General features: G+C 63.5%; 103 protein-coding genes, 1 tRNA gene, 4 pseudogenes and 1 riboswitch (1 of these 109 only partly in view). Of the genes and pseudogenes, 63 read left to right on the top strand and 45 right to left on the bottom strand.

The window, feature by feature from the left end:
• Window positions 1-408 precede the first annotated feature (408 nt).
• Window positions 409-1902 (bottom strand): CoA-acylating methylmalonate-semialdehyde dehydrogenase, encoded by a 1494-nt coding sequence (locus tag APH36_RS16420; protein WP_060499486.1) that lies wholly within the window; start codon window positions 1900-1902, stop codon window positions 409-411.
• Window positions 1903-1975: 73 nt separating this feature from the next.
• Complete coding sequence (locus tag APH36_RS16425) at window positions 1976-3322, bottom strand: aspartate aminotransferase family protein (protein WP_060499487.1); 1347 nt, start codon at window positions 3320-3322, stop codon at window positions 1976-1978.
• 118 nt (window positions 3323-3440) lie between these two features.
• Between APH36_RS16425 and APH36_RS16430 the strand changes: the two genes are divergently transcribed.
• The 5 genes from APH36_RS16430 (at window position 3441) to APH36_RS16450 (ending at window position 7795) form a co-directional block, all read left to right on the top strand.
• A complete protein-coding gene (locus tag APH36_RS16430) occupies window positions 3441-4358 on the top strand; it encodes a LysR family transcriptional regulator (RefSeq protein ID WP_016715426.1) in 918 nt (305 codons plus the stop codon).
• A 90-nt stretch (window positions 4359-4448) separates the two neighbouring features.
• Window positions 4449-5111, top strand: coding sequence for a TetR/AcrR family transcriptional regulator (locus tag APH36_RS16435; protein ID WP_019099774.1), 663 nt, complete (start codon window positions 4449-4451; stop codon window positions 5109-5111).
• Between the two features lie 9 nt (window positions 5112-5120).
• A complete protein-coding gene (locus APH36_RS16440; RefSeq protein ID WP_060499488.1) occupies window positions 5121-5705 on the top strand; it encodes a YigZ family protein in 585 nt (194 codons plus the stop codon).
• Between the two features lie 369 nt (window positions 5706-6074).
• A complete protein-coding gene (locus APH36_RS16445) occupies window positions 6075-6761 on the top strand; it encodes an SDR family oxidoreductase (RefSeq protein WP_060499489.1) in 687 nt (228 codons plus the stop codon).
• Between the two features lie 86 nt (window positions 6762-6847).
• Window positions 6848-7795 (top strand): adenosine deaminase, encoded by a 948-nt coding sequence (locus APH36_RS16450; protein ID WP_060499490.1) that lies wholly within the window; start codon window positions 6848-6850, stop codon window positions 7793-7795.
• A gap of 19 nt (window positions 7796-7814) precedes the next feature.
• Here APH36_RS16450 and APH36_RS16455 read toward each other — a convergent pair whose 3' ends face one another.
• Entirely contained in the window at window positions 7815-8528 is a 714-nt protein-coding gene (locus tag APH36_RS16455) for a helix-turn-helix transcriptional regulator (RefSeq protein WP_060499491.1), read from the bottom strand.
• Between the two features lie 458 nt (window positions 8529-8986).
• Here APH36_RS16455 and APH36_RS32735 point away from each other — a divergent pair, with 458 nt between their 5' ends.
• On the top strand, window positions 8987-9184 hold the full coding sequence (locus APH36_RS32735) for a hypothetical protein (RefSeq protein WP_082426406.1): 198 nt from the start codon (window positions 8987-8989) through the stop codon (window positions 9182-9184).
• On the opposite strand, the gene APH36_RS16460 is transcribed toward APH36_RS32735, so the two are convergent.
• Complete coding sequence (locus APH36_RS16460; RefSeq protein WP_060499492.1) at window positions 9135-10316, bottom strand: multidrug effflux MFS transporter; 1182 nt, start codon at window positions 10314-10316, stop codon at window positions 9135-9137. The two genes, APH36_RS32735 and APH36_RS16460, sit on opposite strands and share 50 nt — an antisense overlap.
• Window positions 10317-10420: 104 nt before the next feature.
• Complete coding sequence (locus APH36_RS16465; protein ID WP_060499493.1) at window positions 10421-10618, bottom strand: heavy-metal-associated domain-containing protein; 198 nt, start codon at window positions 10616-10618, stop codon at window positions 10421-10423.
• 131 nt (window positions 10619-10749) lie between these two features.
• Between APH36_RS16465 and APH36_RS16470 the strand changes: the two genes are divergently transcribed.
• From APH36_RS16470 to APH36_RS33235, 5 genes and pseudogenes are all read left to right on the top strand, one after another.
• Window positions 10750-11136 carry a hypothetical protein gene (locus tag APH36_RS16470; protein ID WP_060499494.1) on the top strand — a complete coding sequence of 129 codons (387 nt, stop codon included), beginning with the start codon at window positions 10750-10752 and terminating at the stop codon, window positions 11134-11136.
• A 52-nt stretch (window positions 11137-11188) separates the two neighbouring features.
• Window positions 11189-13588 (top strand): heavy metal translocating P-type ATPase, encoded by a 2400-nt coding sequence (locus APH36_RS16475; protein ID WP_060499495.1) that lies wholly within the window; start codon window positions 11189-11191, stop codon window positions 13586-13588.
• Complete coding sequence (cueR, locus tag APH36_RS16480; RefSeq protein ID WP_060499496.1) at window positions 13585-13995, top strand: Cu(I)-responsive transcriptional regulator; 411 nt, start codon at window positions 13585-13587, stop codon at window positions 13993-13995. Before APH36_RS16475 ends, cueR begins: the two co-directional genes overlap by 4 nt.
• Window positions 13996-14360: 365 nt before the next feature.
• Window positions 14361-15248 (top strand): annotated as a pseudogene (locus tag APH36_RS33230) (sensor histidine kinase); the annotation flags it as partial.
• Between the two features lie 129 nt (window positions 15249-15377).
• Window positions 15378-16106: a methyl-accepting chemotaxis protein gene (locus APH36_RS33235; protein ID WP_371257973.1), complete on the top strand. Its 729-nt coding sequence runs from the start codon at window positions 15378-15380 to the stop codon at window positions 16104-16106.
• Window positions 16107-16170: 64 nt separating this feature from the next.
• Here APH36_RS33235 and APH36_RS16490 read toward each other — a convergent pair whose 3' ends face one another.
• Window positions 16171-16950 (bottom strand): helix-turn-helix transcriptional regulator, encoded by a 780-nt coding sequence (locus APH36_RS16490; protein ID WP_060499498.1) that lies wholly within the window; start codon window positions 16948-16950, stop codon window positions 16171-16173.
• A gap of 54 nt (window positions 16951-17004) precedes the next feature.
• Window positions 17005-18285: an acetyl-CoA C-acetyltransferase gene (locus APH36_RS16495; RefSeq protein WP_060499499.1), complete on the bottom strand. Its 1281-nt coding sequence runs from the start codon at window positions 18283-18285 to the stop codon at window positions 17005-17007.
• Between the two features lie 118 nt (window positions 18286-18403).
• On the opposite strand from APH36_RS16495, the gene APH36_RS16500 reads away from it, so the two are divergent.
• The 8 genes from APH36_RS16500 to APH36_RS16535 all read left to right on the top strand — a co-directional run bounded on the left by APH36_RS16500 (window position 18404) and on the right by APH36_RS16535 (window position 24531).
• Window positions 18404-19756: a 3-oxoacyl-ACP reductase gene (locus APH36_RS16500; RefSeq protein WP_060499500.1), complete on the top strand. Its 1353-nt coding sequence runs from the start codon at window positions 18404-18406 to the stop codon at window positions 19754-19756.
• A gap of 2 nt (window positions 19757-19758) precedes the next feature.
• Window positions 19759-20610: a MaoC/PaaZ C-terminal domain-containing protein gene (locus APH36_RS16505; RefSeq protein WP_060499501.1), complete on the top strand. Its 852-nt coding sequence runs from the start codon at window positions 19759-19761 to the stop codon at window positions 20608-20610.
• Window positions 20611-20665: 55 nt separating this feature from the next.
• Window positions 20666-20971, top strand: a complete 306-nt coding sequence (locus APH36_RS16510) for a MazG-like family protein (RefSeq protein WP_060499502.1) — start codon at window positions 20666-20668, stop codon at window positions 20969-20971.
• Entirely contained in the window at window positions 20968-21717 is a 750-nt protein-coding gene (locus APH36_RS16515) for a methyltransferase domain-containing protein (RefSeq protein ID WP_060499503.1), read from the top strand. Before APH36_RS16510 ends, APH36_RS16515 begins: the two co-directional genes overlap by 4 nt.
• Before the next feature lie 21 nt (window positions 21718-21738).
• Window positions 21739-22374, top strand: a complete 636-nt coding sequence (locus APH36_RS16520; protein ID WP_060499504.1) for a DUF4136 domain-containing protein — start codon at window positions 21739-21741, stop codon at window positions 22372-22374.
• Window positions 22375-22393: 19 nt separating this feature from the next.
• Entirely contained in the window at window positions 22394-22963 is a 570-nt protein-coding gene (locus APH36_RS16525) for a DUF4136 domain-containing protein (protein WP_060499505.1), read from the top strand.
• A 204-nt stretch (window positions 22964-23167) separates the two neighbouring features.
• Window positions 23168-23638, top strand: a complete 471-nt coding sequence (locus APH36_RS16530) for a prepilin peptidase (protein ID WP_060499506.1) — start codon at window positions 23168-23170, stop codon at window positions 23636-23638.
• 119 nt (window positions 23639-23757) lie between these two features.
• On the top strand, window positions 23758-24531 hold the full coding sequence (locus tag APH36_RS16535; RefSeq protein ID WP_060499507.1) for a response regulator transcription factor: 774 nt from the start codon (window positions 23758-23760) through the stop codon (window positions 24529-24531).
• Between the two features lie 38 nt (window positions 24532-24569).
• On the opposite strand, the pseudogene APH36_RS16540 reads toward APH36_RS16535, so the two are convergent.
• Together APH36_RS16540 and pbpC are read right to left on the bottom strand one after the other, a co-directional pair.
• Window positions 24570-25225: pseudogene (locus APH36_RS16540) on the bottom strand (ShlB/FhaC/HecB family hemolysin secretion/activation protein); the annotation flags it as partial.
• 60 nt (window positions 25226-25285) lie between these two features.
• Window positions 25286-27640, bottom strand: coding sequence for a peptidoglycan glycosyltransferase PbpC (gene pbpC / locus APH36_RS16545; RefSeq protein ID WP_060499508.1), 2355 nt, complete (start codon window positions 27638-27640; stop codon window positions 25286-25288).
• A 77-nt stretch (window positions 27641-27717) separates the two neighbouring features.
• Between pbpC and APH36_RS16550 the strand changes: the two genes are divergently transcribed.
• The gene (locus APH36_RS16550; protein WP_016715405.1) at window positions 27718-28011 is read left to right on the top strand and encodes a hypothetical protein; all 294 of its coding nucleotides are present in this window, start codon (window positions 27718-27720) and stop codon (window positions 28009-28011) included.
• Window positions 28012-28101: 90 nt separating this feature from the next.
• On the opposite strand, the gene APH36_RS16555 is transcribed toward APH36_RS16550, so the two are convergent.
• Window positions 28102-33003, bottom strand: a complete 4902-nt coding sequence (locus APH36_RS16555) for an alpha-2-macroglobulin (RefSeq protein ID WP_060499509.1) — start codon at window positions 33001-33003, stop codon at window positions 28102-28104.
• A gap of 182 nt (window positions 33004-33185) precedes the next feature.
• On the opposite strand from APH36_RS16555, the gene APH36_RS16560 reads away from it, so the two are divergent.
• Complete coding sequence (locus APH36_RS16560) at window positions 33186-34523, top strand: MATE family efflux transporter (RefSeq protein ID WP_060499510.1); 1338 nt, start codon at window positions 33186-33188, stop codon at window positions 34521-34523.
• An 80-nt stretch (window positions 34524-34603) separates the two neighbouring features.
• Here the strand turns inward: APH36_RS16560 and speA are convergent, their stop codons facing one another.
• The 4 genes from speA to APH36_RS16580 all read right to left on the bottom strand — a co-directional run bounded on the left by speA (window position 34604) and on the right by APH36_RS16580 (window position 38873).
• Entirely contained in the window at window positions 34604-36517 is a 1914-nt protein-coding gene (gene speA / locus APH36_RS16565; protein ID WP_016715402.1) for an arginine decarboxylase, read from the bottom strand.
• A gap of 151 nt (window positions 36518-36668) precedes the next feature.
• Window positions 36669-37040, bottom strand: a complete 372-nt coding sequence (locus APH36_RS16570; RefSeq protein ID WP_025754639.1) for a translation initiation factor Sui1 — start codon at window positions 37038-37040, stop codon at window positions 36669-36671.
• Between the two features lie 226 nt (window positions 37041-37266).
• On the bottom strand, window positions 37267-37803 hold the full coding sequence (locus APH36_RS16575) for an NUDIX hydrolase (RefSeq protein WP_060499511.1): 537 nt from the start codon (window positions 37801-37803) through the stop codon (window positions 37267-37269).
• Window positions 37804-37805: 2 nt separating this feature from the next.
• Complete coding sequence (locus tag APH36_RS16580; RefSeq protein ID WP_060499512.1) at window positions 37806-38873, bottom strand: DUF2333 family protein; 1068 nt, start codon at window positions 38871-38873, stop codon at window positions 37806-37808.
• A 248-nt stretch (window positions 38874-39121) separates the two neighbouring features.
• Between APH36_RS16580 and APH36_RS16585 the strand changes: the two genes are divergently transcribed.
• The 6 genes from APH36_RS16585 to accC all read left to right on the top strand — a co-directional run bounded on the left by APH36_RS16585 (window position 39122) and on the right by accC (window position 47125).
• Window positions 39122-40480, top strand: a complete 1359-nt coding sequence (locus APH36_RS16585; RefSeq protein WP_060499513.1) for a diguanylate cyclase — start codon at window positions 39122-39124, stop codon at window positions 40478-40480.
• A 1310-nt stretch (window positions 40481-41790) separates the two neighbouring features.
• The gene (locus tag APH36_RS33240; protein ID WP_371920922.1) at window positions 41791-42570 is read left to right on the top strand and encodes a methyl-accepting chemotaxis protein; all 780 of its coding nucleotides are present in this window, start codon (window positions 41791-41793) and stop codon (window positions 42568-42570) included.
• A gap of 210 nt (window positions 42571-42780) precedes the next feature.
• On the top strand, window positions 42781-44553 hold the full coding sequence (locus tag APH36_RS16595; RefSeq protein ID WP_060499515.1) for a protein-disulfide reductase DsbD: 1773 nt from the start codon (window positions 42781-42783) through the stop codon (window positions 44551-44553).
• A gap of 179 nt (window positions 44554-44732) precedes the next feature.
• Entirely contained in the window at window positions 44733-45188 is a 456-nt protein-coding gene (aroQ, locus tag APH36_RS16600) for a type II 3-dehydroquinate dehydratase (protein WP_003255330.1), read from the top strand.
• A 99-nt stretch (window positions 45189-45287) separates the two neighbouring features.
• Complete coding sequence (gene accB, locus APH36_RS16605; protein WP_016715395.1) at window positions 45288-45752, top strand: acetyl-CoA carboxylase biotin carboxyl carrier protein; 465 nt, start codon at window positions 45288-45290, stop codon at window positions 45750-45752.
• Between the two features lie 17 nt (window positions 45753-45769).
• Window positions 45770-47125: an acetyl-CoA carboxylase biotin carboxylase subunit gene (accC, locus tag APH36_RS16610; RefSeq protein WP_016715394.1), complete on the top strand. Its 1356-nt coding sequence runs from the start codon at window positions 45770-45772 to the stop codon at window positions 47123-47125.
• A gap of 71 nt (window positions 47126-47196) precedes the next feature.
• Here accC and APH36_RS16615 read toward each other — a convergent pair whose 3' ends face one another.
• Window positions 47197-49050 carry a sigma-54-dependent Fis family transcriptional regulator gene (locus tag APH36_RS16615; RefSeq protein WP_060499516.1) on the bottom strand — a complete coding sequence of 618 codons (1854 nt, stop codon included), beginning with the start codon at window positions 49048-49050 and terminating at the stop codon, window positions 47197-47199.
• Between the two features lie 283 nt (window positions 49051-49333).
• Here APH36_RS16615 and APH36_RS16620 point away from each other — a divergent pair, with 283 nt between their 5' ends.
• The 7 genes from APH36_RS16620 to APH36_RS16650 all read left to right on the top strand — a co-directional run bounded on the left by APH36_RS16620 (window position 49334) and on the right by APH36_RS16650 (window position 57225).
• Complete coding sequence (locus APH36_RS16620; protein ID WP_060499517.1) at window positions 49334-50389, top strand: ATP-NAD kinase family protein; 1056 nt, start codon at window positions 49334-49336, stop codon at window positions 50387-50389.
• A gap of 22 nt (window positions 50390-50411) precedes the next feature.
• On the top strand, window positions 50412-51389 hold the full coding sequence (locus APH36_RS16625; protein ID WP_060499574.1) for a thiamine pyrophosphate-dependent dehydrogenase E1 component subunit alpha: 978 nt from the start codon (window positions 50412-50414) through the stop codon (window positions 51387-51389).
• 33 nt (window positions 51390-51422) lie between these two features.
• On the top strand, window positions 51423-52445 hold the full coding sequence (locus APH36_RS16630; protein WP_010951829.1) for an alpha-ketoacid dehydrogenase subunit beta: 1023 nt from the start codon (window positions 51423-51425) through the stop codon (window positions 52443-52445).
• Window positions 52442-53548 (top strand): acetoin dehydrogenase dihydrolipoyllysine-residue acetyltransferase subunit, encoded by a 1107-nt coding sequence (locus tag APH36_RS16635; RefSeq protein WP_060499518.1) that lies wholly within the window; start codon window positions 52442-52444, stop codon window positions 53546-53548. The genes APH36_RS16630 and APH36_RS16635 overlap by 4 nt, the downstream gene beginning before the upstream one ends.
• 53 nt (window positions 53549-53601) lie before the next feature.
• On the top strand, window positions 53602-54666 hold the full coding sequence (locus APH36_RS16640) for a 2,3-butanediol dehydrogenase (RefSeq protein ID WP_256219250.1): 1065 nt from the start codon (window positions 53602-53604) through the stop codon (window positions 54664-54666).
• Between the two features lie 153 nt (window positions 54667-54819).
• A complete protein-coding gene (locus APH36_RS16645; protein WP_060499520.1) occupies window positions 54820-56553 on the top strand; it encodes a C13 family peptidase in 1734 nt (577 codons plus the stop codon).
• A 27-nt stretch (window positions 56554-56580) separates the two neighbouring features.
• Entirely contained in the window at window positions 56581-57225 is a 645-nt protein-coding gene (locus tag APH36_RS16650) for an oxidoreductase (RefSeq protein WP_060499521.1), read from the top strand.
• A gap of 47 nt (window positions 57226-57272) precedes the next feature.
• On the opposite strand, the gene APH36_RS16655 is transcribed toward APH36_RS16650, so the two are convergent.
• The 4 genes from APH36_RS16655 to APH36_RS16670 form a co-directional block, all read right to left on the bottom strand.
• Window positions 57273-57560, bottom strand: a complete 288-nt coding sequence (locus APH36_RS16655) for a YceK/YidQ family lipoprotein (protein ID WP_016715384.1) — start codon at window positions 57558-57560, stop codon at window positions 57273-57275.
• Window positions 57557-58186: a flavin prenyltransferase UbiX gene (gene ubiX, locus APH36_RS16660; protein ID WP_016715383.1), complete on the bottom strand. Its 630-nt coding sequence runs from the start codon at window positions 58184-58186 to the stop codon at window positions 57557-57559. Before ubiX ends, APH36_RS16655 begins: the two co-directional genes overlap by 4 nt.
• Entirely contained in the window at window positions 58183-59532 is a 1350-nt protein-coding gene (gene mpl / locus APH36_RS16665; protein ID WP_060499522.1) for a UDP-N-acetylmuramate:L-alanyl-gamma-D-glutamyl-meso-diaminopimelate ligase, read from the bottom strand. Before mpl ends, ubiX begins: the two co-directional genes overlap by 4 nt.
• Window positions 59533-59598: 66 nt before the next feature.
• On the bottom strand, window positions 59599-61518 hold the full coding sequence (locus APH36_RS16670; RefSeq protein WP_060499523.1) for a sigma-54-dependent Fis family transcriptional regulator: 1920 nt from the start codon (window positions 61516-61518) through the stop codon (window positions 59599-59601).
• Window positions 61519-61774: 256 nt separating this feature from the next.
• On the opposite strand from APH36_RS16670, the gene APH36_RS16675 reads away from it, so the two are divergent.
• The 13 genes and pseudogenes from APH36_RS16675 to APH36_RS33060 form a co-directional block, all read left to right on the top strand.
• Window positions 61775-63295, top strand: a complete 1521-nt coding sequence (locus APH36_RS16675; RefSeq protein WP_060499524.1) for an aldehyde dehydrogenase family protein — start codon at window positions 61775-61777, stop codon at window positions 63293-63295.
• Between the two features lie 114 nt (window positions 63296-63409).
• Window positions 63410-64858, top strand: coding sequence for an ethanolamine permease (gene eat, locus APH36_RS16680; RefSeq protein ID WP_060499525.1), 1449 nt, complete (start codon window positions 63410-63412; stop codon window positions 64856-64858).
• A gap of 46 nt (window positions 64859-64904) precedes the next feature.
• Entirely contained in the window at window positions 64905-66299 is a 1395-nt protein-coding gene (locus tag APH36_RS16685; RefSeq protein ID WP_060499526.1) for an ethanolamine ammonia-lyase subunit EutB, read from the top strand.
• An 8-nt stretch (window positions 66300-66307) separates the two neighbouring features.
• Complete coding sequence (gene eutC, locus APH36_RS16690; protein ID WP_060499527.1) at window positions 66308-67126, top strand: ethanolamine ammonia-lyase subunit EutC; 819 nt, start codon at window positions 66308-66310, stop codon at window positions 67124-67126.
• A gap of 108 nt (window positions 67127-67234) precedes the next feature.
• A complete protein-coding gene (locus tag APH36_RS16695) occupies window positions 67235-67693 on the top strand; it encodes a GNAT family N-acetyltransferase (protein WP_060499528.1) in 459 nt (152 codons plus the stop codon).
• A 186-nt stretch (window positions 67694-67879) separates the two neighbouring features.
• The gene (locus APH36_RS16700) at window positions 67880-68527 is read left to right on the top strand and encodes a DedA family protein (protein ID WP_016715375.1); all 648 of its coding nucleotides are present in this window, start codon (window positions 67880-67882) and stop codon (window positions 68525-68527) included.
• A gap of 9 nt (window positions 68528-68536) precedes the next feature.
• On the top strand, window positions 68537-69352 hold the full coding sequence (locus tag APH36_RS16705) for a zinc-dependent peptidase (protein ID WP_060499529.1): 816 nt from the start codon (window positions 68537-68539) through the stop codon (window positions 69350-69352).
• Window positions 69353-69445: 93 nt separating this feature from the next.
• Window positions 69446-69973 (top strand): inorganic diphosphatase, encoded by a 528-nt coding sequence (ppa, locus tag APH36_RS16710; protein ID WP_003255365.1) that lies wholly within the window; start codon window positions 69446-69448, stop codon window positions 69971-69973.
• 186 nt (window positions 69974-70159) lie between these two features.
• Window positions 70160-70861, top strand: coding sequence for an XRE family transcriptional regulator (locus tag APH36_RS16715; protein WP_060499530.1), 702 nt, complete (start codon window positions 70160-70162; stop codon window positions 70859-70861).
• Window positions 70862-71265: 404 nt separating this feature from the next.
• Complete coding sequence (locus APH36_RS16720) at window positions 71266-72987, top strand: copper resistance system multicopper oxidase (protein ID WP_060499531.1); 1722 nt, start codon at window positions 71266-71268, stop codon at window positions 72985-72987.
• Window positions 72988-73001: 14 nt separating this feature from the next.
• Entirely contained in the window at window positions 73002-73889 is an 888-nt protein-coding gene (locus APH36_RS16725; RefSeq protein WP_156342157.1) for a copper resistance protein B, read from the top strand.
• 9 nt (window positions 73890-73898) lie between these two features.
• Window positions 73899-74240 (top strand): annotated as a pseudogene (locus tag APH36_RS16730) (cytochrome c); the annotation flags it as partial.
• Window positions 74241-74423, top strand: a pseudogene (locus APH36_RS33060) (alpha/beta hydrolase); the annotation flags it as partial.
• 47 nt (window positions 74424-74470) lie between these two features.
• Here the strand turns inward: APH36_RS33060 and APH36_RS16735 are convergent.
• Window positions 74471-75457 carry a zeta toxin family protein gene (locus tag APH36_RS16735; protein WP_060499533.1) on the bottom strand — a complete coding sequence of 329 codons (987 nt, stop codon included), beginning with the start codon at window positions 75455-75457 and terminating at the stop codon, window positions 74471-74473.
• 158 nt (window positions 75458-75615) lie between these two features.
• A riboswitch (FMN riboswitch) is annotated at window positions 75616-75757 on the top strand.
• An 81-nt stretch (window positions 75758-75838) separates the two neighbouring features.
• Here APH36_RS16735 and ribB point away from each other — a divergent pair.
• The 5 genes from ribB (at window position 75839) to APH36_RS16760 (ending at window position 81731) form a co-directional block, all read left to right on the top strand.
• Window positions 75839-76489, top strand: coding sequence for a 3,4-dihydroxy-2-butanone-4-phosphate synthase (gene ribB, locus APH36_RS16740; RefSeq protein ID WP_016715363.1), 651 nt, complete (start codon window positions 75839-75841; stop codon window positions 76487-76489).
• A 136-nt stretch (window positions 76490-76625) separates the two neighbouring features.
• A complete protein-coding gene (locus tag APH36_RS16745) occupies window positions 76626-76868 on the top strand; it encodes an exodeoxyribonuclease VII small subunit (protein ID WP_060499534.1) in 243 nt (80 codons plus the stop codon).
• Window positions 76865-77752: a (2E,6E)-farnesyl diphosphate synthase gene (gene ispA, locus APH36_RS16750; RefSeq protein WP_060499535.1), complete on the top strand. Its 888-nt coding sequence runs from the start codon at window positions 76865-76867 to the stop codon at window positions 77750-77752. The genes APH36_RS16745 and ispA overlap by 4 nt, the downstream gene beginning before the upstream one ends.
• A 107-nt stretch (window positions 77753-77859) precedes the next feature.
• On the top strand, window positions 77860-79755 hold the full coding sequence (gene dxs / locus APH36_RS16755; RefSeq protein WP_060499536.1) for a 1-deoxy-D-xylulose-5-phosphate synthase: 1896 nt from the start codon (window positions 77860-77862) through the stop codon (window positions 79753-79755).
• A gap of 104 nt (window positions 79756-79859) precedes the next feature.
• Window positions 79860-81731, top strand: coding sequence for a TonB-dependent receptor domain-containing protein (locus APH36_RS16760; protein ID WP_060499537.1), 1872 nt, complete (start codon window positions 79860-79862; stop codon window positions 81729-81731).
• Here the strand turns inward: APH36_RS16760 and APH36_RS16765 are convergent.
• The 12 genes from APH36_RS16765 to nrdR all read right to left on the bottom strand — a co-directional run bounded on the left by APH36_RS16765 (window position 81709) and on the right by nrdR (window position 90418).
• A complete protein-coding gene (locus APH36_RS16765) occupies window positions 81709-82521 on the bottom strand; it encodes a cobalamin-binding protein (RefSeq protein ID WP_060499538.1) in 813 nt (270 codons plus the stop codon). The genes APH36_RS16760 and APH36_RS16765 overlap by 23 nt on opposite strands.
• Entirely contained in the window at window positions 82521-82940 is a 420-nt protein-coding gene (locus tag APH36_RS16770; protein ID WP_060499539.1) for a hypothetical protein, read from the bottom strand. Before APH36_RS16770 ends, APH36_RS16765 begins: the two co-directional genes overlap by 1 nt.
• Complete coding sequence (gene ribA / locus APH36_RS16775; RefSeq protein WP_012270291.1) at window positions 82937-83554, bottom strand: GTP cyclohydrolase II; 618 nt, start codon at window positions 83552-83554, stop codon at window positions 82937-82939. The genes APH36_RS16770 and ribA overlap by 4 nt, the downstream gene beginning before the upstream one ends.
• A gap of 135 nt (window positions 83555-83689) precedes the next feature.
• The gene (locus tag APH36_RS16780) at window positions 83690-84433 is read right to left on the bottom strand and encodes an ABC transporter substrate-binding protein (protein WP_060499540.1); all 744 of its coding nucleotides are present in this window, start codon (window positions 84431-84433) and stop codon (window positions 83690-83692) included.
• 16 nt (window positions 84434-84449) lie between these two features.
• Window positions 84450-84953 (bottom strand): phosphatidylglycerophosphatase A, encoded by a 504-nt coding sequence (locus APH36_RS16785; RefSeq protein WP_003255391.1) that lies wholly within the window; start codon window positions 84951-84953, stop codon window positions 84450-84452.
• A complete protein-coding gene (gene thiL / locus APH36_RS16790) occupies window positions 84950-85918 on the bottom strand; it encodes a thiamine-phosphate kinase (protein WP_060499541.1) in 969 nt (322 codons plus the stop codon). The genes APH36_RS16785 and thiL overlap by 4 nt, the downstream gene beginning before the upstream one ends.
• 18 nt (window positions 85919-85936) lie before the next feature.
• Window positions 85937-86437 carry a transcription antitermination factor NusB gene (gene nusB / locus APH36_RS16795; protein ID WP_003255393.1) on the bottom strand — a complete coding sequence of 167 codons (501 nt, stop codon included), beginning with the start codon at window positions 86435-86437 and terminating at the stop codon, window positions 85937-85939.
• Window positions 86434-86910 (bottom strand): 6,7-dimethyl-8-ribityllumazine synthase, encoded by a 477-nt coding sequence (ribE, locus tag APH36_RS16800; protein ID WP_003255395.1) that lies wholly within the window; start codon window positions 86908-86910, stop codon window positions 86434-86436. The genes nusB and ribE overlap by 4 nt, the downstream gene beginning before the upstream one ends.
• A gap of 92 nt (window positions 86911-87002) precedes the next feature.
• Entirely contained in the window at window positions 87003-88094 is a 1092-nt protein-coding gene (gene ribBA / locus APH36_RS16805; protein ID WP_016484697.1) for a bifunctional 3,4-dihydroxy-2-butanone-4-phosphate synthase/GTP cyclohydrolase II, read from the bottom strand.
• 18 nt (window positions 88095-88112) lie between these two features.
• Entirely contained in the window at window positions 88113-88778 is a 666-nt protein-coding gene (locus tag APH36_RS16810) for a riboflavin synthase (RefSeq protein WP_060499542.1), read from the bottom strand.
• Between the two features lie 42 nt (window positions 88779-88820).
• Window positions 88821-89951: a bifunctional diaminohydroxyphosphoribosylaminopyrimidine deaminase/5-amino-6-(5-phosphoribosylamino)uracil reductase RibD gene (gene ribD, locus APH36_RS16815; RefSeq protein ID WP_060499543.1), complete on the bottom strand. Its 1131-nt coding sequence runs from the start codon at window positions 89949-89951 to the stop codon at window positions 88821-88823.
• Window positions 89952-89953: 2 nt separating this feature from the next.
• Entirely contained in the window at window positions 89954-90418 is a 465-nt protein-coding gene (gene nrdR / locus APH36_RS16820) for a transcriptional regulator NrdR (protein WP_009685710.1), read from the bottom strand.
• A gap of 106 nt (window positions 90419-90524) precedes the next feature.
• Between nrdR and APH36_RS16825 the strand changes: the two genes are divergently transcribed.
• From APH36_RS16825 to trxA, 3 genes are read left to right on the top strand one after another with little or no spacing between them, the layout of a single operon-like run.
• Window positions 90525-90977 (top strand): YbaY family lipoprotein, encoded by a 453-nt coding sequence (locus APH36_RS16825; protein WP_060499544.1) that lies wholly within the window; start codon window positions 90525-90527, stop codon window positions 90975-90977.
• Window positions 90978-91637 carry a methyltransferase gene (locus APH36_RS16830; protein WP_060499545.1) on the top strand — a complete coding sequence of 220 codons (660 nt, stop codon included), beginning with the start codon at window positions 90978-90980 and terminating at the stop codon, window positions 91635-91637.
• Window positions 91638-91668: 31 nt separating this feature from the next.
• Entirely contained in the window at window positions 91669-92541 is an 873-nt protein-coding gene (gene trxA / locus APH36_RS16835) for a thioredoxin (RefSeq protein ID WP_060499546.1), read from the top strand.
• 68 nt (window positions 92542-92609) lie between these two features.
• Here the strand turns inward: trxA and APH36_RS16840 are convergent, their stop codons facing one another.
• The gene (locus APH36_RS16840) at window positions 92610-93893 is read right to left on the bottom strand and encodes a hypothetical protein (RefSeq protein WP_060499547.1); all 1284 of its coding nucleotides are present in this window, start codon (window positions 93891-93893) and stop codon (window positions 92610-92612) included.
• A gap of 354 nt (window positions 93894-94247) precedes the next feature.
• The gene (locus APH36_RS16845) at window positions 94248-94610 is read right to left on the bottom strand and encodes a hypothetical protein (protein ID WP_060499548.1); all 363 of its coding nucleotides are present in this window, start codon (window positions 94608-94610) and stop codon (window positions 94248-94250) included.
• 128 nt (window positions 94611-94738) lie between these two features.
• Between APH36_RS16845 and APH36_RS16850 the strand changes: the two genes are divergently transcribed.
• From APH36_RS16850 to APH36_RS16870, 5 genes are all read left to right on the top strand, one after another.
• A complete protein-coding gene (locus APH36_RS16850; RefSeq protein WP_060499549.1) occupies window positions 94739-95314 on the top strand; it encodes a DUF2796 domain-containing protein in 576 nt (191 codons plus the stop codon).
• The gene (locus APH36_RS16855; protein WP_060499550.1) at window positions 95315-96025 is read left to right on the top strand and encodes an ABC transporter ATP-binding protein; all 711 of its coding nucleotides are present in this window, start codon (window positions 95315-95317) and stop codon (window positions 96023-96025) included. It begins immediately after the preceding gene.
• Entirely contained in the window at window positions 96025-97290 is a 1266-nt protein-coding gene (locus tag APH36_RS16860) for an ABC transporter permease (RefSeq protein ID WP_060499551.1), read from the top strand. The genes APH36_RS16855 and APH36_RS16860 overlap by 1 nt, the downstream gene beginning before the upstream one ends.
• Window positions 97291-97353: 63 nt before the next feature.
• Window positions 97354-97866: a DUF3299 domain-containing protein gene (locus APH36_RS16865; RefSeq protein ID WP_060499552.1), complete on the top strand. Its 513-nt coding sequence runs from the start codon at window positions 97354-97356 to the stop codon at window positions 97864-97866.
• A gap of 109 nt (window positions 97867-97975) precedes the next feature.
• The gene (locus APH36_RS16870; protein WP_014589498.1) at window positions 97976-98659 is read left to right on the top strand and encodes an OmpW family protein; all 684 of its coding nucleotides are present in this window, start codon (window positions 97976-97978) and stop codon (window positions 98657-98659) included.
• Here the strand turns inward: APH36_RS16870 and APH36_RS16875 are convergent.
• Complete coding sequence (locus APH36_RS16875) at window positions 98647-99840, bottom strand: MFS transporter (RefSeq protein WP_060499553.1); 1194 nt, start codon at window positions 99838-99840, stop codon at window positions 98647-98649. The two genes, APH36_RS16870 and APH36_RS16875, sit on opposite strands and share 13 nt — an antisense overlap.
• A gap of 101 nt (window positions 99841-99941) precedes the next feature.
• Between APH36_RS16875 and APH36_RS16880 the strand changes: the two genes are divergently transcribed.
• The gene (locus tag APH36_RS16880; protein WP_060499554.1) at window positions 99942-100385 is read left to right on the top strand and encodes a helix-turn-helix domain-containing protein; all 444 of its coding nucleotides are present in this window, start codon (window positions 99942-99944) and stop codon (window positions 100383-100385) included.
• A gap of 52 nt (window positions 100386-100437) precedes the next feature.
• On the opposite strand, the gene APH36_RS16885 is transcribed toward APH36_RS16880, so the two are convergent.
• The 3 genes from APH36_RS16885 to APH36_RS16895 form a co-directional block, all read right to left on the bottom strand.
• Entirely contained in the window at window positions 100438-101370 is a 933-nt protein-coding gene (locus tag APH36_RS16885; RefSeq protein WP_060499555.1) for an NAD-dependent epimerase/dehydratase family protein, read from the bottom strand.
• A complete protein-coding gene (locus APH36_RS16890) occupies window positions 101363-102247 on the bottom strand; it encodes a sugar nucleotide-binding protein (protein WP_060499556.1) in 885 nt (294 codons plus the stop codon). The genes APH36_RS16885 and APH36_RS16890 overlap by 8 nt, the downstream gene beginning before the upstream one ends.
• Window positions 102248-102397: 150 nt before the next feature.
• A complete protein-coding gene (locus APH36_RS16895) occupies window positions 102398-103207 on the bottom strand; it encodes a helix-turn-helix transcriptional regulator (RefSeq protein WP_060499557.1) in 810 nt (269 codons plus the stop codon).
• 178 nt (window positions 103208-103385) lie between these two features.
• On the opposite strand from APH36_RS16895, the gene APH36_RS16900 reads away from it, so the two are divergent.
• Entirely contained in the window at window positions 103386-104828 is a 1443-nt protein-coding gene (locus APH36_RS16900) for a sodium:alanine symporter family protein (protein ID WP_060499558.1), read from the top strand.
• Window positions 104829-104891: 63 nt separating this feature from the next.
• On the top strand, window positions 104892-105890 hold the full coding sequence (locus APH36_RS16905) for an asparaginase (RefSeq protein ID WP_177337107.1): 999 nt from the start codon (window positions 104892-104894) through the stop codon (window positions 105888-105890).
• A gap of 15 nt (window positions 105891-105905) precedes the next feature.
• Here the strand turns inward: APH36_RS16905 and APH36_RS16910 are convergent.
• The 7 genes from APH36_RS16910 to fdnG all read right to left on the bottom strand — a co-directional run.
• Window positions 105906-106001 (bottom strand) — tRNA-Sec (locus APH36_RS16910).
• A gap of 6 nt (window positions 106002-106007) precedes the next feature.
• Entirely contained in the window at window positions 106008-107930 is a 1923-nt protein-coding gene (gene selB, locus APH36_RS16915) for a selenocysteine-specific translation elongation factor (protein WP_060499575.1), read from the bottom strand.
• Window positions 107927-109354 (bottom strand): L-seryl-tRNA(Sec) selenium transferase, encoded by a 1428-nt coding sequence (gene selA / locus APH36_RS16920; RefSeq protein WP_060499560.1) that lies wholly within the window; start codon window positions 109352-109354, stop codon window positions 107927-107929. Before selA ends, selB begins: the two co-directional genes overlap by 4 nt.
• Before the next feature lie 159 nt (window positions 109355-109513).
• Window positions 109514-110434 carry a formate dehydrogenase accessory protein FdhE gene (gene fdhE / locus APH36_RS16925; RefSeq protein WP_060499561.1) on the bottom strand — a complete coding sequence of 307 codons (921 nt, stop codon included), beginning with the start codon at window positions 110432-110434 and terminating at the stop codon, window positions 109514-109516.
• A 4-nt stretch (window positions 110435-110438) separates the two neighbouring features.
• Window positions 110439-111095: a formate dehydrogenase subunit gamma gene (locus APH36_RS16930; protein WP_060499562.1), complete on the bottom strand. Its 657-nt coding sequence runs from the start codon at window positions 111093-111095 to the stop codon at window positions 110439-110441.
• Window positions 111092-112042, bottom strand: a complete 951-nt coding sequence (gene fdxH, locus APH36_RS16935) for a formate dehydrogenase subunit beta (RefSeq protein ID WP_060499563.1) — start codon at window positions 112040-112042, stop codon at window positions 111092-111094. Before fdxH ends, APH36_RS16930 begins: the two co-directional genes overlap by 4 nt.
• On the bottom strand, window positions 112042-114828 hold the 3' portion of the coding sequence (gene fdnG, locus APH36_RS16940; protein WP_156342159.1) for a formate dehydrogenase-N subunit alpha. It continues 282 nt past the right edge of the window; only the last 2787 of its 3069 coding nucleotides appear in the window; the start codon falls outside the window, past its right edge; it ends in the stop codon at window positions 112042-112044. Before fdnG ends, fdxH begins: the two co-directional genes overlap by 1 nt.

Here is a 114828-nt window from a genome sequence, read left to right on the forward strand (position 1 = left end):
GTTAAAGAGCATTTGGTTAAGAGCCTTTCGTCTCAACCGAGGCGCGCATTCTACGCTCTCCTCAGAGCCTGTCAAGCGTTTATTTTGAAGTTTTTGCGATAAACTCGTTTAGCTTCAAACACTTGGCTCGCTGCGATCTCTCGTAGCGGGAGGCTAATCATACAGCGTTTAAAACCGCTGTCAACCACCATTTCAACCGCTTGCGATCATTCGATCGCAGCCCTTTCAACTCTACCTTAACTATTTAACTCTTTGAATCTCAAGGAGTTTTTCGTTCCGATGTCGCTGGAAGTGGGGCGCATTATAAGGGGATTCGAAAGCGCGTCAACCCTTAATTTCAAGAAACTTTAATATCGCTGAAAAACAAAGCGGGGAGGCCTACCGGCCTCCCCGCTTCAGTTACCTGCCTTAAAGGCTAGGGAAAGCGAATTGCGATGCCTCATGGCTGGCACGCTGCGGCCAACGCTGGGTAATTGCCTTGCGACGGGTATAGAAACGCACCCCGTCCGGGCCATAGGCATGCAAGTCACCGAACAGCGAACGCTTCCAGCCACCAAAGCTGTGGTAAGCCACCGGCACCGGCAGCGGTACGTTCACCCCCACCATGCCCACTTCGATCTCGTCGCAGAACAGGCGCGCCGCTTCACCGTCACGGGTAAAGATGCAGGTACCGTTGCCATACTCGTGATCGTTGATCAACTGCATGGCCTGCTCCAGGCTGTTCACGCGCACCACGCACAGCACCGGGCCAAAGATCTCTTCTTTATAGATGCGCATCTCTGGGGTCACCTTGTCGAACAGGGTGCCGCCCACGAAGTAACCATCTTCATTACCAGCCACACGGAAGCCGCGCCCGTCCACCACCAGCTTGGCGCCGGCAGCAACACCATTATCGATGTAACCCACCACCTTGTCACGGGCAGCCGCAGTCACCAGAGGGCCCATGTCCAGGCCGCACGAGGTACCGGCACCAATCTTCAGCGCCTTGATCTGTGGTTCCAGCTTGGCAATCAGTGCATCGGCCACTTGGTCGCCCACGCACACGGCCACCGAAATGGCCATGCAACGCTCGCCGCACGAACCGTAGGCCGCGCCCATCAGTGCGCTGACGGCGTTGTCCAGGTCGGCATCCGGCATCAGCACCGCATGGTTCTTGGCACCACCCAGGGCCTGTACACGCTTGCCGCGCTTGGTGCCTTCTGCATAGATGTACTCGGCGATCGGCGTCGAACCGACAAAGCTCAGTGCTTTCACTTCTGGCGCTTCGATCAGCGCATCCACTGCTTCCTTGTCACCGTGCACCACGTTCAGGATGCCCTTTGGCAGGCCGGCTTCCAGCAGCAACTGGGCAATGAACAGCGTGGAGCTCGGGTCACGCTCGGAAGGCTTGAGGATGAAGGCGTTACCGCAGGCGATGGCCAGCGGGTACATCCACAGCGGCACCATGGCCGGGAAGTTGAACGGGGTAATGCCCGCGACCACGCCCAGTGGCTGGAAGTCGGACCAGGCGTCGATGTTCGGGCCGACGTTGCGGCTGTACTCGCCCTTCAACACTTCTGGCGCCGCGCAGGCGAACTCGACGTTCTCGATGCCGCGCTTCAGTTCACCGGCTGCGTCTTCCAGGGTCTTGCCGTGCTCTTCGCTGATCATCTGCGAGATTTTGGCTTCGTTTTGCTCCAGCAGTTGCTTGAAGCGGAACATCACCTGGGCGCGCTTGGCAGGCGGGGTGTTGCGCCAGGCCGGGAAGGCTGCCTTGGCGGAGTCGATCGCTTCCTGCACGGTCGCGCGGCTGGCCAGCTCGACCTTGCGTACAGCCTGGCCAGTGGACGGGTTGAAGACATCGGCGGTGCGCTCACCCTTGGTAACCAGCTCGCCGTGGATCAGGTGCTGAACAATGCTCATGCAAAACTCCAGATAAAGAAGGTAGAAGCAGGCGCGTGATGCGTTCACACGCCGGGCATCAAAATCGGATAGATCAGTCGATCAGGTTCAGGGTTTCGCCGACTGCGTCGAACAGGCGGTCCAGTTCCTGCGGCGTGGTGTTGAAGGTTGGGCCGAACTGCAGGGTGTCGCCACCAAAGCGCACGTAGAAGCCCGCCTTCCACAGTTTCATCGCCGCTTCGTACGGGCGGACGATGGCATCACCGTCGCGAGCGCCGATCTGGATGGCGCCGGCCAGGCCGTAGTTACGGATATCGACGATGTTCTTGGTGCCCTTCACGCCGTGCAGCAGCTTCTCGAAGTGCGGCGCCAGCTCGGCGGCGGACTGCACCAGGTTTTCCTTCTGCAGCAGGTCCAGCGCGGCGATACCGGCGGCACAGGCTACCGGGTGGGCCGAATAGGTGTAGCCGTGCGGGAATTCCACGGCGTATTCCGGGGTCGGCTGGTTCATGAAGGTCTGGTAGATCTCGCTGCTGGCAATCACCGCACCCATCGGGATGGCGCCGTTGGTGACCTGCTTGGCGATGCACATCAGGTCCGGGGTCACGCCGAAGGCCTCAGCGCCAGTCATCGCCCCCATGCGGCCGAAGCCGGTGATCACTTCGTCGAAGATCAGCAGGATATTGTGCTGGGTGCAGATTTCACGCAGGCGCTTCAGGTAACCCTTCGGCGGCGGCAGTACGCCGGCCGAACCGGCCAGCGGCTCGACGATCACCGCAGCGATGTTGGACGCATCGTGTAGCTCGATCAGCTTGAGCATTTCGTCAGCCAAGGCAATACCGCCCTCTTCCGGCATGCCCTTGGAGAAGGCGTTCACTGGCAGCACGGTGTGAGGCAGGTGGTCGACATCCAGCAACTGACCGAACAGCTTGCGGTTGCCGTTGACACCACCCAGGCTGGTACCGGCAATGTTCACGCCGTGGTAACCACGGGCACGGCCGATGATCTTGGTCTTGGTGGCCTGGCCTTTCAGGCGCCAGTAGGCACGCACCATTTTCAGCGCGGTGTCGGCGCACTCGGAACCGGAATTGGTATAGAAGACGTGATTCAGGTCACCCGGGGTCAGCTCGGTGATCTTCTCGGCCAGCTGGAACGACAGCGGGTGGCCGAACTGGAAGGCCGGTGAGTAATCGAGGGTACCGATCTGGCGGGCCACTGCCTCGGTGATTTCCTTGCGGGTGTGCCCGGCGCCGCAGGTCCACAGGCCAGACAAGGCATCGAAAATCTTGCGCCCTCGGTCATCGACCAGGTAGTTGCCTTCGGCCGCCACGATCAGCCGTGGGTCGCGCTGGAAGTTACGGTTGGCGGTGTAGGGCATCCAGTGGGCATCCAGCTTGAGCTGGCTGGCGATACCGGCGGTAGCGGTTTCGGGCATGTTCATCGGCGGTTCCTCGGAAGACGATTAGGCAACGATGGATGTTGTTGCAGCTAAATTGGCACGCGGATAAAGTCTGAAAAAGCCTACATTTCTAATCTTCAGACAGCCCAAGACTAAACTAATGAGCCGACGCCCCGATCCACTCGCCCAGGTCAGCGACTTCGACATCCGCTTGCTTAAGATCTACCGCAGCGTTGTCGAGTGCGGCGGCTTCTCGGCCGCCGAAAACGTGTTGGGCATTGGCCGCTCGGCCATCAGCCAGCAGATGAACGACCTGGAGCAACGCCTTGGCCTACGCCTGTGCCAACGTGGCCGCGCCGGTTTTTCGCTGACCGAGGAAGGCCGCGAGGTCTACCATTCGGCCCTGCAACTGCTCAGCGCGCTGGAAAGCTTTCGCACCGAGGTCAATGGCCTGCACCAGCATTTGCGTGGCGAGCTGAACATTGGCCTGACCGACAATCTGGTCACTCTGCCACATATGCGCATCACCCACGCCCTGGCCGAACTCAAGGACCGAGGCCCCGATGTGCGCATCCAGATCCGCATGATTGCCCCCAGCCAGGTCGAACACGGCGTGCTCGACGGCAGCCTGCATGTGGGTGTGGTACCTCAGACCAGCCCGCTGTCGGGCCTTGAATACCAGCCGTTGTACAGCGAACGTTCGCTGCTTTACTGCGCCGTTGGCCACCCGCTGTTCTATGCCGATGACCAGCAGATCGACGACGAACGCCTGAACAGCCAGGAAGCCATTACGCCGACGTTCCGCCTGCCGGCCGACATCCAGGCGCATTACCAGGCGCTGAACTGCACGGCCAGTGCTTCGGACCGTGAAGGGATGGCGTTCCTTATCCTCACCGGGCGCTACATCGGCTACCTGCCCGATCACTACGCCACCTTCTGGGTGCAGCAGGGCCGCTTGCGTGCCCTCAAGCCTCAACAGCGCTTCTATGACCTGAGCCTGAGCTGGGTAACGCGCAAGGGCCGGCGGCCGAACCTGGTGCTGGAAAGCTTTCTCGACAGCCTGGCTGCGACACGTTGATGCCAGTCTCTGCCGCAAACGCTTGTCACTTCGGCACAGGCAGGTAATCTTGTCCGACTGCCGCAGCCACTGACCCGTACGGAATCGTCCATGACCCTAGAAGTCCCTGCGCATCGCCTCTCTGCCTCGGGCAAGCCCGCGGGCCGCATCCGCCAGAAGAACGAACAGGCCATTATCCAGGCCGCCGAAGACGAGTTCGCCCGCCATGGTTTCAAGGGCACCAGCATGAACACCATCGCCCTCAAGGCGGGCTTGCCCAAGGCCAACCTGCATTACTACTTCACCAACAAGCTGGGCCTGTACATTGCCGTGCTCAGCAACATCATCGAGTTGTGGGACAGCACCTTCAACGCCTTGAGCGTCGATGACGACCCCGGCGAGGCCCTGAGCCAGTACATCCGTACCAAGATGGAGTTTTCCAGGCGCAACCCGCAAGCTTCGCGGATTTTCGCCATGGAAGTGATCAGCGGCGGCACCTGCCTGACCGAATATTTCAGTGCCGACTACCGTGAGTGGTTCCGCGGCCGAGCCGCCGTGTTCCAGGCCTGGATCGCAGCCGGCAAGATGGACCCGGTCGACCCGGTGCACTTGATCTTCCTGCTGTGGGGCAGCACCCAGCACTACGCCGACTTCGCCACCCAGATCTGCCAGGTGACCGGCCGCAGCCGCCTGACCAAGCAGGACATGGAAGACGCGAGCAACAACCTTATCCACATCATTCTGAAGGGCTGCGGCATCAAGCCGGCTGCCTGAACGTCATTTATGCCTTCTACCCTGCTCGACCTCTGCGAATACCGCGAGGAAATCCGCAAAAGCCGCTTCATCACCCTGGCCGGGCCGATCAGCAGCGCTGCGGACGCGATGAGTTTCATCGAACGCCACAGCGACCTGGCCGCCACCCACAACTGCTGGGCCTGGAAGCTTGGCGCCCAGTACCGCAGCAGCGATGACGGTGAACCTGGCGGCACTGCCGGGCGACCGATCCTGGCGGCCATCGAAGCACAAGACTGCGACCAGGTCGTGGTGCTGGTGATCCGCTGGTATGGCGGCATACAACTGGGTACCGGCGGCTTGGCCAGGGCTTATGGCGGCGGCGCCAACAAATGCCTGCAACAGGCGCCCAAACGGCTGTTGGTGCAGCGTAGCGAATTCACTTGCAGCTGCAGTTTCAGCGAACTGGCACTGGTGAAACTGCGCCTGGCAGAGGTTGATGGCCTCGTCCTGGATGAGCAATTCACCGCCAACGGCGTGGACCTGCTAATTGCGCTCGGCGACGCCCACCTGGCACACCTGCAGCAGCAACTGGCCGACCTGAGCCGTGGGCGCATCCTGCTAGAAGCGCGCTGACATTGCCCACAACAACTGTGGGCCCGCCTGTGGATAAGCTTGGGGCAGTCGCTTGCAGCCTGCTGTTTTCAGGGCCTGCAGGACTTTGATCATATTTTGATCACAGCTTGATGACAGTCGCAAATTGCTGAAAGCTAGATAGTTATCCCCAACCCAAGGCTAGACGGGTCTGCCCGCATCGTACTCGGCTTGCACACAATAACTGTGGAACAGCCTGTGGATAACCCGTGCGCCAACAGGCGAGGCGCCCGGACAGGCAGGGCCCCCACGCAGTTGATCGTTTTTTATACAGCTATAGACAAGGCAGTCACTGCCGCTGTGGATTATTCTCAATACCTTTCTTTATCACCGACCACGGAGCGCGTTCACATGGCTAACGCAAAAACCGCACTTATCATCGGCGCCTCTCGGGGGCTTGGTCTGGGCCTGGTGCAGCGCCTGAACGAAGACGGCTGGAACATCACTGCTACTGTTCGCAACCCGCAGCAGCCCGGCGCCCTGGCGGACGTGCCCGGCGTGCACATCGAGCAGCTGGAGATGAACGACACCGCCCAGCTCGACGGCCTGAAGCAACGCCTGCAAGGCCAGGTGTTCGACCTGGTATTCGTCAACGCCGGTGTCATGGGCCCCCTGCCACAAGACCTGGAGACCGTACACAACAAAAACATCGGCGACCTGTTCATGACCAACGCCGTTGCACCGATTCGTGTGGCCCGGCGCCTCGTCGACCAGGTACGCGAGGGCAGCGGCGTACTGGCCTTCATGAGCTCGATCCTGGGCAGCGTGACCATCCCCGACGGCGGTGAAATTTGCCTGTACAAGGCCAGCAAGGCGGCGTTGAACTCGATGATCAACAGCTTTGTCGTCGAGCAGCAGCGCCCCGACCTGTGCGTGCTGGCCATGCACCCAGGCTGGGTAAAAACCGACATGGGCGGCGAAAACGCCGAGATCGACGTACTCACCAGCACCCGCGGCATGCTCGACCAGATCAAGGCGCAAAGCGGCAAGGGTGGCCTGCGTTTCATCAACTACAAGGGCGAACCCTTGGTCTGGTGATTCACCGGGTCGCAGCGTGGCCGGGCGCAATGCCCGGCCAGCCCCTGTAGAATGGCGGCAACCGTACCTGATCGAGATCCCCCTATATGTATGACTGGTTGAACGCCCTGCCCAAGGCCGAGCTGCACTTGCACCTGGAAGGCTCGCTGGAGCCCGAGCTGCTGTTCGCCCTGGCCGAGCGCAACAAGATCGCCCTACCCTGGGCCGATGTAGAGACCTTGCGGGGCGCCTACGCCTTCAACAACCTGCAGGAGTTCCTCGACCTGTATTACCAGGGCGCCGATGTGCTGCGTACCGAACAGGACTTCTACGACCTGACCTGGGCCTACCTGCAACGCTGCAAGGCGCAGAACGTGATTCACACCGAACCGTTCTTCGACCCGCAAACCCACACCGACCGTGGCATCCCCTTTGAAGTGGTGCTCAACGGTATCAACCAAGCACTGAAGGACGGCCGCCAGCAACTGGGCATCAGCAGTGGCCTGATCCTCAGCTTCCTGCGCCACCTGAGCGAAGAGGAAGCACAAAAAACCCTCGACCAGGCCCTGCCGTTCCGCGATGCATTCATCGCCGTTGGCCTGGACAGCTCGGAAATGGGCCACCCGCCGAGCAAGTTCCAGCGTGTATTCGACCGCGCCCGCAGCGAAGGCTTCGTCGCCGTCGCCCATGCCGGCGAAGAAGGCCCACCCGAGTACATCTGGGAAGCGCTGGACCTGCTGCAAATCAAGCGTATCGACCATGGCGTGCGCGCCATCGAGGACGAGCGCCTGATGCAGCGCATCATCGACGAGCAGATCCCGCTCACGGTGTGCCCGCTGTCCAACACCAAACTGTGCGTGTTCGACCACATGAGCCAGCACAACATCCTCGACATGCTCGAGCGCGGCGTGAAAGTGACGGTCAACTCGGACGACCCGGCCTACTTCGGCGGCTACGTCACGGAAAACTTCCACGCCCTGCACACCCACCTGGGCATGACCGAAGACCAGGCCCGTCGCCTGGCACAGAACAGCCTGGATGCCCGGCTGGTCTGATTGAACGACGACGTTGCGTTCAACCGACCTGCAATGTCTCCACGCGGGCGATGCGATTGATCTGCTGGATACCCAGCGCAGAGATATGCAACGCCCGCGAGTCTTCGGCCTCACGCATCCAGCCAGACTGCAGAAATAGCCTGAACAAAGCCTGGCCCAGCACGCCGCCCAGATGCGGGGCCTGGTCATTCCACTCGGTGCAGCGGCAAACCACGCAGGCGCGTTGCTCGTGTGGTGCCAGGGCATCGATGTACACCCCGACCAAGGCCAACTGCGCCCTCCCCTCGTCACTCACCATCAACTGCCTTCCGCTGCCCTCCAGCCAGCCGGCCACCACCAGGCGGTGATACAGCTCACTGGCCAACTCCCCGCCCAGGTGATCGCCACACCGGCGTGCCCGGCGCATCGACATGGGCAGCGGTGATACCGGCGCCTTGGCCCGATCTCCCCTGGTGCTTTCCAGCTGTACGCTGGCCAGGGCCTCGACCGCCGCCCCGACCTGTGGGGTTGCCAGGCGGAAGTAGCGTTTGCGCCCCCTGGCTTCATGCCGGAGCAAACCGGCCGATGACAGCAACGAAAGGTGCGCGCAAGCCGACGAGGACGTCAGGCCGGTCATTATCGCAAGTTCATTGGCTGGCCGTGGCGTACCGTCGATCAATGCCCACAACATGGCACTGCGTTTGGGGTCGGCCATCAAGCTGGCAATCTGGCTGATGCTGCTGGCTGCGTTCATATCCCTGTAACTCCCTGCAAGTTCACTGAGTGGATGCGATGGCCAACCCTGGCAGGGAAGCACCTCTCGCTGGCACTGGCCTGGCCCGCCAGTATAAGCCGCAGAAAATCCCAGTCAGACGGCCTTGCGCAGACACATCGGCGACAAAAAACCACTGGGTATGCCTACCCATGGCAAGCAGTGAGCCGGCGCCAGAAAGCTGCCCGCAAGCCGGTCAACCAAAGCGCCGATACCCACAGACAGAAGCACCGAAATATCTTGATAGAAAAAGGCTTGCAGCAATTTCAGATACGGCCCACAGCGACATTCCGCAAATAGCGCGCGAGCTAGCGAAGGTTTCGCAGTTTTGCAGGCATTACGCCCTTCGACCGTCAGTCAGGACACTGACGCAGCGCATGGCAGGCAGGAGGGCCAGCGCTACACTTGAGCGGCTCTCCCCATTCTGGAGGTATGCCGCGATGAAAATTATCGTCAGTGCATCGAGCCGAAACCCCGCCTGCCCTTGGCAGGTCCAGCTCGATCAACACGTGGTCAGTTTCCGCAGTGAGGCCGAGGCGCGGGCCTTCGTCGCAACGCTGGAAACCCGCCTTCAGGCACCTCACCCGCTCATGCGGGAGGCTTGGCCTGCAAGCGCCGGGTCAGCAGCGCGACACTGACCGCCAATGCCCCGCAGAAGCTGATCACCAGCGCCATAGGTACGGCGCTGCCATCGTGCAGTAGCCCGACCAGCGCAGCGGCACCCGCAGCAACGCTGAACTGCACGCACCCCATCAATGCCGAAGCGCTGCCGGCCCGCGCGCCCTGCCCGCTCATGGCACACGCCGATGCATTGGGGATGATGCAGCCCAGGCTGGCAATGCAGATGAACAACGGCACCAGCAGCGGCCACAGCTGCGCGGGGCGCAAAGCCGCCACGCCCAACAGCACCAGGCCCGCAATCAGGTACAGCCACACGGCGCGCGCCAGCAGGAAAGCAGGTCCGCGCTTGGCCAGCAATCGGGCATTCACCTGCGCCACGAGTATGAAGCCGGCAGCATTGGTGCCGAATAGCCAGCCGTAATGTTCGGCCGGTACGCCATAGAGCTTGATGAACACGAATGGCGAACCGGCAATGTAGGCAAACATGCCGGCAATGGCGATCCCCCCCGTCAAGGCATGGCCAAGGAACACCCGGTCACCCAGCAGGCGCACATACTGGCGCAATGCGCCAGACAGTGGCTGGCGCGGAATATGCGCAGGCAGGCTTTCCGGCAGGCCCAGGCTGACCGCCAGCAGGCAACCGGCGCTGAACAGGCTCAACGCCAGGAAGATCGACTGCCAGCCCGCCAGGTTCACCAGCACCCCGCCCAGCATCGGTGCCAGGATCGGCGCCAGGCCCATGACCAGCATCAGTTGCGAGAACACCTTGGCCGAGGCCACCGGGTCGCACTTGTCGCTGACGATGGCCCGCGACAGCACCATGCCTGCGCAACCGCCCAGCGCCTGGACAAAGCGCGCAACCACGAGAGTGTCGAGGTTGGGGGCATAGGCACAGCCCAGTGACGCCAGGGTGAACAGGGTCACGCCGAACATCAGCGGTTTGCGACGCCCAAAGCGGTCGGCAACCGGCCCATAGGCTAACTGCCCGATGGACAGGCCGAGGAAGTAGGCGGCCAAGGTGGCCTGGACGTGTTTTTCGTCGGTGGCGAACGCCTGCGCCATGGCCGGGAAGGCGGGCAGGTAGAAGTCGATCGCCAAGGGCCCGAACGCACTGAGTGCGCCCAGGATGAGCACCATTCGCAGGTTCATCAGGAATCCATAGCAGGCTAAGCAAGTGGATGATTCTACCTGCTGTGGACCCCCTCAGCATGAAAACATTTGCAACACATGGGCCGCCAGGCAACCCTGACGTATCACGCCACCTCGGCCTGATACCCCTCGTCCCGAATGGCAGTTAGAATCTGCTCTGGCGCCAGCTCACTCTGCACCCGCACCTGTCTGGCCGCCAGGTCGATCTCGACCTTGGCCGCAGCATCCTGCTCCTGCACCGCCCGGGTCACCGCTTTCACACAATGGCCACAGGTCATGCCTTGTACATTGAACACTTGCATGGGGATCTCTCCTTCAGGTTTTCAACGAGTCTCAAGCTTGCCATCGGGGCAAGGTCAACACCCGGGGTGGAAATCTACGCCCGTGTCGGCCAAGCTGCGCCTTTGACGATCAGGCAAGCAGGAGATTATTCATGTTCAGGGCAGCATTGGGCGTCGTCGGGCTATTGAGCGCGCTGGCTGCGGTGCCACCGGCCAGCGCCGAGGGCAACTCGGACTACAGCGTACTGATCATCTCCCGGGAACGCCTGGAAGTGGCCACCGGTTGCGAAATTGGCGTTTACCTCAACGACCAGCTCTCCGGGCGCGTGTTCCAGGAGCAGTCCACCTCGTTCAACCTTCCACCCGGTTCGGTGGACGTACGCCTGCGCCTGCTGCCAGGGCAGGTGCAAGGCTGCGCGCCGGGCATCGAAGACCAGCGCAGTACACGTTTGAACTTGCAGGCGGGCCAGATCAACAAATACCGCATCGCCATGGGGCAATATGGCCTGGAGTTGAAGCGAGCCGGCCTGGGCTATTGACCTTACCTGCATGGCAAGGTTGATGCTGGAGGCCTGTCCAAGGAGGAGAGCCATGCCCGCATCCACCACTTATGACCTGCCGATCTCCGGCATGACCTGCGCCAGCTGTGCCGGCAGGGTCGAGCGCGCCCTGCGCAAGGTCACCGGCGCTGAACAGGTCAGCGTCAACCTCGCCACCGAACAGGCTCGGGTCCAGGCCCCGGCCAACAGCCTGCCCGCCCTGGTCGACGCCGTGCGCGAAGCCGGCTACGGCGTGCCCACCCGCACTGTCGAACTGCAGATTGGCGGCATGACCTGCGCCAGTTGCGCCGGCCGCGTTGAGCGTGCCCTTGGCAAGCTGCCTGGGGTCGAGCACGTCAGCGTCAACCTGGCCAGCGAACGCGCTCACCTCGACGTGCTCGCAGCCCTCGATGACAACCTGCTGATCGATGCTGTGCACAAAGCCGGCTACAGCGCCGGCCTGCCGCAATCGGCCAAGGACGGCCAAAGCGCTGCCCAGCGCCGCCTGCGCAGTGAGCGCCTGGCGGTCGGCGCCGCCTTGCTGTTGGCCCTGCCGCTGGTACTGCCAATGCTGGTGCAGCCCTTCGGCCTGCACTGGATGCTGCCAGCATGGGCACAGTTCCTGCTGGCCACGCCGGTGCAATTCATTCTCGGCGCACGCTTCTACAAAGCCGCCTGGAAGGCCGTGCGCGCCGGTGCCGGCAACATGGACCTGCTGGTGGCCCTGGGCACCAGCGCCGGCTATGGCCTGAGCCTTTACCAGTGGGCACAAACCCCCGCCGGTCTGGCCCCGCACTTGTACTTCGAAGCCTCGGCCGTGGTCATTGCCTTGGTATTGCTGGGCAAGTACCTGGAAAACCGTGCCAAGCGCCAGACCGCCAGCGCCATCCGCGCCCTTGAGGCACTGCGTCCGGAGCGTGCCGTGCGTGTCGTCGAGGGCCAGGAAGAAGACGTGCCCATTGCCCAGCTGCGCCTGGGCGACCTGGTACTGGTCAAACCCGGCGAGCGCTTCCCGGTCGATGGTGTAGTCGAGGACGGCAGCAGCCATGCCGACGAAGCCCTGATCAGCGGCGAGAGCCTGCCAGTCCCCAAGCAGCCGGGCGACAGCGTCACGGGCGGTGCCATCAATGGCGAAGGCCGGTTGCTGGTGCGCACCCAGGCGCTGGGGACCGAAACCGTGCTGGCGCGTATCATCCGCCTGGTGGAAGACGCCCAGGCCGCCAAGGCGCCGATACAGAAGCTGGTCGATCGGGTCAGCCAGGTGTTCGTCCCCGCCGTGCTGGTGCTGGCCCTGATCACCCTGGTCGGCTGGTGGCTGGCCGGCGCACCGCTGGAAACCGCGCTGATCAACGCCGTCGCCGTGCTGGTCATCGCCTGCCCCTGCGCCCTCGGCCTGGCAACGCCTGCGGCAATCATGGCGGGCACCGGGGTCGCTGCACGCCACGGTATCCTGATCAAGGACGCCGAAGCCCTGGAGCGTGCCCATGCGGTCAACCGCGTGGTCTTCGACAAAACCGGCACCCTCACCTCCGGCAGCCCTCGGGTGGTTCACAGCCAGGCGCAGGCTGACAGCAGTGCCGACCTCCACCGCCTGGCCGGCGCACTGCAACGTGGTAGCGAACACCCACTGGCCAAGGCAGTGCTGGATGCCTGTGCCGAACAGGGGCTGGACGTGCCGGTGGTTACCGACAGTCAGTCGCTGACCGGGCGCGGTATCGCAGGAAGTGTGGAAGGCCGTGAGCTGGCCCTGGGTAACCGCCGCCTGCTGGACGAAAGCGGGCTGCAGCCCGGCGACCTGGCTGCGAAGGCCCAGGCCTGGGAAGCCGAGGGGCGCACCTTGTCGTGGTTGATCGAACGGGGCGCGCAACCCCGCGTGCTGGGCCTGTTCGCCTTTGGTGACAGCCTCAAGCCCGGCGCCGCGCAGGCCATCGACACCCTGCATGCCCAACATATCAGCAGCCACCTGCTGACCGGCGACAACCGCGGCAGCGCCAAAGTGGTTGCAGACGCGCTGGGCATCGACGATGTACATGCCGAAGTGCTGCCAGCCGACAAGGCTGCGACCGTGGCCGCGCTCAAGCAGGACGGCGTGGTCGCCATGGTGGGCGATGGCATCAACGATGCCCCGGCACTGGCCGCCGCCGACATCGGCATTGCCATGGGTGGCGGTACCGACGTGGCCATGCAGGCCGCTGGCATCACCCTGATGCGCGGCGACCCTCGCCTGGTGCCTGCAGCGCTGGAGATCAGCCGCAAGACCTATGCGAAGATTCGTCAGAACCTGTTCTGGGCATTCATCTACAACCTGATCGGCATCCCGCTGGCCGCGCTGGGTTACCTCAACCCGGTGCTGGCCGGCGCCGCCATGGCCCTGTCCAGCGTGAGCGTGGTCAGCAACGCGCTGTGGCTCAAGGCGTGGAAACCCACCAGCACCACCCAGGAGGCGCCATGAATATCGGCCAGGCCGCCCGCCGCAGCGGGCTCAGCACCAAGATGATCCGTTATTACGAATCCATCGGCCTGCTCAAACCGGCCACACGCAGCGACAGCGGCTACCGCCTGTACCAGGCAGACGACTTGCACAGCCTGGCCTTCATCAAGCGCTCCCGCGACCTGGGGTTTTCCCTAGAGGAGGTCGGCAAGCTGCTGACCTTGTGGCAGGACCGCCAACGGGCCAGCGCCGATGTGAAAGCGCTGGCCATGCAGCACATCGCCGAGCTGAACCGGCGCATCGAGGAGCTGGTGAGCCTGCGCGACACCCTTGGCGAGCTGGTTTCGCACTGCCAAGGGGACGACCGCCCGGACTGCCCGATCCTCAAAGACCTGGCCAACGGCGCCGCCGGCAACTGCTGCCACTGAACTGTCACACGCGTTTGGTATGCCAAAAGCGTCCAAACGCGACCGAATAGTCACCAACTACGACTTTATCCAATAAATACGGGCGCTCTGGCTACATAAAACCCGGATGCTGCCGATGTACTGGCTACCTGCCTCGTGTGTCGACAACAAAAATTCCGGGAGCGTCGATGAGCATCAAACAGAAACTGACCTGGGCATTCGCGGTCATCGCCGGCTTGCCCATCGTCCTCGTGGCCACCTTGGTGGTCCTCAACCTGCGTGGCGAAGCCCGCGACGGATTCCTCGACAGCAGCAGTCGGGAAATCCGCCAGGTCAGCAACGCGATGAACATCTTCTTCCAGGGCATCAACCAGAACGTCGAGTACATGGCTTCACAGCCAATGGTCGCCGCCACGGGCAGCGAGCTGAACAAGTACATGAGTGCCTCGCCGTCCTACGAACTGGGCGAGCAGGCCAGCAAGCTCCTTGACTTCATGACCCGCCTGGCCAACTCACACCCTGCGTATGCCTACTTGTCCTACGGGGTGAACGACGGTGGCTACACAGGCTGGCCGGCAGGGCAGAAGTTCGTCAATTACGACCCACGCACTCGCCCCTGGTACCAACTGGCCATGGCCAACCCGGGCAAAACCGTACGTACCGGCGCCTACTACTGGGCCGCCGACGACGCGGTACTGGTCAGCACCGTGCGCGCCGTGGCCAACCAGCTGGGCAACCCCGGTGGCGTGGTCAACATCGACGTGTCGCTCAAGGGCCTGACCGAGATCGTCAAGCAGATCAAACTGGGCGAAAGCGGCTACCTGATGCTGGTGGAAAGCAACGGCAACGTGATGGTCGACCCACGCGACGCCGGGCACAACTTCAAGCAACTGGCGAGCTTTGGCGGTGGTTATGTCGAGTTGGCCAAAGCGGGCAAAGGCCTGGTCGAAGTCGAGCTCAATGGCGTGCGCTACATGGCCAACATCTACCCCGATGAGCAACTGGGCTGGACCTTCATCGGCCTGATCGAACACAGCGAAGTGATGCAGACCACCACCCGGCTCACCTGGCTGATCGGTGTCATCGCCGTGGTACTGGCCGCGTTGTTTGCCGTGGTGGGTGCGGCGTTCGCCAAGCTGATCGTGCGCCCGATCAACAGCGTTACCAACGGCCTGGAAGACATTGCTCAAGGTGAAGGTGACCTGACCCGTAACCTGGAAATCCGCGGCCGCGACGAAACAGCGCAACTGGCCAGCTGGTTCAACCAGTTCCTGGGCGCCATCCGCAGCCTGATCCAGCACATTGGCGCTGCCGCCGGCAAAATCCTCAGCACCTCCAGCAGCTCGACCCGTGTCTCCAGCGACATGGCCGAAGCCGCAGGCCGCCAGCGCGAAGCCGTGGACATGGTTTCAACCGCATTCCACGAAATGGTCGCCACCGCCAACGAAGTGGCGCGCTCCTGCAGCCAGGCAGCGCAGTCGGCCGACAGCGGTCAGCAGCAGGCCCGCGAAGGCCAGCAGCAGATCGATGCGGCGGTACACAGCGTTGACCGCCTGAGCCAGGAAATCGAGCAGTCGGCGCAGTCGATCCAGCAACTGGAGCGGGACAGCAATGCCATCCAGTCGATCCTCGGCACCATCCGCTCGATTGCCGAGCAGACCAACCTGCTAGCCCTCAACGCCGCCATCGAAGCCGCCCGCGCCGGTGAGCAAGGCCGTGGCTTTGCCGTGGTGGCCGATGAAGTAAGGGCCTTGGCCAAACGCACTGCCGACTCCACTGCCGAAATCGATGGCCTGCTGGGTAACCTGGCCAACCGCACGGCCGAAGTGGCCGCGCAGATGCATGCCAGCCTGGAGGTATCGCAGCAATCGGTGAGCCGCATTGGCCTGGCACGCGACAGCTTCGGGCAAATCCGGGAATCGGTGGATGTGATTCGCGACATGAACACGCAAATCGCCACCGCCGCCGAGGAACAGCACCAGGTGGCCGAGGACATCAACCGGCACATCAGCCAGATTCACGGCGATGCCCAACTGGTGGCCGAACTGGCCCAGGCGGCGCGGGTGGACTCGGAGAGCCTGGCCGGGTTGTCCAATGAGCTGGATGCGCTGGTGCGCAGGTTCCGCACCTGATGTACTGCCTGTACCGGCCTCTTCGCGGTTTACCCGCGAAGAGGCCGGTACAGGCAACCAGACACTAAAGCTTCAACTCCCCCGGGGTGGCGCCAAACAACTGCTTGAACGCCGCAATGTAAGCCGAAGTCGAGTCATACCCACACCCCAGCGCCGCCTCGGTCACATTCTCCCCCGCCTCCAGCAACGCCAGCGACGACAACAGCCGCATGCGCTGCCGCCAGTTGCGAAAGCTCAACCCGGTCTCCCGCTGGAACAGCCGCATCAGCGTCTTCTCCGAGCAACCCAGCTCGCGCGCCCACTGCTGCAATGTCTGCGGCTGGTCCGGTGCAGCAATCAAACCGTTGCACAGCGCCAGCAACCCTGGGTGCCGTGGCAACGGTAGCGAAAAACCCACCTCGGGCAACGTGCGCAACTGGTCGAGCAGCACCGCCACGAGGCGTGCTTCGGCGCTGTCATCTTCGGGGTAGTCCGCCGGGAACAGGCAAAACTGCTTGATCAGCTCGCGTGCCAGCGGGGTTACTTCCAGCACCCGGCATTGCTGCGGCGCCCACGGGCAGGCATCACGCCGTACATACAGGCTGCGCATTTCGGCCTGCATCGAGGTCACCACTTCGTGCTCGGCATCAGCAGGAATCCACACCCCCCACTGGGGTGGCGCGAAGTAACTGCCGTCGCGGGTGTACACGCCAAGTACGCCGCTGATGGCATAGGAAAACTGCACCCAGTCGTGCTGGTGGCGGGTGGTCCAGGAACCGGCGCCGAGGCTTTCGGCACGGGCATAGAGGGGCCTGGGCAGGTGGTCCAGCGCCGGTATGGCGCGGGGGTGTCCGATGATCGGCATGGTGGCTTCTTGTAGTTCTGACGGGACAAGCCTAACAGCTGGCGCAAGAGCACGTCAGGTGCGCTCGACAATCACCGTCACCCCCTGCCCACCTGCCGCACAAATCGATATCAACCCCCGCCCCTTCCCCGCCGTGGCCAACAGCTTGGCCAGGTTGGCCAATATGCGCCCTCCGGTGGCCGCAAACGGGTGCCCCGCTGCCAGCGAACTGCCTTTTACATTGAGCTTGCTGCGGTCAATCGCCCCAAGCGGCGCCTCCAGCCCCAACCGTTCACGGCAATAGTCGGCATCTTCCCAGGCCTTGAGCGTACACAGCACCTGGGCAGCGAAGGCTTCGTGGATTTCGTAGTAGTCAAAGTCTTGCAAGGTCAGGCCATTGCGCGCCAGCAAGCGTGGCACGGCATACACCGGCGCCATCAAGAGCCCTTCGCGACCGGTCACAAAGTCCACCGCAGCGGTTTCGCCATCGACCAGATAAGCCAGCACCTCCAGCCCCTGCTGCGCGGCCCATTCCTCGCTGCCCAGCAACACCATAGAGGCACCGTCCGTCAGTGGGGTGGAGTTACCGGCTGTCAGCGTGCCCTGCCCGCTGCGGTCAAAGGCGGGTTGCAGCTTCGCCAACTGCTCAAGGGTCAGGTCGGGGCGCAGGTTATTGTCGCGGGTCAACGTAAGAAACGGCGTCAGCAAATCATCCTGCCAACCCTCGGCATACGCGGCAGCCAGTTTCTGGTGGCTGAGCAGCGCCAACGCGTCCTGTTCGCCACGGCCAATGCGCCAGGCCTGGGCCATGCGCTCGCAATGCTCGCCCATCGACAGCCCGGTGCGCGGTTCGCCATTGCGTGGTAGTTCGGGTTTCAGGTGGTGAGGCCTTAGCTTGAGAAAGGGCTTGAGCCGCTCGCTCAGGCTTTTGCCACGGTTGGCTTGCAGGAGGATGTGGCGCAGGCCTTCGTTGACGGCAATCGGTGCGTCGGAGGTGGTGTCCACGCCGCCGGCGATACCACTGTCGATCTGCCCCAGGGCTATCTTGTTGGCCACCAGCAACGCCGATTCTAGCCCGGTGCCGCACGCTTGCTGGAGGTCATAGGCCGGGGTCTGCGGTGAAAGGCGCGAACCCAGCACACATTCGCGGGTCAGGTTCATGTCGCGCGAGTGCTTGAGCACCGCGCCAGCCACTACCTCCCCCAGCCGCAGCCCATGCAGGCGATAGCGTTCGATCAATCCTTCAAGGACAACAGTGAGCATCGCCTGGTTGCTGGCCGTGGCGTAAGCGCCGTTGGAGCGGGCGAAGGGAATTCGGTTGCCGCCCAGGATTGCGACCCGGCGAAGTGAACGCATGCGCTTTTTCCTCCTGAAACAATTTGATCCGTACAGCCTAGGTGTTTTTACCGTGGGCGAACGACCTCGCCACAAAGTTGGTCCACACTTTCAAGCTTGCCTTTGCGGAGACCCACTCATGAGCGATCGCTACCTCGGTTTTGCCAACTCCAACCTCGGCCGCCGCCTCGTGGATGCCCTTGGCCTGCCACGCCCGGCGCCGCTGGAGCGCTGGCAGGCCGGCCGCCTACGCCCGGTGGAAGGGGTGCTGGTGCTGGGCGGCGGGCCAATGGCGAAACAGGTCGAAGCCATCGCCCCACGCCTGACTGACGAGGTTTACAGCTTCAATGCCGACGATTTGCAGGCTGAAGCCTGGGTGGCCGGCCTGGGGCCGAAAATCAAGGCCGTGGTATTCGATGCCCGTCATCTGTCCGACAGCGATGCTTTGAAGCAGTTGCGCGAATTTTTCCAGCCCCTGCTGCGTAGCCTGGCGCCTTGCGCGCATATCGTGGTGCTGGGGCGCGCACCGGAAAGCCTCGACAACCTGTTGGCCAGCGTTGCCCAACGGGCACTTGAAGGCTTCAGCCGTTCGCTGGCCAAGGAGCTGCGCAACGGCGCGACGGCCCAGCTGCTGTATGTCGCCCCCGGCGCCGATGACCAGCTGGAAGGCGCACTGCGCTTTTTCCTCTCGCCCAAGAGCGCCTTCATCTCTGGCCAGGTGCTGCGCCTGGAAGCCTGTATCAGCCAGGTGGAGGACTGGACCCGCCCACTGGCCGGCCGTCGTGCCCTGGTCACTGGCGCAGCGCGCGGCATCGGCGCCGCTATCGCCGAAACCCTGGCACGGGACGGCGCCGACGTGCTGCTGCTGGATGTACCACAGGCCAGCCAGGATCTCGACGCCCTCGCTGCACGCCTGGGTGGCAAGGCACTGGCGCTGGATATCTGCGCCAGCGACGCTGCCACGCAACTGCTGGCAGCCTTGCCCGACGGCATCGACATCGTGGTGCACAACGCCGGCATCACGCGTGACAAGACCCTGGCCAACATGACCCCGGACTACTGGGACGCGGTGCTGGCCGTCAACCTCAAGGCCCCACAGGTGCTGACCCAGGCGCTGTATGACAGTGGCGCGCTGGGGGAAAACGCACGTATCACCCTGCTGGCCTCGGTCAGCGGCATTGCCGGCAACCGTGGGCAAGCCAACTACGCCGCCAGCAAGGCCGGGCTGATCGGTCTGGCCCAGGCCTGGGCGCCCCGCCTCGCCGAACGTGGCGGCAGCATCAATGCCGTGGCACCCGGCTTTATCGAAACCCACATGACCGCCGCCATGCCCATGGGCCTGCGAGAGGCCGGCCGGCGCCTGAGCTCGTTGGGCCAGGGCGGGCGCCCGCAGGACGTCGCCGAAGCCATTGCCTGGCTCAGCCAACCGGGCTCCGGGGCAGTCAACGGCCAGGTGCTGCGGGTGTGCGGCCAGGCATTGATGGGGGCCTGAGCATGAGCCGACACTGGCATGACCTGCACAGCCCGGCTTCGCGCGCCAGCCTGTACCTGCGCGCCGCCAGCAAGCGCACCATCAGCGGTGACCATCTGCCGGACGATGGCCTACGCTGTTTCATCCGGGTTCAGCCGGGCAACCTGAGCGCCTACCGCAAGCTCTGCCACTTTCCCGACGATGGCCGCCTGCCGGCGACCTATCCACATGTCATGGCGTTCAGCCTGCAGTTGCAGTTGATGACCGCTCCAGACTTCCCCTTCCCACTGCTCGGCCTGGTGCATCTGTACAACCGCATCGAAGTGCTGCGCCCGCTTGGCGGTATCGAAGGGCTGCGCGTTGCGGTGTATGCGCACAACCTGCAACCGCATGCAAAGGGCGGCACCTTCGACCTGGTCACCGAGGCCGAAGACGGCATTGGCCTGCTCTGGCGTGAGACCAGCCGCATGCTGGTACGTGGGTTGAAGCTGGAAGGCGAGGCAAGCGCGCTTGCCGATATTGAGCCTGATGCATTGCCCGAGGCCTCCCGCTGGTACGCCGACAGTGACATCGGCCGGCGGTATGCCAAGGTTTGCGGGGACTACAACCCTATCCACCTCAGTGCTGTCAGTGCCCGGTTGTTCGGCTTTCCTACAGCCATTGCCCATGGCATGTGGAGCAAGGCCATGGCCCTGGCGGCATTGCGTGGGCACCTGCCGCACAGTGGATATGCCTTTGAAGTGGACTTCCGCAAACCGGTACGGTTGCCGTCGGAGGTGGTGCTCAGTGCCAGTGCGGCGGGCCCTGCAGGTCAGCTACGGCTGGATGGGCATGGGGAGGTATTGCATATGGTCGGGCGGTGGGATCGGGTGTAGGCCACTTGCTTTGCATCGGGCCTGGGCAGAAGCTATGCAGCATTAGGAGACCCCGATGAATCTGCAAGAACTCACCCAACGCCTGCATCAGATCCGCGACAACAACGACTGGCGCGGCTTCCACAGCCCGAAGAACCTGGCCATGGCCGCCAGCGTCGAAATGGCCGAGCTGGTAGAAATTTTCCAGTGGCTGAGCGAAGACGAATCGCGCCAGCTGCCTGCCGACAAACTGGCCCACGCCGGCCAGGAGGTCGGTGATGTGGTGCTCTATCTGTTGCTGCTGTGCAGCGAGCTGGGCCTGGACATGGACCAGGTGGTGCGGGCCAAGCTGGCCGACAGTGAGAGGCGCTTCTCCCGATGAACGACCGTCACTTCGATGAACTGGCCACCCGCTTTGCCGAGAAGATCTACGGCGGTGCCAAGGGTGCGATCCGCCTGGCCGTGCTGCAAGCCGACCTGGCCGAGGCACTGCCCGATCGGCCGCTGCGCATTCTGGACATCGGTGCCGGGCTGGGCCACATGGCCTTGTGGCTGGCCCAGCGTGGTCATCTCCTGACCTTGGCCGAGCCTGCCGCGCCCATGCTCGATGGCGCCCGCGCGCGCTTTGCCGAGGCAGGCCAGACTGCCACGTTCATCCAGGCCCCCTGGCAAGACCTGCTCGGCCAGCTCACCGAACCTTACGACCTGGTGCTGTGCCATGCCGTACTCGAATGGCTGGCAGAGCCTGAGAGCATCCTGCCCGTGCTGCACCAGCTCACGGCACCTTCCGGGTGGCTGTCACTGGCCTTCTACAACCGCGACGCCCTGGTCTATCGCAACCTGCTCAAGGGCCATTTCCGCAAGTTGCGCAGCAACCGGCTGGAAGGTGAAAAGCAGAGCCTGACCCCACAGAAACCGCTTGATCCACGCGAGCTCAAGGCGCAACTTGATCCTATGTGGCAAGTTGAAAGCGGAAGCGGTGTGCGGGTGTTCCACGACTACATGCCCAAGGAGTTCCAGGGCAAGGCCGAGCTGCTCGACCTGCTGGAAATGGAACTGGCCTACCGCCGCCACCCCGCCTTCGCCGGGCTTGGCCGCTACCTGCACTGGGTGTGCCGCCCCCGCTAACCCACCCTGCCGGAGGAATTCATGCCGTACCGTCTGTTGTGCCTGGCCCTGCTGCCATTCGCCCTGGCTGGCTGCCAGGGCAGCAACCCGTATGTGGCCAGCAGCCGCCCGCTGCCTCCGGCCCCCGCCCAGGCGGCCACCACCTTCGACGCCAGTGCCTATCCGGCACCCGCCCGCGATTATGGGCGCTACCGCAGCTGGAGCTGGCGCAATGGCCAGTTGCCAAGTGGCTCGGCCAACGCCGACCCGGCGCAACTGGCCGATGCTGTCAGCGGGGCACTCGACCAGCATGGCCTGCGCCCAGCCCGAGGTGCCACCGGCGATCTGCTGGTAAGCGCCGACATGCGCCTGGAAAAACGCTTGCGCCAGGTGCGTGACTACGACACCTACGACCCGTACTACGGCCCCTACCCCTACGGTGGCGTGGGCTATGGTGGCTATCGCCATGGCTACGGGGGTTATGCCAGCGTGCCCATCGTGCGCACCTACGAAGTGGAGGTGATGGTAGTGCACATCGAGCTGTACGACGCCCGCAGCGGTCAACCGGTATGGAGCGCCAGCGCCGAAAGCGGCAGCGACAAGGACTCGCCGCGTGAACGCGAAGGCGCCCTGCGCGACTCTGTGCACAAGGCGCTCAGCGGCTATCCTCCCAGTTAATCGCTAACGGAGAACCATCATGTTGCGCCGTCTCGTTCTACTGTCATTCGTGTTACTGCTTGCAGCCTGCTCCAGCAACAACGTTCAGCAGGATTTCGATGCCAGCCGTGACTTTGCCGCTTACCGCAGCTGGGCGTGGCAGGAACCGGGCCTGCAGTACCGCCCGGACGACCCCCGCATCAAGAGCGACCTTACCGAGCAACGCATCCGCCAGGCGGTGGCCGACCAGCTCGACCAGCGTGGGCTGCGCCCCGTCCAGGGTGGAGCACGGCCTGACCTGACGGTCCGCACCTACCTGATCGTCGAGCAGCGCCAGCAGCAGATCACCACCCACTACGGCGGTGGCTGGGGTGGTTATTGGGGCGGTTACTGGGGTGGCCCGATGTACAACGAAACCCGCAGTGTCGACTACAAGGTCGCGACCATTCAGGTGGACATGTTCGACGGGCGTGACGGCAAGCTGGTGTGGCGCGGCAGTGCCGAGCAAATCATGAACAACTACCCGCCAAGCCCGGAAGAACGCAACAGCGCCATCCGCAATACTGTGAACAAGGTATTGGCCAACTACCCGCCGGGTAGCAAGAAATAAGCCTCAGCCCTTAATAGTGGGAGCACCTTTTCGCGCCCCAAGGCTGCTCCCCCACTTAAACGGTGTCAAGAACGACAAAATCCATTTCGACCACGCCTTTTTCCCGTTCCCGCCCACTCCCTCGCAGGTTCCCGTCTATCTTCACTTAAGGAAACCTGACTGACCGGGTAGAAGTGTTCAACTTTTGGGAAAGGCGACCTGCCAATGCAAAGCATTGTTCTCCTGCTGTGGCTTGCCTTGTGCTCCGAACAGGATGTGCGTCAACGCCAGATCTCCAACCTGCTGACCCTGGGTGTGGCAACGGGCGCTCTGGTCTGGCTGTTCGCCACCGGTCGCAGCTGGATCGGCGCCGAGGCCACCGATGCCGGCTGGGCGCTGGCCATCGTCATGCTGCTGACCTTGCCTGGCTACAGGCTCGGCCGCTTCGGTGCCGACGACGTCAAGCTGATGGGCGCACTGGCCCTCGCCACCAGCCCGCAATACGTGCTCGGCACCTTCATCGGCGCCGGCGTCAGTGTGCTGGTGTGGCTGCTCACCCGCCGACGCCTGTGGACCCTGCTCAACCCCAAAGTGAAGAAGCGGTTGCAAACCCTGACTGAAGAAATGGGCGACAAACAGGCCTTCGTACCCTATGTGCTAACAGGTTTTCTTCTAACGGCGGTATGGATCCAATGAGTCAACCTATGGTCCGATACCTTGTACATGCCTTGTACAAAATCGCAACGTAGGACTATTTTTAAGCTGCCAGAGCGTCTGGCCCGGGAGCAGGGCCGCATACGAACAGGGAGTTGATCGTGTCCAGACCTTTCAGTGATGTGAAGATTTTAGTGGTCGATGATCAGCCAGTCATCGTCGAACAGCTGTGTGAGTTTCTTGAAACCCAGGGTTACCACTGCCTGCCGGCCCATTCCACCGACGAAGCCCTCGAGCGCTACATGGCCGACGAGGCCATTGGCCTGATCATCTGCGACCTGCACATGCCCGAGCGCGATGGTATCGAACTGGTTCGCGCGCTCAAGGAAATCACCGGGCAGCGCATATTCGAAGCCATCATGCTGACTGGGCGCGCGGATAAACAGGATGTGATCCGTGCCCTGCGTGAAGGCTTTGCCGATTACTACCAGAAGCCCATGAACCTCGATGAGCTGCTCGAGGGCGTGCGCCGCCAGGATGAGGCCCTGCAAGAGCGCCAGCGCAACGTCCGCGCCTTGGGCGGGTTGAACCAGCGGTTGCAGGATCTGGCCGACTCGGTGGAGGAACTGTACCAGGACTTGGAAAAAGCCCGTGGCCAAGGCACCCACCGACGCGCCAGCGATGTGGAAGACAGTGAGAGCGAGCTACCGGCAGGGTTCGAGAAGCTGTCGCCGCGCCAACTTGAAGTGGCGCGGCTGGTGAGCAAGGGCAAGACCAACTACCAGATTGCCTGTGAGCTGGGCATTACCGAAAACACGGTGAAGCTGTATGTGTCGCAGGTACTGCGCCTGACCCACATGCACAACCGCACCCAGTTGGCACTGGCGCTGACGCCCAGTTCGTCACCGATTCACCAGCGGTTTACTACCCATTGAGTGATTGACTCAGCATCACCGGGGCTGCTCTGCAGCCCCTACAGTTGAAGGCCAACACTCAAGGTCAAGCCGGGGGCACGGTCCAGACTGTCCAAGGCCACATCCGCCAGCGGTTTTGCCACCTCCAACGCAACATTGAAAAGCCGCCCATCTTCCAACCGTACACCAAGTGCCGCCGAAGCCAGGTGGGCATCCTCCACCGATTCCCGGTTATGCCAGGTCTGCGCCGCATCCACTGCCAAATACGGCTGTACCAGCGCCAACCTGCTACCCCGCATGCTGTAGCTCACCTCGTAAGCCACACCCCAACCCTTGTCTCCGTCGGACTGATCACGGGGATAGCCACGCCCGAAGCTCTGCCCACCAAACCCCACCCGTTCGCTATCGAGCAGCCGGTCATCACTCCAGTACAACGCGCCAGACACCACACCCTGCCAACTCGCTGACAGCGGGTCACTTGCAGCCCCGACAATCTGAACCGCAAAAAGTCCATGTCGTAGTCGGCATCGCTGCGGGCGCCCAGGTAATCGAGGCCTTGGTAGACCCCGGCACTGACAATGCGCAGGCGACTACCTTCCACTTTGCGCCAGTCGCCCTCGAAGGACAGCGCGCGCACTGAAGTGTCGTAGTCCCGTGACGAAGACTGCCGCTCTTCGACATGTTCGCTGACCGCATACACGTGCCCCTGTACGGCCTTAGCCGGTCACACCCGTTATCTGCAAGCGTCGGTGCTGGCCCGAATGCCGTCGAACGCCTACTCGCTGACCTGGAACGCCACCCTCGCCGTCTCGCCGCTTTCATCCAGCGCACTGAGCTCGGCCTGTCCGGCCTGCGGCAAGCGAAGCAGCAGGCTGTCCTGCCCCTGGGTTTCGCCCAAGGGCTGGCCATTGAGGAACCACCAGCGCCGCCCGCCGCCACCCAAGGCCGATACATAGAGTTGCAACGGCTCGCTGCTGGTGGCCGGGCGGCGCAGGTTGTCGCCGGGGCGCACGCCGACGATCGACAGCGGCGGTGCGCTGGCCGGCACCTGCGGCGGGCAAGCCGGGTCGATGGCCGGCAGGCGCAACGCCCGCCGCTCGACACGGGGTAGCCAAGGCTCCAGCGGGGCCGGCCACAACGCGATGTCACGGGCCTTGGCGCTTGGGCAGCTACCATCCACGCGCAGCCCCTGCTCGTTGACCCACACGCGCTCACGCAGGCCCAGGCCCAGCGGCTGATCGGCAGCTTGCAGGGTTGGCGGCGTGGTGCCATCCAGGGTCCAGGCAAAACGCTGTCGCCGGCAGTTGGGGTCCTGCTTGCTCATCGGCTGGCCCAGCGGCCAACAGATCGCCGCCACCCCGATATTCGCCGGTACTCGCTCCACCGGCACGCTGATGCCGCGCTGGCTGTCGCGGTTGCTCAGCAGGTCATGCACCTGCAGCATCAGTGGCGCCGCCGAGGCCAGGCCGAACTGGCCGGGTACCGGCGTGCCATCGGGGCGGCCGATCCACACGCCGATCAGGTAGCGCGGGCTCACGCCAATCGACCAGGCATCGCGAAAGCCATAGCTGGTGCCTGTTTTCCAGGCCAGTTGCGGGCGCTGCACCAACTCGGCATGCGGGTCGCGGTCCGGGCGCGCCTGGCCACTGAGAATGCGCCGGATGATCCATGCCGCGCCAGGCGACAGCAGGCGCCGTTCAATCAATGGATCCTGCGGTTGCAAGCGTACCCTCGCACTGTTGCCACCGCGCGCGAAGGCTGCATAACCACCCACCAAGTCTTCCAGCCGGCTACCGGCGCCACCGAGGATCAACGACAGGTTGGGCTCGGCCAGCGGCGGTAGTATCAGCGGCATACCCGCCATTCGCAGTTGCGCGGCAAAGCGTTTCGGGCCGTAGGCCTCCAGCAATTGCACTGCCGGCAAGTTGAGTGACAGGGCAAGCGCCGAACTGGCCGACACCGGCCCGCTGAAGCCCATGGAGAAGTTACCGGGCCGGTAGTCGCCATAGCGGCGTGGCACGTCCTGCAGCAGCGATTCAGAATGGATCAGGCCATCATCCAGCGCCATGCCGTACAGAAACGGCTTGAGCGTAGAGCCCGGCGAACGTAGCGAACGCACCATGTCGACATGCCCGAAGCGACGCTCATCAGCCAGGTCGATCGAGCCCAGGTAGGCACGCACCGCCATGGTCTGCGCTTCAACCACCAGGATCGCGGCGGAGGTGCGCTCCGGCAGCCGTGAGCGCCAACCTAGCAGCAAATCCTCCAGGCGCCGCTGTAGCGCGGCATCGAGGGTGGTACGGATCAGCGGTGGGCTGTCGGCGCTGTTCAGCCTTCTGGCGAGCAAGGGCGCCAAGGCGGGCTCCTGGCGTGGTGCCAGAACCAGCGGCTCTTCGGCTGCCTCGCGGATCTGCTGCGCAGGCCATATCTGGTATTCGGCCAGACGCTGCAGCACCTTGTCGCGGGCACGCTGGGCACGCGCGGGATGGCGGTCCGGCCGTAGCCGGCTGGGCGCCTGTGGCAGTACCGCCAGCAGCGCTGCTTCGGCCGGGGTCAGGTGCATGGGTGATTTGCCCAGGTACGCCCAGCTGGCTGCGGCAACGCCCTGCAAGGTGCCGCCAAAGGGTGCGCGGTCAAGGTAGATCTGCAAGATTTCGCGCTTGGACAGATGCCACTCCAGCTGCGCCGTACGCCACAGTTGGCGCAGTTTGCCAGACAGGGTACGTTCATGCGGGTCGAGCAGCCGTGCCACCTGCATCGACAGCGTGCTGCCGCCCGACACCACGCGTCCGCCGCGCAGGTTCAGCCAGGCGGCTCGGGCCAGGGCCAGCGGGTTGACCCCGGGATGGCGGTAGAACCAACGGTCCTCGTAAGTCAGCAAGGCCTGCAGGTACAACGGAGAGACTTCGTCAGGGCTGACCGGGTAGCGCCAGACACCCTCGGCATCGGCAAAGCGCCACAACGGCGTGCCGTCTTCGGCCACCACCACCCGGGCCAGGTCGTCGCCCGGCATGGGCAGCGGCCAGATGCGGTCAGCCAGCCACACCAGGCCACACAGCACCAGCAAGCCGATTACCGTGGCACGCAACCACTTGCCCGCACGCGTGCACGGCCGCGCTAAGCTTGGCATCGGGAACCGACCTGGCCAGGTGATGGCCAAAGGCTTGGGAACGGCAACCTCGCCGAATCGTTCATCAGGAAACAACTATGCATGTAGAAGGTTTTTTCGAGTGGCTGGGCCAGGCACTGGGGTCGTTGATCCGCTTCATCGTCGACGCATTGAGCGGGCTGTTCAACCTGCTGGCCAATGCTGGCGGCAATTTCATCGACGGCCTGGCGCGCACACTGGGCATGGACACCTCGCTGCTCAGCATCCTGGCCCTGATCGTCGGCCTGATGCTGCTGTACTCGGCCATCCGCGCGTTCATGCGCGCCTCGATCATCCTCGGGATCATCTGGCTGGTGCTGGGGTTGTGGGTGATGAGCTGGGTGATTCACTGAGCAGCTGCAAGCTGCAAGCTGCAAGCTGCAAGAAGGCATGTGTATGCCACTCGGCTTGTAGCTTGTAGCTTGTAGCTTGTAGCTCCCAAATTACCGGGCTTTTACGGTCATCTCCCCTTGCCCATCCCCCACGGCCTGCAGGTTCGGCCGGTACATCGACTCAACCTGCGGCGGCGGCACGCGATAGGTGCCCGGGGTCACCGCCCGCGCCAGGTACAACAGGTGGGTGGTGCCGTAGCCGTCGAGCTTGAGCGCGGCAACATAACGGTCATCACGGTACTCCTGGTGCACCACGCTGGCATTCTGCATCGACTCGCGCCATTCCTTCACCGCGGTGCTGGCGTTGTCCAGGCTGGCAGCACTCTGCGCCAAGTTCTGGTTTTCCAGTTCCAGGCCTGCAGGCAGCAAGTCCACCACCAAGGCATCCGGCACGCGGTCTTCGGCCTTGAGCGCCAGGTGCACCAGCACCAGGTCGCCGCTGCGCAGGTTATGCAGGTCCAACGGCTGGCCATTCATGCCCAGGTATTCACGGCGAATCTGCATACCATTGCCGCCGGCGGCAGGCGCCTGACGGGGGTAACCGGACAAGGTCAGCTGCTGGTACAGCGTCTCGCTGCCTTCGTTCTGCACGCTCAGCGGCGAAGCCAGCAACGGGCCTTCCAGCTTCATGCCGGCTTCGGCATTGTTGAACTCGCGCACCTCGCCAGCGGTGTCCAGGCGGGCCTGCCACTTGCCTTCCGGCTTGCCCAACAGACCACGGCCGGCCAGGAACAGTGCATTGCGCTCCTGGGTCGACAACCAGCGGTTGGCCGCCAGTTCGTCCGACAAGGCGAACAGCCGCTGGTCGACCTGGCTGCTGGCCAGATTGCTCTCCTGCAACAAGGCCAGGATCAACGCCTGATCGCGCAGTGCGCTGCCGTAGTCCGCCATCCAGCCTTTGCCACGGCTAATGCCCAGGCCCGCCTGCAAAGCCTGCTCGGCTCGCGGCTTGTCGCCCATCTTGTCCAGTGCCACTGCCAGTTGTACCAGCGGCAAGCCGGAACGCGCATCGGCACGGCGCTCGAACAGGCCACGCAAAGCACCCAACGGCGCCTGCTGGCTGCGTGACAGCACCAGCGCTGCATAGGCCTGCACGGCGAAGCGGGTGTGGTCGGCGTTTTCGCTGTAGTCCACTTCGATCAGATTGCGCTCTTGCAGGTAGCGCAGCAGGCGCTCGCTGGCCTTCTTCAGCGCCTCAGCCGGCACGCCGTAACCTTGGTCACGGGCACGCAGCAGGAAGTCGGTGACGTAGGCAGTCAGCCAGTACTCTTCTTCGCTGTCCGAACTCCACAGGCCAAAGCTGCCGTTGTAGCGCTGCATGCCCAACAGGTGCTCGATGCCCATCTCGATCTTTCGCTTGCGCACGTCCGCCGGCTCGCCCTTGATGCCCAGGCGCTTGAGGCTCTCGGCATCGGCGTACAACGACGGGTAAAGGCCACTGGTGGTCTGCTCAAGGCAACCGTAGGGGTAGGCTTCCAGGGCGCGAATCTGCTCCGCCAGATTCAGCGGTGGCCGGCTCGACAAGGCCAGGCTGGCTTCCAGGCCGGCAGGCTCGAAGGCCGCCAGGTCTGCTTCGGGCAGTGTCCATGGCTGGTCTTTCAGGGCCACGCGGTAGTGTTTGAGCATCGCCGGGTAGGCCGGGCGCACGCCCAACGTCCACTCCCGCTTGAACGCGGTGGTCGGCTCGTTTGGCAGTTGCAGGCCTGTGACCCGCACATGCACCTTGCCTTGCCCCAGGCCGCCCTGGGCCTGCACCGGGATCATCAGCGTCGAGCGCTGGCCTTCGGCCAGGGCAACGCTTTGCACAGCGTTGGCCGCCAGGTTCAGTTGCCCTTCGGTGGTGATTTCAACGTTCAGCTGCTGAGCGCGGCCCGACAGGTTGGCCAAATCCAGCGCCAGACTGGTGCGGTCGCCTCCGGCCAGGAAGCGCGGCGCCGACAGTTCGGCGATCAGCGGTGCGGCCACCACGGTCTTGCCTTCGGCCATGCCGAAGTGGTCTTCGGTCCAGGCCTGGGCCATCAGCCGCAGCTCGCCGTTGAAGTCGGGGATATCGACCGTGGCCTCGCCCTCGCCCTTGTCGTCCAGAGTCACCGGCAGGCTCTGCTGGGCGACGATGGTCACCGTGGTATTAGGGCGCTTGCCCCCTTTGGCCATGGCCGCGTCACCACCGAACGCCAGGCTGGCCAGGCGGCCCTGCCCGGCTTCGATCAGCTGGCCGTAGATGTCCAGCTGGTCGGCTCCATAGGCCTTGCGCCCGAACAGGCTGGCGAACGGGTCGGGGGTTTTGAAGTCGGTAATGTTGAGGATACCCACGTCCACCGCCGACAACAGCACATGCACCTGCTTGGGCACGCTGCCATCCGCATTGGCGGCCTTTACCTTCACGGTCAGCGGCTGTTTCGGGCGCATTTTCTCCGGTGCCTGCAGGCTCACCGCCAACTTGCGCTCGGCGCGGTCCAGCGGCAGGTGCAGCACACCCACCGAACGCTTGGGCGTGGCGTTGGCCTTGCGCTCACCCGGGCGGATCACCAGCGCGCTGATATACAGGTCGTGGCGGGCCCAGGCTTTGTCCAGTTGCACATCGAAGGTCTTGCCCTCGGCGGGCACGTCGATTTCCTGCCACCACAGCGGGCCATCGCTGGACTCGATCATCAGGTAGCCGCTACCTGCGGCAGGCGGGGTGACGGTAACCTTGGCCGTGGCACCGTCGGCGTAGGACGGTTTGTCCAGCGCCAGCTTGACCTGGTCGGGGCGTACGGCACCGCCTTCAGCGTTGTCCTGGGCGCGGTAGCCGGCCCAGAAGCGTTCGCTGGAAACCAAGCCAGTTTGCGGGTCTTCCACCTCGACGCGGTAAGGGCCCCATTCAACCTGGAAGCTCAGCTTGGCAGTGGAGCCGGCCTTGACGCTGACCGTCTCTTCGCTCTGAGTGAGGAACTTTTCGTTGTAGGCGTAGCTCCAGCCGTCGCTCTGCGAGTAGTTCCAGTAGTAGTCGCGGCGCTCACGAATCAACCGCACCTTGAGGTCATCGGCCGCCAGCTTGTTGCCATCGCGGTCGGCCACCAGTACCTCGAATTCCACCGGCCCGTCACTGTCGGTTTCCTCGCCATCGAACAGGCCACGCAGGCCCGGCAAGCGCTCGGCTGGCCAGATCGGCTGCTCCAGGCGCCGGGTGATCGGACGGCCACCCGACTCCTGCAAGCTGGCTTGCACGGTCAGTTGCAGCGGCGAGCGGGCTTCGGCCCAGCGGCTTTCGATATCGACCACCGCCTTGCCCGCCTGGTCGAGGGTGACTTCGTCCAGTTCCAGATCCTGATTCAGCTCGGTTTCGGTGACCGAACCGAACTGGTAGCCCGGCAGAGCGGGCACCGCCTCGCGCAGGGGGCGCACATAAGCCTGGCCACTCAGGCGATTACCGGCAGCCGGGGCGCCATAGAGGTAACGGCCATTGACCTGGATGCGCGCATCTTCATCCGGCGACAGTGGCGTGCTGCTGCCCTTCAGCTCCAGGGCGAGGCGCTCAGGCAGGAAGTCTTCGACGAGGAACTCATACACCTGCTTGCGCCCGCCGCCCAGGTCGAGCAGCAACTGCCAGCGCCCGGTCGGGGCTTCGGTGGCCAGTTGCAGCTGGTATTGGTACAAGCCATTGCTGTCGGCTTCCCAGACGAATTTGCGGCTGACCTGCTCATCCGGGCGGCGCACTTCAACGCTGACGGGTTGGGCTTTGACGGGTTTGCCGTCCTGGTCGCGCAGCAGGCCGTTGAGCAGCACGGTTTCGCCTGGGCGATACAGGTCACGCGGGCCGAAGATGAAAAACTGCAGCGGGTTGGCCTGGGGGCCGGTGATGTCGAATTCGGCCAGGTCCAGCGCGGCGGTGTTCAGGCGCAGCAGGGTGGTGTGCACACCTTGGGTGGCGATCAGGGTATCGGCCTTGGGGGTGATCGGCAGCTGGGCGTGGCCTTTGCCATCGGTGCTGGCCTGCGCCAGCAACTTGCCCTTCTCGTCATGGATTTCGAGATTGACGCCGCTCAACGCCTTGCCGCCTTCCAGCGCCTGCGCGAACACGTCCAGGCGGTCGCGGTAACGGTGTGCCGACACGCCGATGTCACTGAGGGTGAACAGGGTCGCCGGCTGCGAGTAGTCATAGGTGCCCGAGGCGCGCATCACTGCCAGGTACACGCCCGGATCCTGCAGTGGCTTGATGCCGGCGATGGGCAGCAGCACGGTTTCGCGGGTGTTACGGGCGGGGTTGAGGTCGAAGCGGCCGCTGTAGACCAGCTCGGCCATGTCCAGGGTTTCCTTGGACTGGTAGTAGTACAGGCTGCTGTTGCGCCCCCAGCTGGCCAGGAAGGTGGAGAGCATTTCCGGCTTCACCCGGAAGAACTCGACATCGACCTTGTCGACGTTAAGGGCAATCACCGGCAGCCCTTCGGCCAGGCGCGTGGGCAGCAGCGAACCACGGCTGGCAAAGCCGATGGTCGGCTGCATGTCGCGGGTTTCCAGCCGGGTGACCGACTCGCTGTCCAGTTGCTTGCCGTTGACCGCGAGCAGGCCCTTGTCCACGGTCAGCACCAGCTTGCGCTGTGGTTCCAGGTGGCGCAGGCGCAGTTCCATCTGGTTGTCAGAGAGTTCCCAGGCGCCGTCGAGCTTGCCTTTGACGGTGTCGACCAGGTGTACCTTGGTGGCAAAGTCCTGCTTGGCATCCAGCGGTGCGGAGAAGCTGATCGACAGCGTGGCCGCGCCATCGAGCTGCACTTCGGATACGTCCAGCACCGTGAGTTCGCGGCCCTCGTAGCGCTTGGCGAGCACGGCGGGGTCTTCGCGTTTGGGTGCAGCGGCTTCGGCGGGCGCTGTAGCGACTGGCTTCTGCGCCGGCGCAGGTTTGTCTGGCGTGGAAGAGTCACAGGCACTGAGCAAGGCCAGCGCGCAGGCCAGCAACAATCCTTTGTTGAACATGGAATAGGAACTCTTTGGCAGCGTGTACGTGAGGGCAGCAACTATAGCGCAAGGTTGGGTGCAACACCCGGCGCTGCGCGCAAGCTGAGACCATCGTCGCGCTAAATGGTTGCCTGATCGTTACACTAGCGCATTCGTTGAAGCGGGGGCGCAAAGCGGCCCCCAATTGACCAAGGACTCCAATGTCGCAACTGACCACCGACTGGCGCCACCGCCCCACCCACCGCAAGGTCTGGGCGCTGGCCGCTCCGATGATCCTGTCCAACATCTCCGTACCCTTGGTAGCCTTGGTCGACAGCGCGGTCATCGGCCACCTCCCCCACGCCCACCAGCTGGGCGCCGTGGCCGTGGGCGCCACACTGTTCACCTTCATGGTCGGTCTGATGGGCTTCCTGCGCATGGGCGCCACCGGTTTCGCCGCCCAGGCCGCCGGCCGAGGTGACGGCGCAGCGCTGCGTCAGGTGCTGGTCCAAGGGCTGCTGCTGGCGGTCGGCTTCGCCCTGCTGATTGGCCTGCTGGCCCTGCCGTTCAGCCAGCTGGCACTGCAGGCGATGCAACCCAGCGCCGCCCTTCAGCAATCCACTGAAGACTTCTTTCATACCCGCCTGCTGGGCCTGCCTGCGGCACTGGCCAGCTACGCGCTGGTCGGCTGGTTCCTGGGCACCCAGAACGCCCGGGCACCGCTGGCTATTCTGCTGACCACCAACCTGCTGAACATCGTCCTGAACCTGTGGTTCGTTCTGGGGCTGGACTGGGGGGTGCTGGGTTCGGCGCGGGCGTCGGTGATTGCAGAATGGAGTGCTGCCCTGCTCGGCCTGGCCCTGACCCGCCCGGCACTGCGGGCTTACCCAGGGCAGATCGTGTGGGCAGCGCTCAAGCGCTGGCAGGCCTGGCGACCGCTGCTGTCGGTCAACCGCGACATCTTCCTGCGCAGCCTGGCGCTGCAACTCGTGTTTCTGCTGATTACCGTGCAAGGCGCACGCCTGGGCGAGGCCACCGTGGCGGCCAACGCCCTGCTGCTCAACGGCCTGCTGCTGACCGCCTACGCACTCGACGGCCTGGCGCATGCGGTCGAAGCCCTGTGCGGCCACGCCATCGGCGCCCGCGACCGGGATACCCTGCGCCGCTCGCTGGTGGTCGCGTGTGGCTGGTCGCTGATTACCAGCCTGGGATTTGCCGCACTGTTCTTGCTGGGTGGGCACCTGTTTATTGACTTGCAGACCGATATCGAGAGCGTGCGGGCGGCGGCTTATCCGTACTTGCCGTACCTGGCACTGCTGCCGTTGATTGCGGTGTGGAGTTATTTGCTAGACGGTTTGTTCATCGGTGCGACCCGGGCACGGGAGATGCGCAATGCGATGTTGGTGTCAGTCGCGATTGCACTGCCGATGGCGGTAGGCATGAGCGGATTCGGCAACCATGGGTTGTGGTTGGCGTTTCTCGGGTTCATGGGGTTGCGGGCGGTGACGCTGGGATGGGTGGGGTGGCGGTTGCAGCAGAGCGGTGAGTGGGTTCGGTAATGCTGGAAGGGTATGCCGTGGGTGTTGCAGCGCCTTTGAGATCGCGCGGGCGGCGCGCGATCTCATAGGCGCTACAGCACTCAAGACGACAGATAGGAAGACCGCGTCAACCCAAGACGCAACGCATCCAGGAACTGGGTCCGCTCACGCGCAGTGATCTTGGCACTGGCCACCTTGTCGCGGTAGTGGGTCATCAACTCCTCCGGCGACAGGTGCACATAGCGCAGCATGTCTTCGATGGTGTCGTGGGTTTCAATACCGGCGTGATACACGCTACCGTCGGCATTCTGGTAGATGTTCACCGAGTCGGTATCACCGAACAGGTTGTGCATGTCCCCCAGAATTTCCTGGTAGGCCCCCACCAGGAACACGCCCAGCAAGTAGTCCTCGCCCTCTTTCACCGCATGCACCGGCATGCTGGTCTCGATGCTCTGCTCGTCGACGTACTGGTTGATCTTGCCGTCGGAGTCGCAGGTCAGGTCCTGCAGCACGGCGCGGCGCATCGGCTCTTCGTCCAGGCGGTGCAGCGGGATGATCGGCAGCACCTGGCCGATGGCCCAGGTGTCCGGCAGGCTCTGGAACACCGAGAAGTTGCAGATGTACTTGTCGGCGAGCTTGTCGTTCAGCTCGTCCAGTACCTGGCGGTGCGAGCGCTGGCGGGCCTTGAGCGAATTGTGCAGGCGGCGGCACACGGCAAAGTAGCACTGCTCGGCCAGGGCTTTCTCGCCCAGGGTGATCTTGCCATCGGCATACTGCGCCGCCACGTCACCCATGTAATGGGTGGCGCGCCAGTAAGTCTCGGTCACCATCTCGATGTCGGTCGGGCCCAGCAGGTCGACCAGCCACTGCACCGTCTCGGGCAGGGCTTCCTTGTTCTCGATGGTCGGCACGTCGTCGTTGTGTTTCTCGACGTCGGTGACCTGAATCACCAACATGGCGTGGTGCGCGGTCAACGAACGGCCACTCTCGGAGAAGATGTGCGGGTGCGGCAGGCCCTGCGCGTCGCAGAACTCCTTGAGCATGCCCACCACCACGCCGGCATAGTCGTCCATGTCGTAGTTGATGGAACTGGCATTGCGCGAGTGGGTACCGTCGTAGTCCACCCCCAGGCCACCGCCCACGTCGATGTGGTCCACCGGCAGGCCCAGCGCACGCAGCTCGCCGTAGTAACGGATGGCTTCCTTGAAGCCGTGCTGGTAGTCGGCCAGGTTGGCGATCTGCGAGCCCATGTGGAAGTGCAGCAGGCGGATGCCCTGATCCAGGCCAGCATCGCGGAAGCGCTGTACCACAGAGAGCAACTGAGCGGCAGACAAACCGAACTTGGACTTTTCACCACCGGTGTCGGCCCACTTGCTCGAAGCCAGTGACGACAGGCGCACGCGCAGGCCGACCTGGGGTTTCACCTTGAGCTCGGCGGCTTCTTCGATCACCAGAGCCACTTCCGACTCTTTCTCGATGACGATGAACACGTTGTGGCCCAGCTTCTGGCCCATCAGTGCCAAGCGGATGAACTCGCGGTCCTTGTAGCCGTTGCAGACGATGGTGCCGCCCTTTGGCGCCAGCGCCAGCACGGCCAGCAGCTCGGGCTTGGAGCCGGCTTCCAGGCCAATCGACACGTTCTGCGTGGCGATGATGTTTTCCACCACGGCTTCTTGCTGGTTGACCTTGATCGGGTACAGCGCGGTGTACTTGCTCTGGTATTCCAGGCGCGCGATGTTGGCGTCGAACGCGCCGGTCAGTTGGCGAACGCGGTCCTGCAGAATGTCGGGGAAGCGTACCAACAGTGGCAGCGACAGGCCGCTCTGACGCAGTTCGTCGACCTGTTCGAACAGGTCGATCGGCGCGCTCTTGGGGCCGTTGGGGCGCACTTCGACGCGCCCGGCTTCATTGATGGCGAAATAACCAGCGCCCCAATGGCGGATGCCATAAACACTGCGGCTGTCGGCCACGGTCCATTGGCTACCATCGTCTTTGCGTGTGCGTCGTACGGACATTCAAGTCCCCTATAGATAAGTCGAAGACACTGCCCCGCAGGCAGCGGAGCGAGTGTAAAAGCTGAAAATGACGATTCATCCGTGCCCAGGCATAGACCTTGACCACGGGAACGAGTTTAGAAAGCGCTGGGCAAAAAATCGCCCGACGGCCTCAGCCGCCGGACTTTTTCGCCTTGAAACCCTGTTTGGTCAGCTCGCCGATCAACAGCTCGACATGGTCGCCCTGGATCTCGATCACTCCGTCCTTCAGGGCGCCACCGGTACCACAGCGGCGCTTGAGCGTGGTCGCCAGCTCCTTGAGCTGGTCGAGCGGCAGCGGCACACCGGTGACGGTGGTCACGGTCTTGCCGCCACGGCCTTTGCTCTCACGGCGCACACGGGCAATGCCGTCGCCTTCGGGGATGATTTGTTGCTTGCAGATGCAGGCGTCCACCGGCTGGCCACAGTCGGGGCAGTGTCGACCGGCATCGGTGGAGTACACGAGACCGCCAAGGGCGGAAAAGGAAGAAGCTTTCTTGGCCACTTTTGTTCCTCTGTGCTGAGGACAAAAACTGGTCGTGCCTTGGGGTAGAGGCCGACCGCGAAGCCCCACTCTGGCAGGGGCGGCGCTACTGCCGCAAGATCCTGCGACAGCCCGAAAAGGGCGCGCAGTTTAACGATAAATGGGGCGGTTGCTAAGTACTGGATTGCGGCATTTTGCGAATGTTTTGCGACCATCCGGCCAATGGGGCTGCTTTTCAGCCCCAACTTTACTTCAGGCTGGCCTTGTAGCGCTGTAGCGCCGCCAAGGAGTCCGGGCAGTAAGGCTTCGTCAGGCTTTCCTCTTCAGCCAACTCAAGGCTGACGAAACGCGCCTCGATGACCTCTTCCGGCTGCAAACGCAACGGCGCATCCGACACCGCCGAATACACCGCACACCACAAACGGTTGTCGGGCTGGTCAAAATAGAACCGCTCGTGAAACCGCAGCTCCACCCCTTCAATGCCCAACTCCTCGGCCAGCTCACGCGCCGCCGACTCGGCATAACCCTCACCGGCAGTCACCATGCCGCCCGCCGCCACATCCCAGTACCCCGGGTACAGCGCTTTGCTCAAGGTCCGCCGGTGCACGCACAACTCACCGGCACTGTTGAACAGCAGAATGAACGTGCAACGCCCGATCAAAACCCGCTCGCGCAGCTCAGCACGCGGCAACGCCCCTAGCACCTGGTCGGCTTCGTCCACCCAGGTGACCAGTTCGCGGTCGGAAGCCGCCCGGTGGGCGGCCTCGTTTGGGCTGATGGCCATTATCAACCCTGCGACAGCAGCTGACGCAGGTCGATGACCGCAGCGTTGGCCCGGGAAATGTAGTTGGCCATGACCAGCGAGTGGTTGGCCCACATGCCGAAGCCACTGCCGTTGAGCACCATCGGGCTCCACAGTGGCTCTTGCGAGGCTTCCAGCTCACGAATGATCTGACGCACGCTGACTGTGGCGTTCTTCTTCGCCAGCACGTCGGCAAAGTCCACCTCGATGGCGCGCAGCAGGTGCGACAGCGCCCAGGCCTGGCCACGGGCTTCGTAGAACACGTTGTCGATCTGCAGCCATGGGGTTTCCACCAGCTCTTCATCCACCTGCGGCGCCTGGCCGGCAACCACCGACTCGGTCTTCAGCGTGGAGTTCAGCTTCACCCGGCCAACGCTGGCCGACAGGCGCTGCGACAGCGAGCCCAGGCGGGTGGCCACGTCACCCAGCCAGTTGTTCAGGTTGTCGGCACGGGTGTAGAAGATCGCGCCCTTGTCGCCGGCAGCCAGGCGGGTCTGGTAGCGGCCCAGCGACTTGATGCCCTCTTCGAACTCCGACTCGCTCGATGGCAAGATCCAGCTCTTGTTGTCGAAGTTGAAGCGCGGCTCGGCCTTGGCCAGGTCGGCGTCTTCGGTGGACTGCGACTGCGAACGGGCAAAGTCCTTGCGCAAGGCGCGGGACAGGTCGCGTACCTGGACCAGCACGCCGTATTCCCAGCTCGGCATGTTGTCCATCCACAGCCCGGGCGGGAAGCGGTCGTTGGAAATGTAGCCGCCCGGCTTGTTCAGCAAGGTGCCGGCCACGGTCTTGAGGGTTTCGAGGGTGGTATAACCCACCACCATCTGCTGGCCGGTGCGCTCGGCAGCGGCTTGGGCATTCTGCTGCACCGGGAACAGCGCAGGCTCCTGGCTCCAGTACCAGCCCAGGCCGATACACACCAGCAGGTACAACCCGATCAGGGTCCCTAGGGCACGGCTCCAAAGGCCGCCAAGGTAGCTACGGGCAGCAGCGCCGCGGCCATCGACACGCTCGCGGGGCTCGGCTTTGGCCTCGCGGTTTTTCCAGTCCAGCATGGCTTTGTCCTTAATCAGTCACGACGGTTCAGGGGCTTGGACCACAGGCCTGCGCCAGGGTGCCACGGCAAGCCCGTGTGGCAGCACTATAAAGCAGACACCCCCGTACGCATAAGCGACCAATCGGTCAGCAACTGAATATTCGTTCTGGCCGCTTTGTTGATGCAGGGCACTCACGTATTCGGAAAGAGCTGCTAGCATAGAGCCATCATTGCCCCTGCACACCCCAACCTATAAGTAGCCAGGACATGAGCAAAGCAGTCGAGCCGAGCCCGCAGTGCCCCGCCCAGCAGCTGACGCGTAGCGGCCTGCGCAAGGATGACCCGCTCGACCAGGTGCTGCTGCCGCCCCTGCGCAAACCGGTGTACATCCTGCTGCAGGACCACGAGCGCGCCCAGCGCCTGGCCCAGCAGCTGGAATTCTTCGGCCTGGTGGTGCAAGCGCTGCCCAGCGCTGCGGCGCTCTGCGCTTCAATCAACGAATACCCACCCTCGGCCATCATCATGGACGTCGACTTCACCGGTGCAGGCCAAGGCTTGCTGCTGGCCGCCCGGGTGCAGCAGGCGCTGGCGCAACCTGTTCCGCTGCTGTTCTTCAGCCACCACGAAGCCGACACTCCGACCCGCCTGGCCGCCGTGCGCGCGGGTGGCCAGGATTTTCTGACCGGCAGCCTTGAAGCTTCCAGCCTGCTGGAAAAAGTCGAACTGCTGACCCACATCACCCAGCAAGACCCGCTGCGCGTGCTGATCATCGACGACTCACGCACCCAGGCCCTGTACACCGAGCGCGTGCTGGCCGGTGCCGGTATGGTGACCCGCAGCCTGACCGACCCGATCCGTACCATGGCGGAGCTTGCCGACTTCCAGCCCGACCTGATCATTCTCGACCTGTACATGCCAGCCTGTACCGGCCCGGAGCTGGCCAAGGTGATTCGCCACAGCGACCGCTACGTGAGCGTGCCGATCATCTACCTGTCTGCCGAAGACGACCTGGACAAACAGCTGGACGCCATGAGCGAAGGTGGTGATGACTTCCTGACCAAACCGTTTCGCTCACGCCACCTGATCACCACCGTGCGCAACCGCGCCGCCCGTGCCCGGCACCTGAAGGCGCGTATGGTGCGCGACAGCCTGACCGGGCTGTACAACCACACCCACATCCTGCAACTGCTGGAAGACTGCAGCTTCCGCGCCCGCCGTGAACAGCAACCGTTGAGCTTTGCCATGCTCGACATCGACCATTTCAAGAAGATCAACGATCGCCATGGCCACCCCATGGGCGACCGGGTGATCAAGAGCCTGGCCCTGTTTCTCAAGCAGCGTTTGCGCAAGACCGATTTCATCGGCCGCTACGGTGGCGAGGAGTTCGCCATTGTCATGCCCAACACCGCGCTGGACGCAGCACACAAGGTGCTGGACGAAATCCGCCGGCGCTTTGCCGAGATTCTCTACCCGGCGCAACCCCGGGATTTGCAGTGCACGTTCAGTGCCGGCGTGGTGCAGCTGGATGACGGGCTCGATGCGCTGACCATGGCCAGTGCGGCGGACGAGGCGCTGTACCGGGCCAAGCATGCCGGGCGTAACTGTGTAGTGCGGGTAGAACCCTGAGCAGTTTTAGCAATACAGGCACTGTGCCACTTTTTTCTGACGCCAGCCCTTGTCGTCATCACCCGGTCACAAAATCGCAATAACTTCAGGCGCCTACCTCTACTCCCCTGCGCAGGAAGTTCGCGGCTATGCGCCTGAAGTGGCTGACCAATTTCAACACCCTGTTGCTGGTGACCGTGTGTCTCGCCTTGGGCGCCACCTTGTGGTGGTCGCAGCGCGCCCTCGAGCGCCCCTACCAGATGATGGAGCGTTACCTGGGCCTGTCTCAGCAGTTTCAGAACCAGACGGCACGCAACATCCAGGCGTACCTGGCCAGCGGCGACGCACTTCGCCATGCCGCCGCCATGGAGGGCGACCAGCAATTGCAGGCCGCCCTGGCCGACTGGCCCGTTGAGCTGGCCGACAAACTGCGCCCCAGCCTGGACAGCCTGCAGGCTTTTACTGCCAATGAGCTGCTGGCCGCTGGCAAACTGGCCGGCGACCCACAAGCCCTGCTGCTGCAGGCCGAGCGGGAGCTGGGAGCCAACGTCGAACAACTGGCCGGCTACGCTCGCGACAGCGGCAACGCCGATGCCAACCGCTACCTGTTGCCATTGCTCGATGCCACTGTGCACCTGAGCCGCCTTTCGCTGGCCCGGGACAAACTGGTCAACAGCGGCCGCCCGGAGCTTGCCGACGAGGTGGAGCGCGAGCTGCAACTGATCCGCGCCCAGGCTCAAGCCATCGATGCCTTGCCCTTGCTTGGCGTAACCCGCGCCGCCGAGTCCGGTGCCGACGACTTCGCCGCGATGATGGGCCTTGAGACCCAGGCCAATGCCCAGCAGGAAGACATCGCGGTTGGCCTAAAGCGTGAACTGCAAAGCCTGCTGAGCCGCTACCCGGCTGAATTGCAGCGTACCCGCGAACAAATCGAACGCCGCGGCGCCCTGGCCGCCAGCACTCATCAACGCCTGGAGGCCGTGCAGCTAGCCATCGCAGCATTGGAACCCGAAGTGCGTGGCCAGCATGCGAAAATTGCCGCCGAGGTGCGCATCATCCAGGGTTTGATGATTGGCCTGATCCTGCTGATCGCCTTGTTGATCGACACCCTGCAGCGCCGTCTGACGCGTACCCTCACCGGCCTGGCACCCGCCTTGTCACGGTGGGCCGAAGGCGACTTCGCCCAAGGTATCACCCTGGGCAAGACCAACCGCGAACTGCGCGACATCCAGGAGTCGCTCAACCGCCTGCGCCAGTACCTGGTGGAACTGGTCGGCACCATCCGCCACAACGCCGAACAGGTGGCGGGCAGCAGCCACGCGCTGGCCGGTATGAGCGCCGCCCTGCACGACGGCGCCGAACGCCAGGCGGGCGATACCGGGCAGATCCGCGACGCCCTGGGCGAACTGGAAGCGACCATCCAGCAAGTGGCAGGTGATGCCAGCGCCGCCGCCGACGCCAGCCGCGATGCCGGGCGTGCGGTGGAGCAAGGCCAGGCGGTGATCGGCCAGAGCCTGTCAGGTTTGCGTGAACTGGTTGATGAAGTGCAAGGCAACGCCCGCATGATCGAGCAACTGGCGGAAGAGTCGGCCACCATCGGCGGGGTACTGACGGTGATCCGCTCGATTGCCGAGCAAACCAACCTGCTGGCGCTGAACGCCGCCATCGAAGCGGCGCGTGCGGGTGAGATGGGCCGTGGCTTTGCCGTGGTTGCCGATGAGGTGCGCTCGCTGGCGCAACGCACCACGGGGGCTACCGGCGAGATTCAGGCACTGATCGACCGCCTGCAGCAAGCCGCGAGAAGTTCGGTGGCAGGGATGCGTGCGCAGCTTGAGCATGCCGAGGCCACAGCCAACCAGGCCCAAGCGGCGGATGGCGCGCTGGATGAGATTGTCTGTGCCATTCGCACCATCTCGGATACTGCCGTGCGGATTGCCGATGTCACGGCGCAGCAGAGCGGCGCGGTGAGTGAGATTCGTGACCACAGCGAACGGATTCATGAGTTGGGTGAAGACAACCTGCAGCGCATTGGCGAGGGGCGTGAGCAAGGGGAGCAGTTGCTGAGCCTGGGCGGCGAGCTGAACCGGGCGGTGGGGGCGTTCAGGGTATGAGGAAGCATGCGCGATACCTGTGGGAGCGGGCATGCCCGGGAACACCGGCGCAGCCGGTGCCATCCATCGCGTCGCCCGCACAGGGATCGTGAAACGGCCGACACAGGCATAGTATCTTCAGCGGCCATGTGTCGCCCCCTAAGCCCACATGGCCCCATCCCCCACCAACTCCGCTATCATGCCCGGCACGTTCCACCTCGCGAGTCCGCCATGCGCCGCCTGTTTTTCCTGCTGTTCCTGCTGCTGGCCAGCCCTGCCTTCGCCACGGGCCTGCTCGACAACCGCCCCAGCGCCACCCTCGGGGCCGCTTCGCTGTCCAATAACGCCGACTTCCTGCCGGTGCACGAGGCCTTCAAGCTCAGCCTGATCCAGGCCGATGCGCACACCCTCAAGCTGCGCTTCGTCGCCACCGAGGGCTACTACCTTTACCGCCACCGCTTCCAGTTCCGCACCGAGCCGGCCGACATTGCCCTGGGCACGCCCAATATCCCCAAAGGCGAGGCCAAACACGATGAGTTCTTCGGCGACGTCGAGGTTTACCACGGCGTGGTCGACATCGAACTGCCGCGCACCGACCCACGTGCCTTCACCCTGCTGGTGGGCTACCAGGGCTGCGCCGACAAGGGCCTGTGCTACCCACCGGAAACCGAACGCCTGAGCATCGAGGGCGAAAGCGGCGCAAATACGCCGGGCGCTGCGGAACACGCCTGGAACTGGAAATCACTGCTGCTGTTCTTCCTTGCCGGGGTTGGCCTGACCTTCACCCCGTGCGTGCTGCCGATGCTGCCGATCCTGTCTGGCGTGGTGCTGCGTGGCCAGGTCGGCGGCCTGCGCGGGCTGGCACTGTCGCTGGCCTACGTGCTGCCGATGGCGGCCAGCTTCGCCGTACTTGGCGCGCTGATGGGCCTGTTCGGTGCCGGCCTTAACCTGCAGGCGCGCCTGCAATCGGCCTGGGTGCTGGTGCCGTTCGCGCTGTTCTTCGTGGTGTTCGCCCTGGCCATGTTCGGCCTGTTCGAACTCAAGCTGCCGCAGGCCCTGAGCAACCGCCTGAACAACGTCGCCAACCACACCCGGGGTGGCTCGCTGCTCGGCGCGGCCGTGCTCGGCGTGCTTTCCAGCCTGCTGGTTTCGCCTTGCGTGTCCGCCCCCTTGGCCGGTGCCCTGCTATACATCAGCGCCAGCGGCGATGCCGTGGGCGGCGCGCTCAAGCTGTTTGCCCTGGGCCTCGGCATGGGCGCGCCATTGCTGCTGGTAGCCACCGGTGGCGCAGCCTGGCTGCCCAAAAGCGGCCCTTGGATGAATACCGTGAAAAACGCCATCGGTGTCCTGCTGCTGGGGCTGGCCATCGGCTTGCTCAGCCGCGTGCTGCCGGGCCCGGTGACCTTGCTGCTGGTCGGCTTCCTCGCCGCTGGCGTAGCGCTGTTCCTCGGCGCCCTGGAGTTCGTCGTAAAAAGCCCACGCCAGCGCCTGGCCCAACTGCTCGGCCTGGGCTTGCTGGTCTACGCCCTGGCGTGCTGGTATGGCGCGCTGAGTGGCCAAGGCGACCCGCTACGCCCGCTGCCGGTTGCAACACTGGCGGCCAGCGGCAACAACCCGGCGGCAAAGGCGGATGCCTGGCAAACCATCACCACCCCCGCCGCACTGGACGCGGCGCTGGCCCAAGCCAAAGCGGCCGGCCAGCCCGTGCTGCTGGACTGGTACGCCGACTGGTGCATCAGCTGCAAGGTGATCGAGCATGAAGTGCTGAACGCGCCACAGGTGCAAACGCAGCTGACCGGCTTCAAGTTGCTGCGTTTCGACATCACCGAGAGCAATGCCGAGCAACGCACGCTGCTCGACCGCTATCAGCTGTTCGGCCCCCCCGCCTTGCTCTTCTTTGCCGCGAACGGCAGCGAAATGACCGCCGATCGGGTGATTGGCGAGATAAACGCCGGTGAATTTGCGCAAATTCTGACACGCGTGCGCAGCAAAGTCGGTCTATAACTTCCCCCGTGCCGGGAAAAATCCTGAAATAGGTGACCAGATTTAATTATTTGGTCACATACTTCGCGCGAATCTCGGACATCGTGCTGGCTACTGCCGGGAACTGGACACCTGCCGTCGCTTTGCGGCACACTCGCCGCGCTGTGTCGAATTGCCCTACAAATCCAAGGAATCCGCAGATGGCAACGCTACTGGTGCTCCACGGCCCCAACCTCAACCTGCTCGGTACCCGCGAGCCAGGCCACTACGGCGCCGTGACCCTGGCCCAGATCAACCAGGACCTGGAGCAACGTGCCCGCGCCGCAGGCCACCATTTGCAATACCTGCAGAGCAATGCCGAGTACGAACTGATCGACCGTATTCACGCCGCACGCAACGAGGGTGTGGACTTCATCCTGATCAATCCGGCTGCTTTCACCCACACAAGCGTCGCATTACGTGACGCATTGCTTGCGGTGAGCATCCCATTCATCGAAGTGCACCTGTCCAACGTGCACAAACGCGAACCGTTCCGTCACCACTCCTACTTTTCTGATGTTGCCGTAGGGGTGATCTGCGGCCTGGGCGCCAGCGGTTATCGCCTGGCCCTGGAGTCCGCGCTGGAACAACTGGCTGCCAACGCACAGCCCAAATGATGAAAACCCTGGCCTCAGTGGGCCAGGGTTCTAGAGAAACGTTCAGTTACGTTTTTTTGTATTTCGCCCCCTGACCGAACCTTTGGGAGTTGATGATTAATGGATATCCGTAAAGTCAAGAAACTGATCGAGCTGCTGGAAGAGTCTGGCATCGACGAACTGGAGATCAAGGAAGGCGAAGAGTCGGTCCGTATCAGCCGTCACAGCAAAACCCCGGCCGCCCAACAGTACTTCGCACCGGCTCCGGTAGCCGCTGCTGCACCTGTTGCCGCCCCGGTTGCCGCTGCCGCTCCAGCCGCCGAAGCCGCTGCCGCCGCCCCGGCCCTGAAAGGCACCGTGATCCGCTCGCCAATGGTAGGTACCTTCTACCGCAAGCCTTCGCCAACCTCGCCAAACTTCGCTGAAGTGGGCCAGACCGTGAAGAAAGGCGACACCCTGTGCATCGTCGAAGCCATGAAGATGATGAACCACATCGAAGCCGATGTTGGCGGTGTCATCGACGCCATCCTGGTAGAAGACGGCCAGCCGGTTGAGTTCGACCAGCCGCTGTTCACCGTCGTTTGAATCGCGGAGAGCCAACGATGTCTGGGAAGCTCGAAAAAGTCCTGATCGCCAACCGCGGGGAAATTGCCCTGCGGATCCTGCGTGCCTGCAAAGAGCTGGGCATCAAAACCGTCGCTGTGCACTCCACCGCCGACCGTGAACTGATGCACCTGGGCCTGGCAGACGAGTCGGTCTGCATCGGTCCTGCATCGTCCAAGGATTCCTACCTGCATATCCCGGCAATCATCGCTGCCGCCGAAGTCACCGGCGCCACCGCGATTCACCCGGGCTACGGCTTCCTGGCAGAAAACGCCGACTTCGCCGAGCAGGTTGAAAAATCCGGTTTCGCCTTCATCGGCCCGAAAGCCGACACCATTCGCCTGATGGGCGACAAGGTTTCGGCCAAGGACGCGATGATCAAGTCGGGCGTACCGACCGTACCGGGCTCCGATGGCCCGCTGCCGGAAGACGAAGAAGTCGCCCTGGCGATCGCCCGTGACGTCGGCTACCCGGTGATCATCAAGGCCGCCGGTGGTGGTGGTGGTCGCGGCATGCGCGTGGTGCACAAGGAAGAGGACCTGATTGCCTCGGCCAAGCTCACCCGTACCGAAGCCGGTGCAGCCTTCGGCAACCCGATGGTGTACCTGGAGAAGTTCCTGACCAACCCACGTCACGTGGAAGTGCAGGTACTGTCCGACGGCCAGGGTAACGCCATTCACCTGGGCGACCGTGACTGCTCGCTGCAGCGCCGTCACCAGAAGGTACTGGAAGAAGCACCAGCCCCGGGCATCGACGAGAAAGCCCGTCAGGAAGTGTTCAAGCGCTGCGTCGATGCGTGCATCGAGATCGGCTACCGTGGTGCGGGTACGTTCGAGTTCCTGTACGAAAACGGCCGCTTCTACTTCATCGAGATGAACACCCGTGTGCAGGTTGAGCACCCGGTGTCCGAGATGGTGACCGGTATCGACATCGTCAAGGAGATGCTGAGCATCGCCGCTGGCAACAAGCTGTCGTACCGCCAGGAAGACGTGGTGATTCGTGGCCACTCGCTGGAATGCCGTATCAACGCCGAAGACCCGAAGAAGTTCATCCCGAGCCCAGGCAAGGTGAAGCACTTCCACGCCCCGGGCGGCAACGGCGTACGCGTCGATTCGCACCTGTACAGCGGTTATTCGGTTCCGCCGAACTACGACTCGCTGATCGGCAAGCTGATCACCTACGGCAAGGACCGCGACGAAGCCATGGCGCGCATGCGCAATGCCCTGGACGAAATCGTCGTCGACGGCATCAAGACCAACATCCCGCTGCACCGCGACCTGGTGCGTGATGAAGGTTTCTGCAAAGGCGGCGTCAACATTCATTACCTCGAACACAAGCTGGCCAACGAGCATTGATCGAGTAGTGTGATGCACCAGAACCCCGGCCTTGCGCCGGGGTTTTTTATTGCCTGTCAGGGCCTGAGGGCCTATCCCTTCATGCGCGGCATTTCGATGCGGTGCTCATGCACCCGCCGATACAGCGTCGCCCGCGATATCCCCAACGCCCGCGCCGCATCGGCCGGCTTCCAGCGATGGCGAATCAGTGCATCCAGCAACAATTGCCGGGCCGGGCAAGACACGCTGCTTTCAGGCGAAGCAACCGCTTCACCGCGCACCTCCTGCGGCAAGTCCTGCAATTGCACCTGCCCGCCTTCACTCACCGCGCAGGCATAGCGCAACACCTGCCGCAGCTGGCGCAAGTTTCCCGGCCAACGGTAAACCAGCAATGCTTGCAGCGCATCATCTGCCAACACCACCTCGACAGCACACGCATCGGCCTCCTCGGCCAGCAGCTGATGAATCAGCCCCAACCGATCCTCACGCTCCCGCAGCGGCGGCAACTCGAAGCGGGCATTGGCCAGGCGGAAGTACAGGTCTTCACGAAAACGCCCGTCCTCAACCATCGCGGCCAGGTCGCGATGGGTGGCGCAGATCACCTGGATGTCCACACGCTCACGCCGTGCGGCGCCCAGCGGCGCCACTTCACCTTCGGCCAGCACCCGTAACAAGCGCGTTTGCAGGTTCAGCGGCATGTCGCCGATTTCGTCGAGGAACAGCGTGCCGCCATCGGCCTGCTGCAACAGCCCTTGCATGCCTTTGCTGGAGGCCCCGGTAAAGGCCCCAGCCACGTAACCAAACAGCTCGCTCTCGATCAGGCTTTCCGGAATGGCCGCACAGTTCAGCGTGACGAACGGGCCATCCCGGCGCTGGCTTTGCTGGTGCAGTTGGCGGGCGAACACTTCTTTGCCAGCCCCGGTCTCCCCTTGCACCAGTACCGCCAGATTGCAGTCCTTGACCCGCGTGGCCAGGCGCAGGTGCTGTTCGATGCGTGCGTCCTGGGCCTGGCGCAACGGCTGCGCGCGCTGGCGTTGCCGTGGGGCGCTGACCCGACCATAGAGCCCCCCCAGACCCGGCAGGCGCTGGGCCGACGCCGCGCTCACCCGGCGTAGCTGGTCGATGTCGAACAGCTCACCGATATGCTCGGGCAAGCGCCCCAGGCGCTCCACCAGCCGTTGCCGCGCCAGGCTGTTGATCGCCTGCAGGCGGCCATCGGCATCCCAGGCCAGCAGGTAGTCCGGCTGGCTTTCCACATAACCCGGCGTGCCGTGGGCGCGCATCACCCAGTGGCCTTGGGCACTGTGCATGAAAAAGGCGTTTTCGATCTCGCGGGCGGTCTGCTCAACCAGTTGGCGGATCAGGTGCTGGCTACGGCGGTCGTCTGGCGACTGCAAGGCTGACACATCCACCACGCCCAACAACTCGCCCAGCGGGTCGAATACCGGTGCCGCCGTGCAGGTCAGGCCGATGAACGCAGCGCGGAAGTGGTCGCGCTTGTGCACGGTGACCGGGGCCTTGGTGGTCAACACCGCCGCCACGCCGCAGGTACCCTCCTCGCCTTCCGACCAGCAGGTGCCCAGGTACAGCCCGGCCTTGCGGCAGTCGTTGCGGATGGCCGACTCGACCCGGTAATCGATGGTGCGCCCCTGGGCATCGGTCAGCAGTACGCAGTAGTCGGCACCGCGTACCCGTTCGTGCAGGCGAGCCACAGCATCGCTGGCGATGCGCAGGAACAGTTCGGCGCGTTCGCGGCACTCGTTCAGCAGGCTTTGGGAAAGGATACGCGGCCCCTGCTGGGACCCCGGGTCGAGGCGGTAAAGGTCCATGGAGCGGCGCCATGAATCGAGAATCAGCGGTGGCACCGGCGCCTGCGGCAGGCGGTCGGCATTCTTCAACACCCTGCTGACGCAGTCGACATGGGCTCGGGAGTTCGCGGCAAGCATTCAGGCCCTCCGGTTCTCGTTGCTGTTTTTATCGTTGTCCGGCCATTAAGCGCCTCTGGGCATGCCCCGACAAGCACTGTGTGATTACCGGCTGGCTTGAGACGCCGCGTCTCAGCGTCTCGGCAATGCCGGCCTGGCACTGGCACCCGGCGTCTCGCCAGCACCGTGGCACAGGCATGCCAGAACGCAATCAAAGCCTTCTATCCCGGCCACTTCAGCCAAATAAAAGAAAGCTGGCACCGCGCTTGCTCCTGCCTTGGCAAACAAAAATACGAGGTGCGCCATGCCGCTACCCGCCCCGATTGTCGGGATCATTGCCAACCCTGCCTCTGGCCGCGACCTGCGCCGCCTGACCGCCAATGCCGGGCTCTATTCCAGCACCGACAAGGCCTCGGCCATCCAGCGCCTGCTGGCGGCCTTCGGTGCCACCGGTATCGGCCAGGTGCTGTTGCCCAGCGACATGACCGGCATCGCCGCTGCCGTGCTCAAGGCCAGCCAGGGCCCGGGCGCCCGAAACCAGCACTGGCCTGACCTCGAAATACTCGACCTGCCGCTGAACCAGACCGTTGCCGACACTCGCCTGGCCACCCGGTGCATGGTCGAGCGCGGCGTGGCGATGATCGCCGTGCTCGGTGGCGATGGCACCCACAAGGCAGTCGCTGCCGAGGCCGGTGACGTGCCGCTGCTGACGTTGTCCACCGGCACCAACAATGCTTTCCCCGAACTGCGCGAAGCCACCAGCGCTGGCCTTGCCGGTGGCCTGTTCGCCAGCGGCCTGGTACCCGCCAGCATCGGCCTGCGCCGTAACAAGCGCCTGCTGGTAAGCGTGCCCGAGCAACAGCTGGCCGAATGGGCCTTGGTCGAAGTGGCCGTGTCGCCACAGCGCTTCATCGGCGCCCGTGCGCTCAGCCGCAGCGAGGACCTGAGCGAAGTCTTCGCCTGCTTCGCCGAACCCCATGCCATCGGCCTCTCGGCCCTGTGCGGCCTGTGGTGCCCAGTGTCACGCCAAGACCCGCACGGCGCCTGGGTACGCCTTTACCCCGGCGCCGAACAAGCATTGCTCGCGCCGCTGGCGCCCGGCCTGCTGCAAGCCTGCGGCATCACCGCCAGCGGCCCGCTGACACCTGGCGTTGCCCATCGCCTGAGCCTGACCAGCGGCACCCTGGCCCTGGACGGCGAACGCGAGATCGAATTCGCCGAGCACGACACGCCCACCGTCACCCTCGACCACCAAGGCCCGTTGAGCGTGGATGTCGAGGCCGTACTGGCGCATGCCGCCCGCCATCACCTGCTGGCCGTACCGCGCGGCCACCGGCTGCACCCTGCATCCCCGCGTTGAGACAACCCTGGAGAACAACAAGATGTCCAATCAACTGAGTCCCGAACAACTGCTGCATGCCTATGAAGTGATGCGCACCATCCGTGCCTTCGAAGAACGCCTGCATGTGGAATTCGCCACCGGCGAGATCCCAGGCTTTGTCCACTTGTACGCTGGCGAAGAGGCCTCGGCCGCCGGGGTCATGGCCCATTTGCGCGACAGCGACTGCATCGCGTCAACCCACCGTGGTCATGGCCACTGCATCGCCAAGGGCGTGGACGTGTACGGCATGATGGCCGAGATCTACGGCAAGAAGACCGGCGTATGTGGCGGCAAGGGCGGCTCGATGCACATTGCCGACCTGGAAAAAGGCATGCTCGGCGCCAACGGCATCGTCGGCGCTGGCGCCCCGCTGGTAGCCGGGGCAGCGCTGGCCGCCAAGATCAAAGGCCGCGACGATGTATCGGTGGCCTTCTTCGGCGATGGCGCCTCCAACGAAGGTGCGGTGTTCGAGGCCATGAACATGGCGTCGATCATGAACCTGCCCTGCATCTTCGTGGCCGAAAACAACGGCTATGCCGAGGCAACTGCCTCCAATTGGTCCGTAGCCTGCGACCATATTGCCGACCGCGCCGCCGGTTTCGGCATGCCGGGTGTCACCATCGATGGTTTCGACTTCTTTGCGGTGTACGAGGCCGCTGGCGCGGCCATCGAGCGCGCACGCTCCGGGCAAGGCCCGTCGCTGATCGAGGTCAAGCTCAGCCGCTACTACGGCCACTTCGAAGGCGATGCGCAAACCTACCGCGCCCCGGATGAAGTGAAGAACCTGCGCGAATCCCGCGATTGCCTCATGCAGTTCCGCAACAAGACCACCCGAGCCGGCCTGCTCACTGCCGAGCAACTGGACGCCATCGACGCCCGCATCGAAGACCTTATCGAGGACGCCGTGCGCCGCGCCAAGTCCGATCCCAAGCCACAGCCCGCCGACCTGCTCACCGACGTTTACGTCGCCTACCCCTGAGCCGCGGATTACAAGAACAACAGGAGAACCACCATGGCAAGAAAGATCAGCTACCAGCAGGCCATCAACGAAGCCCTGGCCCAGGAAATGCGGCGCGACAGTACGGTGTTCATCATTGGCGAAGACGTGGCCGGCGGTGCCGGCGCCCCGGGCGAGGATGACGCCTGGGGTGGCGTGCTGGGCGTGACCAAAGGCCTGTACCACCAGTTTCCGGGCCGCGTGCTGGACGCGCCGCTATCGGAAATCGGCTATGTCGGGGCCGCCGTCGGTGCCGCCACCCAGGGCCTACGCCCGGTGTGCGAGCTGATGTTCGTCGACTTCGCCGGCTGCTGCCTGGACCAGATCCTTAACCAGGCCGCCAAGTTCCGCTACATGTTCGGCGGCAAGGCAGTCACCCCGCTGGTGATGCGCACCATGTATGGCGCCGGCCTGCGTGCGGCGGCCCAGCACTCGCAGATGCTCACCTCGCTGTGGACGCACATCCCGGGCCTGAAAGTGGTGTGCCCGTCCTCGCCTTACGATGCCAAAGGCCTGTTGATCCAGGCGATCCGCGACAACGACCCGGTGATCTTCTGCGAGCACAAGCTGCTGTACAGCATGCAGGGGGAGGTGCCGGAAGAGGTGTACACCGTACCGTTCGGCGAGGCCAACTTCCTGCGCGATGGTGACGATGTGACCCTGGTCACTTACGGGCGCATGGTGCATGTGGCGCTGGAGGCTGCCAACAACCTGGCCCGCCAGGGCATCGACTGCGAGGTGCTGGACCTGCGCACCACCAGCCCGCTGGACGAAGACAGCATTCTGGAAAGCGTGGAAAAAACCGGCCGCCTGGTGGTGATCGACGAAGCCAACCCGCGTTGCTCCATGGCCACCGACATCAGCGCGCTGGTGGCGCAGAAGGCCTTCGGCGCGCTCAAGGGCCCGATCGAAATGGTCACCGCACCGCACACCCCGGTGCCGTTCTCCGATGCCCTGGAAGACCTGTACATCCCTGACGCGGCGAAGATCGAAGCTGCCGTGCGCAAGGTGATCGAAGCTGCAAGGAGTGCCGCATGAGCCAGATCCATACCCTGACCATGCCCAAGTGGGGCCTTTCGATGACCGAGGGCCGGGTGGACGCCTGGCTCAAGCAGGAAGGCGACGAAATCAACAAGGGCGACGAGGTGCTGGACGTCGAGACCGACAAGATCAGCAGCAGCGTCGAAGCCCCGTTCAGTGGCGTACTGCGCCGCCAGGTGGCCAAACCGGATGAAACCTTGCCGGTCGGCGCGCTACTGGCGGTGGTGGTGGAAGGCGAAGCCGAGGACGCCGAGATCGACGCGGTGGTACAGCGCTTCCAGGCCGAGTTCGTCGCCGAAGGAGGCGCCGATCAGGCACAAGGGCCGGCCCCGCAGAAGGCTGAAGTGGGCGGCCGCCTGTTGCGCTGGTTCGAACTGGGCGAAGGCGGTACGCCGCTGATACTGGTACACGGCTTCGGCGGCGACCTCAACAACTGGCTGTTCAACCACCCGGCGCTGGCAGCCGAGCGCCGGGTGATCGCCCTCGACCTGCCGGGGCACGGCGAGTCGGCCAAGGCCCTGCAACGGGGCGACCTGGATGAACTGAGCGAAACCGTACTGGCCCTGCTCGACCACCTGGATATCGCCAAAGCCCACCTGGCCGGCCACTCCATGGGTGGCGCGGTCAGCCTGAACGTGGCGCGCCTGGCGCCGCAGCGGGTGGCCAGCCTGAGCCTGATCGCCAGTGCCGGCCTGGGTGAGGCAATCAATGGGCAGTACCTGCAAGGCTTTGTTGCCGCTGCAAACCGCAACGCCCTCAAACCGCAGATGGTGCAGCTGTTCGCCGACCCGGCACTGGTCACCCGGCAGATGCTGGAAGACATGCTCAAGTTCAAGCGCCTGGAAGGTGTTGATAACGCCTTGCGCCAGTTGGCATCGGCCATTGCCGAGGGTGACCGCCAGCGCCATGAACTGCGCGGCGTGCTGGGGCAGCATCCGGCACTGGTGGTATGGGGCGGCAAGGACGCGATTATCCCGGCCAGCCACGCAGAGGGCCTGGAGGCCGAAGTGCTGGTGCTGCCAGAGGCCGGGCATATGGTGCAGATGGAGGCAGCCGAACAGGTCAACCAGCAGGTGCTCGCATTCCTGCGAAAGCACTAAGCCCTTTCCCGTGAGCCTGGAGAACAACAATGAATGACCTGAGCCACACCCACATGCGCGCCGCCGTCTGGCATGGCCGCAATGACATTCGCGTCGAACAGGTACCCCTACCAGCCGACCCGGCACCCGGCTGGGTGCAGATCAAGGTGGACTGGTGCGGCATCTGCGGCTCCGACCTGCACGAATACGTCGCCGGCCCGGTGTTCATCCCGGTGGAGGCACCGCACCCGCTGACCGGCATCCAGGGCCAGTGCATCCTCGGCCACGAATTCTGCGGCCAGATCGCCAAGCTTGGCGAAGGCGTGGAGGGTTTTGCGGTAGGTGACCCGGTGGCGGCGGACGCCTGCCAGCATTGTGGTACTTGCTATTACTGCACCCACGGCCTGTACAACATCTGCGAGCGCCTGGCGTTCACCGGCCTGATGAACAATGGCGCCTTTGCCGAGCTGGTCAACGTACCCGCCAACCTGCTGTACCGCTTGCCGCGAGGCTTCCCGCCAGAGGCGGGGGCACTGATCGAGCCGCTGGCGGTGGGTATGCACGCGGTGAAAAAGGCCGGCAGCCTGCTTGGGCAAACGGTTGTGGTGGTGGGTGCAGGCACCATCGGCCTGTGTACCATCATGTGCGCCAAGGCTGCGGGCGCGGCGCAAGTGATTGCGCTGGAAATGTCCTCGGCGCGCAAGGCCAAGGCCAAAGAGGTAGGCGCCAACGTGGTGCTGGACCCTAGCCAGTGCGACGCGCTGGCGGAAATCCGTGCACTGACCGCCGGGCTGGGGGCCGATGTGAGCTTTGAGTGCATCGGCAACAAGCACACGGCCAAGCTGGCCATCGACACCATCCGCAAGGCGGGTAAGTGCGTGCTGGTGGGTATTTTTGAAGAGCCTAGCGAGTTCAACTTCTTCGAATTGGTATCCACCGAGAAGCAGGTACTGGGAGCGTTGGCGTACAACGGCGAGTTTGCCGATGTGATTGCCTTCATTGCGGATGGCCGGCTGGATATTCGCCCGCTGGTGACCGGGCGGATCGGGTTGGAGCAGATTGTCGAACTGGGCTTCGAGGAACTGGTGAACAACAAAGAGGAGAACGTGAAGATCATCGTTTCGCCTGGCGTGCGCTGACTGCTGCAACACCTTGTTCCCACAGGTACTGCACAAGGCCCCGGGGCAGCGCAGAATCCTGTGGGAGCATCAGGCGCCGTACAAGCCTTGCCCTCGCTGTCTCAGGATCCCATTCTGCGTCATACTCGGCAGACCTATTGCCCGGTCCTCGCCATGCGTCCACTGCTCCCCATTACCCTGGTCCTGTTGCTCGCCGCCTGTGGCGATGGCGAATCGCTGCTTCCGCCGGACGCGCGCCTGCCTGACGGGGGGCGTTATCGGGGTCAGGTGGTCGATGGCCTGCTGCAGGGCGAGGGCCGTATCGACTACCCCAACGGCAGCTGGTACGCCGGCGGCTTCAAGGACGGCCAGTGGCACGGCCAGGGAGAATGGCACGGCCAGAACGGCGAGGTGTACCGTGGACAGTTCGCCGGAGGGCTGTTCCAGGGACTGGGCGACCTGACCACGCCGGGCAGCCACTATGCCGGCACCTTCAAGCATGGCCGCCGCGATGGCGAAGGCACGCTCAAGCAAGCCGACCAGACCTACCGAGGCCAGTTCAAGGACGACCTGTACGAAGGCGCGGGCGAACTGGAACTGGCCGACGGCAGCCGCTACCAGGGCTTGTTCGCCAAAGGCAAACCCAACGGCGCCGGCGTACGCAGCGATGCCAGCGGCAACCAGTTCAGTGGCCGCTTCGTCAACGGCGAGCTGCAAGGCAGCGGCACCTACGACAGCGTTGACGGTGAGCAGTACATCGGCGAGTTCAAGGACAACCGCCTGGAAGGTCGCGGCCGGTACGAAAACGCCGATGGCGATGTGTGGATTGGCGAATTCAAGGATGGCTCATTGATCGGCGAAGGCGAACTGCTGGGCAGCGATGGCAGCCATTACAAAGGCGAGTTCGCCGACTGGCGCCTGTCGGGCCAGGGCAGCCTGCAGCTGGCCGACGGCAGCAAGTACATCGGCGGCTTCCTGAACGATGCCTACCACGGGCATGGGCGATTGATCCTGGCCAGCGGCAAGGTCGAAAGCGGCGTCTGGGTCAATGGCGTGCGGGTACGCGACCAGAAAGGCCAGTTGCTGCCCGATCCACTGGACCTAGCCCTGCTCAATCAGGGCCGCCTGCTGGACGAGGCGCTGGCCGGTGTCCCGCGCTCAGCCCCATCGATCCAGCTGTACAGCCTGGTGGTGGCCGGCGATGGCCAGCAGAGCGTGTTCCTGCGCGAAGCCGACTATGTCAGCAACATGCTCAAGGTGCGCTTTGGCGCCCGTGGCCAGGTGACCTTGGTCAACCACCGCGACCACATGGCCACCCGCCCCATGGCCACGCGCGAAAACCTTACCCGGGCCGCCCGCACCCTGGCCGAGCGCAGCGGCCCTGAAGACCTGGTGTTCATCTACCTTACCAGCCATGGCAGCCAAGACCATCAACTGGTGCTGGACCAGCCGCGCCTGCAGTTGGCTGACCTTTCCGCCGACGAACTGGCCGCTGCCCTGGCGCCGCTCAAGGATCGAGACAAGGTAATCGTCATCTCGGCCTGCTATTCAGGGGGCTACATCGCCCCGCTCAAGGATGAGCGCACGTTGATCATGACGGCGGCCCGGGCCGACCGCGTGTCTTTCGGTTGCTCGGAAGAAGCCGACTTCACCTACTTTGGCGATGCCCTCTTCGCCGAAGCGCTGAACCAGACCGACGACCTCAAACAGGCATTTGAACTGGCACGTACCAGCGTTGCCGAACGTGAACAAAGGGAAGGCTTCGAGGCCTCCGAGCCGCAGCTGTGGGCACCGCCCGCCGTGCTCGAGCACTGGCAGCAGCTGCGCCGGCAACAGGCCGAAGAAGCGTTGCGTAACGCCACACAGGCCAGCGCGGGGCGACAAGCAAAAACGCCCGGCAACCACTAGACTTGTGTGTAACAAGGGAGAGACATCATGTATTTGACGCCTCAGCATGTCCTGCTTGCCGGTGCCACGGGTCTGACGGGGGAACACCTGCTGGACCGCCTGCTCAACGAGCCCACCATCACCCGTGTACTGGCGCCCACTCGCCGGCCGCTGGCCGAGCATCCGCACCTGGAAAACCCGGTGGGCGACCCGGCGGTATTTCTTCCCCAGTTGGCCGGGCGGGTCGATATCGCCTATTGCTGCCTGGGCACCACGCTGAAGCAGGCCGGCTCTGAATCGGCGTTCCGTGCGGTGGACCTGGATATGGTGGTGGCGTTCAGCAAACGTGCCCGGGAAATGGGCGCGCGACATCTGTTGGTGGTCAGCGCGCTGGGGGCCGACCCGAAATCGTCGATTTTCTACAACCGGGTCAAAGGTGAGATGGAAGAGGCGTTGAAGGCCCAGGACTGGCCGCAGTTGACCATCGTGCGGCCGTCGTTGCTGCTGGGCGAACGCATTCAGCCACGCCTCAGTGAGCAGTTGATTTCGCCGTTTTCCAGGCTGATACCGGGTAAATACCGAGGGATCGAGGCCTGTACCTTGGCCCGGGCGCTGTGGCGCTTGGCGCTGGAGGAAGAGGACGGGATACGGGTTGTGGAGTCGGATGAGTTGCGCAGGTTGGGCAAGAAATAGACGTTACCTGTAAGGGCCTCTTCGCGGGTTTACCCGCGAAAGGGCCCTTACAGGCCACCGGTGGCCTGGAAGCCTACACCGGCCGCTGTCAGCAACGACAACGGCAACAACAGGGTATCGAGCAACATGCTCCCCGGCAGGTCCAGCCCCGGATAGGCCGGGGCATCAGCCCCGTAATGATCACGCGGGCAGCACCCACCATTGATCACGTACAAATCCAGCCGGGTACCGGCATACACCACCGGCGCCCCGGGTTTGGCGGCATCCAGCGTGCGTACCGTGGCGCAGCCCCCCAGCATCACCAGCGCCAGCACCCCCACCAACGCTCGCTTCAATCATCCACCCCAAAGTGGTGCTCACCCCAACGCGGCAACATGTCCTGGGGAATGTTCAGCAGGTTGAGAATACGCGCGACGACAAAGTCGACCAGGTCGTCGATGGTCTGCGGCTGGTGGTAGAAGCCCGGAGCCGCCGGCAGGATCACCGCGCCCATCTGCGACAGCTTGAGCATGTTTTCCAGGTGGATGGTGGAAAACGGCGCTTCGCGTGGCACCAAGATCAGTTGCCGACGTTCCTTGAGGGTAACGTCGGCAGCGCGTTCGATCAGGTTGTTGCAGGCACCGGTGGCAATGGCCGACAAGGTGCCGGTGGAACAAGGCACCACCACCATCGCCGCCGGGGCACCGGAGCCGGAGGCCACCGGCGACATCCAGTCTTCCTTGCCGTACACGCGGATCTGCCCATCGGCGGCGCCGGTGTATTCGGTAAGGAAGGCCTGCATCGCCTGGGGCTTGGCCGGCAGCAGCACGTCGGTCTCGGTGGCCATTACCAGTTGCGCGGCCTTGGAGATCAGGAAGTGCACTTCGCGGTCTTCGCGCACCAGGCAATCGAGCAGGCGCAGGCCATACTGGGCGCCCGAGGCGCCCGTCATGGCCAGGGTGATGCGTTCCGGCCCGCTCACTTCAGCGCCTCGGCCAGTTTGCCGTGCAGGCCGCCGAAGCCGCCGTTGCTCATGATCACCACATGAGTACCCGGGCGGGCCTGGCCTTTGACCCGCTCGATGATCGCGTCAAGGCTGTCGGCTACTACGCTCGGGACCTTGCACTGCGCGGCGGTGGCCGCCAGGTCCCAGCCGAGGTTGGCCGGGGCGTACCAGATGACCTGGTCGGCGTCGTTGACGCTCTCTGGCAAACCGTCACGGTGGGCGCCCAGCTTCATCGAGTTGGAGCGTGGTTCGATCACGGCAATCACCGGGGCCTCGCCAACACGCTTGCGCAGGCCATCGAGGGTGGTGGCGATGGCGGTCGGGTGGTGGGCGAAATCATCGTAGATGGTCACGCCCTGCACTTCGGCCACCTTTTCCATGCGCCGTTTCACGCTCTTGAACGCGCTGAGGCCTTCGATGCCCATGGCCGGGACCACGCCGACATGGCGGGCGGCGGCCAGGGTGGCCAGCGCGTTGGCAACGTTGTGCTGGCCCGTCAGCGCCCAGTCCACCACGCCTTGCGCTTCGCCTTCGAACAACACTTCAAAACGCGAGCCGTCGGGGCTGAGCAGGCGCGCCTGCCACTGGCCACCAACGCCTGTGGTCTGCACCGGGGTCCAGCAGCCCATGCCGATCACCCGCTCCAGTGCTTGCTCGGTGGTGGGGTGAATCACCAGGCCTTCGCTCGGGATGGTGCGTACCAGGTGGTGGAACTGCCGCTCGATCGAGGCCAGGTCCGGGAAGATGTCCGCGTGGTCGAACTCAAGGTTGTTGAGGATCGCGGTACGCGGGTGGTAATGCACGAACTTCGAGCGCTTGTCGAAGAAGGCGCTGTCGTACTCGTCGGCTTCGACGACGAAGAACGGCGTGTCGCCCAGGCGGGCCGATACCGAGAAATTCTGCGGCACACCGCCAATCAGGAACCCCGGGCTCATACCGGCGTGCTCCAGCAGCCAGGCCAGCATGCTGCTGGTGGTGGTCTTGCCGTGGGTACCGGCAACAGCCAGCACCCAGCGACCTTGCAGCACATGGTCAGCCAGCCACTGTGGGCCGGAAACATAGGGCAGGCCCTTGTTCAGCACGTATTCCACTGCCGGGTTGCCGCGTGACATGGCGTTGCCGATGACCACCAGGTCGGGTGCCGGGTCCAGCTGGGCCGGGTCATAGCCTTGGGTCAGCTCGATGCCCTGGGCTTCGAGCTGGGTGCTCATCGGAGGATAGACGTTGGCGTCCGAGCCGGTGACGCGATGGCCAAGTTCCTTGGCCAGCACCGCCAGCGAGCCCATGAAAGTGCCGCAAATACCGAGAATGTGAATATGCATGGTTGACCTCGCAAAACATCGAGGCAGGGTAGCCCAGGGCGCGACAAATCGCACCCGCTGTTTCGCTCAGTCGGCCCTGGTGATGCCGTGTTTGCGCAGTTTTCGATACAAGGTATTGCGGCTGATGCCCAGATGCTCGGCGACACGGGTCAGGTGCCATTGTTTTGCCTCTAGCATGGCCAGCAGCGCTTGCCGTTCCGCGTCCTGCAATACCTCGGCACCCACGAATTCACCATCATTCTCGGATCCGACGCAGGCCCTGTGGGAGCGGACGATGGTTGGAAGATCCGCAAATACGATTCGGGCATCCTCGCAAAGCGCCACCAAGGTACGCAGTACATTGCGCATCTGCCGCACATTTCCCGGCCAGGCGAAGTCGAGCAGCGCCTGCCGTGCCGTGGGCTCGATATCGACCCGTTGCCCCTGCGCCTCCTGATGCAGCAAAAAGTCCAGCAGCTGCGCTTTGTCACTGCGTTCACGCACCGCCGGCAACGCCACCTCCAGGCCATTCAGGCGGTAATACAGGTCCTCGCGGAAACTGCCCTGCTCCACACGCTCCAGCAAGTCGCGGTGGGTGGCGCTGACAATACGTACATCCACCGCTTGCGGCTCGCCACCGATGGGCACCACCTGGCGCTCTTCCAGTACCCGCAGCAGGCGGGTTTGCAAGGCCAGCGGCATGTCGCCGATCTCGTCCAGCAGCAGGGTGCCGCCGTCGGCCTGCAGCAGCTTGCCGCGCATGCCTTCTTTGCGTGCTCCGGTAAAACTGCCGCCTCGGTAACCGAACAACTCGCTCTCGATCAGGCTCTCCGGGATCGAGGCACAGTTGATGGCGATGAACGGCTTGCCGCGTCGCCCGCTGGCCTGGTGCACGGCCTGGGCAAACGCTTCTTTGCCACAACCGGTTTCACCACGCAGCAACAGCGGCACGTCACGCTCGAACACCCGTACGCTGCGGCGGAATTCGTTCTGCAGAGCCGGGTCGAGCAGGCAGATGGCCGGTTCCATCGGGTGCATGGGCAAGGGTTGCGCAACAGGCACCGACCACACCGGCGCTCGGGCCTTGCCGCGCAGGCTGGCAAACACCTGGCGACCGTCAAGCGTATGCAGCGGCCAGACCGTGCTGCCAGCGGGGGTGGCGCGGCTGAACAGATCGTCGTGGCTACAGGCAAAAAAGCGCTCCACGGGTTTGCCCAGCACGCCACCGCGCACGCTGCCCAGCAGGTTCAACGCGCTCTGGTTGGCAGCACAGATCCGCCCATCGCCGTCGAACGCCAGCAGGCCTTCGCTGAACAGGCCGACCGACTCGGCCTGCAGGTGAAAACGCAGCAGCCACTGCTGCTCGAAGTGGCGCAGGAAATAACAGCTTTCAATCATCTTCGCCGACAGGTTCACCAACGCCATGGTGTGGAACTGGCTCTGGCGCGACACGTCAGGCCGTGCCGATGACACATCCAGCACCGCCAGCAGTTCGCCATGCGGGTCGAACACCGGGCTGGCCGAGCAGGTCAGGCCAGTGTGGCGGCCACGGAAATGCTCGTTCTGGTGAATGGTCAACGCCTGACGCTCGACCAGGCAGGTGCCGATGCCGTTGGTGCCCTCGCGCGCCTCGCTCCAGTCAGCGCCCAGCCACAGCCCGGCGCGCTCGAAGCTGCGCCGCTCGGTCGGCGCGCTGACACAATTCAGGATCACCCCACGGGCATCGGTCAGCAGCACCGCATGGCCGGCCCCGGAAAGCTGCTGGTGCAGGCTGTTCATTTCATGATCGGCAATTTGCAGCACCTGGCGCAGGCGCTCGCGGCTTTCCAGCAAACGCCCATGCTCAAGCACCACGGGCGCCTCGATCACCGAAGGGTCGAGGTGGTAGTCCTCCAGGCAGCGCAGCCAGGAGCGGGCGATGGACGGGTCACTGCCGCCCTCCCCAGCCCCACCATGGGCAACGGTATGCACTTGCTGGGCATGGCGAATGAAAGGATTGCTCTGCATTTGTTGTAGTTCTCCGCAGATAGAGCGTTCCGCCAGCATCCTCCACCCGGGAAGCCTTTGCAATGCACCCGCCTGTGACGTGTCGCAAATGGCACAAAGTGTCACCCCCGCGCGTACCGGGGCTGGTACAGCGGCCAATCACAGAGCCTTGGACGCTGACCCAAGTCATTGATTTGCCTGGTGTGCGAAACGCTGGCCCAACCTTTGCTCTACGCTTTCCAACTCCTCAACAAACATAACAGCCAGGAGACACACCATGCGTTACGCACATCCCGGTACCGAGGGCGCGAAGGTTTCCTTCAAGAGCCGCTACGGCAACTACATCGGTGGTGAGTTCGTTCCTCCGGTAAAGGGGCAGTACTTCGAAAATACCTCCCCGGTGAATGGCAAGCTGATCGCCGAATTCCCCCGTTCCACTGCCGAAGACATCGATAAGGCGCTCGACGCCGCCCACGCCGCTGCCGACGCCTGGGGCCGCACTTCAGTGCAGGACCGCTCCAACGTGCTGTTGAAAATCGCCGACCGCATCGAGCAAAACCTCGAACTGCTGGCGATTACCGAAACCTGGGATAACGGCAAGCCGGTCCGCGAAACCCTTAACGCCGACATTCCGCTGGCGGTCGACCACTTCCGCTACTTCGCCGGCTGCATCCGCGCCCAGGAAGGCGGCGCCGCGGAAATCAACGAAGGCACCGTGGCCTACCACATCCACGAGCCGCTGGGCGTGGTCGGGCAGATCATCCCGTGGAACTTCCCGATCCTGATGGCCGCCTGGAAACTTGCCCCGGCACTGGCCGCCGGCAACTGCGTGGTGCTCAAGCCTGCCGAACAGACCCCGCTGGGCATCACCGTGCTGGTCGAACTGATTGGCGACCTGCTGCCAAAAGGTGTGCTCAACGTGGTGCAAGGCTTTGGCCGCGAAGCCGGTGAAGCCCTGGCCACCAGCAAGCGCATTGCCAAGATTGCTTTCACCGGCTCCACCCCGGTGGGCTCGCACATCATGAAATGTGCAGCCGAAAACATCATTCCATCCACCGTGGAACTGGGCGGCAAGTCGCCGAACGTGTACTTCGAAGACATCATGCAAGCCGAACCGAGCTTCATCGAGAAGGCGGCCGAAGGCATGGTGCTGGCGTTCTTCAACCAGGGCGAAGTGTGCACCTGCCCATCCCGGGCACTGGTACAGGAGTCGATCTACCCGCAGTTCATGGAAGTAGTGATGAAGAAGGTGCTACAGATCAAACGCGGCGACCCGCTGGACACCGACACCATGGTCGGCGCCCAGGCTTCCCAGCAGCAGTTCGAGAAGATTCTGTCGTACCTGCAGATCGCCCAGGACGAAGGCGCCGAGCTTCTGACCGGCGGCAAGGTGGAAAAACTGGAAGGCTCGCTGGCCACCGGTTACTACATCCAGCCGACCCTGCTCAAGGGCAACAACAAGATGCGCGTGTTCCAGGAAGAAATCTTCGGCCCGGTGGTCAGCGTCACCACCTTCAAGGACGAAGCCGAAGCCCTGGCGATTGCCAACGACACCGAGTTCGGCCTGGGCGCCGGCGTGTGGACCCGCGACATCAACCGTGCCTACCGCATGGGTCGTGGGATCAAGGCTGGCCGCGTGTGGACCAACTGCTACCACCTGTACCCGGCGCATGCGGCGTTCGGCGGCTACAAGAAGTCCGGGGTTGGCCGTGAGACCCACAAGATGATGCTGGACCACTATCAGCAAACCAAGAACTTGCTGGTGAGCTACGACATTAACCCGCTGGGCTTCTTCTAAGCCCGTCAGCCAGAGCGGTTCGCGTGCACGAACCGCTCTGGCTCGCTTCCTGCAGTACCCATCACCATCGGCCCGGAACCCTTCCGGCCACCAAGAAAAAGAACAGGTGAAACTATGCCAAGCGATCATTCCGCCGGCTCGCCGGCAGGCTCTTCTGTCGACTTCGAAAAAGTCGGCTCGGACTATTTCCAGCAACGTGAACTGAAAAAAGGCGCCGCCGGCTGGGTACTGCTGGTCGGCCTGGGCGTGGCCTACGTCATTTCCGGCGACTATGCCGGCTGGAACTTCGGCCTGGCCCAGGGCGGCTGGGGCGGCATGTTCCTCGCCACCTTGCTGATGGCCACCATGTACCTGTGCATGTGCTTCTCGCTGGCCGAACTGTCGTCGATGATCCCCACCGCAGGCGGCGGCTACGGCTTTGCCCGCAGCGCCTTCGGCCCGTGGGGCGGCTTTCTGACCGGTACGGCGATCCTCATCGAATACGCCATCGCCCCTGCCGCCATTGCCGTGTTCATCGGCGCCTACTGCCAGTCACTGTTCGGCATCGGCGGCTGGATGATCTACCTGGTGTTCTACATCGTGTTCATCGGTATTCACATCTTCGGTGTTGGGGAAGCGTTGAAGCTGATGTTCATCATCACCGCCATCGCCGCCATCGCCCTGGCGGTGTTCCTGGTGAGCATGGTGCCCCATTTTGATGCAGCCAACTTGTTCGACATCGCCAAAACGGACGCGGTGGGCGCCAGCAGCTTCCTGCCGTTCGGTTATGTGGGCGTGTGGGCGGCCATTCCATATGCCATCTGGTTCTTCCTGGCTGTCGAAGGTGTGCCACTGGCCGCCGAAGAAACCAAGAACCCCAAGCGTGACCTGCCACGCGGCCTGATCGGTGCCATGCTGGTACTGTTGGCCTTCGCCCTGCTGATTCTGGTCGTCGGCCCCGGCGGTGCAGGCTCCGAAGCACTGAAAGCGTCCGGTAACCCGCTGGTCGAGGCACTGTCCAAAGCCTATGGCGGCAGCACCTGGATGGGCGGCTTCGTCAACCTGGTCGGCCTGGCCGGGCTGATCGCCAGCTTCTTCTCGATCATCTACGCCTATTCCCGGCAGATCTTCGCGCTGTCCCGCGCCGGCTATCTGCCACGCAAACTGTCGGAAACCAACAAAAGCAAGGCGCCGGTACTGGCCTTGATCATCCCCGGCATCATCGGCTTTGCCCTGTCGCTGACCGGCCAGGGTGACCTGCTGATTCTGGTCGCCGTATTCGGCGCTACCCTGTCTTATGTGCTGATGATGGCCGCGCACATCACCCTGCGCATCCGCCGGCCGAAGATGGAACGCCCATACCGCACCCCCGGTGGCATCTTTACCTCGGGCGTGGCGCTGGTGCTGGCCTGCATCGCTGTGATTGCCGGCTTCCTGGTCGACCCACGGGTGGTGATTGGCGCCGCAGTGATCTATGCGGTATTAATTGCCTACTTTGCTTTCTACAGCCGCCATCACCTGGTTGCGGGCACACCGGAAGAGGAATTCGCCGCGATCCAGAAGGCCGAAGAGGCCCTGCACTGATCGCCGCCACCCGCCGCAGGGCAACCTGCGGCTCTGGAGATTCTGTATGGCAAGTTTCGTACACACGGTCGGTCACCTGGTCTACCGCTTCGACAGCCTCAAGGAAGTGATGGCCAAGGCCAGCCCGGCGCGCTCCGGGGACTACCTGGCAGGCGTTGCGGCCAGCAACGACGGCGAACGCGTCGCCGCGCAGATGGCGCTGGCCAATATCCCGCTGACGCACTTTCTCAATGAAGCGCTGATCCCTTACGAAGATGACGAGGTTACCCGCCTTATCGTCGATACCCACGATGCCCAAGCGTTCGCACCGGTCAGCCACCTGACCGTGGGCGGCCTGCGTGACTGGCTGCTGAGCGAAGAGGCCGATGAACACAGCCTGCGCGCCCTGGCGCCCGGGCTGACACCGGAAATGGCAGCAGCGGTCTCGAAGATCATGCGTGTGCAGGACCTGGTGCTGGTAGCGCAGAAGATCCGCGTGGTTACTCGTTTTCGCGGTACCATGGGCCTGCGCGGGCGCCTGTCGACCCGGCTGCAGCCCAACCACCCGACCGACGAGCCGGCCGGTATCGCCGCCAGCATTCTCGACGGCCTGCTGTACGGCAACGGCGATGCCATGATCGGCATCAACCCGGCTACCGACAGCATCGCCTCGATCTGCGCCCTGCTGGAAATGCTCGACGCCATCATCCAGCGTTACGACATCCCTACACAGGCCTGCGTGCTGACCCACGTCACCACCTCGATCGAGGCGATCAACCGTGGCGTGCCGCTGGACCTGGTGTTCCAGTCCATCGCCGGTACCGAGGCGGCCAACGCCGGGTTTGGCATCAACCTGAACGTGCTGCAGGAAGGCTACGAAGCGGGCCTGTCGCTGAAGCGCGGCACCCTCGGGCAAAACCTGATGTACTTCGAAACCGGCCAGGGCAGCGCGCTGTCGGCCAACGCCCATCATGGGGTCGACCAGCAAACCTGCGAAACCCGCGCCTATGCCGTGGCCCGCCACTTCAAGCCGTTTCTGGTCAACACTGTGGTCGGCTTCATCGGCCCGGAGTACCTGTACAACGGGAAGCAGATCATCCGCGCCGGCCTGGAAGACCACTTCTGCGGCAAGCTGCTGGGCGTGCCGATGGGCTGCGATATCTGCTACACCAACCACGCCGAAGCCGACCAGGACGACATGGACACCCTGCTGACCCTGCTGGGGGTGGCCGGGATCAACTTCATCATGGGCATCCCCGGTTCCGACGACATCATGCTCAACTACCAGACCACCTCGTTCCACGACGCGCTGTACGCACGCCAGACCCTGGGCCTGAAGCCCGGGCCGGAATTCGAAGCGTGGCTGGCCCGCACCGGCATCTTCACCCAGGCCGATGGCCGGGTGCGCTTTGGTGACAACCTGCCGCCGGCCTTCCGCCAGGCCTTGGCACAGCTTGCATAGGGATGACGATGGACCCTCGCACACCTACCCCCGACAACCCTTGGCTGGCCCTGCGCACCCTGACCCCGGCACGCATCGCCCTAGGCCGCACCGGCACCAGCCTGCCGACCGGGGCGCAGCTGGACTTCCAGTTCGCCCATGCCCAGGCCCGCGATGCCGTGCACCTGGCCTTCGACCACGCCGGCCTGGCGACCCAACTGAGTGACCGTGGCCGTGACAGCCTGGTACTGCACAGTGCCGCCAGCGACCGCCACCAGTACCTGCAGCGCCCGGACCTGGGCCGGCGGCTCAACGAAGACTCGATTGCCACCCTGCGCCAGCACGCACAGGCCAACCCCGGCGGCGTCGACCTGGCCATCGTGGTTGCCGATGGCCTGTCGGCGCTGGCTGTTCATCGCCACACCCTGCCGTTCCTGAGCCGTTTCGAGGAGCAAGCGGCGGCTGATGGCTGGACCAGCGCCCCTGTGGTGCTGGTGCAGCAGGGCCGCGTGGCAGTGGCAGACGAGGTCGGCGAACTGCTGGGCGCACGGATGACCGTGATGCTGATCGGCGAACGCCCAGGGCTCAGCTCACCAGACAGCCTGGGCCTGTATTTCACCTACGCGCCGAAGGTCGGCCTGACCGATGCCTACCGTAACTGCATTTCCAACATCCGCCTGGAGGGCCTGAGCTATGGCATGGCGGCGCACCGCTTGCTGTACCTGATGCGCGAAGCCTGCAAACGCCAGCTTTCCGGGGTGAATCTGAAGGACGAAGCCGAGGTCCATAGCCTGGAGAGTGAAGACAGCGCCAACCAGAAAGGCAACTTCCTGCTCGGCAAAGGGTAAAAAACATGTCACGGAAGGCGGATTGCACTTGTGACGCGCATTGGGCAGCATGCCCTTGAACGCTGCAGGCATTCCGCTGTTTCCCTAAATGGACTCTGAGGGCCGCACATGCGCATCATCAAGGCAACCCTGGAACACCTCGACCTGCTCACGCCACTGTTCGTCAGATACCGTGAGTTCTATGGGCAGTTGCCCTACCCCGACAGCTCGCGCAACTTTCTGGAAAAGCGCCTGAAACGGGATGAATCGGTGATCTACCTGGCGCTACCGGATGATGACGACAGCAAGCTGATGGGCTTCTGCCAGTTGTACCCCAGCTACTCGTCGCTATCGCTGAAGCGGGTATGGATACTCAACGACATCTACGTGGCCGAAGACTCGCGGCGCATGCTGGTGGCTGACCACCTGATGCGTGAGGCGAAGAAAATGGCGAAAGAGACCAACGCCGTGCGCATGCGGGTTTCGACCAGCGCGGACAATGAGGTCGCGCACAAGACTTACGAATCCATCGGGTTTCGTGAAGATACCGAGTTCAAGAGCTACATCCTGCCGATCACCCAGGATTGACTGTACCGGCCTCTTCGCGGGTAAACCCGCGAAGAGGCCGGTACAGGAATACCCCCGCCGTAACCCCCCGCTACAAACTCCCCGGGCATGTTCGCGACTTAGCCGTATAATGCCCCATCTGTCATGTGTGAAAATTTACCCATCCCCAGGTAACCGAGCCTACGCCCCAGAACACAGGTGCTGTACATGGATTTCAACCCGCTGGACCTTATCCTGCATCTCGATGCCTACCTCGATCTGCTGGTCACCAATTACGGTCCCTGGATCTACGCCATCCTGTTCACCGTCATTTTCTGTGAAACAGGGCTGGTGGTAATGCCTTTCCTGCCAGGCGATTCGCTGCTGTTCATCGCTGGCGCCGTGGCCGCTGGTGGTGGCATGGACCCGGTGCTGCTGGCCGGCCTGCTGATGGCTGCCGCCATTCTGGGGGACAGTACCAACTACGTGATAGGGCGAACGGCCGGCGAGCGGTTGTTCAACAACCCCAACTCGAAAATCTTCCGCCGCGATTACCTGCAGCGTACCCACGACTTCTACGAACGCCACGGCGGCAAGACCGTGACCATGGCGCGCTTCCTGCCCATCCTGCGTACCTTTGCACCGTTCGTCGCCGGCATCGCACACATGCATTACCCACGCTTCCTCGGTTTCAGCATCGCCGGTTCGCTGCTGTGGGTGGGAGGCCTGGTTACCCTGGGTTACTTCTTCGGTAACGTGCCGTTCATCAAGCAACACCTGTCGCTGATGGTGGTGGGCATCATCATCCTGTCGCTGGTGCCGATGATCCTCGGCCTGCTGCGCGGCCGCCTGGGCCGGGCCGCCAAGGCTCACTGACCGCCACTCATGTGGTCGTTCAGCGCCTGGCGGCGCAAGCGCACCCTGGCGCGCTACCCCATCTCCCCCCAGCAATGGCAGGCTGTACGCGAGCGCCTGCCGATGCTGGACGGCATCAGTGACGCCGAAGACCACTGGCTGCGCGAAGCCTGCATCCTGTTCCTGCTCGACAAGCACCTCACCTGCCTGCCCGGCGTCGAACTGGACGACGAGCAGCGCCTGCTGCTGGCCGCCCAGGCGCAACTGCCACTGCTGCACCTGGGCGAGCTGAACTGGTATCAGGGCTTCCACGAAATTATCCTGTACCCCGACGACTTCAAAAGCCCCCAGCGCCACCGCGATGCCAGTGGCGTGGAGCACGTCTGGGACGGCGAGCACAGCGGCGAAGCCTGGCAGCAGGGGCCGATCATCCTGGCCTGGAACGGCGTGCTGGCCAGTGGCGGCTGGGAGGCCTACAACCTCGTCATCCATGAGCTGGCGCACAAGCTCGACATGCTCAATGGCGATGCCAACGGCCTGCCCCCGCTGCACAGCGGCATGCCGGTGGATGAGTGGGCAACGGCCATGCAACAGGCCTACGACGACCTCAACCGCCAGCTGGACGCCAACCCCGACGCCGAAACCGCCATCGACCCCTATGCCGCGGAAAACCCGGCAGAATTCTTTGCTGTCACCAGCGAATACTTCTTTAGTGCCCCCGACCTGCTGCAGCAGGCTTATCCATTGGTCTACCGCCAGTTGTCGCTGTTCTACCGGCAAGACCCGCTGGCGCGCCTGCGCCGGCTACAGGCAGAACACCCCGAATACCGCGAAAGCCACGCCTGACGGGGCCGCACATCAGGCCAGGCGTGGCATGCCCCGGCAGAATGTGCCTATAATCGCCGCCACTTTTTTGGTCAAACACGGGGGCACTGCCCAATGAGCTACAGCAAGATTCCGGCGGGCAAAGACCTGCCGAACGACATCTACGTCGCCATCGAGATCCCGGCCAACCACGCGCCGATCAAATACGAGATCGACAAGGACAGCGACACCCTGTTCGTCGACCGTTTCATGGCTACCCCAATGTTCTACCCAGCCAACTACGGCTTCATCCCGAACACCCTGGCTGACGACGGTGACCCGTTGGACGTGCTGGTTGTTACCCCTTACCCGGTAGCGCCAGGCTCGGTTATCCGCGCCCGTCCGGTTGGCGTGCTGAACATGACCGACGACGGCGGCGGCGACGCCAAGGTCATCGCTGTTCCTCACGACAAGCTGTCGCAGCTGTACGTTGACGTGAAAGAATACACCGACCTGCCAGCCCTGCTGATCCAGCAGATCGAGCACTTCTTTGCCAACTACAAAGATCTCGAGAAGGGCAAGTGGGTCAAGATCGAAGGCTGGGAAGGCGCCGACGCCGCCCGTGCCGCGATCACCAAATCGGTTGCTGCCTACAAAGGCTGATACCGGTTGCAGGAAGAACCCCGCCATGGCGGGGTTTTTTTATGCCTGAACGGGCGATGCTCAGGTTGCTGGTAATAAATCCTACGCAGTCCTACATCAACTCCCTACAAACCACCCCTTTTCGTACAACCCCTGTCAACACCCGGTTCATATGCTTGCTGCCCCCCCGCCGCTACACTCGCCAGCATGAACACTTCCGGCGACCGCCTCAAAGCCCTGCTCCACGAATGTGGCCTGACCCCTTCCGATTTTGCCGCCCAACGCAGCGTCACACCGCAGCACGTCAACAACTGGTTCAAACGGGGTGTGCCTTTGGCCCGGCTGGACGAACTGGCCGACTTGTTCTGCGTGCATCGCCGTTGGCTACGCACCGGAGAAGGGCCCAAACATCCCAACCCGATCCTGCGCAGCGGCGCGCCCCGGCCGACGCCCGTCAACCCGCCCTCTCCGCTGTCGGTGGAACATGGCCGGGCAGTTAAGGTGCCCTACTACCAGTTGCAACAAGGCCTGCTGTCGCCGGTGGCCAGCAAACACCTGCGCTTGCCGGCAAAAGCGTTGAGGGGGCTGGGTGTGCATGCTGCCAATGCGATCTGCCTGGCGATGCCGGCCAGCAACATGCTGCCGCTGATTCCGCTGAATGCCAGCCTGGCCATCGACCTGGGCATGACCCGAGTGGTAGAGGGCGAAACCTATGCCCTGCTGCACAACGGCATGCTCAGGGTGAACAACCTCAGCCTTGGCCAGCACGGTACGCTGTACCTGCACAGCCATGACCGGCGCAACTACGCAGTCGAACGCTACACCCCCGCACAGTGCCAGGCGCAGGGCCTGGAAATTCTTGGCTGGGTGTTTCACTGGTCGCATTTCCGCCAACAGCGGCCTGGCTGAAACACCCTGTGCCATTTTTTGCTGGGCATCCTGCGCGTGCCCTTGTATGCTACGCGGCACATTCAGCCCCGACCTGCGCAAGCCGCGGTCCAGAGGGCTCTGGCGATATCCCACACGGGCATCTGCCATTTCTTTCAGGCCCTTGATGGCCACTCAGTTAAGGCGATTGCGGCTTACCATAAATTAGTCGGAAGCGTCCCCGAGAAGCCGGCCACAAGCCGGCTTTTTAATGCCTCGCCGAAAGCCATCCCAAGCCCTCTGCAGCCTGCCTCCCCCCTTCGAGAAGCTGACGAAAAAGTAATGTCGAACTCAGTTTTCTGACAGCGGCAACTCGCTAGTTTGGTCGTGGGCTGCGACATCCAGCAGCCAGGATATCCGCACTCCACACGACTGGACGCAACGGCATGCAAAGCAAAACCACAAGACGCACCTTCGTCAAAGGCCTGGCCGCTACCGGACTGCTCGGCGGGTTGGGCATGTGGCGCACGCCGGTGTGGGCCTTGAACAGCCCTGGCCAGCCAACCGTGCTGACGGGCAGCGACTTCGACCTGTACATCGGTGAACTGCCGGTCAATATCACCGGCACAACGCGCACAGCGATGGCCATCAACGGCTCTATACCTGGCCCAACGCTTCGCTGGCGCGAAGGCGATACCGTTACGCTTCGCGTGCGCAACCGTTTGAAGCAGGACACCTCCATCCACTGGCACGGCATCATCCTGCCGGCCAACATGGATGGCGTGCCTGGCCTGAGCTTCGATGGCATCGCCCCGGATGGCCTGTATGAGTACAGGTTCAAAGTCCATCAGAACGGCACCTACTGGTACCACAGCCATTCAGGCTTCCAGGAACAGGTTGGGGTGTACGGCGCGCTGGTCATCGATGCGAAAGAACCCGAGCCGTTCACCTATGACCGGGATTACGTGGTGATGCTCAGCGACTGGACGGATGAAGACCCTGCCCGGGTGCTGTCCAAGCTCAAGAAACAGTCTGACTACTACAACTTCCACAAACGGACGGTGGGTGATTTCGTCAACGACGTGTGCGAAATGGGCTGGTCCGCTGCGGTGGCTGATCGCACGATGTGGGCCGAAATGAACATGAGCCCCACCGATCTCGCGGACGTGAGCGGGTACACCTACACCTACCTCATGAATGGCCAGACACCGGGCGGCAACTGGACGGGGATATTCAAGCCTGGCGAAAAAATTCGCCTGCGCTTCATCAACGGCTCCGCCATGACGTATTTCGACGTGCGTATTCCCGGCCTGAAGATGACCGTGGTTGCGGCGGATGGGCAATATGTGAAGCCGGTATCGGTCGACGAGTTCCGTATCGCGGTTGCTGAAACCTACGATGTGATTGTCGAGCCCGAAGATGAGCAGGCATACACCCTCTTTGCTCAATCCATGGACCGTACCGGCTATGCCAGGGGAACGTTGGTTGTCCGCGAAGGCTTGCAAGCGGCTGTTCCAGCTGTTGATCCACGCCCGCTGATTTCCATGAGCGACATGGGTATGGATCACAGCGGCATGGCGGGGATGGACCATGGCAGCATGGCCGGCATGGACCACAGCCAGATGGCCGGCATGAGTGGGGCCATGCAGCGCCATCCTGACTCAGAGACCAACAACCCCTTGGTCGACATGCAGACGATGAGCCCGACGCCGAAACTGAGCGACCCGGGCATCGGGCTGCGTAACAACGGCCGCCGTGTGCTGACCTATGCGGACCTGCGCAGCACCTTCATTGATCCCGACGGCCGAGAACCTGGCCGCACCCTCGCGTTGCACCTCACAGGCCACATGGAAAAGTTCGCCTGGTCGTTCGACGGGGTCAAGTTTTCCGATGCCGAGCCGCTGCGTCTCAAATACGGGGAGCGCCTTCGTATCACCTTGGTCAACGACACCATGATGACTCACCCCATCCACCTTCATGGTATGTGGAGCGACCTGGAGGATGAGAACGGCAACTTCATGGTGCGCAAGCACACCATCGACATGCCGCCTGGCTCGAAGCGAAGTTACCGCGTGACTGCGGATGCCTTGGGGCGCTGGGCCTATCACTGCCACCTGCTGTTCCACATGGAAATGGGCATGTTCCGAGAAGTCCGCGTGGACGAATGAGCGGGAAGTCCGAGATGAAAAAACCTATGAAGCAAAGCGCAATTTTCCTCTCTGCTACCACCGCAGGCCTGCTGGCTGTCTACGCCCCGTCGTCGTGGTCCAGCGACAACCATGGCGCGATGAAGGGCATGGATCATAGAAGCATGGATCACTCGAAGATGAACCATGGTGCTGCCACCCCTGCGACGACCAGCCGAACGCCGATTCCCGAATTGACGGATGCAGACCGGCAGGCGGCATTCCCCCCGCTGGGAGGGCATCAGGTGCACGACAGCGCACTCAATAGCCTCTTCTTGCTGGACCAGCTTGAGTATCAGGATGCAGACGAGGGAAGCACCCTGGCCTGGGATGCTACCGGGTGGGTCGGCGGCGATATCAACCGGGTGTGGTTTCGCTCCGAAGGCGAACGCACCAACGGCGTCACCGAAGATGCCGAGTTGCAGTTGCTCTATGGCCGCGCTGTCAGCCCCTGGTGGGATGTGGTTGCCGGGGTGCGCCAGGATTTCAAACCGCAATCCCCGCAGACCTGGGCTGCATTCGGTATCCAGGGCATGGCGCTTTACGGCTTCGAGGCCGAAGCCACCGCGTTCCTGGGTGAGAACGGTCAAACCGCCGCGCGCCTGGAAGGCGACTACGACATTCTGCTGACCAATCGCCTGATTCTTCAGCCCACCGCCGAAGCCAATTTCTATGGCAAGAACGACCCTGAGCGCGGTGTGGGCTCTGGCCTGGCCAATACGGAGGTCGGGCTGCGGCTACGGTATGAAATTGTTCGCCAGTTCGCACCTTACATAGGCATCACCTGGAACCGTTCCTATGGCAGAACGGCCGATTTCATCCGCGACGAGGGCGGCGATGTGGATGAAGCGCGTTTCATTGCCGGCATCCGCATGTGGTTTTGAGAGCCCGAGATGAAAAAAACAATTACAACGCTTGCAGCAGCAGGCGCCGTCGCCGGTGCCGGCGTATTGGGCGCAGCTGACTTTGGCCTGGTGAACGTCGGGGCTGATGATCCCCATTTCCCGGCCGTGCATGCCTTTCTGGCCATGGCCAGGGATCGGTCCATCGAGGTACGGGCCAGGGATATCGAGGTACCGAACCTCAAGAATGAAAACCTGATTCGCATCGGCGCCGGTAACTACAACGCCATGTGCATTGGTTGCCATCTGGCCCCTGGCGTCGAAAAGACCGAGCTGAGCCAAGCGCTGTACCCGTCGCCCCAAGATCCGAGCAAGCTCGGCGCCAGCGGTGACCGGGGCAGCGAAGAACCCTCGAAACCCAGGGCGCAGCTTAAAGGCGATGTCGAGAAGCCCGCGCGCGAGCTGGCGGCGGATCTGGCCAAGGTAAAAAGCCTTCAGGTGCGCTTCGAACGGTTCGATGGGCTGGATCATGGGCAAATGCTGGGGGCTTCCTTGAACGCGGTGATCGAGCAGTAGGCCAGATAACAGGGAATCCCGCTCCGGCCTGCTGCTCCGTCGCATCGTCAAGGATAGATGTACTTGAGCACGTACTGGCTCAGCTCACGGAAGGCATCCCTGGGAATCCGGGCTACAAGATCTGGTGTCCGGCCAAGCGTCTTGCAGCATGCCGCGACCATCTGCTGGCGCACCGGCTCATCGAGCATGCTGGCATGCACAACCTGGAAGAACTGAAGGTAAACGCCAGAACCACTGCCCTCAGGGCTGCGCCGGATTTCAACAGGTGTGTCGTGGTAAGGCGCCCGGAAGAACGGCTGGCCATCGTAGTCCGCCTGTGGGGTCAGCACACCCTGGGCATCACACCGGCTGTGACACAGCACTTTGCTCTGCTGATCCGTCTCGAAGCCTCGTTCATAAAGCGTCACTTGCGACCCGGGTGCCTGTAGGCAGGCACTTTCAAAAGCGTTCAGGATCTTCCGGGCATTCGCCTGGGAAGCCTGGATCTGCGACAACGCCACGAACCGCTCGATTTCACCCTTGACGACACTTTTAACGCCACGGTCGAGGGTTGCCCAGTGGCTGAACTCCTCTTTGCAGGCAATCATGTGAATCTCGAAGCGGTAACCTGCCTCTACGGCAGCAGGCGGGAAACCGGCGAACGCTTCATCGTCCAGTGCCGACTCCATGATGATGTTGTAGCGGTTGGCGAAGGCATACTCGAAAACCTTGCCGCTCAGCGCTCTGACGAAGGCTTCGGTGTGTTGGTAAACATGCAACACACCGTGCTCGCTCATCTGTGCGTAGTGCGGGTGCAGTTTGCGGAACTCAGGCAAATAAAGCCGCACATGGTTCTCGTAGCGCTTGCTGGGTAGCAACTGCTTCTCCAGCAAGTAAGTCTTGCCCGACCCTTGCGCCCCCGCAACGATTAGCATGTTCGGGGTGGGGTCACTGTCAGGCCCATCAGCCTCACGTGCCTTGTCGAAGAGCGTGTTGTCGAGCACGGCAAAGGCATCTGTCACGTCGTTGGCAGTGAACGGGTAAAGCGTGGCCATATCTGCAATCCTCAAGTATCTGCCCCAAGCGGGCTGCCCGGCACTTTAGAAGTTGCGATGACGTACCGTGTGGTAGATGGCTATGGCATCTCTGGCCAGCCCGCCGAAGGTCGTAGACGCGTGGGTTGCCAGTGAGGTGGCCATGTGCGTTATGCTTGGCCGGTCTTCAGGGCGGGGTGAAAGTCCCCACCGGCGGTAAATCGAAAGATGAGCCCGCGAGCGCCCCGGCCATGCCGGGGGTCAGCAGATCTGGTGCGACTCCAGAGCCGACGGTCACAGTCCGGATGAAAGAAGGCGTCAGGCAGGGGCCTATCCGGGCGCCCCTGCGCGCGCATTTTGTTCGCCCCGAGACGTTCATCGATCATTCACGAGGAGCGTTTCATGTCCACCCTTCACCACCCGCAATTCCCCAATGTTTCTGCCGCCATCGCCGCCTTCCAGGCCGGGCGCCCTGTATTGCTGCTTGATGATGACGACCGCGAAGACGAAGCGGACATCATTGCGGCTGCCGAAAACATCACGCTGCAGACCATGGCCATGATGATCCGCGACTGCAGCGGCATCGTCTGCCTGTGCCTGGACGAAGCCACCGTTGACGAACTGCAACTGGCGCCGATGGTGCAGAACAACCAGGCCCGCCACGGCACCGGTTTCACCGTCACCATCGAAGCGGCAGAAGGCATCACCACCGGGGTTTCTGCCCAGGACCGCATCACCACCATTGGCGCAGCATTGCGTTCCAGCGCCGAACAACGCCATATCGTCAGCCCAGGGCATGTGTTCCCGCTGCGCGCCCGCAATGGCGGGGTGTTGACCCGCCGTGGGCACACTGAAGGCTCGGTGGACCTGGCACGCCTGGCCGGCCTGCGCCCTGCGGCGGTGCTGTGCGAGCTGATGAACCCCGATGGCAGCATGGCCCGTGGCGAGCAGGTAGCGGTGTATGCGCGGCAGTACAACTTGCCGGTGCTGACCATCGAGGAGCTGGCGCGGTATCGGGAGGCGATGCTGGAGCGGGAAGCCGAGCCTGCCTGATAGATCACCTTGGGGCCATTCGCGGGTTTACCCGCGAAAGGGCCTGTGAAACCCGCCTCATTACCCCTGAAGTTTGCTCCCCCCGCCCCGCTCTGCTAGTGTCGCGCCGTTCTGACATGCCACCGAGACAGTCGCCATGGCCCGCAAAAAAGCCTCCCTCGATTTCGAGCAATCCCTCGCAGACCTGCAAGCACTGGTCGAGCGCCTGGAGAACGGCGAGTTGTCGCTGGAAGAGTCGCTGGCCGCCTTCGAGCAAGGCATCGCCCTGACCCGTGATTGCCAAAGTGCCCTGGCCCAGGCCGAACAGAAGGTCCAAATTCTGCTGGAGCGCGATGGCGAGCTGGCTGCCCAGCCCTTCGACGCGGAGCCAGAAGCATGATCGGCACCTACCAGGCCAGTTGCCAGGCGCGTGTCGACGCAGCCCTCGAACCCCTGTTCGTCGCCCCGACCAAAGAGCTGGAACGCCTTTATGCCGCCATGCGCTACAGCGTGATGAACGGCGGCAAGCGTGTGCGCCCATTGCTGGCCTATGCAGCCTGCGAAGCCCTGGGTGCCCCGGCCGAACAAGCCAACGGCGCAGCCTGCGCGGTCGAACTGATTCACGCTTATTCGCTGGTGCATGACGACCTGCCGGCCATGGACGACGACGACCTGCGTCGCGGCCAGCCGACCACTCACAAAGCCTTCGATGAAGCCTGCGCCATTCTGGCTGGCGACGGCTTGCAGAGCCTAGCGTTCAGCGCCCTGCTCGACCCGCGCCTGAGCCCGCAGAGCGACAGCATTCGACTGGCCATGGTCCAGGCCTTGGCCAAAGCTGCCGGCCCGGCTGGTATGGTCGGTGGCCAAGCCATCGACCTCGGCTCGGTTGGCCTGAAGCTGGACCAGCAGGCGCTGGAGTTCATGCACCGGCACAAGACTGGCGCGCTGATTGAAGCCAGCGTACGTCTCGGAGCCCTGGCCAGCGCCCATGCGGAACAGGCGCAGCTGGATGCCCTGCAAACTTACGCACAGGCTATCGGCCTGGCATTCCAGGTGCAGGACGACATCCTCGACGTTGAAAGCGACACCGCCACCCTGGGCAAACGCCAGGGCGCTGACATAGCCCGTGACAAACCGACCTACCCGGCACTGCTAGGGCTGGAAGCGGCCAAGACCTATGCGATCGAACTGCGCGACCAGGCGCTGGTCGCACTGGATGGGTTCGGCGAAAAGGCCGAGCCGCTGCGGGCGTTGGCGCGCTACATTGTCGAACGCCGTAACTGATTGATTGGGGCTGCAGAGCGGCCCCAACTGCCACCCGCATGAATGGGCAGCTTTTCCTACAATGGGGTAAACTGCCGCGTCTTCACACACCTATAACGACTCGCCTGATGCCCACGACGTTTCAAGAGATCCCCCGCGAACGCCCGGTCACGCCGTTGCTCGACCGCGCTGACACGCCTGCCGGCCTGCGCCGGCTGGCCGAAGCCGACCTGGAGACCCTGGCCGACGAACTGCGCCAGGAACTGCTCTACACCGTGGGTCAGACCGGTGGGCATTTTGGTGCCGGCCTGGGCGTGATCGAGCTGACCATCGCCCTGCACTACGTATTCGACACCCCGGACGACCGACTGGTGTGGGACGTCGGCCACCAGGCCTACCCGCACAAGATCCTCACCGGGCGCCGTAACCGCATGCTCAGCCTGCGCCAGAAGGACGGTATCGCCGCCTTCCCGCGCCGCAGCGAAAGCGAGTACGACACCTTTGGCGTTGGCCACTCCAGCACCTCGATCAGCGCCGCACTGGGCATGGCCATTGCCGCCCGCCTGCAAAACAGCGCACGCAAGTCGATTGCGGTGATCGGGGATGGTGCGCTGACCGCCGGTATGGCCTTCGAGGCGTTGAACCACGCCCAGGAAGTCAACGCCGACATGCTGGTGATCCTCAACGACAACGACATGTCGATTTCGCGCAATGTCGGTGGCCTGTCCAACTACCTGGCCAAGATTCTCTCCAGCCGCACCTACTCGAGCATGCGCGAAGGCAGCAAGAAAGTGCTGTCGCGCCTGCCCGGCGCCTGGGAAATTGCCCGTCGCACCGAGGAGTACGCCAAGGGCATGCTCGCCCCCGGGACCCTGTTCGAAGAGCTGGGCTGGAACTACATCGGCCCGATCGACGGCCACGACCTGCCGACCATGATCGCCACCCTGCGCAACATGCGAGACCTGAAAGGCCCGCAGTTCCTGCATGTGGTGACCAAGAAGGGCAAGGGCTTCGCCCCGGCCGAGATTGACCCGATCGGCTACCACGCCATCACCAAGCTGGAGCCGGCCGACAAGCCTGCCGCGCCGAAAAAAGCCAGCGGGCCGAAATATTCTGCCGTGTTCGGCCAGTGGCTGTGCGACATGGCTGCCGCCGACAACCGCCTGGTGGGCATTACCCCGGCGATGAAGGAAGGCTCGGATCTTGTAGCCTTCAGCGAGCGCTACCCAGAACGTTACTTCGACGTAGCGATTGCCGAGCAGCACGCCGTCACCCTGGCAGCCGGTATGGCCTGCGAGGGCAGCAAGCCGGTGGTGGCGATCTACTCCACCTTCCTGCAGCGCGCCTACGACCAGCTGATCCACGACGTGGCGGTGCAGAACCTCGACGTACTGTTCGCCATCGACCGCGCCGGCCTGGTTGGCGAAGACGGCCCGACTCACGCGGGCAGCTACGACTTGTCGTACCTGCGCTGCATCCCAGGCATGCTGGTGATGACCCCGAGCGACGAGAACGAGCTGCGCAAGATGCTTAGCACCGGCCACCTGTACAACGGTCCGGCGGCTGTTCGCTACCCGCGTGGCACCGGCCCGAATGCGCCGATCAGCGGCGACCTCGAACCGCTGGAAATCGGCAAGGGCGTGGTTCGTCGCCAAGGTGAGAACGTCGCCCTTCTGGTGTTTGGTGTTCAACTGGCCGAGGCCATGCAAGTGGCCGAGCAGATCAACGCGACTGTGCTCGACATGCGTTTCGTCAAGCCGCTGGACGAAGCCTTGGTGCTGGAGCTGGCTGGCAGCCACTCGCTGCTGGTGACCATTGAAGAGAACGCCATCATGGGTGGCGCGGGTGCTGCGGTGGGTGAGTTCCTTGCCAACGAAGCCGTGGTCAAACCGTTGCTGCACCTGGGGCTGCCGGACATCTATGTCGAGCATGCCAAGCCTGCGCAAATGCTGGCTGAGTGTGGGCTGGATGCAGCGGGGATCGAAGCTTCGGTGAAGGCCCGCATGGCCAAGCTCGGCCTCTAGGGCCTATTCGCGGGCACGCCCGCTCCCACAGGTAATCCACTGCTCTTAAGGCCGGAGATATACCTGTGGGAGCGGGCGTGCCCGCGAATGCTATGGTGCAGAAAATGAGAAACCCAACCTTTGCCACCCTGCTTTGCCTCCCTCTCCCGCTGCTGGCTGCCGAACGCGACGACGCCCTCAAGCTCCCCGACGTACTCATAAGCGCCAGCCGCCAGGTCGAGTCACGCACCGCCACCAGCGCCGCGAACACCGTCTTCACCCGCACCGACATCGACCGCCTGCAACCCACCAGCGTCACCGACCTACTCGCCCGCGTGCCCGGCGTACAAGTGGCCCCCACCGGTGGCCGTGGCAGCCTGCCTGGCATCTTCATACGCGGTACCAAGGCCGCACAGAGCCTGGTGCTGGTCGATGGCGTACGCATCGCCAACGCGACCTCTGGCGACAGCGGCCTGCAATTTCTGGACGTGGACCAGATCGAACGTGTCGAAGTGCTGCGCGGCTCGCGCTCGGCGGTGTACGGCAGCGATGCCATTGGTGGAGTGATCCAGATCTTTACCCGCCGTAGCAATGGCAACGGCCTGCAACCGCGCCTGCGCCTGGCAACGGGCAGCAACCAGACGTTCCAGCGAAGCCTTGGCCTCTCAGGAGGTAATGGCGAAACCCGGTTCAACCTCGGCGCCAGCCTGGATGAAACCGCCGGCATCGACTCGACCGGGCCATCATTCGCCAGCGACGGCGACCACGACGCCTACCGCAACAAGTCGCTCAACCTGAGCCTGAGCCACACCTTCGGCGAACGCTTCGAGGCCGGCCTGAACCTGCTCGACAGCCGTGGCCGCAGCGAGTACGACAACCCGTTCGGCGGCTTCGACCCGGTCACCTTCGAAAGCTTCGGGCAAAAGCCCTACACCGATTTCAGCGTTAGCAGCCTGGGCAGCTATTTCGATGCCCAGGTCACCGATACCTGGCATTCGCGGCTGGAACTGGCCCACAGTGAGAACCGCGACGACAAGCGCGACAAGCTCAGCGCCGAACGCTTCGTGTTCAACACCTACCGTGACCAGGTTTCCTGGCAGAACGACCTGGCCCTGGGCGAGCAACACAGCCTGCTGCTGGGTGGCGACTGGTACGAAGACCGCGTGCACGCCAGCACCGATTTCACCGAGGACAGCCGCTGGAACCGCGCCGTATTCGTCCAGCATCGTTACAAAGGCGAGCAATTCTCCACCGAAGTCGGCGTGCGCCTTGACCGTAACCAGCAGTTCGGCGGACAGACCACCTGGAGCGGCAGCCTGACCGTACCGTTGAATGCGCAGAACGACGTGCTGCTGTCCTACAGCGAAGGCTTTCGGGCGCCAACCTTCAATGACCTGTATTACCCCCAGTTCAGCAACCCGGGCCTGGACCCCGAGCACTCCAGAAGCTACGAGTTGCAATGGCGCAGCCAGCTGACCACGGACAGCCGCCTGGAAACCTCGCTGTACCGCACAGACCTGCGCGATGCGATCGTGTTCGGCCAGGACTCGATACCCCGCAATGTCGCCTCGGCACGCATCAACGGTTTCGAGATGGCCCTGGCGCAACAATGGGGCCCGTGGCGCAGCCAGCTGGGCCTGGCACTGATCGACCCGCGTGACCGCGACAGCGGCCACACCCTCGCCCGCCGTGCCCGCCGCACACTGAGCCTGGACCTGGACCGTGAACTGGGGCGTTTCAGCGTGGGGGCAAGCTGGCAAGCAGTCAGCAGTAGCTATGACGATGAAGCCAACCGCAACCGCATCGGCGGCTATGGCCTGCTCGGTTTGCGCGGTAGCTGGGCAGCCACGGATGAAGTGAAACTGGAAGCAAAGCTGGATAACCTGCTGGACCGCGCCTACAACCGTGCCCTTTACAGCTATGAAGGCGCCTACCACCCGTACCGCGAAGAAGGCCGTACGCTGCTGTTCAGCCTTACCTGGACGCCGGCGCTTTAGCCGCGAGCAACGCGCACAGGCGGGCGGTGGCTTCGATCATCTGCCCGCTGGGGCGCTCCAGGCCTTTGTCAGGTACCACCAGCAAGCGGCCATCGGCAACCGCACGCAGTTGCGGCCAGGCCTTCCAGCTCGCAAGCTGCGCCTGATCGCCAGCCAGGATGACCTGCGGGTTGCGCAGCAGCACAGACTCCACATTCACCTGTGGCGCCGGCTGACTGAGGTCGGCGAACACATTGCGCGCCCCGCACACGGCCAAGGCATCGCTGACCACCTGCCGGCCACCCAAGGTGTACAAGGGGCGGTCCCAGACCTGATAGAACACCTGCAATGGCTCATCGCGCCGATACTGCTGACGCAGCTGCCCCAACCGCTCCCGCAGGGCCTGGGCGTACTGATGGCCTTGCTCGGCACGCCCGACGCGCCCGGCAATGGCCTCGATCTGCTCAATTAGTTGCTTGATGTCATGGGGTTCGGCACTGAAAGTCGCAATGCCCAGGCGCTTGAGCTGGTCGCGCTGGGCGGGCGGCACGCTGCCAGGCCACAGCAGTAACAGGTCAGGGCGCAGGCTGAGCAGGCGCTCCATGTCCAGTTGCCCTTGGCGCCCCACCGAGGGCAGGTCGCGCAGCGCCGCCGGCCGTTCACCACCGTCAAGCACACCCACCAGCAGGTCGTCGGCCTGCAGTTCGAGCATGATTTCAGTCATCGACGGCGCCAGACTGACGACCCGCATGGGTTCAGCGGCCAGTGCGGTGCAGGCTACCAGCACCAGAAGGCCAGCCAGCAGGCGCATTAACCGAGCTGACGCGGAATGCGATAGAGGTACAGCACCACCACGGTGGACAGCGCCAGCAGGATCTGCGGCACCGCTTCCAGTCCGACCAGCACCGACAGCGCAGCGACCCAGGCCGGGAAGCAGGCATACAGCATGGCCAAGCGCCGAACCCGCGCCAGTTCGATCCAGGCGGCGGGCTCTTCGCCCGTGCCAAGCACCTTGGAGGTGGCGATCAGGGCCCGCTTGTAAGCCCCGAAACGCGGCAGGCTGAGGAACATGGTCGCCGCGCCGGCAATGAACAGTGGCATGGCCAGCACCGGGATCAGTGCGTCACCGCCACCAAAGGCCCAGGCCATCACCGGCAGCGGCACCAGGCCCACCGCCAGGTACTGCCACCAGGCCAGCGCCAGGCGCCGCTTGACCTCGGTGCGGGTCACGCCTGGGGCGCCTCGCCTTGGTGTTCGTTGCCCAGCATGTGGCCCAATTTGCCGGCCTTGGTCGCCAGGTAGTAGCGGTTGTGCGGATTGTGGCCGGTGTGCAGCGGCACACGTTCGGCAACCACGATGTTCATGTCGGTCAGGGCTTTGACCTTGCGCGGGTTGTTGGTCATCAGCCGCAGCGACTTCACGCCCAGGTGCTCCAGCATCGGCAGGCACATGGCATAGTCGCGCTGGTCGGCGGCAAAGCCCAGGCGCTCATTGGCTTCGACGGTGTCGGCGCCGCCATCCTGCAGCTCGTAGGCGCGGATCTTGTTCAGCAGGCCAATGCCACGGCCTTCCTGGCGCAGGTACAGCAGCACGCCACGGCCTTCACGGGCGATGGCCTGCAGCGCGGCTTCCAGCTGAGAGCCGCAGTCGCAGCGCTGGCTGAACAGGGCATCGCCGGTCAGGCACTCGGAGTGCAGACGCCCCAGCACCGGCTGACCGTCCGCGATGTCACCCAGGCTGAGCACAACGTGCTCACGGCCAGTGGCTTCGTCGAGAAAGCCATGCATGGTGAAAGTCGCGAAAGGCGTCGGGAGTTTAGAGGCGGCAACAAAGACGACGGGCACGTTGTGCTCCTGGAATAAGTAGGAAATTTCTCGTGAGCCGATTGTATCAGCAGGTTGGGGGATGTGGGCTGGCTGAATACCGTGGCTTAAGATCGAAAAGTTCGATGCTTAGGCTATCCAGGCCCGGCCCTGGCTTCAGTGCGGTTTGCTATCCGAAGTGAACGGATACGGCTGCTTCCAGCGCTCGAAGATCGGCTTCAGTTCGCCACTGCGCACCAACTCGGCCATGCGCTTGTCAAACAGGTCGCTCAAGGCTTTGGCCTGGTCGTTACGGGTAAAGGCCAGGTACAGCGGCAGCTCGGCCACATGCGTGCGACGGAAGCGCTCAGGCTGGGAGCTTTGGCCGAGCACGTAGTCAACCTCGGTCAGCGCATCGATATAGAAATCCACCCGGTCATGCTCAAGCATCGGCAAGATGCCTTCGCGGCGCTGAACTTCCCGGAAGTCATGCACATTGGGCAGATAGCTGGCGTAGTCATAGCCGCGTACCCACGCCAGGCGGTATTTACCCACGTTCTCAGAGGTGGGCACAGGCTTGCTGGCCAGCCCCAAGGCGTAGATATGGTCCATGTCGAAGTGCCAGCGCGGGTAAAGGTTATCGTCGTTCTCTGCCTTGTACGAACCCACCCAGGCATCAGCCTCGCCCCGTTTCACCAACCCGACCGCCCGGCTGTAGGGCGCGCTCTGGGTCACCACCTTGACCCCGGCCGGCTCGAACACCTTGCGCAGCACGTCCCAGGCGACCCCGGTACCGTCGGCGTTGGTATAGTCGAGCCACTCTTCACTGACCAAATGTATCTGCTTCGGCACACCGTCAGCAGCTGTCACCCACGGGGCAACACTCAGCAGCATTGCCAGCAGCACAGTCCTTATGGCCATTCACGCGCTCCCTGTTTCAGGCAACCGCCCACACCAGAACCTGCATGCCCAGCCAGGCGAACACGCCGGCCAGGATATCGTCGAGCATGATACCGACGCCCCCGTGCACATGGCGGTCGATCCAGCGGATCGGCCACGGCTTGAGGATGTCGAAGAAGCGGAACATCAGGAACCCTGCCAGCAGCCACTGCCAGCCTTCCGGCACCAGCCAGAGGGTGATCCACATGCCGACAATCTCATCCCAGACAATGCCTTCATGGTCGTGTACACGCAAGTCATTGGCGACTTTGCCGCACAACCAGAAGCCAAACAGCATGCTCACGCCGAGCAGCAGCCAGTACCCCCAGTCGGGCAGCATCTGCCACAACGGGATGAACGGTATGGCCACCAGCGAACCCCAGGTGCCTGGGGCCTTGGGCAAGGTGCCGGAACCGAAGCCGAAGGCGATGAAGTGCCACGGGTTGCGCCAGACCGAAGGCGGAACGAACTCCGCAGGCACCTGGTTGGGGTGATCGGTCACGGTGTCTCCCTAAAGTGTTGATAGCCCCGCTGAACGGGGGTGATGTCCCGGCCCTGCGCGTCGCGCAAGGTCACGCCCTGCCCTTCGAGCACACGGCCAATGGTATGCACCTCGACGAAACCGAGGTTGGCCAAGGGCGCCAGCGCCTCAGGCGGCAGCGTGAAGGCCAGCACGTAATCGTCGCCACCCGCAAGCGCAGCCTGCACTGCCGCCTCGCGGCCGAGGAAGGCCTCTACAGCAGGAGACACTGGCACCTGATCCAGGTTCACCTCCAGCGCCACGCCGGACGCCTTGGCGATATGCCCACAATCTGCGAGCAGGCCATCGGAGATGTCCAGCGCTGCGGTGGCCTGGCCGCGCAGCAGCGTGCCCAGGGTGAGCTGCGGCATCGGCGACCAGTAATGGGCAAGCAGCGACTCAGCCAGCTCGGCGGGCGCCTCGCGCTCACCCAGTACCAGCGGCAATGCACCGGCGGCCTTGCCCAAAACCCCGCCGACGCACAGCAAGTCGCCTGGCCGTGCACCGCTGCGGCGCAACGCCTGGCCAGCCGGCACGCGGCCGAACACGGTAACGGTGATGCTCAGTGGCCCCCGGGTGGTATCCCCCCCGATCAGGCTCATGCGGCAGCGGTGGGCCATGCGGCTTAGGCCGTCCGCAAAGGCGGCCAGCCAGTCTGGGCCAACATCCGGCAGGGTCAGGGCGAGGGTGAAGCCGATTGCGGTCGCCCCCATGGCCGCCAGGTCACTGGCCGCCACGGCCAACGAGCGCTGGCCGAGCAGAAGCGGATCGCAGACAGCAGGAAAATGCACCCCGGCGACCAGGGTATCGGTCGACACCGCCAGTTGCTCACCCGGGGGAAGCTGCAGCAGGGCGCAATCGTCACCGATCCCCAGTGCCACGCCCTCGCCGCCCTGCGCACAGGGCGCGGCGGCAAAGTAATGGTTGATCAGCTCGAACTCACCCATGGGCAGGCAGCGCCGGAATCAGCGCTTGTTCGCCTTGACTTCTGCTTCACGCAGGGCCGGAGCGAGCTTGTCCAGCACGCCGTTGACGAACTTGTGGCCATCAGTGGCACCGAAGACCTTGGCCAGCTCGACACCTTCGTTGATCACGACGCGGTAAGGCACATCGACGCGCTTGATCAGTTCCCAGGTGGACAGACGCAGCACGGCCAGTTCGACCGGGTCGAGCTCTTCCAGTGCGATGGTCATGCAAGGCACCAGCGCCTTGTCGATTTCGCCCTTGATTGCCGGGACCCCATGCAGGATCTCGCGGAAATAGGCACCGTCGACATCTGTGAAATCGTTATCCACCCGGAACTGCGCTTCGATCTCGTTCAGCGAATGCTGGGCCATGTGCCACTGGTACAGGGCCTGGGTCGCGAGCTTGCGGGCTTCGCGGCGCTTGGCGCTCTTCGAGGGCTTGCCGGCATCCGCAGGTTTTGGATCGCGCGGGTTGAAACGATCGCTTTCGTCGCTAATCACTTGGCCTCCAACTGCGCCAGCAGGCTGACCATTTCCAGAGCGGACAGGGCAGCTTCAGCACCTTTGTTGCCGGCCTTGGTGCCGGAACGTTCGATGGCTTGCTCGATGGAGTCGACGGTCAGTACGCCGAAGGCCACCGGAACACCGAACTCCATGGATACCTGGGCCAGGCCCTTGGTGCATTCGCCCGCCACGTATTCGAAGTGCGGGGTACCACCACGGATCACGGCACCCAGGGCGATGATCGCGTCGTAGGCGCCTTGCTGGGCGACCTTCTGTGCCACCAGCGGGATTTCGAATGCACCCGGGGCACGGATGATGGTGATGTCGCTTTCGCTGACACCGTGGCGTACCAGGGCATCAACGGCACCGCTTACCAGGCTTTCGACGACGAAGCTGTTGAAGCGGCCAACCACCAAAGCATAGCGACCTTTGGGGGCGATGAAGGTACCTTCGATGGTCTTCAGGGTCATTCCGATATTCTCATCTTCAAGAGCGAGGCCGCATGCTGGCGGCCTCGACAGGGGTATGGACTCGAGCTGGAGGGCGTCACTGCCGCCTCAAGTCACTCGGAGGGCACGTATTCTACAACTTCCAGATCGAATCCGGATATCGCATTGAACTTCATCGGCGAACTCATCAGGCGCATCTTGCGCACACCGAGGTCGCGCAGGATCTGTGAACCGGCACCCACGGTGCTGTAGGTGGTCGGTGCCTTGGCCGGTGCATCGCCCGCGCTTTCGCGGATGTGCGCCAGCAGCACGTCGCCGTCCAGCGGGTGGCCCAGCAGCAGCACCACGCCGCTGCCGGCCTCGGCCACGGCAGCCATGGCCGCACGCAGGCTCCAACGGCCCGGCTGCTTGACCAGCAGCAGGTCGCGCAGCGGGTCCATGTTGTGCACGCGCACCAGGGTTGGCTCTTCGGCGCAGATCTTGCCCAGGGTCAGGGCCATGTGCACGTCGCCTTCCACCGCATCGCGGTAGGTGACCAGGTTGAACTCACCCAGCTCGCTTTCCACCGGCTGCTCGGAAACGCGCTGCACAGTGCGCTCGTGGATCATGCGGTAGTGGATGAGGTCAGCAATGGTACCGATCTTCAGGCCGTGCTCGGCGGCGAACACTTCCAGTTCCGCGCGGCGCGACATGGTGCCGTCGTCGTTCATCACTTCGCAGATGACGCCGCTTGGCTCGAAACCAGCCATGCGCGCCAGGTCGCAGGCGGCTTCGGTGTGGCCGGCGCGGGCCAGGGTACCGCCAGGCTGGGCCATCAGCGGGAAGATGTGGCCTGGGCTGACAATGTCTTCGGCCTTGGCATCCTTGGCGGCGGCAGCCTGCACGGTACGGGCGCGGTCAGCGGCGGAAATGCCGGTGGTAACGCCTTCGGCGGCTTCGATCGACACGGTGAACTTGGTGCCGAAGCCCGAGCCGTTGCGCGGCGCCATCAGCGGCAGCTTCAGCGTTTCGCAACGCTCGCGGGTCATCGGCATGCAGATCAGGCCACGGGCGTGCTTGGCCATGAAGTTGATGTGCTCAGGCAGGCAGCACTCGGCTGCCATGATGATGTCGCCTTCGTTTTCGCGGTCTTCGTCATCCATGAGGATGACCATTTTGCCCTGGCGGATGTCTTCAACCAGTTCTTCGATGCTGTTGAGCGCCACGCGGCACCCCCTTCTCAATCAGGATTTCAAGAAGCCGTTGGCGGCCAGGAAGCTTTCGGTAATGCCACTGCCCTTGCTCGGTTCAGCAGCCTTGTCACCCAGCAGCAAGCGCTCCAGATAACGGGCCAGCAGGTCGACCTCAAGGTTTACCCGACGCCCTGCGCGGTAGTCGGCCATGATGGTTTCGGACAGGGTGTGCGGGACAATGGTCAGCTCGAACTCGGCGCCATTGACCTCATTGACCGTCAGGCTGGTGCCGTCGACGGTGATCGAACCCTTGTGGGCGATGTACTTGGCCAGTTCCTTCGGTGCACGCACGCGGAACTGGATGGCGCGGGCGTTATCGCTGCGCGAGATGATTTCACCAACCCCGTCGACGTGGCCGCTGACCAGGTGCCCGCCCAGGCGGGTGGTGGGGGTCAGGGCCTTTTCCAGGTTGACCTTGCTGCCACTCTTGAGGTCGATGAATGCGGTGCGCTTGAGGGTTTCGACGCTGACGTCGGCCCAGAAGCCGTCACCCGGCAGTTCGACAGCGGTCAGGCACACACCGTTGACAGCGATGCTGTCGCCGAGCTTGACGTCATCCAGGTCGAGCTTGCCGGTCTCGACGTAGACGCGCACGTCGCCACCCTTGGGGGTGAGGCTGCGGATGGTGCCGATGGATTCGATGATGCCGGTGAACATGGGGTCTTCCTCAAAAACGGTTTGCACGGGGCAAGCCCGGCATTATACGCCGGGCGCCGGCAGGGGGATGGCCGTGACCCGCCAGTCATCGCCCACTGCGCGCATTTCGGTAATTTTCAGCCGCGGTGCTTTGCTCATCTTGTCCAGCGGCCAGTCCAGCAACGGGCGGGCGTTGGAGCCGAGGAAGGTGCCGGCGACGAAGAACTGGTACTCGTCGACCAGGCCTTGCCGGGCAAAGGCGCCGACCAAGCCGGCACCGGCTTCCAGCAGGATTTCGTTCACGCCACGCGCCGCCAGGGCTTGCAGCAGCGCAGGCAGGTCGACCTGGCCATTGTCGCCCGGCAGGCTGAGCAACTCGTGGCCGGCAGCGGCATAGCCTGGGTCATCTGCGACAGCGGTCACCACCAGGGCCGGGCCGGCCTGGAAGAACGGCGCATCCAGTGGCAGGCGCAGGCGGCCATCGACCAGCACGCGCAGCGGTGTGCGGCTGAGCGCCAGGGCGGTGGTTTCGGGGTCTAGGCCCAGCTCGTCGCCGCGCACGGTCATGCGGGCGTTGTCGGCCAGCACGCTGGCAGCGCTGGTCAGCACCACGCTGGAACGGGCACGCAGGCGCTGCACCGCGGAACGGGCAGCCGGGCCGGTGATCCACTGGCTTTCGCCACTGGCCATGGCGGTGCGGCCATCCAGGCTCATAGCCAGCTTGGCGCGCACGAACGGCAGGCCATGTTCCATGCGTTTGAGAAAGCCCGGGTTGAGCGCGCGGGCCTCGGCTTCGAGCACGCCGCTGGCCACTTCAATACCCGCCTCGGCCAAACGCCGCAGGCCCTGCCCCGCCACTTGCGGGTTAGGGTCCTGCATGGCGGCCACCACCCGCGCCACACCGGCGTTGACCAGCGCTTCGGCACAGGGCGGCGTGCGGCCATGGTGGCTGCACGGCTCCAGGGTGACGTAGGCGCAGGCACCGCGGGCACGCTCACCGGCCTGGCGCAGGGCATGCACTTCGGCATGCGGCTCGCCGGCGCGCACGTGCCAGCCTTCGCCGACCACTTCGCCGTCGCGCACGATCACGCAGCCTACACGGGGGTTGGGGTGGGTGGTGTACAGGCCTTTGCGCGCCAGCTCCAGCGCGCGGGCCATGTAGTGGGCGTCAAGGATGGCGGCTTGGCTGGGCATGTTCACTCTTTAGCCGGCTCACGGGCCAGGCGGTCGATTTCTTCGCGGAACTCGTCCAGGTCCTGGAAGCGCCGGTACACCGAGGCAAAGCGGATGTAGGCCACTTCGTCGAGCTTGCGCAGCTCGGCCATGACCATTTCACCCACCACCAGCGATTTCACTTCGCGCTCGCCAGTGGCGCGCAGCCGGCTCTTGATGTGCGCCAGCGCCGCTTCCAGCCGTTCGACGCTGACCGGGCGCTTTTCCAGGGCCCGTTGCATGCCGGCACGCAGCTTGTCTTCGTCGAAGGGCTGGCGTGTGCCGTCCTGCTTGATCAGCCGGGGCAGCACCAGCTCGGCGGTTTCGAAGGTGGTGAAACGCTCGCCACAGGCCACACATTCGCGGCGGCGGCGCACCTGCTCGCCCTCGGCAACGAGGCGAGAATCGATGACCTTGGTGTCGTTGGCACCGCAAAAGGGACAGTGCATGGTGGCAGGCAACAAAAAAAGGGAGGGCCATGGTAGCGCATTGCACTGGCAAGACAAGCCAAAGGGGTTAACATCCATGGGAATTCTGCCCGTGAAGGACTACCCCATGCACTACCGAGCGCTCGTCGTGCTGTGCTGCGCCGCCCTGCTCACCGCCTGCGGCAGCGACAGGCCAAAGACCGATGCATCCCCTGCACCCACGCCCGCTCGCGCGGCCAAACCGGCAGAAGTGCTGGGCCCGCTGCCGGCCTACCAGCGTGAGCTCAGTGGTACCTTGCTGGAAATACCAGCCGGGGCAGATGTGGAACTGGCCTTGCTGGTGATCGACGAACGCGACCGCCCGCAACGCCTGCTGGCCAGCAGCAACCTGACCGGCACCGGCCAGGCCCTGCCCTACCACCTGCGCTTCAACCCCGAGGCCTTCCCGGCCGGTGCGCGGGTCGAGCTACGTGGCCGGGCCAGCAGCTCCGGCCAGCTGATCATGCACCTGCCACCGGTGCGTATTACCCAAGCGCAGACCCAGGCCACCGGCCCGCTGCGTTTCGAGAAGGCGCCGTAAGTGGCTCCACTGGCCCTGCAACAGGCCCTCAGCGGCCTGATAGGCGAAGCGCGCCTGGTGGTCAGCGAGCTGCCCGGCTGCGACCTGAAGCTGTGGCTGATCGACGACCAGAACATGGACCGCGCCTTCAGCAGCGAAGAAACCCGGCGCATTCTTGAAGAGCCGCCCTACTGGAGCTTTTGCTGGGCCAGCGGCCTGGCCATGGCCCGCTACCTGGCCGAGCGCCCGGAATGGGTGGCCGGCAAGCGCGTGCTGGACTTTGGCGCCGGCTCCGGTATCGCTGGCATTGCCGCCGCACGCGCCGGTGCACTGGAAGTGGTGGCCTGCGACCTCGACCCGCTGGCCCTCGATGCCTGCCGCGCCAATGCCGCCCTGAACAGGGTTGAGCTGAACTACAGCAGCGACTTCTTTGCCGAAGAAGACCGCTTTGACCTGATCCTGGTTGCCGATGTGCTGTATGACCGCGCCAACCTGCCGCTGCTGGATGCCTTCCTCGGTCGCGGCCGCCAGGCGCTGGTGGCCGACTCGCGGGTTCGCGACTTCAGCCACCCGCTGTACCAGCAGTTGGGCGTGCTCGAAGCGCTGACCCTGCCAGACTTGGCCGAGCCACACGAATTCCGCCGGGTCAGCCTGTACCACGCCAGCCGCGACACCTTATAGTGGTGCCATACACGAGTTTGCGAGAGTCGCGATGACCCAAGACACGCCTTACATTTTCGACGCTACCGATGCCACCTTCCAGCAACTGGTGATCGAGAACTCCTTCCACAAGCCGGTGCTGGTGGACTTCTGGGCCGAGTGGTGTGCACCGTGCAAGGCACTGATGCCGCTGCTGGCGAAGATTGCCGAGGGTTACCAGGGCGAGCTGCTGCTGGCCAAGATCAACTGCGACGTAGAGCAGCAAGTGGTTGCCCAGTTCGGCATTCGCAGCCTGCCGACCGTGGTGCTGTTCAAGGACGGCCAGCCGGTAGACGGCTTTGCCGGTGCCCAGCCGGAATCGGCGATTCGCGCCATGCTCGAACCGCATGTGCAGATGCCTGCCGCACCTGCAGCTTCGCCACTGGAACAGGCCAAGGCGCTGTTCGCCGAAAGCTGCTTTGCCGAAGCCGAAGCGCAGTTGCAGGCGCTGCTGGGTGAGGACAACAGCAATGCCGAGGCGCTGATCCTGTATGCCCGCTGCCTGGCCGAGCGTGGTGAGTTGGGCGAGGCCCAGGTGGTGCTGGATGCGGTCAAGACGGACGAGCACAAAGCTGCGCTGGCCGGTGCCAAGGCACAGCTGACGTTCCTGCGTCAGGCGGCCAGCCTGCCGGAAGTGGCGGACCTGAAAAGCCGATTGGCGCAGAACCCACAGGATGACGAAGCGGCTTACCAGCTGAGCATTCAGCAGCTGGCGCGCCAGCAGTATGAGGCGGCGCTGGAGGGGTTGCTGAAGCTGTTCCAGCGTAACCGTGGCTACGAGAACGGTTTGCCGCAGAAGGCATTGCTGCAAGTGTTCGAGTTGCTCGGCGGCGATCACCCGCTGGTTGGCGTGTATCGCCGCAAGCTGTCGGCGGCGATGTTCTGACCTGCCCAGCACCGTTAGTGGGGTGAGGGTGGATAGCACAATCGCTATCAACCCTTCACCTGCAGGCGTCAACCACCATTGCGCATGGCCACGAACTCGGCCGCAGTCAGCAACGGCATTGGAATGATGACAACCGCAAACTGCATGTAGGTCGGATTGCGGTGGATCGCCTGCAGCACACTGAATTTAGAAACCCCACCTGCTGTGAAAACGCCGCCCGACACTGACCCGTCCCCCGCCAACACCTTCCAATCGGTTTCCTCCAACGGCACTTCCTGCTCGCCGGTCCCCCAGCCCACATAACAGAAAGTCAACTTTAACTTGTTGCCAACGGCTGCAATTTTAAAGTAATGGGTAGGCTGAGCATTGAGCACGATCATCGTTGAGTAATACGGCAACAGGGTGAAGCCCGTAATTATCCGAACAATATCAACGGGGTTTCTTTTCAAGGTATCGAGCAGTGCAGCATCCTTGCGAGTCAACGGGTTTTGGCCATAGCGGACACCGCCATCGTCTTGCGGGATGTAACTGCAAAAGCGACCGTCAGGCACGAGTTGCCCTAACGTTTCCGACGCGAATCGCCAGATCGGCGCGGCAGGGTTGACTGTATTCAGCGCCAAGCGCTGACCGGCACTACCGGCGGAAACGATCCGGACCAAGGGGCTGACGTGCGAAGAATAGAGGGCAGCCTCAGGGGCTAAGGCGCCCGCGTCAAAAAGTGCCGCTTCAGCCAGACTGGCCTGGGCAACCGTGGCATCCGGATCACCCTCATCAAGCCCGGTGAATCTTAAATACCCACGCGGGAAAATTATCTGGGCCAATTGCTCGAAATCGCGCCCATAGTACCCTGCATCGGGAATGTGACTGCTTTGCAGGTAGCATAGGCCCGAATGGCTTTCATCCACGCTCAGCCTGTCAGCACGCCCATCGCTCACACTGGCAGAAAGTGAACCATTGTTCTCGCTGGCGTTAGCCATATACAAAACATGGGGAAGCGGAGCTTGAGCGCGCCGCAGATAGAAGCGCAAATCCTTCATCAGCCACTCGCCATAAGTGACATCATCGGTTTTGGGCAGCACAACAACTTTGTCCCTTGCAGGGAGGCTGTCAAAACGGAGCTTGAATGGCAAGCCGGCATCGGTGTCACGCTGTCCCCACCCCAGAAACCCTATGGAGAAGTCGGCTCCAACCGACAGCGTAAAGACTGTGTCGCCGTTGTATTTATATGTCCCAACACACTGGTCCAACCTGAAGGACTGAAACAGTGCCAGGCGCTCATTCTGGCTACCAGCAACTACTTCCAGTAGATCTGCATAAGCGGCGCCTGGCGCTCTTTGAAACTCGTAGCTCATGTAGGATACAAAGCGCCTTGCGAAGGTGATTGTTTCACTGTTGCCAGTTGGAAACTCCGGCAGCGGACTGCCCAACACACACCGGGTCACCAGCCAACCACTTGGGCGTCGATGAACAAAGTCCAGCGTATCGGTGTGGACAGTATCCGGCCTCTGCTGGTAATAGCGCAGCGTTCAACTTTTCAGCGTTAAAAGCAAAGTGCATGCGCCAACCGCGCAAGTCGTACGCTTGCACTACTGCATCGTTTTCAGTCTTCATGGCAGGTTTCCGTAAATGAAGGCCTGCCCATTCAAATCCTCTATGTGGCGAATAAAAACTGGCAGTTTTACCAGTTGACGGCTGCCACCCTTGGCTTAACGCTGCCCACTTGCATCACCCTGCCAACAGTACAGTGGGGCATCCTCGCCGGCCAGCACACGAACCTCAGCACTGTGTCGCAAACGCACCAGCAGCCTCTTGCCCGCTGTTGCGCTACCGGTCAGGCCCGCCAGGTTATCCAGCAACTCGGGGCCAGATAGCTGCCCGGCCTGGCGCAACAAATCGAGTGCCGCCGCCCACTGCCCGTCATCCTGGCGCGCAGCCGCCACCGGAGCCGCCGCAACGGCCTGCGCCACCACCGGCACCTCGACCTGCCGCCCCAACTGCGCCCACTCTTCAGGCGCCAGCTCGATGGTCAGGTCCACCGGCCAGTCACCAATCTGTCCACGAATTCTCACGACGCTTCCTTCTAACCAGGTCAGTACCCCATCCTACCGCATGATGAAACCTGCATTACACAGGCTGGCGGCGCGCAGAAAAGTTGTTATAACATAACCCAATCATTCAGCCCGCCCCGGAGCCGTCCATGCGTCGCCTGCTGCTTGCCCTGCCCTTCGCCTTGCTACCACTGGCCGTGGCCCATGCCCATGATGACCATGATCACGACCACGCCCATGGCACCCTCGGCGCCCACGAGCATGGCGTAGCCAAGCTCAACGTCGTGCTCGATGGCAACACCCTGGAACTGGAACTGGACAGCCCGGCGATGAACCTGGTCGGTTTCGAACATGCCGCCAGCAGCGATGCCGACAAAGCCAAGGTCGCCGCTGTGCGCCAGCAGCTTGAACAGCCACTGAAGCTGTTCGGCCTCTCTGCTGCCGCAGGCTGCAAAGAAGATCAGCAAGAGCTGGAAAGCCCACTGTTCGGTGACGCCCCGAAAGCCGACGACGATGGCGACGAACATGAGCACGGCCACCAGCACAGCGACATCGGCGCCCACTACCAGCTGACCTGCGCCAACCCCGACAAACTGGCACAAGTGGACCTCGGCCCGCTGTTCAAGGCCTTCCCGGCCACCCAGAAGATCAACGTGCAACTGATCGGCCCGAATGGCCAGAAAGGTGTGGAAGCCACGCCGGCCAAGGCAGCGGTCGCTTTCTGAATGAGCCAGCCGTTGATCGAACTGCGTGATTTGGTGTTTGCCTGGCCAGGCCAGCCGCCGCTGCTGGATATTCCGGCCTTCCACCTGGACGCTGGTGAAGCCCTGTTTCTCAAGGGCCCCAGCGGCAGTGGCAAGACCACCTTGCTGGGCCTGCTGGGCGGCGTGAATGTACCGGCTCAGGGCCACATCCAGTTGCTTGGCCAAGACCTTGGCAGCCTGGGCCAGGGGGCGCGTGACCGCTTCCGCGTCGACCACACGGGTTATATCTTCCAGCAGTTCAACCTGCTGCCGTTCCTGTCGGTACGCGAAAACGTCGAACTGCCCTGCCGCTTCTCGCGCAGCCGCAAGGCCCGCGCCGAACAGCGCCATGGCAGTGTCGACCAGGCAGCCAGCACACTGCTGGCCCACCTGGGGCTGGATGACTCCGCCCTGCTCGCCCGCCGCGCCGACAGCCTGTCGATCGGCCAGCAGCAGCGGGTGGCCGCCGCCCGCGCGCTGATCGGCCAGCCCGAGCTGGTGATTGCCGACGAACCGACCTCTGCACTGGACGCCGATACCCGCGAAGCGTTCATCCGCCTGCTGTTCGACGAATGCCGCGCCGCCGGTGCCAGCCTGCTGTTCGTCAGCCACGACCAAAGCCTGGCGCCACTGTTCGACCGCCACCTTTCCCTGGCCGACCTCAACCGCGCCGCCAAGCCCCGGGAGGCCTGATGTACCTGCTCCGCCTTGCCCTGGCCAGCCTGGCCAACCGCCGTTTCACCGCCTTCCTCACCGCGTTTGCCATCGCCCTGTCGGTGTGCCTGCTGCTGGCCGTGGAGCGCGTTCGCACCGAGGCCCGCGCCAGCTTCGCCAGCACCATCAGCGGTACCGACCTGATTGTCGGCGCCCGCTCCGGCTCGGTGAACCTGCTGCTGTATTCGGTATTCCGCATTGGCAACGCGACCAACAACATCCGCTGGGACAGCTTCCAGCATTATGCGCAGGACCCGCGGGTGAAGTGGGCGATCCCTATCTCGCTGGGCGACTCGCATCGCGGCTACAGGGTGATGGGCACCACGACGGATTACTTTGATCATTACCAGTACGGCCGCCGCCAGCACCTGGAATTGAGCCAAGGGCGTGAGTTCGCCAGCGACCCGTTCGAGGTGGTACTCGGAGCCGAAGTCGCCGAGGCGTTGCACTACAAGCTGGGGGACAAGCTGGTGCTGGCCCATGGTGTGGCAGCGATCAGCCTGGTCAAGCATGACGACAAGCCGTTCACCGTGGTTGGCGTGCTCAAGCGCACCGGCACACCGGTCGACCGCACCTTGCACATCAGCCTGGGCGGCATGGAAGCCATCCATATCGACTGGCACAATGGCGTACCGGCCCGTGGCGCCGGGCGCATCAGCGCCGATCAGGCACGTACGATGGACCTGCAACCTGCCGCCATCACCGCGTTCATGCTGGGCCTGAACAACAAGATCGCGACGTTCAGCCTACAACGGGAAATCAACGAATATCGCAGCGAGCCGCTGCTGGCGATCCTGCCTGGGGTGGCCCTGCAAGAACTGTGGAGCCTGATGGGCACGGCGGAACAGGCGCTGTTCGTGGTGTCGCTGTTTGTGGTGCTGACCGGCTTGATCGGCATGCTCACGGCCATTCTCACCAGCCTCAACGAGCGCCGGCGAGAAATGGCAATCTTGCGGTCGGTCGGGGCCAGGCCGTGGCATATCGCAGGGCTGCTGGTGCTGGAAGCGCTGTCACTGGCGGCAGTCGGGATCGTGGCCGGGCTGGGGTTGCTGTATGCGGGTATCGCCTTGGCACAGGGGTATGTGCAGGCCAACTATGGGTTGTATTTGCCGCTGGCATTGCCGAGTGCTCATGAGTGGACCTTGCTGGCTATCATCCTTGGGGCCGCGTTGCTGATGGGTAGCGTGCCGGCTTGGCGGGCTTACAGGCAATCGCTGGCCGACGGCCTGTCCATTCATCTTTAAGAGCCTGCAATGATCAGAAACCTCACTGCCTCCTTCGCGGGCTCGCCCGCGAAGAGGCCGGCAATGCACATGCTGCTGGCCCTGCTGTTGGTGATAGCGATGCCTCTGTGGGCCGCCGAACCCAAAGAGCTGGACTGGCCTGCCCTGATCCCCGAAGGCGCCCCGGTCATCCCGCCACAACTGGCGCCGCTGCATGACATGTCACAGCTCAGCAACGCCCTGTCTGCCGAGTCCGCCCCACCCGCTCGCCAGCAAGCGCCCGACGCGCCCGTGGTGAAAAGCCTCGACGGCCAGCAAATCAAACTGCCAGGCTACATCGTGCCGCTTGAGGTCAGCGAAGAAGGCCGCACCACCGAGTTCCTGCTGGTGCCGTACTACGGCGCGTGCATCCACGTCCCCCCGCCACCGTCAAACCAGATCGTGCATATTTTCAGCGAAATAGGCGTACGCGTCGAAGACCTCTACCAACCCTACTGGATCGAGGGAAAGATGCAGGTTAGAGCCTCCAGCAGCGAACTGGCCGATGCCGGCTACCAGATGGAGGCCGAGAAAATCTACGCGTATGAGCTGAGATGAGAACTGTTTCGAATTCATGAAGACGCTTCTTTGAGCTGGGTCAAACTTTGTGTTTAACCAGCTCCGTACCATTGGACTACTCGATTAATAACGTCCTTTGGGAGCTTCCATGAACAAGTCCTTGCTCGGCGCCTCGCTTGTGGCCCTTGCGCTCGCCGCCCCTGCCGCCCACGCCTACCAGGCAGGGGACATGATTTTGCGCGCAGGCGCCATTACCACTGCCCCGAACGAAAGCAGCGGCGACCTGAAGTTCGACGGCAACAAGGTGTCGGGCACCAAGGCAACCCTGGACAGCGATACCCAGCTGGGCCTGACCTTCGCCTACATGCTCACCGACCACATCGGCCTGGAGCTGCTGGCAGCCACCCCGTTCAAGCACACCGTGGGCGTAAAAGGCCTGGGCGGCGGGCTGGACGGCAAGCTGGCAGACATCAAGCAACTGCCACCGACCCTGTCGCTGCAGTACTACCCGATGGAGCCGAACTCGCGCTTCCAACCGTATGCCGGTGTGGGCATCAACTACACCCTGTTCTTTGACGAAGACTTGAGCAGCGCACGCAAGCAACAAGGCTTCAGCAACCTCAAGCTGCAAGACTCGGTAGGGATTGCCGGCCAGCTGGGCATGGACTACATGCTCACCGACAACCTGCTGGTCAACGCCTCGGTCTGGTATGTCGACATCGACACCAAGGCCAGCGTCAATGGCCCGACCGCACTGGGCTACAGCAAGACCAAGGTCGACGTAGACGTTGACCCGTGGGTGTACATGGTCGGCCTTGGCTACAAGTTCTGACCGGAACACGGCAGGGCGGTTTCGGCCGCCCTTTCTCGTTGCAGCCACAGCCAGTACCCCAGCGCGACCGCACTGATGGCCATGCCAAGCCCACACACCGCAAGCCACCCCCATCGGGCATACACCCGGCTCGCCAGCACCGCACCCAACCCGCTACCGACCGAATAGCAGCACATATAAGCACCAATCAATCGGCTAGCCATCGCGCCACGCCCTGCCAGCAACACGCTTTGGTTGGTGACATGCACTGCCTGCACGGCGAAGTCCAGCATCAGCACACCGAGCACGAAAACGATCAACGACTGCCCGACAAAGGCCGTGGGCAACCACGACAGCGTCAGCAACGCCAGCGCCAGCCCGGTGGTGCGCGCTCCCAGCCCCAGATCGGCCAAGCGACCAGCGCGCGCTGCCGCCAACGTACCGGCCACACCTGCCAGACCGAACAGGCCAATCTCAGTATGGCTCAACGCCAATGGCGCAGCGCTCAGAGGCATGACCATGGCGCTCCACAGCACGCTGAACGCGGCGAAGATCAATACGCCGAACACGCCGCGCTGGCGCAGCAGCCTGTCGTGCCGAAACAAGCGGAATTGGGACACGATCAGCTCTCGGTAACCGGGACGCTGCACCAACGGCTGCCCGCTTGGCAAACAGCACCACAGCACCAACGCCAGCGCCAGCAAGAGCACTGCGGCCACGAGATAAACACTGCGCCAGCCGGCCAGGTCAGCCACCCCACCCGCCACCAGGCGCGCCAACAGAATGCCCAGCACCACACCGCTCGTGACGGTGCCTACCGCTTGCCCTTGCTCAGCGGGCGAGGCCAGGCTGGCGGCATGCGCCACCATCACCTGCACCATCACGGCCATCAGCCCGGTGATGGCCAGCGCCAGCAACAGCATCACCCAGTTTGGCGCCATGCCCACGCCGACCAGCGCCAAGGCCGAGAACAGCAACTGGCCGAGCAACAGGCGTTTGCGGTCGATCAAGTCCCCAAGCGGCACAATCAGCAGCAGCCCCAGGGCATAGCCCGCCTGGGTTGCACCCACTACCCAGCCAATCTGCTGCTGTGCCACACCCAGTTCGGCGGCCATCGATTCGAGCAGCGGTTGGGCAAAGTACACCGTCGCCACCGCCATGGCGCTGGTGATCGCAAGCAGCAGGGTTATCCAGCGTGTCATCGGGGTGGCCTCGACAATGTAGTTTCGAATTGAAACCACTTATGGCTATTTAGCAAAAGTGGTTTTAATCTGCAACCAGACAATCAGGACAGGCCTGCCACATGCTCGATGAAAACAATGCGCAATGCCCGGTAGCCCGTGCCTTGGAGATATTGGGTGACCGCTGGGCGCTGATGATCCTGCGCGATGCCTTCGATGGCCTGCGACGCTTCAGCGAATTTCAGAAGAACCTGGGGCTGGCGAAGAACATCCTCGCCTCACGGCTCAAGCTGCTGGTGGAAAGTGGGTTGCTGATGACGCAGCCAGCTTCGGATGGCAGTGCCTACAAGGAATATGTGCTGACCGAGAAGGGGCGGTCGGTGTTCCCCGTGGTGGTGGGCCTGAGGCAGTGGGGGGAGCGGTATCTGTTTGAAGCGGGCGAGGCGCGTTCGGAGCTGGTGGAAGGCGCTACCGGGCAGACGATCGAGGTCATCCAGGTACGGGCTGAAGATGGGCGGATATTGGCTGCCGAGGATTGCCTGCGCAGAGTTGTGCGGCACGGGTGATTTTGGGGCGGCTGGCTTGCCGGCAATTGGGGCGCGCAGCGCCCCTAGGGCCTCAGGCCTTGCCCAGAAGCCGCGCCAGACCTTCAACCATTGGCGTCGCCTGCGGAAACTCGAACCGCGTCAGCAAGCGCTGATTATCCGCCCGCGAATGGCGAATATCACCCGAACGCGCAGCCACATGGCTAACCGCCGGCAGGCTCCCCACCACCTTCTCCAGTGCCACCAGCAACTGGTTCAGCGAGGTGGCCTGATTGAGGCCGATGTTCACCGCCCCCTCCTCGACCTGCGGCTGCTCCAGCGCCTGCACCATCACCTGCACCAGGTCGCCCACGTAAAGGAAGTCGCGGGTCTGTTCGCCATCACCGAAGATGGTGATCGGCAAGCCCTGCACCGCGCGCTCGCAGAAGATGCTGATGACCCCGGAATACGGCGAGGATGGGTCCTGGCGTGGCCCGAAGATATTGAAGAAGCGGAACACTACCGGCTCCAGGCCATGCTGGCGTCGGTAGAAGTCCAGGTACTGCTCACTGGCCAGCTTGTCCACCGCGTACGGGGTGAGCGGTGCCTTGGGCGTGTCTTCGGCAATTGACTCGCCCTCGCCATTGTTGCCATACACCGCCGCACTGGACGCAAATAGCACCCGGCGCAAGCCATGCACGCGCATCGCTTCGCACACATTAAGGGTGCCAATGAAGTTGCTCTGGTGTGTGCGCACCGGGTCTTCGACCGAGGCCTGCACCGAGGCCACTGCCGCCAGGTGCACCACGGCACTGCAGCCGGCTGCGGCCTGCGTGACCAGCCCGGCGTCGGCAACATCACCTTCGATCAGTTCCAGCCGTGGGTGGTCGACCTGCAGGTTACTGCGCCGGCCAGTGGAAAAGTCGTCGAGAATGCGTACAGCGTAGCCTTTGTCCAACAACGCATCGCACAGGTGGGAGCCAATGAAGCCGGCACCGCCGGTGATCAGGATGGGGGCGTCAGCCATGGCGGTAGAACCGGTCCAGTAGAGGCGGCAGGCCGGCGCGCCAGGCGCGGGGCTTGATGCCGAAGGTATGAAGGATTTTCTTGCAGGCCAGTACCGCGTGCTGCGGCTCTTCGCTGGCATCCGGCCGTGCGGCATGAGCCTGCGGCGTTGGCGCCTGAACCGCGAGCTGGCGATACTGGCCCGCTTCGGCAAGGATCGCCTGGCCCAGCGCCAGCGGCGTGGTCGCCTCGTTGCCAGCGTAATGGTAGGTGCCCCACAGCGGCGCACTGCAATCGAGCTGCTTGAGCACCGACAGGATCACCCGCGCAGCATCGTCGACCGGTGTCGGGTTACCACGCCGGTCATCGGCCAGCAGCAGCTCTTGCGGTTGCTCGGCACGGGTCAGGAAGCGGCCCAGCGACCCGTCGATGCTTTCGTCGAGCAACCAGCCAAAGCGCAGTAGCACATGCTGCGGGCAGGCCGCACGCACACTCTGCTCGATGCGCCACAACGCCTGGCCACGCATGCCCAGCGGCACTGGCTCGTCCTTTTCGCTGTAGGCCGTGGCCCGCGAACCGTCGAACACGCGGTAGCTGGAAGGCTGTACCTGGGTGATCTGGTGGTGCTGGCACAGCTCTGCGAGCCGCTCTACTGCCCGCTCCTGTTGAGCCAGGCGCTGTTCGCTGACCGACTCGGCCTGGAACCAGTCGAAGTAATAGGCCAGGTTGACCACGGCGTCGGGGCGGTGATCGTCGAGCAACTGGGTGAGGCTCGCCGGCGTCCAGCCGTTCTCGGGCGGGCGCGGCGCCAGGAATGCGATGTCCTCCTCGGCCCCAAGACGAATCAGCGCTTGCCCGAGGGCATTGCCACCACCCAACAGCATTAGGCGCATACGCATAGAGTCAGCAGATCCGGAGAGGTTGATGAAGGAAAGGGGTCATTTTGCGGTTTCCTCTGCGGGAAGTCCAACCACAGGCCTTATTCAGTTGCCTGCATGACCTCTGTGGGAGCGGGTTTACCCGCGAAGAGGCCAGTACAGGCGCTACATCTATTCAATCTCAAACAAACTGTTGCGCAATGGCCCCACACTCAAGCGTTCACGCACATCATCATCTATACGCGGATCATCCGGCCGGTACAGTTTCACCTGCCGATAGGCATTGATGCGATTGATCTCTTGCCCCAGATACTCCCACACCACCCGGGTACAGGCCGGGTTGCGTCGATCGCCGCTGGACACTCCAGCCTTCAGACCATTCAGGCGGGTAATGCGGCTTTTGAAGCTGGGGATGAGGATGGTCTGGCTCATTTCGTTGTACGTGAGCGACTCGTAGTCGATCAGGAACAGCCGGTCCTGCAACTGGAACGCAGCCCCCAGGTAGCGGCAGCGTACCTCAGCGTGCTGGTCGGTGGCGCTGGAGCGTTCCTGGCGTTCCTGGCGCTCGAACAGGAAGCGGCCACGCTCCTCCCACAGGTGAACCAGCGACACCAGGATGGTGCCCGGCACCGACATGCAGTTGGAATACTCGAAGTAGTAACCGCAATAACGCGACAGGTTGCCGGCGTGGTCGTGCAGCGGACGGAACAGTTCGCTGATCGGGTCGCTGGGCTGCTCGGCCAGCGTCGACACCCGTGCACCGATGAGCCTGGCGAACTGCTCGGCCGGCAAATTCAGTTCGTAATCCTCGACCCCGAAGAAGTCGCCAATGCGCTTGAGGTTGTAAGCCGTCGGACGGCTCTGCCCGCTCAGGTACTTGTTGAACTGTGCCCGGTTGATCGACAGCTGCCGGCAAACTTCGGAAATAGAGCGGTAGTGGCTGCAAGCCAGCTTGAGGTTGGTAGCGAAATGATCGCTCATGTGCGGGACCCAGGTGACGCGAATGACGCCATTGTAGCATCAAGTCGCGCCAACTAAGAGCAACCCGCGAAATTGTAACCACTCTTGTCATGGCCAACCATGCGCCCCAACGAATAGCGGTGCGCCTGCCGTCCGCTGGTCTTTCCACACGAAGAATAAGAATCGAGGTCATTCTCCAATGCTCGAAGTACTCAACGATTTCCTCTCGGGGAAACTCCTCATCGTGCTGATCGTAGGGCTGGGTAGCTACTTCACCATCCGCTCCCGATTCGTCCAGTTCCGCCATTTCGGCCACATGTTCGCCGTGTTCAAGGAATCGCTGCGTGGCCAGGCAGGCCAGCTGAGCTCCTTCCAGGCCCTGATGCTGAGCCTCGCCGGCCGCGTTGGCGCCGGTAACATTGCCGGTGTCGGTATTGCCGTGACCCTGGGAGGCCCAGGTGCCGTGTTCTGGATGTGGGTCACCGCATTGGTGGGCATGTCCAGCAGCTTCTTCGAATGTACCCTGGCCCAGGTGTACAAGCGCGCCGATGGTGACGGCCTGTACCGTGGCGGCCCGGCCTACTACATCCAGCATGGCCTGAAGCGTAAAGGCATGGCCATCGTGTTCTCGATCCTGCTGCTGGTCACCTACGGCTTCGCCTTCATCGGCCTGCAGTCGTACACCGTGACCCACTCGCTGCAGAACGCCTTCAACTTTGCCCCGAGCCAAACCGGTATTGTCCTGGCCGTGCTGCTGGCCATCACCTTCATCGGCGGCATCAAGCGTATCGCTGCGGTGTCGGACCTGCTGGTACCGGTCAAGACCCTGGCCTACATCGGCGTGACCCTGTACGTGATCGGCACCCAGATCGAACACGTGCCGGCCATGCTGGAAACCATCTTCAAGAGCGCCTTCGGCCTCGACCCAGCCTTCGGCGGCCTGCTCGGCAGCGCCATCGTCATGGGCGTGAAGCGTGGTGTGTTCGCCAACGAAGCGGGCCTTGGCAGTGCGCCGAACGTCGCTGCCGTGGCTGCGGTGAAACACCCGGGCGCCCAGGGCGTGGTCCAGGCCTTCAGCGTGTTCCTCGACACCTTCGTGATCTGCACCTGCACCGCACTGCTGATCCTGCTGTCGGGCTTCTACACCCCGGGCTTCGAGGGTGACGGCATTGTCCTGACCCAGAACTCGCTGGCCGCCGTGGTCGGTGACTGGGGCCGTGTGTTCGTCAGCGTTGCACTGTCGCTGTTCGTGTTCACCTGCATCCTCTACAACTACTACCTGGGCGAGAACAGCCTGCAGTTCCTCACCCGTAACCGCGTGGTACTGATGGTGTTCCGTGGCCTGGTGCTGGCACTGGTGGTCTGGGGCTCGATGCAAGACCTGTCGACCGTGTTCGCCTTCGCCGACATCACCATGACCTGCCTGGCCTTCGTCAACCTGGTGGCCCTGGCCCTGCTGTTCAAAGTCGGCCTGCGTGTGATGCGCGACTACGACGAGCAGCGCAAGGCGGGTATCCAGCAGCCGGTGTTCGATTCGACCAAGTTCGCCGACCTGGACCTGGACCGCAATGCCTGGCCTGCCAATCCGCAGGCGGAAACAGCCACTGACAAAACAGTCGGCCAAGCACAGCCTCAGCGCTGATACGCTGCCCTGCCAAGCCGCCCCTTCTGCGGGCGGCTTTTCTTTCTCCGCTCTCCGCTACGGATGTTCTCCATGCGTGCCGTAAAGAATCTTCTCGTTCTCTATACCGGTGGCACCATCGGTATGCTCGAAACCCCTGAAGGCCTGGCGCCAGCCGGTGGTTTTGAAGCACGGATGCGCGAGCACTTCGCGCACATGGCCGATGCGCCTCAGCTTCAATGGACCCTGCATGAACTGAACCCGCTGCTCGACAGCGCCAACATGCAACAGCACAACTGGCTGGCGATGCGCGATGCCATTGTCGATGCGGTGGATGTGGCGGGCCATGACGGCGTGCTGGTGCTGCACGGCACCGACAGCATGGCGTATAGCGCTGCGGCATTGTCGTTCCTGCTGCTGGGGCTGCCGGTTCCGGTGCTGCTGACCGGCTCGATGCTGCCGGCGGGTGCCGCTGACAGCGATGCGTGGGCCAACCTGTGTGGTGCGCTGCGCCAGTTCGAACATGGCCTGGAAGATGGCGTGCAGCTCTACTTCCATGGCCAATTGCTGCATGGCTGCCGCGCCTCGAAGCTGCGTAGCGAGGCGTTCGATGCCTTTGCGGCGCTGCCGCGCCATCGTGATGGTGAGCATGCCGAGATGATCCCTGCCGAACTGGGCTACAAGCAGCCGCGCAAGCCGGTCAACCTGGCGGTCGTGCCGGTGTTCCCGGGGCTGCAGGCCGGGCACTTGCAGGGTTTGATCGACAGCGGTGTGCAGGGGTTGCTGCTGGAATGCTACGGCAGCGGTACAGGGCCATCGGATGACCAGGCATTGCTGAATGTACTGAGCGCGGCGCGCCAGCGCGGTGTGATGCTGGCGGCTATCAGCCAGTGTCCTGAAGGCTCGGTGGTGTTCGACACCTATGCGGCGGGCAACCGCTTGCGCGGGGCCGGATTGGTCAGTGGTGGCGGCATGACCCGTGAGGCAGCGCTGGGCAAGATGGTTGCGCTGTTGGGGGCGGGCTTGAATGTGGATGCAGCAGAGCAGTGGTTTGCTCTGGACCTGTGCGGCGAACGGGCCTGAACAGGCGAAAGAAAATGGCGGAAGGCAGCGGGAGTCGAACCTGCCCGGGAACGGCTGCCGTCCCCAACCGGGTTTGAAGCCCGGCCGCGCCACCGGGCGCGATTGCCTTCCTTGAACTCAGTGCCTGGCCTGCTGCTGGGCCAGGGCGCTGTCGGCGCGGATGTGACGCTGGTCGGCCACCCTCCGGGTCAGGCCGATGCGGTCGAAGTATTCCAGAATCTGCACACTGCGCTTGCGACCGATCCCCAACATATCGCGAAACGCGGCAACCTGCACTATCGGCGTCTCACTGGCCTTCCCCAGCAGCAACACTGCCATGCGCTGTAATGCCGACTCCGGGTAGAACAGGTCACGCACCACCTGGTGCACCAGGCCCAGCCGTGCAAGCTTACGCAACAACAGGCGTACATCGGCTTCGGCGCGGTTCTCTTCACTGGCCAACGTCCTGACCCAGGGCGGATCGTATTGCCCCGCCAACAGCCTCGGTTCCAGGCGCGCCCACAACTCACTGTCGGCTTCGCTCAATTGCACCTTATGATCGGGCAAATGCAGCCAAGGCCCGCTGCTGGCGATGCTGCCGTCATCGAGCAACTCGTCCAGCAGGCTGACGAAGGCCGGCCGCTCCAGGGGTAAGGCCGCAAAGCGGCGCAGGCGATCACGGTCCGGGCCGAGCTGGTCGGGCTCCTGTTCGTGGAACCGTTCCAACTGCTCCATCACCTGCTGCTTCAGCGCTTGCCACTTGGCAGTGGCGAACAGCAGTTGGCCCTGCCGCGTGGCTACCACCAAAACTTCTTCCGGCAACTGCCAGGTTTCTCGCAGGCGATTGAACTGCCGCTCAAGCCGCTGGGGGTCGATACCGCCCGGTGCACTGGCAAGCAGCGCCGGCAGCGCCTGCTCCAGTTCTTCGGTATCGCGCAGCACCTGCAACTGGCGCAGGCGCTCATCGCTGCGGCGTTGGCGGCTTGGCGCGAACGGGTCCAGCACCTTGCCACCGCCCAAGGTGCGCTGGGCACGCTGGTCGCGCAGCACCAAACGGTCGCCATGCACCGCCTGCAGCGGCGCATTGAGTAACAACTGGGCAAACATGCGCTGGCCGGCCGCCAGGCTTTCGCCTTCAAGCAAGGCGACCCGGGCCGTCACATCCTGAGTCCCCAGGTGTACGTGCACGGCGCTGAAATGTTCGAACGTACGTGTCTCTCCCGGTAACAGGCTCAGCTCGATATCCACCCGTACGCCGGGCGCATGCAACCACTCAGGCACCAGCCAGTCACCCCGGTGTACCTGTTCCAATGCCAGTCGCTCGGCAGCGATGTTCAGCGCCACCCGCTGGCCCGCTTCTGCCACCAACGAGGCCTTGTTCTGTGCATGCAGGCCACGCACGCGCACCGCTTTGCCGGCCTTGCCCAGCAACAAGGTATCGCCGGCACTGACCCGCCCGGCCAGCGCCGTGCCGGTGACCACCACGCCAGCGCCGCTAACCGCGAAAGCGCGGTCGACGGCCAGACGAAAACCACCGCGCACAGCGCGTGCCCGTACATTGGCCTCAGCCTCCAGCAGGGCTTGACGCAGCGCGCCCACGCCTTCCCCGCTGATGCTCGACAATGGGAATTGCCGCGCACCGGCATACGGCCCTGGCGCCAGCAGTTCACTGATTTGCACCTGCACATCGGCCAGCCGGGCCGGCTCGACCCGGTCGCATTTGCTGATCGCCACCAGGGCCTGGGGAATGCCCAGCAGCTCGATGATCGCCAGGTGCTCGCGCGTCTGCGGCATAACCCCGTCGTCAGCAGCCACCACCAATAGCACCAGGTCGATGCCATGGGCACCGGCCAGCATGTTGTGGATAAAACGCTCGTGGCCCGGCACATCGATGAAGCCCGTCAGCGGCGCGCCTTCGCTCAGCGCCGCATAACGGTAGCCAAGGTCGATGGTCATGCCGCGGGCGCGCTCTTCCTGCCGCTGGTCGCCGGCCTGGCCAGTCAGCGCCTGCAGCAGTGCGGTCTTGCCGTGGTCGATGTGCCCAGCGGTACCAACGATCACTGCACTGGCCCCAGGTGCAAGGCGGGCAACTGGGCCAGCCACTGGGCTTCGTCATCCAGTTGGCGCAGGTCCAGCCACAAGGCATCGTCATCGATGCGGCCCAGCACCGGCACAGGCAGATCACGCAGGGCCCGCTCCAGTACATGCAAGCTGCGCCCGCGCAGCTTCTTCGACACTTGCGGGCGCAGGCACAGCGCGGCACTGGGCAGGCGCGCCACCGGCTGGCTGCCACTGCCAATCATGCCCAGCGCAGGTTCTGCGCTGACGGCCCATTGCTCGCCGAGGCGTGCCTTGAGTTCGGGCGACAGGCGCTCGGCCTGAGCCTGGATCTCGGCCTGGCTGCGGGTCAGCAGGCGCAGGCTGGGCAGGCGTTCGGCCAAGCGGTCGGGGTTGCGGTACAGTGCCAGCACCGCTTCAAGGGCTGCGAGGGTGATCTTGTCGACGCGCAAGGCTCGCTTGAGCGGGTTTTTCTTGATCCTGGCGATCAGGTCCTTGCGGCCAACGATGATCCCTGCCTGAGGCCCGCCCAGCAGTTTGTCGCCGCTGAAGGTGACGATATCGGCGCCATCAGCCAGGGCCTGGCGCACCGTAGGTTCGGCGGGCAGGCCCCAGCGGGTAAGGTCGAGCAGGCTGCCACTGCCGAGGTCTTCGAGTAGCGGCAGTTCATGTTGGTGGGCGATCCGCGCCAGCTCGGCAGTGGGCACCTGGGTGGTGAAGCCTTGGATACTGTAATTGCTGCAATGCACGCGCATCAGCAGGCCCGTGCGCGGGCCGATGGCGGCCTCATAGTCGCGGGCGTGGGTGCGGTTGGTGGTACCGATCTCGTGCAGCTTCACGCCGGCCCGGGCCATGATGTCGGGAATGCGGAAGGCGCCGCCAATCTCGATCAGCTCACCACGGGAGATGATGCCCTCCTTACGTGCGCCTAGGCTGTTGAGCGCCAGCAGCACGGCGGCGGCGTTATTGTTGACTACAGTGACGGCTTCGGCGCCGGTCAGCTCGCGGATCAGGCCTTCGATCAGGTCGTCGCGGTCGCCGCGCTTACCGGTAGCCAGATCGAACTCCAGGTTGAGTGGATAGCGGGCGGCGGTCTGCATGGCCTCGATGGCCTCTTCCGGCAGCAGGGCGCGGCCGAGGTTGGTGTGCAGCACGGTGCCAGTGAGGTTGAACACACGGCGGACCTGGCTGCGCTGTTGAGCGGCAAGGCGTTCGCCGGTGCGGCCCAGCAGCACTTCGGTGGCCAGTTCGGCGGCGCTGAGCTCACCGTTGCGAGCAAGATCACGCAGGTCGTCGAGCAGTTGGCGCAAGGTAGCCAGCACTGCATCGCGACCATGGCGGTCGATCAGCGGGAGGCAGGCCGGGTGGCGCAGGAGGGTGTCGATGGATGGGAGGCGTGGGGTGTCGCTGGCTAGGCTTGAAGACATGCGGTACTACCTTGGGTTATCCGGTGTCTGTACTGGCCTCTTCGCGGGCACGCCCGCTCCCACAGAGTCCGCGCTGTATTTGAGGCTTGCGCAGTCCTTGTGGGAGCGGGCGTGCCCGCGAAGAAGGCAACTCGGTCTTTCAGTGTAGACACTCACCCACTACCCGGGCGCGAGCATCAGGTTGGGCGCCAGGCGATGAAAGCCCTCCTCGTCCAGGCGCATATCCAGCACCAGGCTGGCCAGGTCGTCGGCCAAAGGCTCGGCCGCTGCATCGTTCTCCAGATAGTTGTGCTTCAGGTAGCTTTCGCACCCCGGGCAGCACTCGGCACGCAATGGCGCCTTGCCCGGCGCATGGCGATCATCCTCAAGGCTGGTATAGCGCAGGTCCTTGCTCGACTCGCAATACACGCACTTCACCCGCACCACATGCCATTCACAGGCACACAACGAACAGACCAGATAGCGCAGGCCATTGTGCTTGCCACGGTTGCGCACCACCCCAGCCATTGCCGGGGAACTGCAGGCCGGGCACTGGGCCAGGCTGCCAGCAGGTTTCAGCTCCGGCGTTGGCAACGCCAGCAGCCAGCTGGACCAGGCCGCCTGCAACGCAGCCCCGAGGAACGGCACCAATGCCGGTGGCACCGCGTCATACTGCCCTGCCAGCAAAGCGATGCCCCAGCCTTTGCGCTGGCTGTCATCACTGCCACGCAGCACCTGCAAGGCCTCACCCAGCGGGCCACGGGTTTCACCGTTGAAGTGCTCAAGGAGGGCCTGTAACCAAACCAGCCAAGGCCCTTCGCGCACCAGGCTGTCAGCCGCCAGCGGCGGCAAACCATGACTTATGCACAGGCGCTGACGTTCCTCGGCCACCGGTACGCCAGCGGGCGGGTTATCCACAAGCTGCTGTTGGACGCAGCACAACCGCGCCACCAGCCTCAGATAGTCGCCAAGGGCATTGCCCTCGGCCAACTGCTCCAGTCGCGCGGCGCGCACTTCGAACAGGTTGGCGGGCGGCAGGTGCAGAAACGGCGGCATCACCGCCGACGCTTCGATCTGCCCGGGTTCCAGTATCGTGCTCAAGCGTTCATCCTTCTTTTCGTCCGTGATTGCCCGGCGTTTTGTCGCCGGTCACTTCGCGGTACCACAACTCATGGTGCTTGCGTGCCCACGCGCGGCTGACCCAGCCATGCAGCATGGCGCCGATCGAGCCCTTGATCCAGATGCCGGCATAGATATGCACGATGATGCTGAGAATCAGCACGAACGCCGCCAGCGCGTGCAGCAGCGCAGACAAGCGAATGGCATCGATGCCGAACCAATGGCTGAAATACGCACGCCAGATCACCACTCCACTCACCAGCAGCACCAGCATGCACGCCAGCAAGGTCCAGAACAGCAGCTTCTGTCCGGCGTTGTACTTGCCGATGGGGGGCACGCCATCCTCACGATTGACCATCACCCGATCGATGCGACGCAGCCACAGGCGGTCGTTGGCGGTGATGAAGTTGGCGCGCCAGAAACGGAACACCAGGCCAAGGAAGAACACGAACATCGCCACCCCGATGAAAGGGTGCAGGATGCGCGTCCACGGCCCGCCGCCAAACAGGTGGCTGAGCCAGAACAGCGCCGGATGAAACAGCGCCAGCCCCGACAGCCCCGCCAGGATGAACAGGATTGCCACAATCCAGTGGTTTGTCCGCTCATTGGCGTTGTAGCGCAGGATGGGTTTGTTGTCGTTCATGGCCGCTGCTCCCCTTGCCCACCGGGCTTGGTCGGGTCGTAGACATGGACCGCAGGATCCACCTGATGCACGTTGTCATCCGGCTGCGTGGGGTGCTCGTCCTCCTCGACCCGCTGTGGGCCAACCCGCACATAATGGAAGAACCCGGCCAACACCGCCGCGCCCATGGCCAGCAACGCCAGCGGCTTGGTGAAGCCCTTCCACAGCCCCACCAAAGGGCTGATCACCGGCTGGTCCGGCAGGCCGGCATACAGCTTCGGCGTGTCGGCATGGTGCAGCACGTACATCACGTGGGTGCCGCCGACACCATCCGGGTCGTACAACCCGGCGTTGTCGTAGCCCCGCGACTTCAGGTCGACAATGCGCTCGGCGGCATGCACTTTCATCTCGTCCTTGCTGCCGAACACGATCGCCCCGGTCGGGCAGGTTTTCACGCAGGCTGGCTCCAGGCCCACGGTCACGCGGTCGGAACACAGGGTGCACTTGTACGCCTTGTGGTCCTTCTGCGAGATACGCGGGATGTTGAACGGGCAGCCGGTGATGCAGTACCCGCAGCCGATGCAGTGGTCCTGGTTGAAATCGACGATGCCGTTGGCGTGCTTGATGATCGCCCCCGGGCTTGGGCACGCCTTCAGGCACCCTGGGTCTGCACAGTGCATACAGCCATCCTTGCGGATCAGCCACTCCAGGTTGCCGTCGTCGCGCTCGTGCTCGGTGAAGCGCATCAGGGTCCAGGTTTCGGCCGTGAGGTCCTGGGGGTTGTCGTAGGTGCCGTGGTTGTGGCCGACCTCGTCACGCAGTTCGTTCCATTCCGAGCACGCCACCTGGCAGGCCTTGCAGCCGATGCACTTGGTGGTGTCGATCAGCTTGGCGACTTCCTGCTGCTGGCGTACCGAAGGCGGTACGGTGGTGGTGGCCGAGCGGGCGATGATGTCTTGGCTGGCCATCAGAGTTTCTCCACTTTGACGAGGAACGACTTCGACTCTGGCGTCTGGGTGTTGCCGTCACCGAGGAATGGCACCAGGGTGTTGGTCAGGTAGCCATGCCGGGTAGCGCCGGTGAAACCCCAGTGCAACGGAATGCCGATCTGGTGCACGGTCTGGTTGTTGACCTGGAGCGGGCGAATCCGCTTGGTCACCACTGCCACCGCATCGATATGCCCGCGCTTGCTCGACACCCGCACCCGGTCGCCGGCCTTGATGCCTTTCTCGTTGGCCAGCACCTCGCCGATTTCGACGAACTGCTCGGGCTGGGCAATGGCGTTGAGCCGGCAATGCTTGCTCCAGAAGTGGAAATGCTCGGTCAGCCGATAGGTGGTCGCCGCGTAAGGAAACTCGTCGTGCGTGCCGAGCGTGTCCCACACCGAGTCGAAGATGCGGCCAGCCGGGTTGCTGACCACCTTCTTGTTCTGCGGGTGCAGCGGGTTGATACCGATCGGCGTTTCGAACGGCTCGTAGTGCTCGGGGAACGGCCCCTCAGCCATCTTGTCGATGGCGAAGAAACGCGCCACGCCTTCGGGGTTCATGATGAACGGGTTCATCCCGGCCTCGGGCGGCGAGTCGGCCTTGAAGTCCGGCACATCGGTACCGGTCCAGGCCTTGCCGTTCCACCATACCAAGCGTTTCTTCTCTGGGTCCCACGGCTTGCCTTGCGGGTCGCTGGAGGCACGGTTGTAGAGGATGCGACGGTTGGCCGGCCAGGCCCAGGCCCAGTTCTGCACCTGGTGCATGCCAAACGGGTCGCTGTTGTCGCGGCGGGCCATCTGGTTGCCCTGCTCGGTCCAGCAGCCGGCGAAGATCCAGCAGCCAGACGCCGTGCTGCCGTCGTCCTTCAACTGGCCGAAGCCTGACAGTTGCTGGCCGGCCTTGAGCGTGGCGCCGGTGGCGTCGGTGAGGTCGGTGACCGCCCAGCCGTTCATTTCCTTGGCCAATTCCTCCGGAGATGGCTCTTCAGGGATCTTGTACGGCCAGCTGATGTTCATCATCGCATCAGGGTAGGCGCCGCCCTCGGCCCGGTAGCGTTGGCGCAGGCGCAGGAACAGCTCGCTCATGATCTGCACGTCGGTACGGGTCTCACCCGGCCCATCGGCCCCCTTCCAGTGCCATTGCAGCCAACGACTGCTATTGACCAGCGAGCCGTCCTCCTCGGCAAAGCAGGTGGTGGGCAGGCGGATCACTTCGGTCTGGATATTGGCGGTGTCGACGTCGTTGAACGGCCCAGCGTTTCGCCAGAACTCCGAGGTCTCCGTGGCCAGCGGATCCATGATCACCAACCACTTGAGCTTGCCCAGCGCTGCGGTGACGCGGTTCTTGTCCGGCAGCGCAGCAATCGGGTTGAACCCCTGGCATATGTAGCCGTTGACCTTGCCCTGGCCCATCATCTCGAACATGCGCAGCACGTCGTAGGCCGGGACATCGAGTTTGGGCAGCCAGTCATAGCCCCAGTTGTTTTCCGCCTTGGCGTTGGCGCCGTACCAGGCCTTCATCAGGCTGACGTGGAACTTGCCGTAATTCTGCCAGTACGACAGCTGCCCTGGGCGAAGCGGCTTGGACGCGCGCTTGTCGATGTAGGTGGCGTAGTCCTGCTCGGCATCACCGGCCAGGGTCAGGTAGCCCGGCAACGAGTTGGACAGCAGGCCGAGGTCGGTCAGGCCCTGGATATTGGAGTGCCCGCGCAAGGCGTTGACACCACCACCGGGCATGCCGACGTTGCCCAGCAGCAGCTGGACCATGGCCGCACTGCGGATGATCTGCGCACCGATCGAGTGCTGCGTCCAGCCGAGCGCGTAGAGAATCGTCATGGTCTTGCCCGGTGCCGAGCAGGTGGCGATCTCCTCCCAGACTTTCATCATGGCGTCCTGCGGCATGCCACAGGTCATGCTCGCCAGTTCCGGGGTGTAGCGGCTGTAATGCTGTTTCATCAGCTGGAACACGCAGCGCGGGTGCAGCAGGGTCGGATCGACCTTCGCATAACCGTCCTCACCCAGCTCGTAACCCCAGCCGGATTTGTCGGCATACACACGCTTGGCCTCGTCGTAGCCGCTGAACAGCCCGTCCTCGAAGCTATAGGTCTCTTTGACGATGAACGACACATCGGTGTAGTTACGCACGTACTCGTGCTGGATCTTGTCGTTGCTCAGCAGGTAGTTGATCAGCCCGCCCATGAAGGCGATATCGGTACCGGTACGGATCGGCGCGTAGTAGTCCGCTACCGACGCGGTACGGGTAAAACGCGGGTCGACCACGATCAGCCGCGCCTTGTTGTGCGCCTTGGCCTCGGTCACCCATTTGAAGCCGCACGGATGCGCTTCTGCTGCGTTGCCACCCATCACCAGGACCAGATTCGCGTTGGCGATATCGGACCAGTGGTTGGTCATGGCGCCACGGCCGTACGTCGGGGCAAGACTTGCCACCGTCGGGCCATGTCAGACACGTGCCTGGTTATCGAACCCCAGCATGCCTGTTGCGCGGACGACCTTGTGGGTCAGGTAGCCTGCCTCGCTGGAGGCGGCGGAGGCAGCCAGAAAACCGGTGGTGAGCCAGCGGTTTACGGTTTGCCCCTGGGCGTTCTTCTCGATGAAATTGGCGTCTCGGTCCTGTTTCATCAGGCCTGCGACGCGGTCGAGCGCCTCGTCCCAGCTGACCCGCACCCACTCCTTGCTGCCGGGTTTGCGTACCTCGGGGTACTGCAGGCGGCTCGGGCTGTGGATAAAGTCCAGCAGGCCGGCGCCTTT

This window comes from Pseudomonas sp. NBRC 111133, from assembly GCF_001320605.1.
In the GTDB taxonomy this organism is placed as follows: domain Bacteria; phylum Pseudomonadota; class Gammaproteobacteria; order Pseudomonadales; family Pseudomonadaceae; genus Aquipseudomonas; species Aquipseudomonas monteilii.

Bases quoted from the DNA above. Each gene is read 5' to 3' on its own strand.
- APH36_RS16420 (WP_060499486.1), bottom strand. From the start codon at position 1,902: ATGAGCATTGTTCAGCACCTGATCCACGGCGAGCTGGTTACCAAGGGT.
- APH36_RS16425 (WP_060499487.1), bottom strand. From the start codon at position 3,322: ATGAACATGCCCGAAACCGCTACCGCCGGTATCGCCAGCCAGCTCAAG.
- APH36_RS16430 (WP_016715426.1), top strand. From the start codon at position 3,441: ATGAGCCGACGCCCCGATCCACTCGCCCAGGTCAGCGACTTCGACATC.
- APH36_RS16435 (WP_019099774.1), top strand. From the start codon at position 4,449: ATGACCCTAGAAGTCCCTGCGCATCGCCTCTCTGCCTCGGGCAAGCCC.
- APH36_RS16440 (WP_060499488.1), top strand. From the start codon at position 5,121: ATGCCTTCTACCCTGCTCGACCTCTGCGAATACCGCGAGGAAATCCGC.
- APH36_RS16445 (WP_060499489.1), top strand. From the start codon at position 6,075: ATGGCTAACGCAAAAACCGCACTTATCATCGGCGCCTCTCGGGGGCTT.
- APH36_RS16450 (WP_060499490.1), top strand. From the start codon at position 6,848: ATGTATGACTGGTTGAACGCCCTGCCCAAGGCCGAGCTGCACTTGCAC.
- APH36_RS16455 (WP_060499491.1), bottom strand. From the start codon at position 8,528: ATGAACGCAGCCAGCAGCATCAGCCAGATTGCCAGCTTGATGGCCGAC.
- APH36_RS32735 (WP_082426406.1), top strand. From the start codon at position 8,987: ATGAAAATTATCGTCAGTGCATCGAGCCGAAACCCCGCCTGCCCTTGG.
- APH36_RS16460 (WP_060499492.1), bottom strand. From the start codon at position 10,316: ATGAACCTGCGAATGGTGCTCATCCTGGGCGCACTCAGTGCGTTCGGG.
- APH36_RS16465 (WP_060499493.1), bottom strand. From the start codon at position 10,618: ATGCAAGTGTTCAATGTACAAGGCATGACCTGTGGCCATTGTGTGAAA.
- APH36_RS16470 (WP_060499494.1), top strand. From the start codon at position 10,750: ATGTTCAGGGCAGCATTGGGCGTCGTCGGGCTATTGAGCGCGCTGGCT.
- APH36_RS16475 (WP_060499495.1), top strand. From the start codon at position 11,189: ATGCCCGCATCCACCACTTATGACCTGCCGATCTCCGGCATGACCTGC.
- cueR (WP_060499496.1), top strand. From the start codon at position 13,585: ATGAATATCGGCCAGGCCGCCCGCCGCAGCGGGCTCAGCACCAAGATG.
- APH36_RS33235 (WP_371257973.1), top strand. From the start codon at position 15,378: ATGGTTTCAACCGCATTCCACGAAATGGTCGCCACCGCCAACGAAGTG.
- APH36_RS16490 (WP_060499498.1), bottom strand. From the start codon at position 16,950: ATGCCGATCATCGGACACCCCCGCGCCATACCGGCGCTGGACCACCTG.
- APH36_RS16495 (WP_060499499.1), bottom strand. From the start codon at position 18,285: ATGCGTTCACTTCGCCGGGTCGCAATCCTGGGCGGCAACCGAATTCCC.
- APH36_RS16500 (WP_060499500.1), top strand. From the start codon at position 18,404: ATGAGCGATCGCTACCTCGGTTTTGCCAACTCCAACCTCGGCCGCCGC.
- APH36_RS16505 (WP_060499501.1), top strand. From the start codon at position 19,759: ATGAGCCGACACTGGCATGACCTGCACAGCCCGGCTTCGCGCGCCAGC.
- APH36_RS16510 (WP_060499502.1), top strand. From the start codon at position 20,666: ATGAATCTGCAAGAACTCACCCAACGCCTGCATCAGATCCGCGACAAC.
- APH36_RS16515 (WP_060499503.1), top strand. From the start codon at position 20,968: ATGAACGACCGTCACTTCGATGAACTGGCCACCCGCTTTGCCGAGAAG.
- APH36_RS16520 (WP_060499504.1), top strand. From the start codon at position 21,739: ATGCCGTACCGTCTGTTGTGCCTGGCCCTGCTGCCATTCGCCCTGGCT.
- APH36_RS16525 (WP_060499505.1), top strand. From the start codon at position 22,394: ATGTTGCGCCGTCTCGTTCTACTGTCATTCGTGTTACTGCTTGCAGCC.
- APH36_RS16530 (WP_060499506.1), top strand. From the start codon at position 23,168: ATGCAAAGCATTGTTCTCCTGCTGTGGCTTGCCTTGTGCTCCGAACAG.
- pbpC (WP_060499508.1), bottom strand. From the start codon at position 27,640: ATGCCAAGCTTAGCGCGGCCGTGCACGCGTGCGGGCAAGTGGTTGCGT.
- APH36_RS16550 (WP_016715405.1), top strand. From the start codon at position 27,718: ATGCATGTAGAAGGTTTTTTCGAGTGGCTGGGCCAGGCACTGGGGTCG.
- APH36_RS16555 (WP_060499509.1), bottom strand. From the start codon at position 33,003: ATGTTCAACAAAGGATTGTTGCTGGCCTGCGCGCTGGCCTTGCTCAGT.
- APH36_RS16560 (WP_060499510.1), top strand. From the start codon at position 33,186: ATGTCGCAACTGACCACCGACTGGCGCCACCGCCCCACCCACCGCAAG.
- speA (WP_016715402.1), bottom strand. From the start codon at position 36,517: ATGTCCGTACGACGCACACGCAAAGACGATGGTAGCCAATGGACCGTG.
- APH36_RS16575 (WP_060499511.1), bottom strand. From the start codon at position 37,803: ATGGCCATCAGCCCAAACGAGGCCGCCCACCGGGCGGCTTCCGACCGC.
- APH36_RS16580 (WP_060499512.1), bottom strand. From the start codon at position 38,873: ATGCTGGACTGGAAAAACCGCGAGGCCAAAGCCGAGCCCCGCGAGCGT.
- APH36_RS16585 (WP_060499513.1), top strand. From the start codon at position 39,122: ATGAGCAAAGCAGTCGAGCCGAGCCCGCAGTGCCCCGCCCAGCAGCTG.
- APH36_RS33240 (WP_371920922.1), top strand. From the start codon at position 41,791: ATGAGCGCCGCCCTGCACGACGGCGCCGAACGCCAGGCGGGCGATACC.
- APH36_RS16595 (WP_060499515.1), top strand. From the start codon at position 42,781: ATGCGCCGCCTGTTTTTCCTGCTGTTCCTGCTGCTGGCCAGCCCTGCC.
- aroQ (WP_003255330.1), top strand. From the start codon at position 44,733: ATGGCAACGCTACTGGTGCTCCACGGCCCCAACCTCAACCTGCTCGGT.
- accB (WP_016715395.1), top strand. From the start codon at position 45,288: ATGGATATCCGTAAAGTCAAGAAACTGATCGAGCTGCTGGAAGAGTCT.
- accC (WP_016715394.1), top strand. From the start codon at position 45,770: ATGTCTGGGAAGCTCGAAAAAGTCCTGATCGCCAACCGCGGGGAAATT.
- APH36_RS16615 (WP_060499516.1), bottom strand. From the start codon at position 49,050: ATGCTTGCCGCGAACTCCCGAGCCCATGTCGACTGCGTCAGCAGGGTG.
- APH36_RS16620 (WP_060499517.1), top strand. From the start codon at position 49,334: ATGCCGCTACCCGCCCCGATTGTCGGGATCATTGCCAACCCTGCCTCT.
- APH36_RS16625 (WP_060499574.1), top strand. From the start codon at position 50,412: ATGTCCAATCAACTGAGTCCCGAACAACTGCTGCATGCCTATGAAGTG.
- APH36_RS16630 (WP_010951829.1), top strand. From the start codon at position 51,423: ATGGCAAGAAAGATCAGCTACCAGCAGGCCATCAACGAAGCCCTGGCC.
- APH36_RS16635 (WP_060499518.1), top strand. From the start codon at position 52,442: ATGAGCCAGATCCATACCCTGACCATGCCCAAGTGGGGCCTTTCGATG.
- APH36_RS16640 (WP_256219250.1), top strand. From the start codon at position 53,602: ATGCGCGCCGCCGTCTGGCATGGCCGCAATGACATTCGCGTCGAACAG.
- APH36_RS16645 (WP_060499520.1), top strand. From the start codon at position 54,820: ATGCGTCCACTGCTCCCCATTACCCTGGTCCTGTTGCTCGCCGCCTGT.
- APH36_RS16650 (WP_060499521.1), top strand. From the start codon at position 56,581: ATGTATTTGACGCCTCAGCATGTCCTGCTTGCCGGTGCCACGGGTCTG.
- mpl (WP_060499522.1), bottom strand. From the start codon at position 59,532: ATGCATATTCACATTCTCGGTATTTGCGGCACTTTCATGGGCTCGCTG.
- APH36_RS16670 (WP_060499523.1), bottom strand. From the start codon at position 61,518: ATGCAGAGCAATCCTTTCATTCGCCATGCCCAGCAAGTGCATACCGTT.
- APH36_RS16675 (WP_060499524.1), top strand. From the start codon at position 61,775: ATGCGTTACGCACATCCCGGTACCGAGGGCGCGAAGGTTTCCTTCAAG.
- eat (WP_060499525.1), top strand. From the start codon at position 63,410: ATGCCAAGCGATCATTCCGCCGGCTCGCCGGCAGGCTCTTCTGTCGAC.
- APH36_RS16685 (WP_060499526.1), top strand. From the start codon at position 64,905: ATGGCAAGTTTCGTACACACGGTCGGTCACCTGGTCTACCGCTTCGAC.
- eutC (WP_060499527.1), top strand. From the start codon at position 66,308: ATGGACCCTCGCACACCTACCCCCGACAACCCTTGGCTGGCCCTGCGC.
- APH36_RS16695 (WP_060499528.1), top strand. From the start codon at position 67,235: ATGCGCATCATCAAGGCAACCCTGGAACACCTCGACCTGCTCACGCCA.
- APH36_RS16700 (WP_016715375.1), top strand. From the start codon at position 67,880: ATGGATTTCAACCCGCTGGACCTTATCCTGCATCTCGATGCCTACCTC.
- APH36_RS16705 (WP_060499529.1), top strand. From the start codon at position 68,537: ATGTGGTCGTTCAGCGCCTGGCGGCGCAAGCGCACCCTGGCGCGCTAC.
- ppa (WP_003255365.1), top strand. From the start codon at position 69,446: ATGAGCTACAGCAAGATTCCGGCGGGCAAAGACCTGCCGAACGACATC.
- APH36_RS16715 (WP_060499530.1), top strand. From the start codon at position 70,160: ATGAACACTTCCGGCGACCGCCTCAAAGCCCTGCTCCACGAATGTGGC.
- APH36_RS16720 (WP_060499531.1), top strand. From the start codon at position 71,266: ATGCAAAGCAAAACCACAAGACGCACCTTCGTCAAAGGCCTGGCCGCT.
- APH36_RS16725 (WP_156342157.1), top strand. From the start codon at position 73,002: ATGAAAAAACCTATGAAGCAAAGCGCAATTTTCCTCTCTGCTACCACC.
- APH36_RS16735 (WP_060499533.1), bottom strand. From the start codon at position 75,457: ATGGCCACGCTTTACCCGTTCACTGCCAACGACGTGACAGATGCCTTT.
- ribB (WP_016715363.1), top strand. From the start codon at position 75,839: ATGTCCACCCTTCACCACCCGCAATTCCCCAATGTTTCTGCCGCCATC.
- APH36_RS16745 (WP_060499534.1), top strand. From the start codon at position 76,626: ATGGCCCGCAAAAAAGCCTCCCTCGATTTCGAGCAATCCCTCGCAGAC.
- ispA (WP_060499535.1), top strand. From the start codon at position 76,865: ATGATCGGCACCTACCAGGCCAGTTGCCAGGCGCGTGTCGACGCAGCC.
- dxs (WP_060499536.1), top strand. From the start codon at position 77,860: ATGCCCACGACGTTTCAAGAGATCCCCCGCGAACGCCCGGTCACGCCG.
- APH36_RS16760 (WP_060499537.1), top strand. From the start codon at position 79,860: ATGAGAAACCCAACCTTTGCCACCCTGCTTTGCCTCCCTCTCCCGCTG.
- APH36_RS16765 (WP_060499538.1), bottom strand. From the start codon at position 82,521: ATGCGCCTGCTGGCTGGCCTTCTGGTGCTGGTAGCCTGCACCGCACTG.
- APH36_RS16780 (WP_060499540.1), bottom strand. From the start codon at position 84,433: ATGGCCATAAGGACTGTGCTGCTGGCAATGCTGCTGAGTGTTGCCCCG.
- thiL (WP_060499541.1), bottom strand. From the start codon at position 85,918: ATGGGTGAGTTCGAGCTGATCAACCATTACTTTGCCGCCGCGCCCTGT.
- ribE (WP_003255395.1), bottom strand. From the start codon at position 86,910: ATGACCCTGAAGACCATCGAAGGTACCTTCATCGCCCCCAAAGGTCGC.
- APH36_RS16810 (WP_060499542.1), bottom strand. From the start codon at position 88,778: ATGTTCACCGGCATCATCGAATCCATCGGCACCATCCGCAGCCTCACC.
- ribD (WP_060499543.1), bottom strand. From the start codon at position 89,951: ATGCCCAGCCAAGCCGCCATCCTTGACGCCCACTACATGGCCCGCGCG.
- nrdR (WP_009685710.1), bottom strand. From the start codon at position 90,418: ATGCACTGTCCCTTTTGCGGTGCCAACGACACCAAGGTCATCGATTCT.
- APH36_RS16825 (WP_060499544.1), top strand. From the start codon at position 90,525: ATGCACTACCGAGCGCTCGTCGTGCTGTGCTGCGCCGCCCTGCTCACC.
- trxA (WP_060499546.1), top strand. From the start codon at position 91,669: ATGACCCAAGACACGCCTTACATTTTCGACGCTACCGATGCCACCTTC.
- APH36_RS16840 (WP_060499547.1), bottom strand. From the start codon at position 93,893: ATGAGCTACGAGTTTCAAAGAGCGCCAGGCGCCGCTTATGCAGATCTA.
- APH36_RS16850 (WP_060499549.1), top strand. From the start codon at position 94,739: ATGCGTCGCCTGCTGCTTGCCCTGCCCTTCGCCTTGCTACCACTGGCC.
- APH36_RS16855 (WP_060499550.1), top strand. From the start codon at position 95,315: ATGAGCCAGCCGTTGATCGAACTGCGTGATTTGGTGTTTGCCTGGCCA.
- APH36_RS16860 (WP_060499551.1), top strand. From the start codon at position 96,025: ATGTACCTGCTCCGCCTTGCCCTGGCCAGCCTGGCCAACCGCCGTTTC.
- APH36_RS16865 (WP_060499552.1), top strand. From the start codon at position 97,354: ATGCACATGCTGCTGGCCCTGCTGTTGGTGATAGCGATGCCTCTGTGG.
- APH36_RS16870 (WP_014589498.1), top strand. From the start codon at position 97,976: ATGAACAAGTCCTTGCTCGGCGCCTCGCTTGTGGCCCTTGCGCTCGCC.
- APH36_RS16875 (WP_060499553.1), bottom strand. From the start codon at position 99,840: ATGACACGCTGGATAACCCTGCTGCTTGCGATCACCAGCGCCATGGCG.
- APH36_RS16880 (WP_060499554.1), top strand. From the start codon at position 99,942: ATGCTCGATGAAAACAATGCGCAATGCCCGGTAGCCCGTGCCTTGGAG.
- APH36_RS16885 (WP_060499555.1), bottom strand. From the start codon at position 101,370: ATGGCTGACGCCCCCATCCTGATCACCGGCGGTGCCGGCTTCATTGGC.
- APH36_RS16890 (WP_060499556.1), bottom strand. From the start codon at position 102,247: ATGCGTATGCGCCTAATGCTGTTGGGTGGTGGCAATGCCCTCGGGCAA.
- APH36_RS16895 (WP_060499557.1), bottom strand. From the start codon at position 103,207: ATGAGCGATCATTTCGCTACCAACCTCAAGCTGGCTTGCAGCCACTAC.
- APH36_RS16900 (WP_060499558.1), top strand. From the start codon at position 103,386: ATGCTCGAAGTACTCAACGATTTCCTCTCGGGGAAACTCCTCATCGTG.
- APH36_RS16905 (WP_177337107.1), top strand. From the start codon at position 104,892: ATGTTCTCCATGCGTGCCGTAAAGAATCTTCTCGTTCTCTATACCGGT.
- selA (WP_060499560.1), bottom strand. From the start codon at position 109,354: ATGTCTTCAAGCCTAGCCAGCGACACCCCACGCCTCCCATCCATCGAC.
- APH36_RS16930 (WP_060499562.1), bottom strand. From the start codon at position 111,095: ATGAACGACAACAAACCCATCCTGCGCTACAACGCCAATGAGCGGACA.
- fdxH (WP_060499563.1), bottom strand. From the start codon at position 112,042: ATGGCCAGCCAAGACATCATCGCCCGCTCGGCCACCACCACCGTACCG.